A 115,343-nucleotide genomic window follows, 5' to 3' on the forward strand; every position below is an offset into this window, starting at 1 on the left:
GCCTTTGTTGCGCAAATAGATCCATTAATGGCTTTATCTGGAGCATTTATTATAGGATTAATAACTGCTATTTTTGGAGGTAGACCAGGTTTAATTTCTGGTGCCGCAGGAGCTGTTGCTGTAATTTTTGTTACCATGATTGCAGATGGGCATACTAAAGGCATGTTAATGGATATTCCAATTGAGAATATGGGTTTTTTCTACCTTATGGCTTGTGTGGTGCTAATGGGAATCATTCAAATTTTTGCAGGAGTTTTTAAATTAGGTCGTTTTGTTCGTTTAATTCCGCATCCAGTAATGATGGGTTTTGTAAACGGTTTATCTATCGTCATATTTATGGCACAGGTAAAAATGTTTTCGCATAAATCTTTACAAGTGTCAGATGCAGGAGTAAAAGAGTATATAGGTACTTATATGCAAGGTTCAGAATTATATATCATGATTGGTTTAGTTCTATTTACCATGGGAATAATTTGGGGATTGCCAAAAATAACGAAAAAAATACCTGCTGCATTAACTGCTATTTTAATAACGAGCCTTATTGTAATAGGTTTTAATATGGATGTTTCTACCGTTGGATCTTATATTATAGAAGGAGGAGGAACAGGTTTAAAAGGTGAGTTTCCAACGCCAAATATGGAGCTTTGGGAAAAATTACCATTTAATTTAGATACACTTAAATTTATCGCATTACCTGCATTTTTAGCCGCTTCGGTAGGTTTAATAGAATCGTTAATGACTATGAATTTAGTCGATGAGTTAACCGATACAAGAGGAAATGGAAATAGAGAATGTGTTGCACAAGGAGCCGGAAACATTGTTTCTGGTTTATTTGGTGGAACAGGTGGTTGTGGTATGATTGGTCAAACAGTAATTAATGTTAATGCTGGTGGACGTGGACGTTTATCTGGAATAATGATGGCTGTTACTTTGTTATCTTTTATTCTGTTTGCAGATAAGTTAATAGAAATGGTACCAATTGCAGCTTTAGTAGGTGTAATGTTTATGATGGTTATTGAAACTTTCGCATGGTCTAGTTTTAGAATTTTAAAGAAAATACCAATGTCTGATGCTATTGTACTTATTACAGTGTCTTTAGTTACAGTATTTGTAGATTTAGCAGTTGCTGTTTTTGTAGGTGTAATAATTTCGGCTTTAGTATTTGCTTGGGAAAATGCTAAGAAAATTAGAGCTAGAAAACGTGTGAAAGAAGATGGGACTAAGGTTTATGAAATTTGGGGACCATTATTTTTTGGAAGTATTCAAGCCTTTAACGATAAGTTTGATGTTAAAACAGATCCAGAAAATGTAGAGATTGATTTTGTAGAATCTCGTATAAGCGATCATTCTGCAATTGAAGCTATCTTTAATTTAGTAGGAAAATACGAAGCAGAAGGTAAAAACATAAAACTTAAGCACTTAAGCGAAGATTGTAAAATATTACTATACAAGTCTAGTCCTAAGTTTAGAGAGGTGATCGTAGAGGCTATAGACGACCCAAGGTATCATTTAGCTGCTAATCCAGAGCAATTCCCTAAGCCTTTATCTGAGTACAAATTATAGATGAACAGTCTTAAAAGAGTGTTAAAATACGATAAAAAGTGATTTAATACCGATTAAGCGCTTTTTTGTTATGTTGTTTTTTTATCTTGCGCGATATGAAAACTTACCTAAAAAAGTGTTACTATTTTGGTTTGGTTGCTGTCTTTTGTTTAGTATGCCCAGTGTATGCTCAACAAGAGCCTGACCTTACTAAATTTATGTATGCAGAAGTTGATAGAGCTTATGAGCTTAATCAGCGCACTAAATATGGTGAAGCCATTGAGGTTACTACTAAAGTATTAAAATTTGCTAATAAGGTTAATGACGATTATCTTAAAGCTAAAGCTTATAATAACTTAGGGACTTCTCATTATTATGTAAATAATGAGGATTTAAGTTTTGATTATTTGTTTAAGTCCAAGGATATATCTGTAAAGTTAAAAGATACTTCTAGAATAATAATAGCTTATAACAACTTAGGTGTTAACTATAGGGCTTATGGAAAATTAAGTGAGTCTAATATTTTTTTTAAAAAATCTTTAAACCTAGCAGAAGTTAGTAAAGCTCAAAAAGAATTAGTATTTCCTCTATTTAATATAGGTGTTAACTTAATTGAAAAAGAAGAGCCAACGCTTGACGATTACAAGGAAAGCTACAAAACACTTAAAAGAGCAGAGGTACTAGCACATAAGTATTATAATGAAGAAGCCATTGTAGGAGAGGTTTTTGAAGTTTTAAGTTATGTCCACCATAGACTTGGAGATAAGCAAGAATCTTTAGAATATTATAATAAAGTTCTAGAGTATACTCAAAAGCACAATTATTTAGAAGTTAAAGCCGAAGCACATTCAGTTAGAGCTAGCATATACGTTGAAGAGAATGATTTTGAAAAAGCTTATTACGCACTAGAGGATTATGTTACAACCATTGACTCAGTCTATTCACTAAAGGAATTTGAAAAAGCTAAACAAATTGAAGCTAATAATTTCTTAAAAGAGAATGACCTTAAGCTAAAACTTGTAGAAAAAGAAAAGAGACTACAAGCTCTAGATATAGAAAGGACAAGAACTTTTAATGGCGTTTTAATATTTTTTACTGTAATTTTATTACTCTTAGGTTTTTGGATTCATAAAAAAAATACACAATTAAAATTAGCTAAGGATAAAGCCGAAAACCTATCTAAGGTAAAAAGTGATTTTTATTCTGAAATTAGCCACGAACTCCGTACACCACTCTATGCAGTTATTGAGCTGTCTGGCTTATTGTTAAAAGAAAATGTAAGTGTAAAGCATAAAGAATATATAGAATCTCTTCGATTTTCTGGAAACCACTTAATGTCTTTAATAAATAATGTATTAGAGCTTAATAAAGTGGAGTCTGGTAAAATGAAAATACAACAAATAGATTTTGACTTAAAAAATCTAGTATCCAATATTATTGAGAGTTTAGAATATGCATTAAGAGATAGTAATAATACAATAAGCTTTAAGTACGACGATAGTATTCCTAAATCATTAACAGGTGACTCTTTAAAAGTATCTCAAATACTTATAAATTTAATTTCAAATGCTATTAAATTTACTAATAATGGGCATATAGAAATTGAAATAAATAAATTAAAAGATATTGATGAGGACGAAGTTGTATTAGCTTTTAAAATTGTAGATAATGGTTCTGGTATTTCTGAAGAAATGCAAAGTCAAGTATTTGAAGATTTTTATCAAGAACATTCCAAAAATGGAAGGTCGTATAAAGGAACAGGCTTAGGTTTATCTATTGTTAAGCGCCTATTAGTAGTAATGGGAAGCGATATCAATGTTATAAGTAAAGAAAATGAAGGTTCTACTTTCTTTTTTGAGCTTAATTTTAGAGTTACTGAAATTGATAGCTTACCTATTATTATATATAAAAGTCAACTAGAATATATTAAAAACAAGAATTTTTTAATTGTAGACGATAATAAAATCAATCAATTAGTAACACGCAAAGTGCTTGATAATTTAGATATAAAATCTAAAGCAGTAGACTCGGGTGCTAAAGCGATAGCAATTGTTAAAGAAGAAGAGTTTGACTGTATCTTAATGGATATACATATGCCAGAGCTAGATGGTTATGAAACTACAGAGCTTATTAGAGAGTTTAATAGAGATGTGGCAATTGTGGCTTTAACGGCTGCTACAAAAAATGAAGTCGAAGTAAAAGCTAGTATGCATGGTATGGACGACTATATATTGAAGCCTTTTATAACTAAAGATTTTGTAGAAACCATTACAAAAGCAATGCATAGAAGGCAGTAAATTTACTTTTTAACTCTTACACTATTTGGAACTAACTTAGTATAATCTCCATTATTTCTTATTACTTCTCTAACAATAGAAGAGGAGATGTAGCTAGTGCTCGCGGCAGTTAATAGAAATACTGTTTCTATTGGAGCTAAATCTCTATTGGTGTGTGCAATAGCTTTTTCAAACTCGAAATCGGCAGGGTTTCTAAGTCCACGAAGAATAAATTCTATTCCTAATTTTTGACAAAAATGTACAGTTAAGCCTTCGTAGCTTACTACTTTTATTTTTGGTTCGTCTTTAAAGGCTTCTTTTATAAAATTCATACGTTCTTCTAAAGAGAACATATATTTTTTTGCAGAATTTACACCTATAGCAACTATAACTTCATCAAACAAAGTAACGCCTCGTTTAATAATATCATAATGTCCAGAAGTTATAGGATCGAAAGATCCTGGGAATAGTGCTTTTCTCATACTATAAAATTACAATTTTTATTTCAAAGCCTCGTTAATAGCGCTCTCAAATAATTCAGACATTATAATTCCTGCCTTTGCTGCTTGTTGTGGTAAAATGCTTTCGTTAGTTAAACCTGGTATAGTATTTATTTCTAATAAATGCGGTTCTCCGTCTTTAAAAATAAATTCACTTCTCGAGAAACCTTTCATTTTTAAGATGTTATACACTTTTTTAGCAAGGGTGTTTACTTTGTCTTCTTGAGTTTTAGATAATCTTGCAGGTGTGATTTCTTGAGATTTCCCAAGGTATTTGGCTTCATAATCAAAAAAATCGTTCTCACTTACAATTTCTGTTATTGGTAATACTGTAGTTTCACCTTTATAAGTAATTACACCAACAGAAACTTCTATGCCATCAAGAAAAGATTCTATTATAATTTCGTCGTCTTCTTTAAAAGAGTTGTCTATTGCTGCTTGTAGTGCTTCTTTTTTATGAACTTTCGAAATACCAAAACTACTACCAGCCTTATTAGCTTTTACAAAACAAGGCAATCCTACTTTAGCAATAATCTCATCTTCATTTACGGTATCTCCTAAATTAAGATAATAACTTTCGGCAGTTAAAATACCATAAGGTTTTAGCACACTTAAGCAATCACGCTTATTAAATGTTAAAGCGGCTTGATAGGCATTACAACTTGTTTGTGGCATGCCAATAAGCTCGAAGTAAGCCTGCATAAAGCCATCTTCTCCGGGAGAACCGTGAATAGCATTAAAAACACAGTCGAAAGTAATTTTTGTTTCGTTAACTAAAACGGAAAAATCGTTTTTATCAACAGGAAATTCCGTATCAAAAGCGTCTACATATACCCATTTGTTTTCAAATATGTGTATGCGGTATGCGTTATACTTATTTTTGTCTAAATTATTATAAACAACGTTACCGCTTTTTAGAGAAATTTGGTATTCGCTAGAATAACCACCCATTATTATGGCAATATTTTTTTTCATCTTTAATTTCCGCGAAAGCGGTAGTCTTAAAACCGTTAAATTTCGTATAAATTATAAGAAGCAAACCATAAGCTTCAAATTTATTTATAAAGCTAAAATATCATTTATTTTATAGCAAACGAAAACCTTTTTGTTTTTATATATTTGCATACCTTTTTAGTTGTGAAAATAACGATAAGGCTTTTAATCTTTTTTAATTAAAATTAACCAATGAGTATTATTAAATTTCTAACAAGTAAAACGTTTTTTAAGCAGCTTGCCTTAGCTTTAATTGCACTATTAGTTTTATGCTTTATTATTATTAAGTGGTTAAATATTACCACTAATCATGGTAACTTTGAAGTTGTTCCAAATTTAACAGGAAAGTCTATAGATGTTGCTAAAATAGAATTAGACGAAAATAATCTAGTTATGGAAATTCAGGATTCTGCTAATTTTAATCCAGACTATCCTAGATACTCTGTAATAGAGCAAGAGCCTCCAGCAGGAGAAAATGTAAAAGAAAATAGAAAAATATACCTAACACTTAATCCTTCAGGATATAGAAAAATACCTGTACCAAATATTCTTAATCGTACTTTTCGTCAAGCAAGACCTACTTTAGAGGCTTTAAATTTTGAAATAGGTAAGAAAACATATGTAGATAATATAGGTAAAGACGAAGTGTTAAACTTACGTTTTGAAGGCAAGGTTTTAAAACCTGGGACTTTACTACCAAAACACTCTAAAATAGATGTTGTTTTAGGAAATGGTAACCGTCCTAACTAAATTTTAAATGGATAAATATACACCACAATTACCAGAGCAAAACGAAGCTGGAGAAACAGTTTACGAGCACCACGCATTTATTGCAGATAAAGGGCAATCTCCTTTACGTATAGATAAATGGCTTATGAATAAAGTCGAAAATGCAACTAGAAGTAAAATTCAAGCTGCAGCTAAAGACGGTCATATATATGTAAACGACATCGCAGTTAAATCGAACTATAAGGTTAAGCCAGAAGATAAAATAAGAGTACTATTATCGCATCCACCTTTCGAAAATTTATTGGTTGGAGAAGATATGCCTTTAGATATCGTTTACGAAGACGAAACACTTTTGGTAGTTAATAAGCCTGCTGGAATTGTAGTGCACCCAGGACATGGAAACTATTCTGGAACTTTAATTAATGGATTGATTTATCACTTTGAAAACTTACCTAAAAATTCTAGTGATAGACCGGGTTTAGTACATAGAATAGATAAAGATACCAGTGGATTGTTAGTTGTTGCTAAAACAGAAAAAGCAATGGCACATTTATCTAAGCAATTTAAAGACAAAACTAGCGAACGCGAGTATGTTGCTATTGTTTGGGGAAACATGAAAGAAGACGAAGGTACCATAGAAGGTAACATTGGTCGTCATCCTAAAAATAGATTGCAAAACACTGTGTTTTTTGATGATGAAGCAGATAAAGGTAGGCACGCAGTAACACATTATAAAGTGTTAGAGCGTTTAACCTATGTTACTTTAGTGGCATGTAAACTAGAAACTGGTAGAACACACCAAATTCGTGTACACATGAAATACATTGGACATACTTTATTTAACGACGAACGTTATGGTGGTGAGCGTATTTTAAAAGGAACAACATTTACCAAATATAAACAATTTGTAGATAACTGTTTTAAAATATTACCACGTCAAGCACTACATGCTAAAACATTAGGATTTGTACATCCAGTTACAAATGAGTTTATGAGTTTTGAAGCTCCTATACCTCAAGACATGCACGAGTGTATCGAGAAGTGGAGAGGTTATAGCACGCATTTAGAGGCTTAAATTGATGTAGTTAATAGGGGTTTAGTATGAGAAAGATTGTTGTAATACTTTTTATTGCTTTGGGTTTAAATTCTATTTTAGCTCAAGTAGATAAGAATATTCACGCGTTAGATTCCATGCAAAATCTTTTAACCACAGATGTTAAAGATATAATCGATAGTAATTTAATTGATAAAAAAGTTGTGTTTTTAGGAGAAGCGCAACATAATTTTGGATCAGATTTTTTAGCTAAAACAGAATTTGTAAAGTATTTAGTATTAGAAAAAGGATATAAAGACATTGCTTTCGAAAGTGATTTTTTTGCACTTTATTTCAATCATAATAAAAGTGATTTATTCTATTTTTGGTCAGGATCAATACAATGTAAAGCACTTTTTGAATTTCTGAAAGAGCATAATGTTACTATTTGGGGCTTCGATAATCAACTGTATTCTATTTATACACAGAATAATTTCGCGATTAAATTAGAAGAGTTTTTAAAGACAAATGCTATTGATTTTGATGAAAACTTTATCAAAACAACAGAATTCTATATTAAAAACAGAAAAAAAGCTAATAAAGTAGTTGGTAAAGATAATTTAGCCTATTTGCTTCGTGAAGTAGAAAGACTATTAAAAGACAATAAAGTTAATAAAGATAAGCTTTGGTTTCAATTCTTAGAAAGTTACAAAAGTGATATTCTAATAAATTCAAAACACAAAAGTAATAATAAGGGAATACCAATTAGAGATCGTCAAATGGCTAAAAATCTAGATTTCCTTGTTAAAACAAACCCTGATAAAAAGTTTATTGTTTGGTTAGCGAACGCGCATATGGCAAAACATGAATATAAGTTCATGAAAGGTCAAACCATGGGCAGTCAATTTGTAAATTTAAATCCTGATATTTCTTATCATATTGCTGTTTCATCTGTTTTTATGCAATGGAGAAAACCTAAATGGTTAGATAAAATGAGTAAGGACGAGAATAATTTACTTCATTTTTTACCTTCGCTTGATAACAATTATTTTATAGATTCTAAGCAGCTTATTAACGATAATCCTGAATACGAAGACAAAGAGTATGTGGGAATGTTTAATTTAAATAAGCATAAAACCAATTGGTTTAAACACTTTGATGCTTTAGTTTTTATTTCTAAAGGAGAAGCTGTAGCATATCCCGAACGAAAATTAGATTAGCCTATTTTAGAATAGAATAAATCTTTGTTAATGGTATTTTAAAAGCACTCATATTATTGTAAATTCGTAGTAGAAAAAAGAATTTATGAAACTAGTATTGTCACCAGCAAAATCATTAGATTTTGAAAGTAAATTACCAACAGAAAAAACTACCGAAGCTCAGTTTTTAAAACAGTCAGAGCGTATAAGCAAAGTACTTAAAAAGAAGTCGGCTAAGGCAATTTCAGAATTAATGCACGTTAGTGATGCTTTAGGGCAACTTAATTACGAGCGTAATCAAAATTGGCAATTACCATTTACTAAAGATAATGCAAGACAAGCGGTTTATGCTTTTAGTGGCGATGTTTATAGAGGTTTAGATGCTTATACAATACCTACAGATAAAATAGAAGTACTGCAAGATAAAGTAAGAATCCTTTCCGGTTTATATGGTGTTTTAAAACCATTAGATTTAATGCAAGCGTATAGATTGGAGATGGGCACAAAATTACCAATCAGTACAAAAAAGAACCTTTACGAATTCTGGAAAAAAGATGTGGTAACAGCTTTAAATCAAGAATTAGAAGACGATGAGGTTTTTGTAAATTTAGCAAGTAAAGAATACTTTAAAGCTATAGATGTAAAGGCATTAAAAGTGCCAGTTATAACTGTAGATTTTAAAGAATTTAAAGATGGTAAATATAAAATTGTTGCCTTCTATGCTAAACTAGCAAGAGGATTAATGGCTAGATATATTGTAGACACTAATGCGCAAACAATAGAAGATTTAAAAGGGTTTACAACCGAAGGTTACGGTTTAAGCGACGAGCTTTCAACCGAAAACCATTTAATTTTTACAAGATAAATTACTTTGTTTAGCAGCACCTTCCTTAAGTTAAAGGAAGGTGTGTTTTACTTTAGTAAAACTCGGATGGTTTGAAGAAAAAGGCGAAGCACTTTTTAAAACAAAGCGCTATAATTTTTTTCAATTATTAACTAAAAGTAAGAGCACTAATTAAGGTTTGATTTTTTTAGTAATTTCAATTTTGGTTTCTGGTCTTACGCGTTTTTTAATCTTAGGTCTTCTCACACCGTGAGTTCCTCTATTAATTTTTCCGCGTTTTGTCTTTTTATCTCCTCTTCCCATTTAAATTTTGTTATTGGTTTCCTTGAAGATACTAATATTTTGAGGCTTTCTTTACTATATTTAGAACTTTAAACTAATTTTAACTAATGTATTATTATTATCTAATTGTTGCACTACAAGTGTTTTGTATTTATCATGTAATTAAGAATAGAAACCAATATTATTGGATCTTTCTAATCTTATTTGTGCCCGCAATAGGTTCAATTATATACCTAATTACTCAGGTTTATAATAAGCGTGATGCTACAATTATAAAAGAAAACTTAACATCGGTTTTAATACCAACAAAACGCGTTAAGGATTTAGAGAAGAAACTTCAGTTTTCCGAAACCTTTCAAAACAGATTAGACTTAGCAGATGCTTTGTTCGAAATGAAAGATTATAAAAATGCAATCACGCATTACGAAATAACTTTAAAAGACGAAACTCAGAATAATTACTTCATATTAGAAAAACTAATAGCATCTTACTATAGTTTAAAAGATTATAATAAAACTATCGCTTACGCGGAAGCACTAAAGAAGCATCCGGAATTTAGTAAATCGAAATCAGAATTTATCTACGGACTAGCATTAGATAAAACAGGACAGTCTGAAGCTGCCGAAAAATATTTAAAAGCGATAGATCAACGCTATTCTAATTATAGCGAACGTCTAGTATTGGCTAAATTTTATATTGAAAGTAATAAAATTGAAGCAGCAAAAGAGATTCTAAACGAAATAACAATAGAATCTCAACACATGACAAAGCCAAACAAACGCAAATATAGAGCAACAATTAGCGAGGTTGAAAAGCTGTTAAAAACACTATAATATTTCTAACAAGTGTATTAAATGAAGTGTTGTCATTCTTGCGAAGGCAGGAATCCGCTTTAAAAATGAAAATGCTTAGCAATAGAATAATTTAAAAGACCACTGCCTTTTTAGGAATACATGTTTCAACACAAACATCCATACCAACCATTTATTAAAAACGACACTAAAAAACTTATTGTCGGTACGTTGCCACCTCCAAGATTTACTACAGGAAACCTATTAGAAAAAGATGTGAATTTCTGTTACGGCAGTTATTACAATAGTTTATGGTTATTTATAGAGAAGATTCATAACCTTAATTTGCGTTACGATAATTCCATCGAAGCAATTAAACAAAGACAAGACTTTTTAATTAAACACAAAATAGGTGTTTGCGATATTGTAGAAAGTTGCGAACGCGAGAAAATTGATGCATCAGATATTGGAATGCAAAACATTGTACTTCGGGATGTTATTGCTTACATAAAACAATATCCAAGTATAGAAACAATTATATTTATTGGCGGAAAATCTAAAAATGGTCCAGAGTATTTCTTCAGAAAACATATAAAAGACTACAATATAAAGCTCGAATTAGTTTCAAAGGAAACGCCCAGAGTCCATCAATTTGAGCTGGTAGGTCATTCAGAATGCAGTGAAGAATCTCTGCAAAGCAAGAATAGAATTATTAAAACAGTCTCGTTAACCTCGTCTTCTGGAGCGGCAAATATTTCTATAGGTAGTAATCCATTATACAAACAACTTAAAGCTAGTAACCCTAAATTTAATACGTTCGATTTTAGAGTGCTTCAATACAGCGAATACCTTTAGTTAAGATTTTTTCAGTTGCTTATTAATTTTCTTAATAGCAGACTCAATAGATTTTTCGGGTTCTATAATATTGTATTCTCCCCAAAACTCAGGATCGGAAAAACCAGAGGCTTCATCGGCTAAAATAGTATAATGTTTTAACCTGTTTTTTGGCCTGTTAACAAAGGCAGTAGTATTGTTGTTCCAATCGGTAATTGCCATTTCACTATGTAAAGTGTAACGACTATTAAATAGCCTGTTGTCCCATTTTACTTTAAAAGTTAAAAAGATATTACTGTATCCAAAATACCATTTACCATCTTTAACTCTATAGTTTACACGAAAGGAAGCTTCACTAGGATATACTGTTGCTTTATTGGGTTTCTTTTTTACAAATAGTGCGCTTGCTTGTTCTCTGTTGCTTACATTAAGATTATAGACAGCACTTGTTAAAGCATAATTTTCGGCATCAATATAGAGCTTGCCATAATACATTGGTCTAGTAATATTCTCCTTTTGCTCGAAACTCACAACAAAAACCAACTTGTTATTTATTTGCGTAGATTTATTAAAACTGAAATTATAATCTTTAAAATCTTCGTTATTAAAAATGTACTCAGGATATTTAATAATGTCTGTATGTAAAGCGCTAAAAGGGCCGCCTTGTAATTTTAGTGCTAAAGTATCTAGTTTAGTATAATCAGTGTTTTTTCTTGCTTTAATTAACTTAATAGCATCTTTCCTATTTGTGGTATATGGTTGTTTGTGTATTTCTAAAACAGCTTCAGAAAGTGATGCATTCTTATTTCGTTTTTTAATCGTTTCTCTGTAGAAACTTGTCATAACAGTTTCTGTATTTAAATAGTTTTCAGCCTTTAAGCTTAATGCCTTTTTTACTAACGTTTCTGCATCTTTAGGAGCATTAACATCTATTTGTGCTAATACAGTTGCTGCAACAATTAGTTTTATTTTGGAGTTCTTTTTCTTTAATTCAGAAAGTGGTATTTGTAGTTTTTTATATCCTAAATAAGAGACCAAAACAGCTTTGTCTTTATGCTCCATTGGGACTTTAAGTAAAAACTCGCCTTCGCTATTTGTTACCGTACTAATATTGGTGCCAATTACAATTAAATCTGCCAAACCTAAGGCTTTGTTAGAATCTGTATCGATAACTTTACCATTGTATTCTAAGCTGTTTTGTGAGAAGCAAAAACAGGATAGTAGTAAAAAGACAATAGTAATGATTCTTTGGTTTAACGGACTAATATTTAAGTTTTTCATAATTTATAGAGTATAGAAATACCATTTAAAGTTAGTTGTTTTTAACATATTTCCACTCGTTTTTTATGTTAATTTTAAGAGTCTACTTAGTATAAAGAATCTTATATTTACACATACTTATCAATTATATATGCCATCAGATTGTATTTCATTTAAAGACACTGGATATTTTTCTCAACTTATTTGTGATTATTTAGCTGAAGCTGAAACGCTAAAGCCATTCTATAATCGTTTTCCTAAGCTAGAAAATTTTAAAGCTCAAATAGAAGAAAAAAGTGCTTCTTTTAAGCAAGAGACAAGAACTGTTTTAGTTAATGTTTTAAAAAAACAATATCAAAATACTGAAGCTTCTCAAGCCTCTTTAGATAATATTACAGCGCTTCAAGACAGTAAAACATTTACAGTAACAACAGGTCACCAGTTAAATCTATTTACTGGGCCATTATATTTTTTGCATAAAATAGTGTCGACTATAAATTTAGCAAAGCAATTAAAAGCTGAATATCCCGAAAATAATTTTGTGCCAATTTATTGGATGGCTTCCGAAGATCATGATTTCGATGAAATTAACTATTTCAATTTTAAAGGAAAAAAAATACAATGGAATAGAGAAGCATCTGGAGCAGTTGGAGAGCTTAATACCGAAGGATTAGAAGAAGTCTTCAATACTTTTTCTAAAGAATTAGGTGTTGGAAGAAATGCCAATACACTTCGAGAGCTTTTTAAAAAGGCTTATTTAGAACACGATAATCTAGCCAAAGCAACTAAATATATAGCGAACAATTTATTTACAGATTATGGTTTAGTAATTGTTGAAGCTAATAATATAGCATTAAAGCAATTATTTATTCCGCATGTAGAAAAGGAATTAATAGAACAAATTTCAGAAGAAAAAGTTCTGGAAACAAATGCTAAAATTGAAGATTTAAACTTCGGAATACAAGTTAACCCAAGAGCAATAAATCTTTTTTATATAACCAAAGACATAAGAGAACGTATAGTTTTAGAAAACGATATATATAAAGTTTTAAACACAAATATAAGCTGGAGTAAAAGTGAGATACTAAAAGAAGTCAATGACTTTCCTGAACGTTTTAGTCCTAATGTAATTTTAAGACCATTATATCAAGAAGTAATTTTGCCAAACCTGTGCTATATTGGTGGAGGCGGAGAATTAGCATATTGGTTTCAGTTAAAATCTAATTTTAAAGCGCATAATGCGGTGTTTCCTATTTTACTGTTGCGTAATTCGGTGTTAATAAAAACCAAGCAACAAGCCGATAAATTAGTAAAGCTAAATATTTCGAACAAAGACATTTTCTTAAAAAGAGAATCTTTCATAAATAAAAAAGTAAGAACGATTTCTAATATAGATATCGATTTTTCAGAACAAATAAATCATTTAAAAAATCAGTTTAACGGTTTATACGAATTGGCTAAGCAAACCGACAATTCTTTTGTTGGAGCAGTATCTGCCCAAGAGAAAAAACAAGTTAATGGTTTAGTAAATCTTGAAAAAAGATTGTTAACAGCTCAAAAAAGAAAACTAAAAGATCAGGTCGAGCGCATGACAGATCTCCAAAATCAGTTATTCCCAAATAATAGTTTACAAGAGCGAAATACTAATTTTAGTGAGTTATACCTAGAATTTGGTACAGAATTAATTCCAGAATTAATAAAAAACTTAGAACCATTAAAAGGAGAGTTTACAGTGTTAACAATTTAATTCAAAATTCACAATTCTGCATTCGTAATTTAGAAATCTATTACTATTTTTGCGTATGCAACACGACAAAGTACTTATTTTAGATTTCGGATCGCAATACACACAACTTATTGCGCGTAGAGTTAGAGAGCTTAACATCTATTCCGAAATATTTCCATTCAACAAAATTCCAACAAATTTAGACGAGTATAAGGCTGTTATCCTTTCGGGAAGCCCTATGTCTGTAAGGTCTGATGATGCTTTTCATCCAGAACTAAAAGGCATTCGTGGCGTAAAGCCAATGCTTGCTGTATGTTACGGCGCTCAGTATTTAGCACACTTTTCTGGTGGAGAAGTAGCAGAATCTAATACTAGAGAATACGGTCGTGCAAACTTAAGTTTTGTAGAAGAAGATGCGTTTTTAAAAAACATATCTGCAGGAAGTCAAGTATGGATGAGCCATAGTGATACTATTAAAAGCTTACCAACTAACGGTAAGTTATTAGCAAGTACGCACGATGTAAAAAATGCAGCCTACAAAATAGAAGGCGAAACTACATATGCTATCCAGTTTCATCCAGAAGTTTACCACTCAACAGATGGAAAACAATTACTAGAAAACTTTTTAGTAGACATTGCAAATGTAAATCCAGATTGGACACCAAATGCATTTGTAGGTGAAACAGTAGAAGCATTACAAGAAAAAATAGGAAACGATAAAGTAGTACTAGGTTTATCTGGAGGAGTAGATTCTTCGGTAGCAGCCATGTTATTGCACAAAGCCATTGGCGAAAACCTATATTGTATCTTCGTAAATAACGGTTTATTACGTAAAAACGAATTTACAGATGTGTTAGAGCAATACAAAGGTATGGGCTTAAACGTTAAAGGTGTAGATGCTTCGGCACGCTTTTTGGATGCACTAGTAGGACTGAGTGATCCAGAACTTAAACGTAAAGCAATAGGAAATGCTTTTATAGAAGTTTTTGATCAAGAAGCAAATTTAATAGAAGACGTAACATATCTTGCGCAAGGCACAATCTATCCAGATATTATAGAAAGTGTAAGTGCAACAGGAGGACCAAGCGCAACAATAAAAAGTCATCATAATGTAGGTGGATTACCAGACTTTATGAAACTTAAAATTGTAGAGCCACTTAAAGCCTTATTTAAAGATGAGGTGCGTAGAGTAGGAGCTTCAATGGATATGGACCCAACCTTATTAGGGCGCCATCCTTTTCCTGGACCAGGTTTAGCTATTAGAATTCTTGGAGATATTACAGCAGAAAAAGTGCGTATTTTACAAGAAGTCGATGCTGTTTTTATTAACGGATTAAGAGACGCTGGTTTATACGATAAAGTATGGCAAGCAGGTGCAATCTTATTACCGGTAAACAGTGTTGGTGTTATGGGAGATGAGCGTACATACGAAAAATGTGTAGCACTTAGAGCAGTAGAAAGTACCGATGGTATGACGGCAGACTGGGTAAATTTACCATACGAGTTTTTACAAAAAACAAGTAACGATATCATTAACAAAGTAAAAGGTGTTAATAGAGTAGTTTACGATATTAGTAGTAAACCACCAGCAACTATTGAGTGGGAATAAAATTCCTTTAAAAAAAGGAATCTCTTAAATAGTATCGAGAAACGAAGCGACTTAAGAGCAACAAATAATTTATATAAAAATGCTGTAGTTAATAATTGCAGCATTTTTTAAGACATAAAATAAGTATTAAGAAGTTGGGCGTTACCACAAGGGTCGCGTTTTCCATTGTATCTTTTTTTTGTCCTGAACATGTTTCAGTACCTTTTTAAACCAATATTTTTTTCGTTTTAAGAAATGGTATTAATTTAAGAGAAAAAAAGGATGGAATTACAACCGCTAACGCAACTTTGAACGTATAATAAACATATGAAGAAAATAATATACATCCTTAGCCTATTAGTAATATTAAGTTGTGCCACTGCAAATGCACAAAAATATAATACGCATAGAATTAAATCTGGAGAGACTGTAGAGTCTATAGCTAAAGAATATAAGGTGTCTACATCAGATATTTATAAGCTTAATCCAGATTCGAGAGAGAAACTAAGCCCAAATTCAATTTTAATAATTCCTAAAGCTGGCACAGTTTCAACATCGACTACAACAACTACAACAACACCCGAAAAAGAAAAAGTAGTTGAGAAGACTTTCGATAAGTATGTTAAACATAAAACAAGAAGAAAAGAAACCTTATTTAGTATTTCTCAAAACTATGATATAGAAATTGAGGACCTAAAAAAGCATAACAAATTCTTGTATGCTAATAATCTTAAAAAAGGTGATAGATTACAGATTCCAGTATATAAAAAGGTTATTAAGTATGTAGATGTTACTTCAAATTTAAATACAAAATACACAGTACAACCAAAGGATGGTAAATGGAGAATAGCTTACAAATATGGTATAACTGTAGAAGAGTTAGAGGCATTAAATCCTGGTATGTCTGGTATGTTAAAGTCTGGACAAATTATAAATGTACCTAACTTAGAAACTGAAGCGGTTAAGGTTGTAGACGAAAAATATAGCTATTATAAGGTTTTACCAAAAGAAGGATTTTACAGATTAAAAGTAAAATTAGGTCTAGAGCAAGCAGAATTAGAAGGCTTAAATCCAGAATTAGCTACTACAGGTCTAAAAGATGGAATGATATTAAAAGTACCATTCGATAAGTCTGTAGATAAAATAGAAAGTAGTTTTGCAAAAGGCGGTGTTATAGATAATACCGATGAAATAATAAAACTATCTAACAACGTATCAGATTTAAATGTAAAAAACATAGCAGTTATGTTACCATTTACACTTAACAAGATAAATGCAGATTCTATTTACGATACAAAACGTAAAATTAAAAACGATAGAACTTTAGGAATCACTTTAGATTTTTACACAGGTGTTTTAGTAGCATTCGATTCTCTTAAAAAATTAGGTGTTAATCTTAAGGTCGATGTTTACGATACACAAAACAGATTAAGCGAAGTTAATTCTATTATAAGTCGTAATGATTTTTCTGAAACTCATGCAGTTATTGGTCCGTTATTGGCTAATAATTTTAATGCAGCAGCAAGTGGTTTAGAACGCCACAGTGTACCAGTAGTTTCTCCAATTATGAGTAATGTAAATGTTGGGCGTAACGTGTTTCAATCAAGGCCGGATACTAACGATCTAAAAACAAAAATTGTAGATTATTTTAAAAGAGATTCTTTAGCTAAAATTGTAGTGATTTCAGATAGAAAAAGCCAAGCAACAAGCAATATGCTAAAAGGGAAATTTGCTAATGCAAAATTAGTAAATTCTCGTTTAGATAAGAAAACTAAAAAAGATGCTTATTTTATTATAGAGCAAGATTTAATAAATGTTATTAAGCCAGGCCATAATGTTGTGTTTTTAGAAACAAATAATGCCGGTTTTGTATCTAACGTAGCAAGTATTCTTAATGGTTTACAAATTAAAGGGACTACAATTACTTTAACGACTACAAATCAAAATAAAGCTTTCGAAGACGAAGAAGTTTCAAACTACCACTTGTCTAATCTTCATTTTACATATCCTTCAATTTCAAAAATATTAAATTCGGAATCGAGTAATTCGTTTGTAAAACAATACGAGCAGCAATATGGTATTTCTCCAAATAAGTATGCTATTCGTGGTTTCGATTTAACAATGGATGTAGTGTTGCGTTTAGTAACGTCTCCAGATTTATATCAATCTGTAGAAGATACTCCAATGACGTCTTACATCGAAAATAAATTCGCCTATAAAAAGAAGTTGTTTGGTGGGCATTATAACGAAAGTGTTTATATAGTAAATTATAACGATTTGGTTATTGAAGAAGTAAAGCAATAAGCTAAGCTGCTCTTTCGTTTTAGTAGATTATAATTATATTTATGACAAAGCTTTTTATAATCGTTACTTTTTTATTGTGCGTTCAAAGTAATGCTCAAGAATTTACATGGAACGAAAACCGCCAGTTAAAATGGGAAGACTTTAAAGGAGAGCCAGACGAAAACTCTAATGCAGCAGCAGTAACAGCATCTGGGATTACTTTTAGTTATTCTATAGAAAAAAGTAGTGTTCATGGTGTAACAGGTTTTAATACTAAAGCCTTTGCGTATTTTTATCCAGAACAATCTTGGCGTAAAAAGGATGTAGTTAATAGTCATATTTTAAAGCACGAGCAGTTTCATTTTAATATTACGGAGCTAAATGTTAGATATTTTCGAGAGCAAATTTCTAAATTAAAAGCATCTTCTAAAATTGCTAAGCAACTTGATGCTCTATTAAAGCAAGCGAATATAGATTTAGAAAAAATGCAAAGGCTTTACGATGCAGAAAGTAATTACTCCATTAATAAAGCTGAACAGCAAAAATGGGTGGATTTTGTAAATAAAGAATTAAAACGATTAGAAAAATATAAATCTAAATAATGCAACTTCAACCAGATAAAAAGTTTCTAATTAAATTGGCACACACTAAAATGCCTTTTGGAAAATACGAAGGCAGATACTTAATAGATTTACCAGAACACTACGTAGTTTGGTATCACAACAAAGGTTTCCCTAAAGGAAAGTTAGGTGAAATGCTTGAAACCGTTTATATGTTGAAGCTAAACGGTTTGGAAGGACTTATTAAGAATATCCAAAAGAACTTTGATAAGATTTAGTGGGTTTTTAAACGTAAAGATTTTTAATTCCTATTGATAGAGGAATGTTGCAACGTGTTTAGTTTTTTTTATTCTTTAAAAATATCTTCATCTTCATAATGACTTATTTTTTACTGATGATATCAATACTAAACCACTCAAATGTTCTATGCTTGATGTCTAACGAAGTTAAAACATTTCAATAAAAATTCAAGTGTAAAAACACTCATAAAACAAGTTAGTTATACACGAATAAATTCATCTAAAAATAAAACTTTAAAGACTAATAACTTCCCATAAAATATCGTAAATTTGCTCGCGTTTAACAACGCACAATGGCAACTACAACAAAATACATATTTGTAACGGGAGGAGTTACTTCTTCACTTGGAAAAGGTATCATCGCAGCATCTCTAGCGAAGCTTCTTCAAGCACAAGGTTACAGAACTACAATTCAAAAATTAGATCCTTATATAAATGTGGATCCTGGAACTCTAAATCCGTATGAGCATGGTGAATGCTACGTTACAGACGATGGAGCAGAAACAGATTTAGACCTTGGTCACTACGAACGTTTTTTAAACGTACCTACTAGCCAGGCTAATAATGTAACTACAGGTCGTATCTATCAAAGTGTTATTCAAAAAGAACGCCGTGGCGAATTTTTGGGTAAAACGGTACAGGTAATTCCGCATATTACAGACGAGATAAAACGCAGAATCCAAATTCTTGGACGTTCTGGAGATTACGATATTGTAATTACAGAAATAGGAGGAACTGTTGGGGATATCGAATCGTTACCTTATGTAGAAAGCGTAAGACAATTAAAATGGGAATTAGGTGAGAATAATGCATTAGCAATTCACTTAACCTTAATTCCATATTTAGCAGCAGCTGGAGAATTAAAAACTAAGCCAACACAACATAGTGTAAAAACGCTAATGGAAAGTGGTGTGCAAGCAGATATTTTAGTGTGTAGAACAGAGCATGAGCTGTCGCAAGATATTCGTCATAAACTAGCACGTTTCTGTAATGTAACACCAGATTCTGTAATACAATCTATAGATGCATCTACTATTTACGATGTGCCTAATTTAATGTTAGAAGAAGGTTTAAATACTGTTGTTTTAAGAAAATTAGGCTTAGAAAGTAATACACCAGACTTAACAGATTGGAATGCTTTTATAGAGCGTCATAAAAATCCAAAATCTGAAGTTACTATTGGTTTAATAGGGAAATACGTAGAACTTCAAGATTGTTATAAATCTATATTAGAAGCCTTTATTCATGCAGGAGCAGAGAATGAGGTGAAAGTAAATGTAGAATCTATACATTCCGAATATTTAAATGGAGACAATGCTAAAGCAATGTTATCTCATTTAGATGGTGTTTTAGTAGCACCAGGATTTGGAGAGCGTGGTATAGAAGGTAAAATTGATGCTGTAAAGTATGTACGTGAACATAATATTCCATTTTTAGGTATTTGTTTAGGTATGCAAATGGCAGTTATCGAGTTTGCTCGTAATGTACTAGGTTTAAAAGATGCTAACTCTACAGAAATGGACGAGAATACAGCAAATCCTGTTATTAATTTAATGGAAGAGCAAAAGACCATTACAGATAAAGGTGGTACTATGCGTTTAGGTGCTTGGGATTGTAAATTAACCGACGATAGTATTGTTAGAAAAGTTTATAAGGCCGAAACGATAAAAGAACGTCACAGACACCGTTACGAGTTTAATAGCGATTACAAAGCGCAAATTGAAGCAAAAGGTATGATTGCTACAGGTTTAAATCCTGATACAAGTCTTGTCGAAATAGTGGAGATACCTACGCATCCTTGGTTTGTTGGTGTACAATACCACCCAGAATATAAGAGTACAGTGTCTAATCCACATCCACTTTTTGTGGCATTTGTAGCAGCAGCTTTAAAGCATAAGAAAAGTAAATAAGATGTCAGTTTGGCATAAATAAAATAACGGATTACTTTTTGAAGAGTAATTTTATGAAAACATAAAACCTGTTTGTTTTTTAACATTCAGGTTTTTATATGAGAATACTAACTAGATTACCACTCGAAGTTTCGAGATAGCAGAAATAATATGGAAGAAAAAAAATTAGACGTAAAATCGATAATAGGTTTCGTACTTATATTTGGAATTTTATTATTTATGATGTGGCAAAACCAGCCAACACCAGAAGAAATCGCTGCAGATAAAGCTAAACAGGAGCAAATTGATGCAGATAAAAAGGCTAAAGAAGCTGTTATCGCTCAAGACGATACAATAGTAACAACGGCAGACGATTTCACTAATATTAATCCAAACGATTCTTTACAACAAGTAGCGCTTAATAATAAATTAGGAGCATTTGCTTATGCTGCAAGTTTGCCTTCGCAAGACGCCACAGTAGATAACGGTGTACTTGAATTAACATTCTCTAAAAAAGGTGGTCACTTATCAGAAGTAAAGCTTAGTAAATTTGTAGATTTCGATTCTATTCCAATTTATTTAGTAAAAGATAATAACGCAAGTTTCAATATTAATTTAGGAACTTCAGATAGTCGTATTTTTAATACTAAAGATTTACCATTCCAATCTAAAGTAACTAAAAACGGAGAAAATACTTTAGTTTCTATGAAGCTTAAAGTTTCTGAAACTAAGTTTTTAGAATATTTATATGTAATCAAGCCAAACGATTACATGATAGATTTTACTATTAAATCTCAAGGTTTAAGTAATGTAATTAATGGTTCTCAAGAGGTGAAGCTAGATTGGACCCAAACTAGTAAGCGTCACGATCAAAGTGTTAGTTACGAAAACCGCTATACGCGTTTAACATACCAGCATGATGATGGAAATATAGATAAACTATCACAAGCAGGTGAAGACGAAGAAACTGTAGAAGATGTAGAGTGGTTATCTTTTAGACAGCATTTCTTTAGTTCTATTTTAGTAGCTAACGATAAGCCTTTAAAATCTGTAGCATTAACATCTAAAGATTTAGTAGAAGACGAAGATATAGATACATTATTTACTAAAAAATATGGTGCTAAAACTGTTTTAGCTTTAAGCGGAAATGAGCTTAATGAAAACTACGGTTTGTTTTACGGTCCTACAGAAAGTAAAGTTTTAAGTAAATACGATAAAAACTTAGAAGCGAGTATTCCACTTGGTTGGGGACTTTTTGGTTGGATAAACGCCTATTTATTTATTCCCTTATTTAGCTTTTTAAGTTCTTACTTGCCTTACGGTATTGCTATTATTGTAATGACTGTGTTAATTAAATTAGCCATGTCTTTTGTACAATACAAACAGTATTTATCGCAAATGAAAATGAAGATCTTAAAGCCAGAATTAGAGGCTATTAAAGAGAAGCATAAGGATAACAAAATGAAAGCGCAACAAGAGACAATGGCACTGCAAAATAAGGCAGGAGCAAGTCCTTTAGCAGGATGTTTACCAGCATTAATACAAATGCCAGTATTCTACGCTTTATTTATGTTTTTCCCAACAGCATTTGCATTAAGACAGAAAAAGTTTCTTTGGGCGGACGATTTAAGTTCTTTCGATTCAATTTACCAATTCCCTGACGGTTTTAGTATTCCTCTTTATGGAGATCATATTAGTTTATTCCCAATCTTAGCAGGTGTTGCAATTTTCTTCTATATGAAGTTAACAACAGGACAACAACAAATGTCTGCACCACAGCAAGAAGGTATGCCAGATATGGCTAAGATGATGAAGTACATGATTTACTTTGCACCAGTAATGATGATTATATTCTTTAACTCTTATGCTTCTGGTTTAAGTTTATACTACTTTATCTCTAACTTAATTAGTATTGGTATTTTATTAGTAATCAAGAATTACATTTTAGATGAAGATAAAATTCTTGCTAAAATTCAAGTACAAAAAGCGAAGCCAAAGAAGGAAAGTAAATTTCAGAAAAAAATGAAAGATATGATGGAGCAGGCAGAGCAACAAAAGCAAGCACAAAAGCGTAATAAAAAATAAAAAGAATAATTTTTTATAAAGCTGTCATTCATTAATAAAGTTTGGCAGCTTTCTTGTTTAATACAATTCGGTAATAATACATTGATTTTGACATTCGGAGTATCGCGAAGAATCTCAAATATTTAATTTAAAAATATGAACAAACTAATAATTGTAATTCTAATCTTAGTCTCGAGTATCTCTTTTGCTCAAGACATCAATAAAAAGGATCCCGATGGTAACCGTCATGGTAAATGGAGTAAAAACTTTGAAGGCACAAAAGTATTACGCTACGAAGGTGAGTTTAATCACGGACAGGAAGTTGGTACTTTTAAGTTTTATAAAAACATAGATGGACAATCTGTGCTAACAGCAACAAGAACCTTTAATGAAAATAGTGATTTAGCTGATGTAAAGTTTTTCTCTTCAACTAAAAACTTAATTAGCGAAGGTAAAATGCGTGGTAAAACCTATGTTGGTAAATGGCTTTATTACCATAACAAATCTAAAGTTGTAATGACGGAGGAGTTATACGATAATAAAGGTAAGCTTGAAGGTTTAAAGAAAACCTTTTATTTAAGCGGCCAATTAGCACAGCAAGAAAATTTTGTATCGGGAATTGTAGAAGGAGAATCGCGTTGGTTTTCTGAATCTGGAAAAATATTAAAAATCTTTAATTACCAAAATGGTGAATTACACGGTCCTGCTAAGATATATAATGCTAAGGGTCTTATAGAAATGGAAGGTGTTTATCAGAAAGATAGACGACACGGTATTTGGAAGTTTTATAAAGATGGAAAGTTTGTTAAAGAAGAAGATTTTACAAGACGTAGTAAGAACCCTTATAAAAAACAATAAGGAGTTTTTTAAACGAGTTATATAAAAACAAAATCGCTTAGAAAAGGGCTTCTAAGCGATTTAAGTTTTAAACAAATAATATTTAAAATAGCTATCAATCTATTTTTTATACTATAATTACATAGGTAATAATACTTTGTTTATAGCGTGTATAACTCCATTTAAGGCTTGTACATCTACTGCTATAATTCCAATATCGGTATTTCCAGAACCATCTGTCATATCTGCTATATTGCCACCTGTTCCTGGTAATGTAACAGTAATGTTATCACCTTCAAGAGTTTGAGCCGTAGTATCTCCATTAGCATTTAAATCGCTAGATCTCACATTTGCTCCCGATATAACATGGTGTAATAATATATTAGTTAAAACAGCTTCATCACTTGGTACTGTAATAGCAGCAAAGGCATCATTAGTTGGTGCAAATACTGTAAAATTAGGATTAATACCATCTGCATTAATTTCTGTACGGGTAAGAATACTCGCAAAATCTGTAGCTGGTGTCAGGTTTGTTAAAGCTTCTTGTAAAGTATCAAAAGTTGGATCTGCAACGGCAAAAGTGGTTACGGTTGGTAAATCTATTACTTGGTCTACAATATGTACAATGCCATTTGTTGTACTAATATCTGCAGTGGTAACTGTTGCTCCTCCATTAAATTGTACGCCATTGTTTCCGTTCCAGAATAAGCTTAAATTACTATTATTAGGTCCACTTGCAAGAGTAGTAGTGTAACCTGTAGAATTTGCTAAAGCACTAGACTCAATATTAGAACCATCAATAACATGGTTTAATAAAATTTGAGTTAAAACATCATTTGGTACTTCTGCTAAAGAGTTAAAACCTTTTGCTGCTAAAAAATCAGTAAAAGCTTCATTTGTTGGAGCAAGTACTGTTCTTTCTCCAGATGAAGTTAGAGCTCCAACTAAGTCTGTTTGTATTACAGCTTCAACAAGAATACTTAAATTAGATGTTGCTTGAGCTGTTTCTACAATATTCATTGGTGGTGTTGTAGATACCATAACAGCATCATCATCGTCGCTACAAGACCAAAATAACGATACCATTAATAATACTAAGGGAAGTTTTCTTAAAATTTTCATAGTCAATAATTTTTGTTTGTTAATATTTTGTTTGATAAAAATAGAAAAAGATTAAACAAAATAATCTAAATATTTTGTTAAACTTTTCATTTTAAACGTTAAACAATCTATTTCAAGGACTTTCAAACGATGATTGTTAGTCATTAAAAAATTAATTTCTTGTATCTTTGCAGTCTAAAAAAAAGAATGAAATTCTTTAGGAGTTATATATGAAAAAAAGAGTAATTGTAGGGCTTTCAGGAGGTGTAGATTCTAGTGTTGCAGCTTATTTGTTAAAAGAACAAGGCTACGAAGTAATAGGTCTTTTTATGAAAAATTGGCATGACGATTCTGTAACCATTTCAGATGAGTGTCCATGGTTAGACGATAGTAACGATGCTATGTTGGTAGCCGAAAAATTAGGAATCCCTTTTCAAACCGTAGATTTAAGCGAGCAATACAAAGATCGTATTGTCGATTATATGTTTAATGAATATGAAAAAGGACGTACGCCAAATCCAGATGTACTTTGTAACAGAGAAATAAAATTTGATGTCTTCATGAAAATTGCTTTAGATCTTGGAGCAGATTATGTAGCAACAGGTCATTATTGCAGAAAAGGTGTTGTAGAGAAGGATGGAGAAGAAATCTTTCAATTATTAGCAGGACAAGATAATAATAAGGATCAGTCTTATTTCTTATGTCAGTTATCTCAAGAGCAATTAGCAAAAGCATTATTTCCTATTGGAGAGCTTCAAAAACCTGAGGTACGTGAAATTGCAGCAAAAGCAGATTTAATTACTGCAGATAAAAAAGATTCTCAAGGTTTATGTTTTATTGGTAAAGTACGCTTGCCAGATTTCCTTCAGCAGCAGCTAAAACCTAAAGAAGGTGTTATAGTAGAAATTCCTAAGGATAACGAGCATTATAATGAGGCTCGAAAGTCTTTCAGTTCTAAAATAGAAGAATTAGAGTACCTGTCTAGAAAAGCAGAATATGCTGTTACAGATGGAGAAATAGTTGGTAAGCATCAAGGTGCTCATTATTTTACTAAAGGTCAGCGAAAAGGCTTATCTGTTGGTGGTAAAGTGGAACCTTTATTTGTAATTGATACCGATGTAAAAGAAAATGTAATTTACACAGGACAAGGTAAAGGACATCCAGGATTATATAAAAAAGCATTATTTGTTTCTAATGAGGAGTTACATTGGGTAAGACCAGATTTAGCTTTACAAACAGGAGAGACTTTAAGTGTTTTAGCAAGAATTAGATACAGACAACCTTTAGATAATGCAACATTACATAAAGTAGAATCTGGTTTATATGTAGAGTTTGAAAATTTACAATCTGCAATTACCGAAGGTCAATTTGTTGCTTGGTATTTAGAAGACGAATTGGTTGGTTCTGGTGTAATTTCATAACTTTCACTACAAATATAAAGGACGAAGCGATTGATTCTAACAAAATTAAAAACATCTCGCTTATAGCTCCTTCCTCAGTTGAAGGAAGGTGGATTCAACTTTAATTAAAGTCGGATGATTTGAAGAAAAAAAGCAAAGGGATTTTTAATTTCTAATAGATTTTCAGTATTAAAAATCACGTTTAATTAAAAGATTCCTGCTTTCGCAGGAATGAAAAAAATAATACGTATGCAAAACAAAATAACAAAACTCTTTAATATAAAACATCCAATTATTCAAGCAGGAATGATTTGGAATTCGGGTTGGAAATTAGCTTCAGCCGCTAGTAATTCTGGAATTCTTGGTCTTATTGGCGCAGGAAGTATGTATCCAGATGTATTAAGAGAACACATTCAAAAATGTAAAAAAGCAACCGATAAACCTTTTGGTGTTAATGTGCCAATGCTATATCCTAATGTTCCTGAGATAATGGACATTATTGTAGAAGAAGGTGTAAAGGTTGTTTTTACTTCAGCAGGAAATCCTAAAACATGGACCAAGTGGTTACAAGATAAAGGCATTACTGTTGTACATGTTGTAAGTAGTGTAAAGTTTGCATTAAAAGCACAAGACGCAGGAGTAGATGCTATTGTTGCCGAAGGTTTTGAAGCTGGAGGACACAATGGTCGAGACGAAACAACTACGCTTACCTTAATACCAATGGTGAAGGAGCAATTGCAAATTCCGTTAATTGCAGCAGGTGGTATTGCTACAGGAAAAGCAATGTTAGCTTGTATGGTTTTAGGAGCTGATGGCGTACAAGTTGGTAGCCGTTTTGTTGCTAGCGAAGAATCAAGTGCACACCAAGCCTTTAAGCAAGTAGTTGTAGATGCTAAAGAAGGTGATACACAATTAACATTAAAAGAATTAGCGCCTGTACGTTTAGTTAAAAATAAGTTTTTTAACGAGTTACAAGAGCTTTATAAAACAGCTCCAACACCAGAGCAACTTAAAGAGTTGTTAGGTAGAGCGAGAGCAAAGCGTGGTATGTTTGAAGGTGATTTAGAAGATGGCGAATTAGAAATCGGACAAATTGCAGGGTTAATACATACTATTAAACCGGTTGCAGAAATAGTAGAAGAAATTGTTTTAGAGTTTGAAGCAGCAAAGGTTAATGCTGTTAATTTGTAAGCTATTAATTTTGTAGAGACTATTTTACTGAGTAATCACATTACTATAAAACTTCCTAATTAAAGGACGAAAATTATGAAAGAGAATAAAATGCTAAGTTATATTGAAAATGTACTAAGAAATATGCCAACCGATTGGTTGAGCTTAACAACACACAGATTAGATATCTACGATGAGTCTTTGGCAAAAACTGAGTTTTTAGAGCAGTTTGAGGGTTTATTTAACGATAATAATGCTGAAATATCAGCTTTAAGTAATTTACCAACGGCTTACGATTATATTAGATTAGGGCATCCATTATCTTGTGTATTAGAATGGGCCATTGCTAATTTAAACGGCTTAGAAGCTAATAGTGTAATCAGTTTTTCATCTCAAACAGTTCCTGTTTTATCTATTTTAAGAAAAAATCTTTTAGAGCATAAAAACACGCAAATTATTTACACTGGAGATTTGCCAACATATTTTAATGCTGAAATTTTAAAATCTGTTTACGGTTATAAATTCGAACTTAAAAAAGTTGAAAGCATAGATGAGGTTACTAAGTTTAATGGTAGCACAATTTATGTTTCTGAAGAAAACCAAATTGGTACTATTGCTCTTAATCCAAATGTTGATTTTTTCATCAGCCTTTATCCAGAACTTGGAAGTGTTTTAGTAGTCAATGGAATACAGAACGAAAATTATATTTCAGATATTCAACATGTAAGAAGAAGAGAAACTATTGCAATAACGCCTGCTAATGCACTTATAGCTTTAAAAGCATTAGTTACGCAATCTTCTATCGAGAATAAAAATAATGATAGAGCGGCAAACAAAACGTTAGTTTTAGATGCTATAAAAGAAGTTACAGGTACGGTTACAAAACCACTTGTAGCATCTAGCGGATTGTCTATACAGTACGCTATTTTAATGGGTTTAATTGATGACGCATTAGAAAACCATAAAGGAAAAGCTATAAAAATTGTAGTGCCTCCTAACTGTTATGGTGGTACAAATGACCAAGCAAGACGTGTTGCTGCTTGTGTTGATAATGTAGAGATTGTAGATTTATTAGTGGATGGTGATAACGATATGGTACAAAGTATCGATACTGTTTTAGCTAAAATAGCTCAAGAAGATGCGATACCTTATATTATTGCAGAGATACCAACAAACCCAAGAGTTGAAGTTCCAGATCTTATAAAACTAAAAGCGGTTTTAAGTGAAGAACGCAAAACGCCATCTGGAGCGATTGCTATTGATCCTGTGTTTATTTTAGATCAAACATTTTGTCCAAATGTTCACTTTTTAGGTGAAGACGATATCCTTTCTTCAGTAAGAACCATTTCATTTGCTAGTGGCTCTAAGTTTCCAAGTGGTGGAAAATGTACTGCTGGTTACTGTGTTGGTAACAAAAGGACGATTGCATTGATGGAGAAAATAGAATTGCATTTAGAACTTTGCGATAATGAAGCTACAGATTTGCAATATGAAATATTAGCAAAGCAATTGCCTTCAATGAATCAAAGAATTGTAGATGCTTATAAAAACACACGAGAGTTTGTAAACTTTATTCATAATGCTTTACCAGGTGCGAAAATTAATTTTGTATCTGAAGCATTAGCAGAACAAGGCTTTACACCTTCAGTTTTTTCATTAGATCTTCCAACAAAAGGAAATACAGATGAAGAAAGAGAGACTTATAAAAGAGCATTAAACTTAAAGTTAATCAATTTAATGATTACAGAAATCCCTAACGAGAGTAAGTTCTGTGTAAGTTATGGTCAACTAAAAGGATGCTATTGGACTATCCCAGCAACTTCTACTCAAGGTACAACTAAGGAAGGTGATAAGGATTATATTGTTCGTGCATCTTTGTCTTCAAATTTAGATTTAGAGCTTCATAAAAAGGTCTTCTTAAAATTTGTAGAAAGCATTTAATATCATAAATATTTAAATACATTTAATGGTGGTATTTTACTGGAAGGTAAATTTCCACCATTGTTTTTATATAAGCTTTTAGAGTGGTGTGCTTAGGTATAAATTAGCTGTTTCTTTAATTAAGGACGTTCGTTTGTATTGCTATAATTTCTTTGATATAAAATTCAGAAAAAATAAAATATACAAACCAAAACTAAGCATTACTTTTGTCAAATGGTATTGAGTAATTACACTAAAGAGTTTAAATACAACTGGCAACTAGCAGCACCTGTAATGTTAGGTATGCTTGGGCACACTTTTGTTAGTTTTATAGACAACATTATGGTTGGGCAATTGGGTACAGCAGAATTGGCAGCAGTATCATTAGGTAATAGTTTTATGTTTATTGCCATGTCTATAGGTATTGGTTTTAGTACGGCAATTACACCAATAGTTGCAGAATCTGATACCGCTAAAGACTTCGATAGTGGAAAATCGGCATTAAAGCACGGTATTTTTTTATGTTCGGTTTTAGGAGTTTTATTATTCCTGTTAGTACTTCTAGCAAAACCATTAATGTACTTAATGAAACAACCTATTGAGGTTGTAGAATTGGCTATTCCATATTTAAACTTAGTAGCGTTTTCTTTAATTCCGCTTATTATATTTCAAGCATTTAAACAGTTTAGTGATGGTTTGTCTATGACAAAGTATCCAATGTATGCTACCATTATAGGTAACTTAATAAATGTATTATTAAACTATTTATTGATTTTCGGGAAATTTGGTTTTCCAGAAATGGGAATGGTTGGTGCAGCTTACGGAACTTTAGTATCGCGTTTTGTTATGCTATGGTATTTGTGGTATTTATTAAAAAAAAGAGACAAGTCGAAAGCATTTGTTACCAACATAAAACTATTTGTTTTAGATAAGTTAATGCTTCGTAAAATTATAAGTTTAGGGACACCAAGTGCCATGCAAATGTTTTTTGAAGTCGCTATTTTTACAGCCGCTATTTGGCTAAGTGGCTTATTAGGTAAAAATCCTCAAGCAGCAAATCAAATTGCCTTAAACCTAAGCTCTATGACGTTTATGGTAGCTATGGGATTAAGTGTCGCGTCTATGATTAGAGTTGGTAACCAAAAAGGATTAAAACAGTACTTCGAGTTACGTCGTATTGCCTTTTCGTTATTTCTTTTAGGAGCCATTTTCGCGACTGGTTTTGCAATATTATTTGCATTATTTCATGACTACTTACCAAGAATTTATGTCGATTTTGACGATGTTGTAAATTTCGACGATAATATGGAAGTGGTATCAATAGCGTCTCAGTTATTATTGGCAGCAGCAATTTTTCAAATTAGTGATAGTATTCAAGTGGTTGTTTTAGGCGCTTTACGTGGTTTACAAGATGTTAAAATTCCAACGATAATGACATTTGTTGCCTATTGGTTAATAGGTTTTCCTATAAGTTGGTTTTTAGGTAAAGAGGACGCTTATGGTAGTTACGGTATTTGGTTAGGTTTGTTAGCAGGTTTAACTAGTGCATCCATTTTATTATACATTAGGTTTAACTATCTTACAAAAAAGCTAATAGCATCTGAAAACGAAAATAGTTAACTGTTTTAAAGTGTAAATACTGTCTTCTAATTGTTATTCCTGCGTAGGCAGGATTCCACAGTAAAAGAATAGTTATGAAAATAGATTCCAGCCTTCGCAGGAATGACAAAAAAATATAAAATAGATTCTTGTCTACGCAAGAATGACAAAAAAAGTTAATTTTGTCTAACGACGCAACAACAAACAATTAAAGAAATATTACAAATGACACTTCCAAAATTTATACTAGGCGATAATACCGATTTACCAAACGCTATTTTTGTAATCCATACAGAATTCCCAATGTTTATTATAAACCTTGAAGACGATGAGGTGGAATGGTTAGAAGACTTCGATCAGCACGACCAAAAAGAGCTTGAAATGGAAACTGAAAACATGATTGCAGAAGCCACTGCTTTTTACGATAGAGAAGTAGCACGCTACGACGAATAAGTTTACTGTAGTTAAAAGTTACATTTCTAGAGACGCAATAGTCTTTTTACAAAACAAAAATTAAAGTAAATGTTAGAGCAATTAATAGAATTTGATCACGAACTATTTTTATACTTAAACGGATTAGGAACCGAAACTTGGGATGGTTTATGGCTTGTAATTACTAACAAATTTACTTTTGCTCCATTTTATGCGGTCTTGTTATTTTTAATTTTTAAGAAATTCGGCTTAAAAGGCATGTTAGTAATGATCTTAGTTATTGTGTTAATGGTAACTTTTACAGATCAAATTACTAACCAATTTAAGTCTGGATTTAAACGATTTAGACCTTGCGGTCAAGAAGGTGTTATGGAGTACATGCGTTTTATAGCCGTGCGTTGTGGTAAGTACGGTTATTTTTCAGGACATGCTTCTAATACCATGGCAGCAGCAATATTTACAGGCTTATTATTAAGACCATTCTATAAAAACCTAATATTTATTTTAGTTACTTGGAGCCTTATTGTAGCCTACAGTAGAATTTATGTTGGTGTACATTATCCTTTAGATATTGCTTCAGGATTATTATTTGGTACGTTTTCAGGATTTATTTTCTATAAGTTAGCCAAGTATGTTTTAAAGCGAGCTTCTATTTCTTAGTCAGAATATAAAATACACTTTTTAAACGCGGATTGTTTTGGTTAGAGTTGCTGCCAAAACGATTTAAATCGTAAGTAGCCATTTCTTTTACCTCATAATTAGCTCTTATTTGAGCTTCATTTTCGGCACTCATTTCATACACAAGTATTCCAAATTTGTTTTCCTTCGGAAACGTATAACGGTCATTTTTATACTCAATTTCAGGAATACTGTTTCCGTAATCCCAAATGGTTTCTGGAGCGATATAATTAACAGCATATAAGTTAATATTACGCTGTTGGTTTTCTTCATTTAAATCAGAAATACTACTATAATCTTCATTTTCAAAAGCATTAGAAAGTGGTAATGCTAAAACAAAAACGGAAGCAAAAAAGAATACTGTAAGTAGAAATACGTTTTTAATGTTTTTCGCTTTTAGCTGAAGCAAAATAAATACACCAATAGTAAACAAAACTATGGAAGCGATAGTAAATCGTACTAAATGACTCTGTAGTTCAGCACTAAAAAGCATGAACATTACAATAGGAAAAGCAATACCAATAACGCCAATTAACCCAAAATTAAAATAAACAGGAAACGTCTCGCGCTTGTCTTTTAGTACTTTAAATTTTCGGATTAAATACTCTATATAAAAACCAATATTAAAAGCCAACGGAATTAAAACAGGTACTAAATAACGCGATTTTTTCATTGGCACTAAAGACAATAAAACTACTGCAGTAAGTGTCCAAACTAAACTAAATTTATAAGCTTTATAATGGCTCACACGCTTTTTTAAATAAGGATATAATAACGAAATAAAAGCAGGTATAGTCCAAATCCCAGTCTGTACAAAGAAACTCCAATAATAATAAAAAGGTCTAACGTTATAGCTTTTCCAAGTACCAGTTTCTTTGGCAACAGTACTGTTTAAAACGTTTGGATCTTTTAATTTAACATATAAATACCAAGAACCCCCAATAATTAATCCTAATACAATGGCACTTAAAAGCTGTGGTAGTTTTTGTTTAATTGCCTTGTATTTAAAACTAAACCGATAGGCAATTAAAAACGGAAGCAATAAAGCATATATAGAAATAGGTCCTTTTGCTAATATAGAAAGGCCTAAACAAATTCCTGTAAAAAGCGCATGTTTCCAACGGCTAACATCTTGTTTAAAAATGTTATAGAAATAGTAAATAGACACAAGCATAAAAGCGTGTGTAAAAATATCTGAAGGTGCTTCAAAAGTAATCCCAATAACATAAAAAGAAGTGATTAAAACCAAAGCATTAATCATACTATGTGTTCTGCTTTTTAAAATAGTTCTTGAAAAATAATACATAAAACTACCCGCAAGCATTACCATTAAAACGGCTGGTAATCGCATACCAAAAAGACTTTTTGTACCAAATAATATACCACCCAAAGCCGAAAACCAAGCTGGTAAAGGAGGTTTTTGGTAACGTGCAACGTTATTCATTGTGGTAAGTAACCAATGATCGTTGTTAAGCATTTCGCGAGCGGTAATAAAGTTTCTCGCTTCCATAATAGAAATCTGTAAAGTATCTAAATTTGGAAGTAACATAACCGCTACAAACAAACATATAAATAGTATGGGATAGTTTTTAAGCGCTTTAAACATTTTGATTTTTTAGAATAATTAAATTTCTAACGTAAATTACGGTCCCTAAAATATGACCTACAAAAAGCACAGGATCTTTTCTAAAGATAGCATAAGTTAAAATTAAAAGCGAACCTATTAAACTTAAAGCCCAAAAGCCAAAAGGGAGAGATGAACTTTTTTGTTTTTCAGAATACAACCACTGGTAAACAAAACGCAGTGTAAAAATAGTTTGAGAGACAATACCTAAAGTTAGTAGCCAATACGGGATGTCTTCATTTTTAAAGAAAACGTTTACATCTATTCTGTTATTATTAAAATAGAAAACAGTAATAAATAATGGCATAAATAGTAAGACGTAGCGTAAAACTACTGGTATTTTCTCCCACTGTTTTTGCAGTTGTAAATTTCTAATGTATATAAAATAGGTGAGTGCTTGACCAAGCATAATAGCAAAATCGTTGCGTAAATAACCGTAAATAAATAGGAGGAAAGACGCTATTAAACTTAAGGTCCAAAATAAAGTAGGTGTTACAACACGCTTTGTTTTTTCACTTGTAATCCATTGGATAATTAATCGCGACGAAAATAAAATTTGAGCTAAAAACCCAACGCTATATATTATCCAATCGCTCATTAACTCTTTTTAGCTACAGTATAATTAATATACTTTTTCTTCATCCATAAGTAAGCAAAACAATCCATTAAAGGACCAATTAACCTATTCCAAACGCCAAATTTAGCTTCTCCAGCAACGCGTGGAAAATGCTGCACAGGAATTTGTTTAATAGTTCCGTTTTGCAATAATATCATGGCAGGTAAAAAGCGGTGTAAACCTCTAAACATTGGAATACGTTTAGCAAAATCTGTTTTTATAACTTTTAGTGGGCAACCAGTATCGTCCATACCATCGTGTGTAAAACTTCTTCTAATACCGTTTGCAATTGTAGAACTCATGTTTTTTACAAAACTATCTTTTCTGTTTGCGCGAACACCAGTTACTAAATCGTGCGTTCCAATATGTTCTAAAAGTAAATTAAAATCGCTTGGTGCCGTTTGCAAATCGCTATCTATGTAACCCACCAATTCGGTGTCAGTATAATCGAAACCAGCTTTAACAGCAGCACTTAAGCCGCAATTTTCTTTAAAGGCAATAAAAGTAAATTCTGGATTTCTATTACAAATGTCTTCAATTAGTGTTTGGCTTTTGTCTTTAGAGCCATCGTTAACAAACAAAATTTTGGTAGTTTTTGTTGCTATTTTCGTGTAAGCTAAAAGCTCTTTTTCAACACGTAAAAGATTATCCTCTTCGTTATAAACAGGTACAACGATGGTAAATTGGTAAGTCATAAACAATATAATAATGTTACAAATGTATCGTTTTTTTAAGAATAGAAAATGAGTATCAAATAAAATATGTTACTTTGTAATTGTAGAACATAATATATGAAAATATTAGTAACCGGAGCAGCTGGATTTATTGGCTCTCATGCATGCGAAAGTTTAAAAAAGTTAGGGCACGATGTTATTGGCTTAGATAATTTTAATACCTATTACAATGTTGCGTTAAAGCAATTAAATGAGAAAGCACTTAATGGCAAAGGTATTAGTATTATTAATCAGGATTTAAGAGATAACGCTTTCGCGGAAATGCTCCCTAACGATATTCACTACATCTTTCATTTTGCAGCACAACCAGGACTTTCTACTTCATCTACATTTCAAGATTATTTTTCAAACAATATTATAGGTACTAATAATTTAATCGATTATGCCTTAACATTACCCAATTTAAAATTATTGGTTAATATAGGAACCTCTTCAATTTACGGATTAGAAGCTACTTTTCCTGAAACTTCAGTACCTAAACCAGCATCTTATTATGGTGTTACTAAATTAACGGCAGAGCAATTAGTGCTTCAAAAAAGTAGAGAAAATGTATTGCAATCGTGTTCATTACGTTTGTATTCTGTAATTGGCCCAAGAGAGCGTCCAGAAAAAATGTACACTAAATTAATTGCTTGCGCTTTTAATAATACACAGTTTCCTTTGTATAATGGTAGTGCTTCGCATTTAAGAAGTTTTACTTATGTTGGAGATATAGTAGATGGCATTGTAAGTGTTATTGGTAACGAAGCCAAAGTTAATGGAGAGATTATTAATCTTGGTACCGAAGTTGAACATACCACACAAGAAGGTATCGAAGCGGTAGAAACTATTATTGGTAAGTCTATACAAATAAACCATGTCGAAGCTAGAGCAGGAGATCAATTGCGTACTAAAGCGAATATTGATAAGGCTAGAGCGCTTTTAAATTACAACCCTAAAACTACATTGTTGGAAGGTGTGAAAGCGCAAGTGGAATGGTATGAGGCTAATTTTTTGTAGTTGACTTTATTTACAAGAGATTATTAATGTTTTTATAGAGTAGAATGAGTTACCTGCGCTAACCTCTCCTTTTGTAGTTAGTTGTGTAATTATGCAACTAAATTAGTAAAAGATTAAACAATTTTATCAGAAATAGGATTTTGTCAATAGCTTATATTTGTTGTAAAATGTTAAAAAAAAGCATTATATTTAACAAAATAAGTAAAATTTCGAAAAAACTATGATTAAATTCAAAAAGAACATGAGTGATTTTGATAGAGTTGTAAGATTTATAGTCTCTGTATTATTATTGTCATTGTTTTTTATTGGAGAAATTAGAGGTGTTTTTGGTGTTCTATTAATTATTGTTTCTTTTATGTTTTCTTTTGCTAGCATAACTGCTTTCTGCCCTTTTTATAAAAGCGTTAACTTTAAAACAAATAAATCAGACGACTACCTTTAATGCCAATTAAAGATTAAAATGAAGCATATAAAACGATATTGCTTTTTTTGCCGTTAATATGGTTTGGTGTACGCAATAGTTGTTCTTTGCTTTGATTAGAAGGCGTAAGTTCAAGTTTTCTTTCCGCTTTAAGTGTGTTTATTGATAAAGTAAAGGTGTTATTAAATTATAATCCTAAAACTACATTGTTGGAAGGTGTGAAAGCGCAAGTGGAATGGTATGAGGCTAATTTTTTGTAGTTGACTATAGGTATAAGAGGTAACAATAATTTTATTAATACCTCTTTAGAAAAAATAGAAAAGTAAAAAGTACAGTTTTTAGGCTGTGCTTTTTTATGGATTTTGGAAAGGTTCTTTTAATATTTCATCGATAAAAAATCGTTTCAATGTTTTTTATCATATGTTAAACGAAGTTAGTGGTTTTTTCTAACAAAGTCAAGTAGAATGGTAGCATTGCAAAGTGAACCATTTAACCTTAATTAGTTGTTATTTCAATTCTTTTTTTCTCTTAATATTTTGTTCTTAAAGATATTTATTGATAAACTACTGCTGCTTTCGTTATTTAGTGATAAACTTAATCAGATTTCCATTCACAAGCATAGCTCCATTTCTGATTTCATTTATCGTTTGATATTCCTTATAATGCTTTCCTTGATTTTTAAATATTTGCTTAATTACTTTTCCGGTTACAATTGATAAAATCTCCTCAACTAATTCGTTAAATTCTTTTATTGATTTTTCAAGGTCATAATTTTCAAAATCTTTCTGATTTCTTAAGAGGCGAATTTTTCCACATTCTAATTCAGGTCTTGAAATTTCATAAACATCAAATTTGTGTTCAGAGTCGTCTCTAGTAGATAGAAAGTTTGCTGAATGTGCTCCAATTTTATTTCGGATAATTATAAGTTCAGATTCAGATAGCTTTTTTTTAAATTCTTTTTTTTTTCTATTTTATGTATTTCTAATAAGTTTTCTACAGCCAATTTCTGCTGATATGTTGCATTTAAAAGTCCATATAATCTTAAGTACCTTTCTCCAACATCTCTGTGTCTTGACGGTCCTTGTAAATCAAATTCTTTAAAAGAGTTTTTAGCAAATTCGGTATCATCAATAACATAGAATGCATTTAATAAAATATTCCATCCAAACTTTTTTTCAAATCCATAAAAAATTTTAACATCATTTCTGAAAGTTGTTTCGCAATTTGCGCCATCCCATTTTAATGAGAAATTACTCAAAATTTCTTTTTGAAGATTATTATACTTTTCAATGATAGTTTCCATTTTCATTTAATGAAGCACAATATTTCATTTATAAAAAATTGTATCAATGTTTTTTATCATGTGCTAAACGAAGTTAGTGGTTTTTTCTGATAAAGTAAAGCAAAACAAAAGCTTAGTAAAGAGACCAATTTAATAAATCCTATTACATAACAAAAAACCAAAACTACTTATCAATAACCAATTTTGATAACGCTTCAGGATAACCTCTATCTACTGCAAACTTTCCTGCTAAAGTATCAATGTCTGTTTTCGAGATGCTTTTTAATAAAGCAGTAGGTAATTCCTTTAATGGTTTTTCTACAATACCTTCCTCAATAATTTTTTCTAAAATTTGGTTTGCAACCGTTAATGCAGAAGAGGCCTTTATAATTTCGCTACGTGCATAAAACTTACTCGGAAAATGAACTTCTCCAACTCTTAAACTTGGGTCGTCACCAAAAATTTGTTGCGCACCATATAATGGAGGTCCACCAACAGTAGCGCTTGTAAATGAAGGTACAAATTTACCCACAAAAGCAATAGCGTTGTTAGTTCTTGTTTCTATATCATTTTGAGTCCAAGCACGAGACAGTTTTTGTTCAATTTCAGAATTAAACTCAGGTTGGGCATCATCGGTTTTAGATTGTACTATACCATCATTAAATAGTGTAATATCGTTTGTCATACCATGAATTTGGTAATAATCATCGCGGTAAGGAGTAAGTTGTGCCATACCATGTGGTGTACCACGTTCTCCATGAAAAATTAACTCTGGAATTAACCCAGAAATAGGCTGCCATTTTGAAACATAAGCAGCTTTAAACTCAATTAAACGTTCAGATTTTAAATGCAAAGAATTATCTATTTCTCCTGTTTTAAACCCAGAAGAATTTACTAAGTATTTAACCTTGTAAATGTTGTCTTTAGTATGTATTTCCCAATTATAATCTAATTTTTTAGATCTAACATCTTTAATATCTGTAACAAAAGTATTTGTTTTTAAATTAGAATCTTTAGAGCTGTTTAAGGCTAATTGTGCTTGTGCTCCTAATCTAAAAAAATTCCATCCGTATTCTTGAACTAAAATTACAGGCGTTTTTAAAAGGTTATAATCTATTAATTTAATAGCGTTGCACATCCATTCGTCTGCTGTATTTGGGACGGCAGTTGTAGGTTGTTTGGCTAAATTTTGTAAGTCTGCTTTATTATAAAGTTTATAATAGTTTTCTGGAGCACCAAGAATTTCATTTTCGGGATCTTCAGCAATTAATATTTTATAATAATCCACCAACATATCTAGTCGGTTTTCAATTTGAGAAACGGCGTATTTTTCAGTTTTAGGAATACTTATAAATGTAGGTCTTTCGTCAATAGACTGCGGGAATAGTCGCGCCATTTCTATCGATTGTTTTAAGAGGATTCTACATTGCTCATCCGAAATATCTGGATACAAATTTCCTCCAGCATGTAAATGGCAAAATGGCGGACCATTTACCACGCTTTCTTCTTTTTCAAATAAAATATTATCTATTCCATATTCGGATAGCTTCAAGGCGATTACAACTCCTGAAACACCACCTCCTATAATACCTACATCGTGTTTAATAGTCATACTAAAAAAGGGCTTCTAAATCTGTGAAATTATCAACTACCGTAGTAGGATTGTAATCGGCAATATTTTCGTTGTAATTATAACCATAACTTACTCCAATACTTTCCATATTTGCGTTTTGCGCTGCAAGAATATCATTTTTAGAGTCGCCAACCATAATACAGTTTGCAATAGCGACTTCTTGTGTTTTTGCTAAATGTAAAAGCGGCGCTGCATCTGGTTTTTTTGTAGTTAAAGAATCTTCTCCAATCCAAGATTTAAAAAGATGTTTTATCTCTAGTTTTTCTAAAATAGGAGCAATAAAACTGTATGGTTTATTCGTGCAAATTACCATTTTATAACCTTTTTTCTCCAGTTTGGTTAAGGTATCGAAAACACCAGGATACATAAAAGTTTTATCGCAAGTTACTGCTGTATATGCCGAAAAATACACTGTAAATGCTTCTTCTAAAAAAGCATCTGTAAGCTCTTTATTTGGTAGTGCCTTTTTTAAAGCACGTTTTACAAGTGGCATTGCGCCGTTACCAATAAAAGGAGTGACTTCTTCTATTGTTAATGGTGATGCATTATAGTGTAATAGCATTTTATTAACAGCTAAAGTTAAATCGGGAATGCTATTAATTAGCGTGCCGTCAAAATCGAATATAATCAGTTTTTTATTTTTAAAATCCACAGATATTTATTTTCAAACAAAGATGCGGAAGTTTTTATTAAATAGTAAGAAATTACTATGTTTTTAGTGAAGGTTATTGTTATTGTATTCGTGTTTTAAATTGAAAAAAAGATTTTTTTTAATTGCAACCTCTAGGTTTATCACTTTGGTGAAGTGCAACCTCTGAATGTAAAAATTTTGCAGCTTTAGCAGAATCTATTACTTTAGAAGCACTACGTTTTAACATTTCTGTTTCAAAATGAGTTAATACACTTTTTCGTATTCCTGCTGTTTTCCATTGCGATAATGGTCGGCATTCTTTTGTAATAAGTCTAGCAAGCGCTAAAGCATCTAATAAAGCTTGGTTTGCACCTTGACCTTTAAACGGACTCATAGGATGGGCAGCATCTCCAATAAGTGTTACTTGTTCGCCTTGTTCTAATACTTCTTGTTTAAGTAATTGACGGTCGTAAACTGGATAGCCTGAAATTTCAGATTCTAATGTTGCTGCTAAAATTTGAGGAATAGGGCTGTGCCATTGTGTTCTATTACAGGCTTCTTCTTTTAATGCTTTTGGTCCTTGAGCGCTTAATGCTTTAGCTTCCTTTTCTAACATAGGAAAACTAAGTTGCCACATTATTGCGTTAGAGGAGTAAGGCATCATGTAAATACGTTCGTTGCCATTGGCAGTTTGAAAAACGGTTTCGGAATCTAACAACGGACTTTCGATACCTTCTAAGGCTGCTAAAGGACAAATGCCTAATATTACAATGCAGTCTAAGTAACGTAAAGGTGTTTTATCTTCTCCAATAAGTAGGTTTCTTAAAGTACTTCTAATGCCATCTGCACCAACGACAAGGTCTGCTTTTGTGTTTTTTATTTCTCCGTTAACATTAAAACTTAAATTAACGCCTTCATTTTTTGAAGCTTTAAAATCTATTAATTGGTGTTGCCATTGCACAGCGTTATGTTCTCCAAGTTGCTCAAGTAAAGCTAAGCGTAAAGATTGCCTTGCAATGTGAATATTTGAAGGTTTCGAATTTGTTTTGGCTTCTTCGGGCATCCATTTTCGCATTCCCCATTCACCAATTACTTTGCCACTGGTAGTATGTACAATGTGTTTTGTAGAAACGATGCCTTCTTTTAACGATAAAATACCGAATCCTTTAATGGCTTTACTCGCTTGCTGCAAAGTTAAACCGTAGCCTTGAGATCTAGAATCGAAGCTTTTATCTCTCTCGTAAAGTGTAAAAGGAATGCCACGATGTAAACAAGCTACAGCCAAAGCAACTCCGCCAATACCACCACCAATAATAGCAATGTGCGGATAGTTTTCGTTATCCGGATTTGGATGCTTTACAGAAGGAATTAATCCAGAACCAGAACATTTTAAACAAGAATATAACGGACGCTTAGGAGGAACAGGAGTAATGCCTTGTGCATTTGTTTTTTTATAATCTTCAAGTGCAACCTGGTAGCGCAATTTCACTTTCTTGCTTAGCTTTCGGCTTTTTTTGCCATGACCTTTACATTCTTGACAAATGGTCCAGTTAGTCATTTCGTTTTCTGCCTTTTTCACTGTTTTTTACTTTTTATTAATAAGAAAAAAATCAACTGTAATTGATGGTTGCTTTTTTATAATATTTTGTTCTTGAATGCTAATAATAGAGACCAATAAGTGGTTCTAGTTTTTTTGAAAACTGTAATTTATTTTTTAATTTTGTATAACAAAAATATTAAATTTTATAATTATGAAAAAGACTGTGTTATTTACGTTTTTAATGTTCTTATTATCGGTATCTATTTACGCTCAAAGCAATACTTCTAATGTTGCCATTGGCGATGTTTTTGTTATTGGCGAAGCTAACGATAATTACAATCACATAAATTTCCCAAAGGCTAATTTTATTATTAAAAAAGGTGGTATTGTTAGTTATAAGAATATTGTAGGAGAAAAAGTTGAAGTTACTTCTGTTAAAGAGGATAAAGATGGACAGTTGATTGCAACAATTAAATTAGCTTCTAAAAAGAAGTTTTTTAATAGCCATAAATATGTAACTGTAGTTGTTGATAAAGCAATTGAGACTAAGGAGCTGGTGAAAATTTAAATAGCCTTTAAAATCATCAACTAATATTTAAAAGAGAACAGTATTAATATCATTCAAAGCAAAGCGAAGAATCTATTATTTTAAATATTAGTTCAATCTTGATTTATTAGTATTTCTGTCATTCAGAGCAAAGCGAAGAATCTACTGTTTTATATATTAGTTTAATCTTGATTTATTAGTATTTCTGTCATTCAGAGCAAAGCGAAGAATCTACTATTTTAAATATTAGTTTAATCTTGATTTATTAGTATTTCCGTCATTCAGAGCAAAGCGAAGAATCTAAACAATTCTAATTACCGTTACCTAATCCCAACAAATATTCAGCAGCAACAAAAGGTGTAGTTTCATTAGCTTCAATAAGCTCCAATTGTTTTTTAAGCGCAATTTTAATTTCAGTATTATTAAAGAATTCACTTTTAAGCTGATCTTCAATAGTCTGTATTAACCAGAATTTGTTCTGCTCGTTTCGTTTAGAATAGAAGTAATTATTTTCGGTAGTTAGTTTTAAGTATTCCATAATCATGTTATAGACTTCTTCAATACCTTGGCTTTCTATAGCACTGCAGGTTATTACCTTTGGTTGCCATTTAGATGCTTTTATTGGATACAAATGCAAGGCACGATTAAACTCAACTTTAGCTAATTTAGCACGCTTAGCATTGTCGCCATCGGCTTTATTAATAGCAATAGCATCTGCCATTTCTATAATACCGCGTTTTATACCTTGAAGTTCGTCTCCAGCACCAGCGAGTTTTAATAATAAAAAGAAATCTACCATACTATGCACGGCAGTTTCACTTTGGCCAACACCAACGGTTTCAATAATAATTGTATCGAATCCTGCAGCTTCACATAAAATAATAGACTCGCGTGTTTTTCTAGCAACACCACCAAGAGAAGTGCCAGAAGGACTTGGTCTAATAAAAGCATTTTTATCTTTTACTAAATCTTCCATTCTAGTTTTATCGCCTAAAATACTACCTTTAGTAAGCGAGCTACTTGGGTCTACTGCTAATACAGCAACCTTTTTGCCAATACTAGTTAAGTAACTTCCAAAAGCCTCTATAAAAGTACTTTTTCCAACACCGGGAACACCGGTAATTCCAATACGAATAGATTTGTTAGCATGAGGTAAACATGCTTTTATAACAGCATTGGCTTGCTCTAAGTGTTTCGAGTTTTTACTTTCTACTAAAGTAATAGATTGACTTAAGGCCGTAATATTACCTTCTAAAATGGATTTTACTAAAGTATTAGTAGTCTTTTTTTGTTTTCGGCGTTCTTTAATCTTAGCAATAGCATTATCGCTGGTTATTTCTGGATTAGAAATACCATCGTTTTCTTTTAATGCTGATTTATTATGATTTGCCACGACTAAATTATATGAAAAGTAAATGTAATAAAAACGTCTCGACTGCCCTCAATAAGACAAAAGTATTATTTTAAAAGTTCCAGAAATACAATAATTAAATACTCATTTAAAACACAAGAGTAAATAATTGAATACCGAAAACTGAACACTATCTATTTCAACGGTACCACAACTTTTGCAACATCCCAAGCCATAGTTAAAGATAAATTATCTGTAGAATTATCGAAAGCGATAGTAAATTTCTCTACAGGTTTGTCTAGTTTTTGAACAGGAACAGAGAAACTAGCAACATCAAATTCTGGAATACGCATAGGTTTCATAGTCTCGTCAACTCCCCATTTATATTGTTTGGCATTAAACATTATATTCCAAGAGGTGTCGTTAGGGATAGTCCAAAGTGTATATTTTCCTGCAGGAAGCGAGTCGTTTCCAACTTTTAAAGCTTTGTTAGTTTCAAAAGTAGTCGCCTCGTTTGCTCCAGTTCTCCAAACCTCGTTAAAAGGTACTAATGCTCCAAAAACTTCACGATTACGTTTAGACGGTCTGTTGTAGAAAATTCTTAATTTTAAATCGTTTAAGTTAAAAGCGACTGTGTCTTTAGGACTCTTACGTTCTTCAAAAATGCCTGTTTTTGTATAATAGAAATAACCAACAATGGCAAAAATGATAACAAGTAAAAAAACGATAAACCGTTTCATAGGGAAATTTATTAGGATTAATTAAAGTTAGTAAAGATACTTTAAAAGCTAAGGATGGTCAATATCTTAACGCGATTTTAATATTTTTTGTTGCTATCTTTAAAAAAAAATGAAACTTTTTTGCAACATCTTAAGTTTTGACTCGTCTTTAATGTGAGTTCGAAAATAAACTAACCAAAAACCAATAAGTGAAAGTCGTTCAATTAAATATTATTGAATTGTGTAAACAAAACAATCGCAAGGCACAATTGCAATTATACAACCAGTATTGTGATGGTATGTATTGTATTGCAAAACGTTTTGTAAACCACACCGCAGAGGCAGAAGATGTAGTACAAGAATCTTTTATAAAAGCATTTTCGAAACTGCACCAGTTTAAGGGCGATGTTACTTTTGGAGCTTGGTTAAAACGAATTGTTATTAATAAAAGTATCGATTATCTCAAACTAAAAAAGCAGCGTTTGGTTGAGTTAGAAGACGTTCATTTAAAAGTGATCGATACTAATGAGAATAACAGTTGGTTGGTGGACGATACAACAACTCTGGACGAAATTAAAGCAGCAATTAATAATCTGCCAGACAAGTACAAGTATGTGTTAATGTTGTTTTTAATAGAAGGGTATGACCATGAGGAGATTTCCGAAATATTAAACATAACGCAAGTCGCATCACGCACACAATTGTCTAGAGGAAAAGTGAAATTAAAAGAATTACTAAAACATAAGAGTTATGGCGAAAGATATTAGAGACCTTTTTGAAGCAGACAACAAACAGTCTACAGAGCGCATGCCATCTGGTCACGAAGTACGATTTCTAAACAAACTAGAAACGACTTTGCCAGAAAAGAAAAAGCAGAAATTTAATTGGCTGTCTATTGCAGCAAGTGTTGTCGTGTTTTTAGGTTTATGTTTTGGAGGTTTTCAATTTTTTAATGCCGAAAACACCCAAGGTATTACCGTTACAGATGTAGCACCTATTGAAACAAAAACAATTGGAGATATTTCTCCAAACTTAAAAAAGGTTGAAGATTATTATCTCGCTAATATTAATATAGAACTGTCTAAAGTAAAACTAACACCAGAAAACAAAGAACTGTTTGATGGTTATGTAAAACGATTAGACGAGCTTAAAGCAGAATACAAACGTCTAAATATAGAGCTTACAAACGAAGGTCCAGACGAGTTAACTGTAGATGCGCTTATTAGTAATTTAAAATTAAGATTAAACTTAATGTATCGTTTAAAAGAACAATTAAAGGACTTGAATACGGTAAATGCTAATCAATTTTAATGTTGAAAATGAATTCAACAAATCAAAAAAATAAAAACATGAAACATATATATATCAGCATGCTTTGTTTTTTTGTAACCTGTAGTGCCTTAGCGCAAAACAGATTGACAAAAACAAAGGAAACAGTAAAGGCAAGTAAACAGTCTACAATCTATTTAGATGCTAGCCACACTAATGTAGAGGTAGATACTTGGAATAAAGATTACGTAGAGATTGAAGCTTATATTGAAAGTAAAAAATTAAGCAAAGAAGATCTTAAATTGGCTTTGAAATCTTGGGATTTAGATATCGAAACGGAAGGTAATGCAATAACAATTCGCTCTAAAGGCTCGCAAGGACTTTGGACAGAGGATATGAGTGTTAATATTTTAAACGAAGAATCTATTGAAGCTTTATCTAATATGGATTTTAATTTAAACCTAGGTCCTTTGTTAGAAGGCTTAAGCAGCTTAGAATCTTTAAAAGATTTACCCGAAGCTTTAAACGTATTACGCATTCCAAAATCTCCAGATGGCAACTATAATATGGATTTCGATTTTGATAAATATCAAGAAGAAGGTGAGCCATATTTAAACTCTTGGAGTAAAAAGTACAGAAAAGAATATGGTGAAGAGTATGAAAATGAAATGCGCCAATGGGCTAAAAGCATAAAACAATCAGACTTAGATTCGTTTGAGAAAGGCATGGAAAATTGGGGAGAAAACCTTGGTAAAGATATTGAAAAAGCTATCGAAGAAGGTTTTGGTAAAGATTTCGAGAAGAAAATGGAGAAATGGGGAGAAGACTTTGGTAAACAGTTTGAAGAAAAACTAGCACCAGCAATGGAAAAATGGGGAGAAGAGTTTGGTAAGGCTTTCGAAGAAAAGATGGAAGAAGCGTTTGGAGATTCGAAATCTAAAAACCTTTTTGAGAACTCTAATAAAACACATGAGTTAATAAAAACCATAAAGATTAAAATGCCTAAAAAAGCCAAGTTAAAGCTTGATGTTAGACATGGAGAACTTAAAATGGCATCTGTAATTAGTAATCCAGACATTACTATTTCTCACGGTAAATTTTTAGCTAATAGTATTGATGGAAGCAACGCTTCCATCAATATTTCATATTCTAATGCGTCTATTCAATCATGGAATGAAGGTGCTTTAAAGCTAAACTATGCTTCTAAAACTAGTATTAAATCGGCTAAAGATTTAATGCTTAATGCGGTGTCTTCTAATATAGATATAGAGAATTTAAGTGGAAACTCTGTTATAGATGGTAGTTTTGGAGATTTATATGTACAGAATATTACCGAAGATTTTAATAACCTCCATATTGTTTTAGAGAATAGCGATGCGCTTTTAAACCTGCCAAAAGCAATAAACTATAACTTGTATTTTAAAGGCAATCAATCGAAATTTAATAAAGAGAAAACAAACAATAAAACAATAACGCATAACCCAAACAATGGAGGCTCTAATAAAACCATTGTAATTAATGCAAAGTATAGCAACGTTATTGCTGAATAAATTTTATTTTTGAGTTCAATATTAATGATCGTTTTTACGTATTAAATATGAATTCAACAGACTTCAAAACATGCTTGGCAGCTTTAACTGCACAAAATATATGTGTAATAGATGCTTCCATTTCTAAAAGTGACTACACACCAATCGATTTATCTGAAGCTAATACAGACTTACAAAACTTCGATATTTCATCTTCTAAAGATTGGGACACCTATATTACCAATTACCTTAATGAAAGAAACAAAAAAGTAGCCTTTGGTGGTTATCTTGAAAAACGTGGTATTTATAATCGTAGCGATTATTTTAATAACCCTAATCCTGAAACCGAACGGAATATTCATATTGGTTTAGATTTATGGATAGCGGCTGGAACATCTGTTTTAGCAGCTTTTAATGGCGAAGTACATAGTTTTAATGATAATACTAATTATGGCGATTATGGTCCAACTATTATCTTAAAACACGAGCTAGAGGGTTTTGTGTTCTATACACTTTATGGACATTTGTCTCGCGAATCTTTATCTAACTTAAAATTAGGTGAGAAGGTAAGTCAAGGACAAACTATAGCTTATTTAGGTGAAGCTGAGGTAAACGGTGATTATGCTCCGCATTTACATTTTCAAATTATTATAGATATACAAGATAAAGTTGGCGATTATCCGGGAGTAAGCTCTTTAATAGATTTAGATTTTTATAAAGAGAATACTGTTGATCCAGAAGCTGTTTTAGGACTATAATGTGCTTTAATTTATTATGAGAAGATTGCCTTTATTGTACAATTAGTTTCAAGAACAATGTCAAAATTTTTAGTTATTCATCTTTAATGCTTCAATTTTTTTTATTTCAGCTATGTTTAACTTTTCAATTGCTGTAATAAAAGCATCAACATTATTAAATTCAGCTTTGTACCAATCTTGTTCATTAAAATAAATGTGCATTGCTCCTCCTTTTTTAAAGGTGTAACCATAACGCGCAAATATTTCGTTTCTCATTATTTTTAATTCAACTAGAGATAAAGACATTAGATATTCCGGACTACTAACTTCGAACTTGGTTTTAATATGTTTTCCAGTTGTAATTTCTCCAATTGAAAAACGCCTTGCTATTTCGTATTGGTTATCTGTTCCTGTCTGTACTGGCGGAATATTTAATTTTAGACATTTAATCATTTTATTACCTATCTTATAGATTACAAACTCTCCATTGGTTTCATCAGAATAAAACTTATTACCATCTATTTTTATGTTGGTATAGTTAAGATAGCTAGTGCGCCAACCTACTGTTTGTTCGTTTTCGGTTAGCCAATCTCCAGATTTAAGTTGCACACAAATTAGGTTATTGTGTATCGCTACGGTTAATTCCGCCTCAGCCTCAGAGAAGCCTATAGCATAAATACCTTCGTATTCATCTATATTGTTTACATGCCAAGAGGATAAATTATTCTCATTAATTTCTTCACCAGCTAAAATTTGAGAGAAGGCATTTAAAGAAACTAATAGAAGTAAAAAGAGTAGTTTTTTTAGTTTCATAAATTGTAAATAGTATGATATTGATTAATAGTGTTTTAGCTTAGACGAAGATAATTTAAAAATAAAGAAAGTCGAATTTGTTAAAAATAGTTTTTAATTAAGTCTTTTCAAGAAGTAAGTTAACCATTAGATATTTATTGTTTTGCTTTATTACGTAATGAAATTAAAGCAAAAATAGGGCCTATAGCTAATACGGTATAAATGGCATTAGAGTTTGTTAATTCGATTAATTTTGAAATAAATTGAATACTAATTATCGTAATTAAAAAGCCAAGGCAGTTAACAATTGTAAGCGCTGTTCCTTTTATTTCGGCTTCAACATTTGTAACTACTAGTGTAGATAATAGTGGTGAATCTGCAATAACAACCATTCCCCAAAAAATAAGAAAAGCAATAAATAGGCTTTCATATTGTGTTGTAAAAACTATTGGAGAAATTAAGCAACATACACAGGATAAAAGTAAAGCTATAAATGCTGTTCGTTTTACACCTATTCTTATAGATACAAAGCCACTTATTATACAAGCTAATCCACCTATTCCAATTATAATAAACGATAACATGGGAATATTAAATGTAGCCGAAGTATTGAATTCGCTATATCGTTTTAGCATAAAAGGAACAAATGCCCAAAAAGTGTACAGTTCCCACATGTGTCCAAAATAACCAAAGGCTGAAGCTCTAAAGGTTCTGTTTTTAAAAACACTAAAAAATGCTAACAAGTCTGTTTTCTGGCTCACCTTACGGTATGGACCATTAGGTACTAAAATTAGCATTAATAAACCACCAAGTAATGCAAGTGTGGATGTTGTAATCAATACAGATTCCCAAGGATATGTATTTGTGATTTCTTTTAATAAATGCGGTAAAGCGGTACCCAATACCAAAGCGCCAACTAAAAAGCTAAGCGATTTACCAAGTCCTTTTTCGTAATAATCGGCAGCTATTTTCATGCCTACAGGATAAATGCCTGCAAGAAAAAAACCTGTTAGAAAACGTAGTATAAGTAAGCTTGTTAATGTATTACCTTCCCATATAACACCCAGATTAAATAATGAACCCAGTAGTGCGCTTATAAAGAATACTTTGGAAGGCGAAAAGCGATCTGCAATTGTTAGTATAGCAAATAAGAGTGTGCCAATAATAAAACCAAATTGTACAGCAGAAGTTAAATGTCCTAAAGCTGTTGCTTTAAGGTTGAAGTTTATTATAAGATCGTTTATTACTCCGTTTCCAGCAAACCAGAGTGATGTACAACAAAACTGAGAGATTACAATTATAGGAAGTATTAACTTAGAATGTTTCAATTAGTAGTGAGATTCAATTTTATCTGCTTTTATATTAATTAAAAACATAACGATTGGCTAGAGATTTTCCGAAGAAAAAACCAGCAATAACAAATATGCCATCAGCTAGTCTAAACCAAAGCTCTTTTGGAAGCATAAAAATATTAAAGAAGGTTGCTAATAACATTATTACTCCTACAATATACGCAGGAATCATACTAGTTTTAGATATAAATCCAGCCACTAACATACCTGCAATAGGTCCAATAAAATGTGCTATAATAACAAATATTTTAGCTCCTACAGGAATGTTAGCCATATTGTTTATTAACCATTCCATATCCATAGCATTGGCACCTTCTGGTAAAGGGAAAAAGGATTGTCCAAGAACATTTTCAAATAAATGAACAGAAGCACTAGCTACTATTAAGCCTACAATTGTTGCAAGTATATTTCTAAGCATGATTTTACGGTTTTTAAACTCAATTATGAATTGGTTATATAAATAAAATTACAAAATAAATAATGAATGTAATTTTAACCGTTATCTTTTTTTGCTAAAAATAACGATGTCTTGGTATTCAACTTTAGTTGTGTCTCTTAATTTATCTTTCCAAAAGCCATCAATTATGCTATCAATTTTTAAGTTATGCTCATCAAGCATTGTTTCTAGCATTGTTTTGTGAATGGCAATGTTTCCAGAGGTTACAGTTTCGTTCATTAAACGATAACCGTCAAATTTTACAGGAAAATTGAAGAGTTCTCTGTTGGCAATGTAGTCTTCATTTTCATTGTCATATAAAAAGAATGTAGATAAACACTTTCCATTAGGTTTTAGCGTTTTGTGTATTTCTGCAAAATAGTTTGAGATCTCTTTAATCTGCATGTGTGTAAATACAGAAAAAGTAAATATTTTATCAAAACTGTTTACTTGATATGGAAATTGAAATTCTTCGGCTTTCCCTATATTGTTATTGTATAAATCGTTAAATAAAGGAATGTATTTAAAATTGAAGTTTGGAAAATCTTTGTTTATTTTGGAATTACACCAGTTTACGCCTTTTTCTACAACATCAAAACCATCGTAGCTTCCTGTTTTATTTAAATATTTTGATAATGCTATTGCTGTACGACCAATACCACTACCAATGTCTAAAACAGAATCTGTAGGTTTTAAATTGATATAAGTAGTTAAGAGTTGTAGTTGCTGTTCACCTTGTTTTAAAAACTTTTCAGCTCCAGAAGGAGAGCCTGTATATATAGAACCTCTAGAAGGAACGTATTTATTAGTTTTTCCTGTGAGTTTATCCCATAAATCAATTGGGAAATAATAAAGCTTTCTAACTATATACTTTTGCTTAGTAGGTAAATTATACCATAAATTTCTTAAAGTGTTGCTTTTGCGCATATAAGTATTAGTGATTGCTTTTGTAATTTAGGGCCTTGTTTAAGGCTGCCAAAAATAAGATATTATTGTTTAATTGAAAACTTACATCGAACTATAAACCAAAGATGTTCTAACTTAAAATTAACAACGTGGTTTATTATGAAAAATTATATTAAAAATTAACAAATCAAAAAAAAATCCTGAAGCATATGCCTCAGGATTTTTTATATTTTAATGTTCTTTTATTTTACTCAACAATAACCCATTCACCTTTAGCTATTAAAGGTTCGGCTTGCTTGTATTTAACGGTTTTACTTTCACCATTCATTACATTTTTAATAGTCACTTTATCATTACGTCCAATTTTTGGTTGATCGCGAACAATAGTTTCTACTACTTGCCTTTGTGGTTGCGTTTCTCCTGCTTGTCTGTTTTGAGCAGAACGCTCATCTAGATTAGGAATTTCGTCTTTTTGAGCCTGTAAATTATCTTTCTTTTTTACGTCTCTAGCTTCACTAATTGTGCTTGTGTTTTCAGTTGGTAATTCACCTTTAAATAAGAAAGAAATAACATCTTTATTTACTTGGTCAATCATAACTTTAAACAATTCGAAAGCTTCAAACTTATAGATTAATAATGGATCTTTTTGTTCGTGTACCGCTAATTGTACAGACTGCTTTAACTCATCCATTTTACGTAAATGTGTTTTCCAAGCATCGTCAATAATAGCAAGTGTAATGTTTTTCTCGAAATCGGTAACTAATTCTTTACCTTGAGATTCGTATGCTTTTTCAAGATCTGTAACAACTTGTAATGTTTTTACACCATCTGTAAAAGGTACTACAATACGTTTGTACTTATCTCTTTGGTTTTCGTATACATCTTTAATTACTGGGAAAGCAACTTCTGCATTGCGTTCCATTTTAGCTTTATAATGATCGAAAGCAGCAGTATAAATACGTTTTGCTAGTTCTGTAGCAGAAAGCTTATTAAACTCACCTTCTGTAATTGGAGATGCCATTGAGAAGTAACGAATTAATTCGAATTCGAAATTCTTAAAGTCGTTAGCACCTTTGTTAGTTTCAGCAATACCTTCCGAAGTATCGAAAATCATATTTGCTAAATCCACACGTAAACGTTCACCATTTAAGGCATTAAAACGACGTTTGTAAACCACCTCACGTTGAGAGTTCATAACATCATCATACTCTAATAAACGCTTTCTAACACCAAAGTTATTTTCTTCAACTTTTTTCTGAGCACGTTCAATAGACTTAGAAATCATAGAATGCTGAATCACTTCACCTTCTTGTAATCCCATTTTGTCCATCATTTTGGCAATACGTTCACTACCAAATAATCGCATTAAATTATCTTCAAGCGAAACATAGAATTGAGAACTACCTGGATCTCCTTGACGACCAGCACGACCTCTTAACTGTCTATCTACACGACGTGAATCGTGACGCTCTGTACCAATAATGGCTAGTCCGCCAGCAGCTTTTACTTCGTCGCTTAATTTAATATCTGTACCACGGCCTGCCATGTTTGTAGCAATAGTTACTTGTCCTGGGTTACCAGCTTGTGCTACAATATCTGCTTCTTTTTTGTGTTGTTTTGCATTTAAGACGTTGTGGTCTATTTTACGTATGCTTAACATCTTTCCTAAAAGTTCAGAGATTTCAACGTTAGTTGTACCAATTAACACTGGACGACCTTGTTCTGCTAGACTTGTAACTTCGTCTATAACAGCATTATATTTTTCACGTTTTGTTTTAAAAACTAAATCTTCTTTATCTTTTCTTGCAATAGGTCTGTTAGTAGGAATTTCGACAACATCTAATTTGTAGATTTCCCAAAGTTCTCCTGCTTCTGTTACGGCAGTACCTGTCATACCAGAAAGCTTACGGTACATTCTAAAGTAATTTTGAAGTGTTACAGTTGCAAAAGTTTGCGTAGCATCTTCAATTTTTACATTTTCTTTAGCTTCAATCGCTTGGTGTAAACCATCGCTATAACGACGACCATCCATAATACGACCTGTTTGCTCATCTACAATCATTACTTTATTTTCCATAACAACGTATTGGTTGTCTTTTTCGAATAAAGCATAAGCTTTTAATAATTGATTTAAAGTGTGAATACGTTCAGATTTTATACCGAAGTCTCTAAATAATTCTTCTTTTAGGTTTGCTTCTTCTTCTGAAGGTAAGCCTTGAGCTTCAATTTTAGCAATAGCAATTCCAATTTCTGGTAATACAAAGAAATCTGGATTGTCTTTACCAGAAATGTATTCTACACCTTTATCTGTTAATTCAATTTGATTGTTTTTTTCTTCAATAACGTAGTATAAAGCTTCATCAACCTTTGGCATCTCACGATTGTTGTCTGCCATGTATTGGTTTTCAGTTTTCTGAAGAATTTGTTTAACACCTTCTTCACTTAAAAACTTAATTAATGCTTTGTTTTTAGGAATACCTCTATAAACTCTTAGTAATTGGAAACCACCTTCTTTAGTATCTCCATCTGCAATTAGTTTTTTAGCTTCTACTAAAGTTTGTGTTAATTGCTTACGTTGTACAGATACTATGTCTTCAACCTTAGGTTTTAGAGCATCGAATTCGTGCTCATTACCTTTAGGTATTGGTCCAGATATAATTAATGGAGTTCTTGCATCATCTACTAATACAGAATCTACCTCATCGACAATAGCGAAGTGGTGACGACGTTGTACTAAATCGTCAGGCGAATTTGCCATATTATCACGTAGGTAGTCGAAACCAAACTCGTTGTTTGTACCGTAAGTAATATCAGAATTATAAGCTTTTCTACGACCATCACTATTTGGTCTGTGGTAATCGATACAATCAATAGTCATACCGTGGAATTGGAATATTGGTGCCATCCAAGCCATATCACGTTTTGCTAAGTAATCGTTTACGGTTACTAAGTGCACACCTTTTTCGGCTAATGCATTTAAGTACACAGGTAACGTTGCTACTAAGGTTTTACCTTCACCAGTTTGCATTTCTGCAATTTTACCTTGGTGCATGGCAATACCACCTATAAGTTGCACGTCGTAATGGATCATGTCCCAAGTAATTGGTTTTCCAACGGCATCCCAAGAGTTAGCCCAAGTTGCTTTATCACCATCTAAAGTAACATAATCTCCCATTCCAGAAATTTCTCTGTCAAAAGGACTAGCAGTAACTGTAATCTCTGTATTGTTTGTAAAACGTTTTGCTGTTTCTTTTACAACTGCAAAAGCTTCAGGTAATATATCGTTTAAAGTTTGTTCAACTGCTTCGTAAGATTCGTCTTCGATTTTATCAATTTCTTGATAAATATCTTCACGTCTGTCTATATCTTCGGTAGCATCAGCTTCTGTTTTAAGTTTGTCTTTACGCTCATTAAAAGGCTTTCGCGTTTCGGCAATAATAGCTTTGAACTCAAAAGTTTTAGCTCTTAATTCATCGTGAGATAAAGATTCTAGAGCAGCTTCAAAGGTTTTAATTTTATCTACTAAAGGTGATATGGCTTGCACATCTTGTTTGGATTTGTCTCCAACAAATAGTTTTAGTACGGAATCTAAAAAACTCATAGTTTTATATTTTATATTTCGATTGTAATGTTTTAGTGTTATAAAACATCACAGTTATTATTATAGTTAGTTGTAACTAGTTTTTAGGCTTAGTTAAATTGCCTTTGTTTTAGATGCTATTTACATCCAAATTTTAAGGGCTTAAATATACGTTTTTAGCTGTGGTTGGCTAAATTTTAAAGCACAAAAAAAGTCCCAAATTGAGACTTTTTTCCTTTGTTTTTATTGTTTAAACGTAGCATTGCTACATTTTTTACTACTAGTTACGCAGTGTTGCATAATTACTAGTACTCGTCCTCGTTCCAGAGGTAGTCTTCATCTGTTGGGTAATCTGGCCAGATTTCTTCAATTGAATCGTACGAATCTCCTTCGTCTTCAATTGCTTGTAAATTTTCAGTAACTTCTAAAGGTGCTCCTGTTCTAATCGCGTAATCGATAAGTTCGTCTTTAGTAGCAGGCCAAGGTGCATCACTTAAATGAGATGCTAATTCTAATGTCCAATACATTTCTTAATAGATTTATTTTTTGCAAAAATAAATTTTTAGTATTAATAGGCAAGAAAAAAGTGAATTATTTTTCAGTAATAAAAAAGAACGTCATTTTTCACTGAAACTATTTGATACTAAATATCTTGCAGTGTTATTTAATGGCAGATTTTCAATATTGTTTTTCTGTTTCGCTCTGCGTACCATATTTTCCTTAAAATTATTCTAATAAAACGACCTTTTTTACTTTCTACTTCAATATAAAAAGAAACCTTAACAGAGGCTATGCTTTATTTTTCTACTTTGTATAAAATAAAAAATCATCATTTTATTTTATCTTAATTTTAAAGAAGACATGGTATTAGTGCTTTTCAGGAATCCATTTTACTTCGTCTGCTTGTAAGTCATGAGACAACTTTCGTGCCAATACAAAAAGGTAGTCAGAAAGACGGTTTAAGTACATTAAGGCTTCGGGTAAAAATGGTTCTAATTCGTTTAATGCACTTGCTAAACGTTCGGCTCTTCTACATACACAGCGTGCTATGTGACAGAATGACACTGTTTGGTGTCCACCAGGTAGCACAAAATGCGTCATAGGAGGTAAGTCCTCATTCATAGCATCCATTTCGTGTTCTAATAGCTCTATATCTTCGGCAGAAATCTTATTTATATTTAAACGTTCTTTTCCGTTTTTTAATATTAGTTTTTCAGGATCTGTTGCTAAAACAGCACCAACAGTAAAGAGTTTGTTTTGAATAACAGCTAAAACATTTTTGTATTGCTGGTTTATATCTTGATCGCGAATAAGTCCAATATGCGAGTTAAGTTCGTCTACTGTGCCATAACTATCTATGCGGATATGGTGTTTTGGTACACGAGTACCACCAAATAGAGCAGTTGTGCCTTTATCTCCTGTTTTTGTATATACTTTCATGTGTCTTTTTTGTTTTTTAATTGGTCACATGTTGCTTCCATTTAGATATCTTTTTAGTTTAAAGATTCTGTTATGAAAGGTTCATGTTTACGAAGTTAAAAGTTATATGTTAAACGCTAAACCTTTTTGGATAAAATTATTTACTTTAACTCTTCTTCAAAATATTAGAAATGCTTAAAAGCGCGTTTATTTCTTAGAGTTAAACTTTTGTTGTTTAAGAAAACCAGTGTTAATCCAATAATAACAGCAATAAGAAGCCAAGGAATATCCATAGATTTAGTTTAAATAAAAAATAAAACACGACTATTGGCGCTTCATTTTTTGTCTGAATTTAGTTTTATTGTTTCTTAATTTTCGTTTGCGATTAATAACAGAAACAAATGCTTTTGCTAACAGTAATAATCCAAATAATGCGATAATAGGTACTAGCATACTTATATCCTTATTGTAAAATGTTCTTTTTCTTGTTCTCTTCTAAAAAAGACAAAGCCTAAAAAGAAGGTATCTATTGTTACTGTAACTTGAGGATGTTTTTTAATTGTTTCCCAGGCTTCAGTCATTTCTTTAGACCAATAAATGTCATCAAATATAAAAACAGAATCGTTAGTTGTTGTTGGTAATAAAGTTTCAAAATAATCTAAAGTGGCTTGCTTTTGGTGATTGCCATCAAAATAGATTAAATCGTATTTATTTGAAACTAAAGGTTTAATAATATCGTTAAAGTCTCCTGTAAGTATTTCTGTGTTTTTTATGTTGAATTGACCAAGAGTGCTTTTCGTGTATTCCGAAATATTTGGGCAACCTTCTATAGAAGTCATTTTAATTTCTGAATTTGCAACAGCCATAGCATGAGTTGCAATACCTAAAGAAGTACCTAATTCTAGAATAGTATTAATTTGAAGGTAATTTACAAGACGAAATAATAATTTAGATTCTTTTTTCGAAGCACCTACTTTTTCTGCCATTTTAGAAACCGAACGCTGGTTTGTTTTAAAAACACGACTGCCAGAACCTAAATCTATAACATCTATAGTGTCTTTGCTTTTTTTTAAAGCTTTACGATATAGTGTTATTTGTTTGTATAAATTGTGTTTAGATTTATCATAAAAACATTTAGTAATTAAGTTGTACACAAAAGGAGAATGGACTCCATGTTGGTTTGTGGAACGCTTTAAAAATTTTATGTAAGCTATTATTTGATGTAACATTTTGAACTCCTCTTTCTTTAGGTGTCTTTAAGGGACTTTTAAATTCATTTTCCTCTTTGAAAAAAAAGAGGAGAGCGTTTGAGAGATAGTACTAGGCGGTTCTGTATTAATAATCTTATTTATTATTTTTTTATTCTTTAGAAATAACTAGCAATAATGAATGTTATATTAAAAGTAAAAAAAGAGATTGAATATTGAACACTGCCTACTCTATTAACCTTCTAGTTTTTCTGTTAACTCTAACCAGCGCATTTCTTTTTCTTCAATACTATCTATAATGGTTTGAAGCTTATTAGAAAGTTTATTAATTTCATCTGTAGAAAGTTCCGGGTCCAAGAATTTTTTCTCTAATTCTACTTTGTCAAATTCTAAAGTTTTTATTTTACTTTCTAGGTTTTTGTATTCCTTTTGCTCGTTATAAGATAGCTTTACATTGTTGTTCTTTTTCCAGTTCTTCTTTTCTTTTTTCTCAGCTTCAGAAACATCAGAAATAACAGGTTTACTATCTTCATAGGCTCTAAAATCACTATAGTTACCAGGGAAATCTTCAACAACACCTTGGCCTCTAAAAATAAATAAGTGGTCTACTATTTTATCCATAAAATAACGGTCGTGAGAAACGACTAGTAAACAACCAGGGAAATCTAATAAGAAGGCTTCTAGCACGTTTAAGGTTACAATATCCAAATCGTTAGTTGGCTCATCGAGAATTAAAAAGTTAGGATTTTGTATTAAAACAGTACATAAATATAAACGCTTACGTTCACCACCACTTAGTTTTTCGACAAAATCATATTGTTTTTTTCTATCGAAAAGAAAACGTTCTAATAATTGTTGAGCACTAATTTGACGTCCTTTTTTTAATGGAATATAGTCACCAAATTCACGAACAATATCTATAACCTTTTGGTTTGGTTTAGGAGTAATACCACCTTGAGTGTAGTATCCAAATTTTACAGTTTCACCAATAATTATTTTTCCGGAATCTGGTTGAGCGGTTTGCGTTAAAATATTTAAAAACGTAGATTTTCCCGTTCCGTTTTTTCCAATAATCCCGGCGCGTTCACCTTTTTGAAACATGTAGTCTAAACCATCTAAAATAACTTTGTCTTTATAAGATTTAGATACTTTTTTAAGTTCAACAATTTTACTACCCAAACGCTCCATGTTTAATTCTAACTGAATCTCATGGTCGTTTCTACGTTGGCTTGCTTTGTGTTTTATTTCGGTAAAATCGTCTATTCTCGATTTAGATTTGGTTGTACGTGCTTTTGGTTGGCGACGCATCCAGGTTAATTCCTTTTTAAAAAGTTGTTTTGCTTTACCAACTTCTACACTTTGTTGTTCTATTCTCGCTTCCTTTTTTTCTAAGTAATACGAGTAGTTTCCTTTGTAAGAAAACATTTCGCCTTGATCTAATTCTATAATCTCATTACATACACGCTCTAAAAAGTAGCGATCATGCGTCACCATAAATAAGGTCATGTTTTCTTTAGCAAAAAACTCTTCTAACCATTCTATCATTTCTAAATCTAAATGGTTTGTTGGCTCATCTAAAATTAAAAGATCTGGTTTATTAATTAAAGCATTGGCTAAAGAGAGGCGTTTTCTTTGTCCACCAGACATGCTGCTTACTTTTTGTTGTAAATCTTCTAGCTTTAATTTAAAGAGTATTTGCTTGTATTGCGTTTCAAAATCCCAGGCATTTTGGATATCCATTTGTTCGAATGCAATTTGATAAGCCTCCGCATCTTCAGGATTTAAAAGCGCTTTCTCGTAATTTTTAATAACATCAAGAATAGGGTTGTCGCTATTAAAAATAGTGTCTTCAACACTTAAATCGCTATTTAAATACGGTTCTTGAGGTAAAAAAGATACTTTAATATCTTTTCTAAAAATAACATTACCAGAATCTGGCTCATCAGTTTTTTCAAGGATATTTAAAATGGATGTTTTTCCAGTACCATTTTTAGCAACAAATGCTACTTTTTGTCCTTTATGGATACTAAAAGAGAGGTCTTCAAAAAGCGTTAGCTCTCCATAAGATTTCGATATACTTTCAACAGTTAAATAAGTCAATGGCTTTTTTTTTACAAATAACGGTTAAAAAACCAAAAAAGCGGGCACTAGTTTTGTTATTCATGATGAAAGGCTATATTTGTGTTTAATCAAAGCACCCTAAAATGAATAAATTTATAGTAGTTGTTGCTATACTATTCAGTGTACTATGTTCTTCATGTATCACTAACAAAGACGTGGTTTATCTTCAAGACAAAGGTACTGTAGTTAACGATTCTTTATTGTTAAAAGAAATGGGAAAGCCATACCGTGTTCAAATTAATGATATTCTTAGTATTAATATAAAATCGACTAACAGTGAAATAACAGAGTTGTTAGCTATTTTTCAGCCTGTAGCGCAAGAAGGCTCTGGAGTTGAGCAAGAGGCACTTTATTTTAGTGGTTTTACGGTAGATTTACATGGTAATATAGAGTTTCCTATTTTAGGAAAGATAAACGTATTGGGTTATACTACAGACGAGATTAATAATAAAGTTAAACAAGCTTTATTAGATAAGTATCTTAAAGACGTTTCTCAAATATTTATAACAGTTAAAATGGCTGGTTTGCGCTATACTGTTACTGGAGAGACTGGAAGAAGTGGCGTTTATACTTTATTCCAAGATCGTGTAAATATTATTGAAGCGCTAGCTAATGCTGGAGATATTAAAAATACAGGAGACCGAACAGATGTGAAAATTATTAGACAATATCCTGGTGGGCAAAAAATACATAGTATTGATTTAACGGATGTTGTAGCGATGCAATCACCATATTATTATATTCAATCTAACGATATTATTTTAGTAAAACCATTAAAGCGAAAGGCTTTAGGAGGAGGAGAAACTGCAACACAGACCTTAACTACTATTGCTTCTATATTTTCGGTTTTAGTATCAACATATTTCTTGGCTAAAAACCTCTAAAACAATTATAATATGAATGACGAATTTGATGTTTTAGAGTCGCAGCAACCTGCTTTTGATATTAAAGCTTTTTTATTTAGAGCTTTACGTTATTGGTGGTTGTTTATTTTATGTATTTGCATAGGTATATTTATTATTCATCAACAAAATATTAGAAAGCAACATTCTTATACATTAGGCACTCAGATTTCTGTAGAAGATGATACAAATCCCTTATTTACTTCAAACACAAGTTTAACCTTTAATTGGGGAGGTGTTTCTGGGAAAGTAAATACTATTAAAACAGCTTTAAGATCACGCTCTATACACGAAAAAGTTGTAGACAGTTTACAGTTTTATATGAGTTATCTAAAACAATCTCGTTTTAGAAAAGACGATGTCTATAAAGCTGCTCCATTCAGGTTTATACAATCACCAGATAGCTACCAGTTATTAAATGTGCCTATTAAAATTACTTTTATAGATGATGAGAATTTTGATATAAGTTGTGATTTTACATCAAATGTAATTAATGCTCAGAATTTTACAGATAAAAAAATCAAACCTATAGATGTTAATTTAGGTGTGTTTACAAAGCGTTATAAAATTGGAGAACCAATTACTTTACCTTATTTAAATGGTGTTCTTGTTTTAGATGCAGAACGGTCTATAAAAGAGAATAAAGAGTATTTTTTGCAGTTTAATGATTTTAATACCGTTGTAGCAAGTTATAAAGGCCGTATTCTAGTAAACAACCAAAAAGGATCTGCAATACTAAATTTAAGTATGACAGATTATAATAAAGGTAAAATAGTCGATTATTTAAATAAAACGGTAGAAGTAATAAGTGCAGACCAATTGGCTAGAAAGAACCAATTTGTTACCAACACTATTAATTTTATTGATGGCCAACTTAATCGCGTAAAAAAGGATTTGACATTAAATTCAGACTCTATTAATACTTATAGAAGTAAGAATAAAATTTACAATCTAGATGAAGAGAGTACAACAATTAATACTAAACTTTCTACTTTAGAAATAGAAAAAGATGGTATTAATAGAAAGCTAGCCTATTATGCAAGTTTAAAAAGTTATCTAGAAACTAGTAATAGTTTTACAGAACTTCCTGCACCTTCTATAGCAGGAGTAGACGATGGGAATATATTATCTAATATTTCTAAAATTAATGGCTTATCTGTTCAGAAAGCAAATTACGAGAAGTCAGTAAGAAGTGATGCCTCAATATTTTCAGATTTAAATCAAAAAATAGAATCTTTAAAGCGTGTGCTTTTAGAGAATATTAGCTCTGCAACTAATGGATTACGTCGTGAATTAGGAGAGGTTAATAATAGAATAGGAATTGCAACGTCTAAAATAAGAAAGCTTCCTAAAGCACAGCAAAACCTATTAGGTATTCAAAGACAATATGCTTTAAGCGAGCAAACGTATAATGTGTTTTTAGCAAAACGTGGAGAGGCAGATATTATTAAATCGTCAAGTGTAAGCGATATATTAGTAATAGATCCTGCAAAAGATACCGGTAAAGGAGCAAACGATTTAAAATTAAGTTCACGTTACATGCTTGCTATTTTTGGAGGCATTATTCCACCATTATTATTAGCCTTTTTGTTTACTTTTTTCGACAATAAATTACATAGCCCAAAAGATTTAGAAACACAATCTAATATCCCTTTATTAGGTGTTGTTGGCGTTAATACATTAGACAATAATTTAGCTGTACATAGAAAACCAAAATCTACAATTGCCGAAGCTTTTAGAGCTATAAGAACCAGTTTGCAATACATGTATAAAAAGCATGAATTGGAAGGTAGTAAAACAGTAATGGTAACATCGTCTGTAAGTGGAGAAGGTAAAACGTTCTGTTCTATTAATATTGCAACAGTTTTAGCGCTTAGTGGTAAAAGCACAGTGTTAGTAGGATTAGATTTAAGGAAGCCTAAAATTTTTGGAGACTTTAATATTAAAAATGATATTGGTGCTGTTAATTATTTAATTGGACAAAAGGATTTAGATGGAGTTGTTCAAAAAACTGAGGTTGAAAACTTAGATATTATTACCTCTGGGCCCATACCTCCAAATCCATCAGAGTTGTTAATTAGTGACAAAATGGATGCGTTAATCGTAGAGTTAAAAGAAAGATACGATTACATAATTCTTGATACACCTCCAGTAGGTTTAGTAGCAGATGCTTTAGAATTATTAGAATATGCAGATGCTTCATTGTACGTTGTAAGACAAGATTATACTAAAAAAGGGATGCTAAATCTTATTAACGATAAACATAAACGAGGCGAGGTGAAAAATCTAAGTTTTATTTATAATGGCTATAATCAAAAAGGAAGTTATGGCTATGGCTATGGCTATGGCTATGGTTACGGCTATGGTTATGGCGCTTATGGGAATGGTTATCATGAAAACGATAAAGAAAAACGAAGTCTTATTACGCGATTAAAAACGTTTTTTAAGCTTTAATATAATATTAAAATGCATAAATATCACACTACAGATTTTTCAGAGCTTCAATTTTTAGTCACAGGAGGTGCTGGCTTTATTGGTTCTAATATTGTTGCTTATTTATTAAAGCATAATGCTAAAAAGGTTCGTGTTTTAGATAATCTTTCTAATGGTTATATGGCTAATTTAGAGCCGTTTTTACATTTACAAAACTTTGAATTTGTAAAAGGAGATATACGAGACTTAGAAACGTGCAAGCAAGCCGTACTTGGTATGGATTATGTAAGTCATCAAGCTGCTTTAGGTTCAGTACCACGTTCTATAGATAATCCTATCTTAAGTAATGCAGTAAACGTTACAGGTTTTTTAAATATGTTAGTAGCGTTAAAAGAAAGCAAAACTGTTAAGCGTATGGTTTATGCAGCCTCGAGTTCTACTTATGGAGACAGTGCAAACTTGCCTAAGGTCGAAACTATTATTGGAGCGCCATTGTCTCCTTATGCTGTTACAAAATATGTGAATGAATTGTATGCCGATGTGTTTGGGAAAACTTATAATACAGATGTTATTGGTTTACGTTATTTTAATGTGTTTGGACCAAAGCAAAGTGCTAATGGTGCTTATGCTGCAGTAATTCCTTTATTTATGGAAGCTGTGAGTAATAATAAGCCCGCGACTATAAATGGAGATGGCGAGCAAACAAGAGATTTTACATACGTAGATAATGCTGTTCAAGCTAATGTAAAAGCCTTTTTTGCATTGGATAACGCAAAGAATGAAGTGTTTAATATTGCTTGTGGCGAGCGAATAAGTATTAATGAGCTTTGGAGTTCAATTAATGATTCTGCAAATAAAAAGATTAAAGCCATACATGGCCCTAATAGAGCAGGAGATGTAAAAGATTCTTTAGCTGATATTAGTAAAGCAAAAGCGTTATTAGGTTACACACCAGACTATTCTGTAAAAACAGGTTTGGCTGTTACTTGGGACTATTTTTCTAAGCAATAGCAATTGGTGTTTTTAGAATAAAGGATATATAAAAAAAAGAGGACGCTTAGCGTCCTCTTTTTTTTTTGTAACTACTACAGTATGTCTAGTATTTGTAAAACATTGTATGCTCCATTGTTTAAGGCATACTGTACGCTATTTACTTCTTGATAAAAAGCTAGTTTTAAAAAATAATACACTTGACCTGTTCCTGTGGGCATGGTTGTAGGTGTTGCATTTATAGTTGTTGCTGTACCATTTATAGGTATATTGGTTACAGTGCTAATAACTAGTTCTTTTTGTTGAGTTTCGAAGTCTAGGTTTAAAACACCAGCAGTAAAACTAACATGAGTTGCTCCACCTGGTCCATTAATGTCTTGTAATGGGTTGAGGTTTGTAATGGTTACTTCACCAGTGGTTGTGTTTACTTGGTAATCTGTATATAGTACACTGTCTAAAGGTGCGTTGTTATTAAAGTCGAATGCTTTAAGTGCATTTTTACCATCGGTTGTTTGCATGCCGATACCTACTTTTCTTAAACCTCTAGCAGAGGTTAAGTCGGCATTTTTTACAACACTAAGTACTTTGGTTAAGCGGCTTGTTACTCTACCGTCTTTAACATCGGCGAGTAGTGGTGTTAATGCTTGTCTAAGTGTTTTACCACTAGTTGCCACGTGACCAAACTCTGTTCCGTTTTCTCGTGTTCTAATAAATGCAGGATCATTTTGGATTCTGTTTTTAGAGACTCCTCCTTTTGTGCGGACTAAATATCCGTCTTTTCCTTTGTAGAAGGTTAAACCATCTAAGGTTCCTTCAATTTTAATAAGGCTTTTTAATTTTGCCATTTTTTTGTTGTATTTGCCACTTTGGCTTGTTAATAATGATAACAAATTACCTTCACCATGAGCTCCTAGTGCATGCAATATTGTTTTGTTGTTGTAAATTTAAATAAGAGAGGTGGGTGTGTTTTTTAATTTTGCTGTTTAGCGTGTTTTTTGTTATTCTTTGCTGTAATTGTTATTGTTGTTGTGTGGTTTCATTTTTGTAGTTATTGCCTGTTTTGTGTCATTTTTGCTGTTTCTGCTGCTTTGTAATGTTTTTGTTTTTTTAACATGGGCATACCTTTACTATACAGTATTCATACTTTATCTATGCTTAAGCTATAAGGCATTTATAGCTGTCTTTTTGTTGTTTTTTAAAGAAGTTATTTTTTATTTTATTGCTTTTTAGTCTTTTTTACTGTGTTTTTTCTTTTCTAAAACTGTGTTATGTACTGTGTTTGTTGCTTTTGTTTATATGTTGTTAATAATTGTTAATAATCTTGTTTATTAAAAATGATTTATGTAAGTATTTTTAAAAAAAAAGTATTAATTTTGATAGGTATAAATTATAGTGTTATAGATAAGTATTGTTTTTTCTTATAATAATATTGCGTAATTAAAAAGTATATGAGATTAAATAAGTTGTGTATAAACACTAATGAAGCTTCTGCAATATTAGGGAAGAGCCAATCGAGTGCGCGTACTTTAATGCGTACGATTAAAGACGTTAATAATAAACAGAGGCATCATGAAGTGACTATAAAGGAGTTTTGTGATTATACAGATATCCCTTATGATGATGTTTTTAATATGATTAATCCTAGTTCTAAGTCGGCTTAATTGTTTCCGAGCTCTTCTTCTAATGTTTATTTTGGTGCGCTTTTATTTAACTTAAACTACTATAAAGTGTAAGTTTTTAGTGCTAAAACACCAAAAAATGTTTTTATTTGTAATTATAACATTCAAATAAAAACACCACAGCCTTGACTTCTAAAAGTGCTTCAACCGACTGGCTTTATACCATTTCTCCAAAACGAAAAATGATAGACTTAAACTTCAAAGAGATTTGGAGGTATCGTGATTTATTGTTTCTATTTGTAAAGCGAGACGTTATTACGCAATACAAGCAAACTGTTTTAGGTCCACTTTGGTATTTTATACAACCGTTGTTTACTAGTATTATTTTTACTTTAATTTTTAATAATCTAGCAGCAATACCTACAGGAGATGGTATTCCTTCCTTTTTGTTCAACTTAGCAGGTATTACCTCTTGGAATTATTTTAGTTCGTGTTTAACAGGAACAAGTAATACGTTTACAGCAAATAAAGGTATTTTTGGTAAAGTGTATTTCCCTAGAGTTATTACGCCGCTATCTGTTGTGTTTTCAAATCTTATAAAGTTTGGTATTCAGTTGTTGGTGTTTGTTTGTTTCTATGCTTATTTTGTTTTTTTTACAGACAAAGCCTTTAATGCTGTGCCACAAATTGCTATAGTTTTATTACCATTACTTATTATTTTTATGGGCTTGTTTGGTTTAGGATTCGGGATGATTATTTCCTCTCTAACTACTAAATATCGTGATTTAACTTTTCTAGTTGGTTTTGGTGTGCAGCTGTTAATGTATGCTTCGGCAGTAATGTATCCATTATCTTATTTTAAAGAAAAAGTACCAGAATATGTCTGGTTCGTAGAATATAACCCAATGACAACCATAATAGAGCTTTTTAGATACATGACTTTAGGTATAGGCGATTTTTCAATATCAAAATTCATGTATGCAGGACTAGTAAGTATTACGTTCTTTTTAATAGGATTAGTTATTTTTAACAAAACCGAGAAATCTTTTATAGACACTGTATAATTATGAAAGATCAAGATATTATTTTAAAAGCAGAAAACATTTCTAAACAATACCGTTTAGGTGTTGTTGGTACAGGAACTATAAGCCACGATTTAAACCGTTGGTGGAGTAGTATTCGCGGTAAAGAAGATCCCTATTTAAAAGTAGGAGAAAGTAACGATCGTAGTACAAAAGGAGAATCTCAATACGTTTGGGCTTTACAGAATATTAATTTTGAAGTAAAACGCGGAGAAGTATTAGGTATTATAGGTAAAAATGGAGCAGGTAAATCTACTTTGCTTAAAATACTATCTAAAGTAACAGGTCCAACCACTGGAGAAATTAAAACTAGAGGACGTATAGCTTCACTATTAGAAGTCGGTACAGGTTTTCATGGCGAAATGACTGGACGAGAAAATATCTTCTTAAATGGCGCTATTTTAGGAATGACTAAAAAAGAAATTAAATCTAAAATAGATGAAATTATAGATTTTTCTGGCTGCGAGCGTTATATAGATACACCTGTTAAAAGATACAGTTCTGGTATGACTGTGCGTTTGGCCTTTGCGGTAGCAGCATTTTTAGAACCAGAAATTTTAGTGATTGATGAGGTTTTGGCTGTTGGTGATGCCGAGTTTCAAAAGAAGGCTATTGGTAAAATGCAGGATATTTCAAAAGGAGAAGGACGGACTGTTTTGTTTGTTAGTCATAATATGGCTGCAGTAAAAAGTTTGTGTACGCGTGGTATTGTTTTAGAAAATGGCAAAGTTGTTTTTGAAGGTGACCAAAATGAAGCGGTCACAAAATATTTAAATATTCAACAAGAGACCGCTTTAACTTTTGAAAATACTCTTTCTGGTAAAGAAGATGCTTATATCAAAAAAGTTAGAATTTTACCTAATAATAGTGCCGGTTTTCAAGAATTTGGTAAGGATTTAGAAATTGAAATAGAAGTCTTTACATCTATTTTAATCGATTCTCCTGCAGTGTCTTATCAAATTTTGGATAATAATAATCAACCAATAATACATGAGTTAATATTAAACAGTGAGCAATTATTTTGCCAAACTTCTGGTAGTTATTTGTTAAAATCTATCATAAAGAATATTAAATTGTATCAAGGAATTTATAAATTGAATGTTTTTTTTGCAGACAATTTTTCAAAAACTATTTATAATAGTTTAATTGAAATTTGCTCTTTTGAAATAATTAACACAAATAAACGAGACTACTATTGGAAGACAGGGTCTGCGATTTATAAAGAAAACGATACATCGTGGACTGTAAAAAGTGATAAAAATTAAATATACGTTTTGGGAAATTTAGATACTTATAGTAGTTTTTTTTATGAAAAACAATTGTTGGAGTCAAGAGAGTCAGCAAATCAAGTTTTGCCAATTATTAATAATTGGTTTAAACCAAAAACCATTATAGATGTGGGATGTGGTGTTGGTGCTTGGTTAGAAATTTGGAAAAATTTTGAAAACGTGACTGAAATTAAAGGCATTGATGGTAGTTTTATAGACGTTTCGTTATTACGAATAAATAAAGAAAAAGAGTTTATTCAAACAGATTTAAATAAAACATTGCCCAAAATTAAGAGCTATGACTTAGCACTTTGTTTAGAAGTAGCAGAACATCTTGATGAAGAAAGGGCGGAAACATTTGTAGCAGATTTGGTTAGTTTATCTAATGTTATTATTTTTTCAGCAGCAATACCTGGACAAGAAGGAACACATCATATAAATGAACAATACTTAGGCTATTGGATAGATAAATTTGAAGCGAATGATTATAAATGTTACGATATAATTAGACCTTTAATTTGGGGTAAAAAGAATATTTCATGGTGGTTTAGACAGAATATGGTTGTTTTTATTAAAAATGGAGAACTTCTTAAGAATGACTTAAATAAATTGCAGACTTTTAATTGTATGGATCTTGTACAAAAAGAGTTATTAGAACATAAGATTAATAAATACAGAAGCTTAGTAAATAGAAAGTCAAGTTTTAAAAATTTATTAAGAGAAATGCTGAATAAAATTAAGAAAAAAATTTATGAGAAAAGATAACTTAAAAAGGTTTAACGATTTTTCTCAAGTAGATATCTCAAGTGGTTATTATTTAGTCTATAAACCGCTTATTAGAGATATTATTTATGCCATAAATAATTATTCTAAAGGGAAAGTATTAGATGTAGGGTGTGGGAATAAACCTTATTTGAGTCTTTTTGATAATAAGAGTACTCAATACATAGGGTGTGATATTATACAATCAAGTAATAATTCTGTTGACCTTGTATGCCCAGCAACAAATATTCCTTTAAAAGATAATTCATTTGATACAATCTTTTGCACACAAGTTATTGAACATGTAGAAGATCACGATAAAATTTTGAGTGAAATATATCGTTTATTAAAACCTAATGGACATGTAATATTATCAGGCCCGTTATATTGGCATCTACATGAAGAACCTTATGATTTTTTTAGATTTACTAAATATGGGTTTAAGTATATTTTTGAAAAACAAAATTTTGAGATTAAAGAAACTTTAGCTAATGGTGGGAAATGGGCTACTTTCGGACAAATGGTTATCCATACATTTCCTAATTTTTTAGTAAAGAGAAGATTGTTTAGGAAGTTAAATAATAAGCTATTTTCATATTTAGATAAAAAATATTACAACGAATATAATACAATGAATTACGTAATAGTTGCAAAAAAAAATAAAGTTGAAGCCTAAGATATCAATAATTATTCCTTGTTATAATACAGAAGACACTCTGGATGAGACGTTAAATTCTGTTTTAGAACAGGACTTTAAGAGTTGGGAAGCTATAATTATTAATGATGGCTCTCCTGACGACGTCGAGAAAGTGGCATTAAAATGGGAAAAGAAAGATTCTCGTTTCAAATATTTTAAAAAAAGCAATGGAGGATTAGGGACGGCTAGAAATTTTGGAATCCAAAAATCTCAAGGTGAGTTTATTTTACCACTAGATTCTGATAATAAAATTAAATCTAATTTTGCATCCAAAGCTATTTCCATTTTTAATGCTAAAGCAGATATAGGTGTTATTTATGGAGACGCATTATATTTTGGAGACAAGGATGGAAGATGGAGTGTTGGTAATTTTAATCCTATTGCTCTATTAGAAGCTAATTATATTGATGCTTGCGCTTTATATAGAAAAACGCTATATGATGAAACAAAAGGATACGATTCAAACTTACCCTATCAAGGACATGAGGATTGGGATTTTTGGTTGCAGGTTATACACACGAATTATAAGTTTTATTACATGAAAGCTATCACATTTGACTATAGAGTAAAACAGGATTCTATGATTAGGTCTTTTACAGTAGATATGGAGAGAGAAAATATAGCTTATATTATGAATAAACATTATAAACTCTATTTGGAATATTATCCTAAATTATATGCTATGTATAAATCAATACAAATAGAAAGTAATAAATCAATAAAAGAACGTCTTATTAGAAAGTTAAAACGTTTATATTAATATTCATTATGCCTAAACCCTTAGTTTCAATTATAATACCTGTTCATAAAACTACAGTTTATTTAAAACCTTGTATTGAGAGTGCTTTAGATCAAACCTATTCTAAAATTGAAGTAATTATAATTTGTAATGGAGAATTAGAAATTAAAGAGTGTAGAGAATTTTTAAATATTGAGGATTACAGGCTGGTTTATTGTAAATCGGCGAAAGGCAGAGATAATGCAAGAAATTTAGGATTGTCTATTGCAAAAGGAGAATATATACAATTTCTAGACTATGATGATGTTTTGTATTCTACCAAATTAACAGATCAATTAATTGATTTAAAAAAATCAAGAGCAGCTATAAGTATTAGTAAATGGAAAAAGTTTTCTAATTCTTTAGATGAAAAATATTTTTTCCCATTTAATAAGCTTTTTGTATTAAAGTACACAAGTGCATTACAAATAATAAATACTCTTGGAACGCATGGTGGTTTTATAGCAACAGGTTCTTATTTAATTGATAGTAATGTTGCTAAGGCCTCACAATGGATAGATAGTCCCAATGATGATGCTGTGTATTTTTCAGAAATATGCAAATCGAACCCTAAAATTGTTATGACAGATAAAATTCTTACCGGCTATAGGATACATCAGAATAACACAAGTTCAATAGTTTCAAAAAAAGACTTTTTACTTTTATTAAATGGTTGGAGTTTAATTGAAAACAATTTAAAATTTTATAACAATAAAGCGAAGAAAAAATATTTTTTTAAATCTTACTTGTATTTGATTTCCAATTCTAAGAAAATAGGGTATTTTAAAATAATGTATTTAGTTTTTAAATGTATCTATTATTCAGCGTCATTAAAAGAAGTTAAAAGTGTTTTTGGAAGAATAAAGGCTAGTTGAAGATAACATATAAATGATAATGATAAAAAAAAGCATAGCTGTAATAGGACCTTTTAATACAAGAGGTGGTAGGGAAGTTGAAGCTGGTTTTATAGGTAGTGTTTTATCAAATTACTATAATGTTAAAGTTTTTTCTACTCAATTTTTAGAGAATGATAACGATTTACTTCAGGTAGATAAAGAATTGGATATTTATAAAAAACATTCACCATTAAAGTATAAAATATTAGACAAAGTAGGTGTAAGGAAACTAAAAAAGGAACTCTATTTTAAATCCCAAAAAAACAGCAATGTTACTAGCTATGCTCAAGTTTTAAAAAACACAGATTTGATAATTATTGTAGCGCAAGTAATATCTCATGGGTTAAGAATAATTATTAATAATGCTATACAATCGAGAACTAAAATTTTATTTAGAACTACTGGAACAATTCAATATTTAAACTTTAACTCTATTCAAAAATCTGAAGGCTTAATTTTAGAAAAAGTAGATTACTACATTCATCATTCAAAAGATAATGCAAATCGCCTTTTAGCAACCATAAATCATAAATTCAAAATCATAGATCAATGTGTTGTAAATCAAGAGGATTTAGTAAGAGAAAGACAACCGAAATTAGAAATAAAAAAGTTTTTTTGTTGTTCGAGATTAGACAAAAACAAAGATGTTGCTACGGTAATTAAGGCATTCAATAAATTGAGTAAACATGATGTAGAATTACATATTTATGGAGCAGGTTCTGAGGCTATTCATCTAAAGAACTTATCTTTAAATAAAAACATATATTTTCATGGACATGTAGATTACAAAAAGCTTCCAAGTAAAATAGCAGATAAACATTGTTTAATTATTTCCTCAAAAGAAGAAGCTGGACCATATAGTGCTCTTGAAGCAATGTGTTTAGGTATTCCTATTATTTCTACAAAAGTAGGAAGTATGGAAGATAGGTTTAATGGCTTATCTATTAGTTGGTTTAATCATGGAAAAGAAGAGGAGCTTAAAAAAGCAATTTTAAACTACAGAGAGAAAGGTAAAGACGAAATATCTAAAATGTCTAAAGATTTAAGTAATAGATATCATAATAAATACGATAAAACGCTTGTAGCGAAACAATACTTAAATTTGGTAAAAAAAGTTTTAGAATAAATGCGAGAAGGAGAGAATATATCAAAAGAAAAAAAGATAGAAATAAGCACGTGTTCGCATCGTGTAATATTTCCTTTGTATATACCTAGTCAAGAAGGTTATTATAAAGATGCTTTCCGTATTTTCGAAATGAGTATTTTATCAATTATAAAAACATCTATATCGACCTTAAAAATTTCTGTTATTAGTAATGGTAGTTGCGACTCTGTTAATAATAAATTAATGGAGATGTGTAATAATAATGTAATAGATCAACTTATAATAGAGAAAGAAAGTATAGGCAAGTTAAATAGTATATTAAAAGCGCTTCGAACAGTCGAAGAGCGTTTAATTACAATAACAGATGCAGACGTGTTGTTTTTAAATAATTGGGAAAAAGAAGTTATATCCATTTTTGAGGCTTTTCCAAATGCAGGAATGGTAAGTGCAGTTCCAGTATTTAGAACACATTACAGACATACGGCAAACATTTGGCTTAAATTTTTGTTCTCAAAAAAGTTAAAATTCAGAAAAGTATATAATCCAGAAGCGTTAACTAAATTCGCAAAAAGTATTGGTTGGCCTAGATTAGATGCTAAATTTAAAGACGTTATATTAACATTAAAAGCTAAAAATAATACTATAGCAGTTGTTGGTAATTCACATTTTACCGGAACCTATAAAAAGGAAGTTTTTAAGATGTTACCAAATGCTAGCAGTAGTTATAAACTAGGAGGTGATAGCGAAAAATTATATTTAGACATTCCAGTAATAAAAATGGGAGGCTATCGTTTGGCAACTTATAATAATTATGCCTACCATATAGGGAATACAATAGAAAGTTGGATGTTAGACGAATATAACGCATTAAAAGAAGAGATTAAAGTACAAAATTCATTTAATAATCTAAAGACGTTAAAATCTAAAAAAGCAGAATATTTTCTGACTGAAAAAATATTTAAAAAAGCATTAATATTTAAGCCTTTTAAAAAGTGGGTTTTTAAAAGAAAAGGGATAGTAGGAGAGCAAATTAACACCTTTTTAAAATAGTTTGATAACAATAATTCTAACATACCGAAATAGAGATTTAAGCATTGTAAAACATTGTTTAGAGTCTTTGTTAATGCAAAATAATAAAGCCTTTAATGTTGTTTTAGTAGATTATGGAAGTACCTCTAACTATAGAAGAGGTTTAATTAAATTGCTAGAACATTATAATTTTGTAACACTGATACAATGTAAAACAGAACAACAATTATGGTGTAAATCGAGAGCAATAAATATAGCTTTAAGAAGCATAGATACAACGTCTTGTTTTGTTGGAGATATAGATATGTTATACCATCCAGAATTTATTAATGTATTAGAGAAAGAAACTAATAAAACAAAAACCACTTATTTTCAAGTTGGTTTTTTAAGTGAAATAGAATCTAAAAAAGAAAAAGAGTTTAAAAATTACGAAGTTGCGTTTAAATCTAAAACAGAAGCTACAGGTATGACGTTGTATAATACTGCGCTTTTAAAATCTATTAATGGTTATGACGAGTTCTATAATGGTTGGGGAAGTGAAGATACAGATGTGCATATGCGTTTGCAAAATGCAGGACATCAAGTCTGTTTTTACACAAAACAACTTTTAATGTTACACCAATGGCATCCTAAAAATTACAGAACCAAGAACGATGTTACACCATTTCATTCTAGCTTAGAACAAGTTAATGCAGCGTATTTAGATTTAGTTTCTGTAATAAAAACAGTAAAAGCAAATACAGTATATAATTGGGGAGTCTATAATCAAGCCCATTACAATGCCCTGGAAACGGTTATAGAGAGTTATACTATTTCTAATAAAATAGGTGAGTTACCTGCATTTATTAATGGCGTATTATTAGTTAAAAGAGATTTAGTAATACAACTTGAAATAATTGTGCATAAAGATTATAAAACAACCAAACAAAAAGCAAAAGCATTGTTAGGTAAAAAAACAATAGCTTTTAAAAGCATGCAATCACTAAATAATAGTTTATTAGAGTGTATTATTAGAAATTTTAGAAATCAAGCCTATCAATACCAGTATAATAGAATTACAAACAGAATATCTTTAACTATTAAACTTTAGGCTATGCGTATTTTAATGGTTTCTATGAATTCTATTCATTTTCAACGTTGGACCAACCAACTTAGGGATTCTGGACATGAAGTTTTTTGGTTTGATATAAGAGATGGAGCAACTGTACCAAGTTTGTCTTGGGTAAAAACATTTCAAGGTTGGAAACAAAAAGTGCCAAATTTTAAAGGAAGACATTTTATAAAAAACAAGTTTCCCAAAATAAATAAAGTTTTAGAAAACGATACTGCAAAAGCATTTGAAAAAGTACTATTAGAAGTGCAGCCAGATGTGGTGCATAGTTTTGTTTTATATATTTCTTGTGCTCCTATTTTAAGTGTTATGAAAAAATATAATACTTTAAAATGGATTTACTCTTCTTGGGGAAGCGACTTGTATTACTTTAAGGACTTACCAGAGTATAGAAAAGACATTGAAGAAGTATTGCCAAGGTTAAATTACCTGTTTACAGATTGTAAACGGGATGTGCAATTAGCAAAAAACTTAGGATTTAAAGGCGAATGTTTAGGGACTTTTCCAGGAGGAGGAGGTTATAATTTTTTAGTTTCTGATAAATATATACAGAAACCAGTTTCACAACGTAATATTATTTTAATAAAAGGATATCAAGGACGTTCAGGAAAAGCCATACAAGTACTAAAAGCCATAGAGGAATTAGCTTTAGAGTTAAAAAAATATAAAATTGTTGTTTTCGGAGCAGATACAGAAGTCGAAACCATGATTAATAGTAGTGAAAAACTCAAGAAATTAAATATAGAAGTGTATCTTAAATCTAATTTTTTATCACACGAATCTATTTTAGAACTTTTTGGTAAATCGCTTTTATATATAGGGAACAGTAATAGCGATGGTTTGCCAAATACGCTTTTAGAAGCAGTAATTCAAGGTGCTTTTCCTATACAATCTAATCCTGGAGGAGCATCGGAAGATATTATTACAAATAATGAAAATGGAATGTTAATTCAAGATTGTAATAACATTAGTGAAATAAAACAACACATAAAAACGACCTTTAACAATTTAGAATTAATAGAAAACGCTTTTAAGATTAATAAAAACAGCATTAAACCTAATTTAGAAATTTCGAAAATTAATAAACTTGTTTTAAAAGCATATCAATCTATACTGTAAATTTAATTATAATGGACCACGTAGATAATCAAGAAGAAATTAAAAATAGTATTGTTAGTTTAGAACACCAGTTTCCAGTAGATAAATGGGAAATACAAGGTGTTAATATTTGGCCTTATGTTAGGATAATTCTATACATGCATTTATTAACACGTGAAAGAGAAACTAAAATTAAGAATGAGAGTTATAATACTAATTTTAAAACATTTTTATCATTTAGAAAACTAAAACTACCTTATCAACTAATAAAAGCATTAATTAATCAAGCCTTCTTTTTTTCTAAATTAAAAAGTAAGAAGATTTTATTTTTTGGATCTCACATTCATCGTGTACAACAAGATGGTCTTTACTTTAATAGGTTTTATGATGCTATAGTAGAAGAATATAAGCTTAAAGAAGACGTTTACATGTTAGAGTATCAGAAGGTTTATGAGAACTCTTATAATGACAAAGCAATAATTAAGTTAGCCGAAAATTTAAAAGATTATAAGTTATTATTAAAATTAAAAAGGAACTCTAAAATAAACTTGGAGCTTATAAAATTAGAGCAATATGATGCTTTTTTAGAGACCTTAAAGAAAAATAATATAAACACAAACCTATTAAGGATAACAAAGGAAGACCTTATTAAATGGGTTGGAAAAGTAAATGCTTTAAAACCTTTTTTTAAATCTTTTTACAAAAAAGCCCAGCCACAAAAAGTAATATTTTTAGGTTACTATGGCTTGGACGATTTATATGCAGCATTAATTACTGCTAATGAAATGAAAATTACTACGGTAGATTTTCAACATGGTCCACAAACAAATGTTCACATGGCATATGCACATTGGAATAAGGTGCCAGAAAAGGGTTTTAATACAATGCCAAGTGCGTTTTGGAATTGGGATAAACCATCTCAAGATAATATTGAAAGTTGGGCAAAAAATACAAAAACAGTTAAAAGTATACTTTTTGGGCAACCCTATATTAACCATTGGTTAAAACAATCTAGAAATATTATAGAAGATAAAAACCTAATCTTCTATAGCATGCAAACCTCTCCTTTAGATTTGTTTACAAAACCTTTAATTGAAGTCATTAAAAACTCCAACTACAAATGGATTTTGCGCATGCATCCAAGAAACAAAACCACTTTAGAGGAGTTCGAAACTTTTTTAAAGCTTAATGGTATTTGGAATAATATAGAAATTCAAGATGCTTTTTCTACACCTTTACCAGAAACTTTAAGCCGAAGCGCTTTACATGTTACTAATTATTCTGGATGTGTAATAGAAGCTAGAATGATGGGAATACCAACAATTATAGTACATCAAATTGGGTTTGAAATGTTCGAAGGTTATTTAGATGGAGAAACGGTTATTCATCTAGACCAAAATGAATTTAATTTTTCAGTTAAATTTCAAACATTAGTAGAAGAACTTATTCAAAGAAAACTCAAAACTAAAATTATAACTATGGCCAATCCTTTAGATTAATATAGTTAATTTCCGATAGTAACAAATTCAAAAACTCATGTTTTTTTTTACCTTTTACCCTATTTTAAGCTGTTTCATCGCTAAAAAACATATTTTAGCAGATATAAGTTATCAAAAATCAATATTTTCTAACTAATGAAAAAGATAGGATTCATTCCATTGCGTAAAGGTTCTAAAGGCATCCCAAATAAGAATAAACGTAAAATGGTTGGTAGGCCATTGTTTACTTGGGTTTTAGGAGAAGCTATATTCTCAGGATTAGACGAAATTATTGTTTTTACAGACGACCAAGACGTTATAGATTTTATTGCTAAGGAGTACCAGTGGACCAATAAAGTTAAAGCACAATTACGTAGCGATGAAAGCGCAAGCGACATTGCGTCTACAGAACTAGCGATGTTAGAATATTGCGATTCTATAAATTATAACTTCGATGTGTTTTGCTTATTACAAGCAACGTCTCCTTTTACAAAAAGAGAAAACATTAATGCGTGTCTAGAGAAGGTAAATGGTGAATACGACTCAGCTTTAACAGTTGTTAATACACATCGTTTTTTATGGAATAACAATGGAGAAGCTATAAATTATAATCCGCATAAACGTCCTAGACGTCAAGATTTCGATGGTTTACTAATTGAGAATGGCGCAGTTTATAGCACAACAAAAGAAGCACTAAAAAAGCATAAAAATAGAATAGGCGAAAAAACAGCCATTGTAAAAATGCCTGAAGATTCTCTATTAGAAATAGATACAGAAACCGATTGGGTTGCAGTAGAACAGTTACTAATAGAGCGCCAAAAAAGAACAAAACAAGCTGCAGAAATCACACATGTTGTTTTAGACGTAGACGGTGTGTTTACAGATGGAACAATAACCTATACCAAAGATGGAGAGCATACTAAAGGCTTTGATATGCGAGATGGTATGGGATTAGAAATTCTAAGACAGTTTAATGTTAAGGTATTGGTAATGACTTCAGAAAACTCTGAATTAGTTGCCAAACGTATGCAGAAACTTAAAATTGAAAATGTGTATTTAGGTGTAAAAGACAAGTACAGTTTACTTCAAAATATAATAAAACAAGATAATTTATCAATTAATAATTTCGCTTACATTGGAGACGATGTAAACGATTTAACAAATATATGTAGTGTAGGTTGGTCTTTAGCGCCAAACAACGCCACAGATATAGTAAAACAACATGCAGATGTTGTGTTGTCTAAACCATCAGGAGCTGGAGCTATTAGAGAGGCTTGCCAGTTTATAATGAATTACAATAAAAGATTTTAAATATATGAATACCTATAAAAAACCATACGTTATTGCTGAGATTGGTTGTAACCATAAAGGCGAAATGGAATTAGCAAAAGAATTAATTAAAGTTGCTAAAATCTTTTGTAACGTAGATGCTGTAAAGTTTCAAAAGCGAAACAATAGAGAGTTGTTAACCGAAAAACAATACAACGATCCGCATCCGAACCCTATAAATTCTTATGGAGATACTTATGGAGCACATAGAGAGTATTTAGAGTTCGATGTTAAGCAACATCAAGAATTAAAAGACTATTGTGAAGAGATTGGTATTACGTACTCAACATCAGTTTGGGATGTAACGTCTGCTAAAGAAATAGCATCACTTAATCCAGAATTTATTAAAATACCATCGGCTTGTAATAATAACGTGGCCATGTTAGAGTGGTTGTGTGAAAACTACAAAGGTGAGCTTCATATTTCTACAGGAATGACAACCAAAGACGAGATAGAAGATTTGGTCAATCTGTTTAAAAAGCACAATAGAAATAAAGACTTAGTACTTTATAATTGTACTTCTGGCTATCCTGTACCATTTAACGATGTGTGTTTATTAGATATCAATTTGTTAATTGATAAGTATAAAGATGAGGTTAAGCATATTGGTTTTTCTGGTCACCATTTAGGTATTGCAATAGATGTAGCGGCTTATACTTTAGGCGCAAATATTATAGAACGTCATTACACAATAGATAGAACCTGGAAAGGTACAGACCATGCAGCCTCTTTAGAGCCTATGGGATTGCGTAAACTCTCTAGAGATTTAAGAGCAGTACATGATGCTTTAGCTTTTAAAAGTCAAGATATTTTACCTATTGAGCAAGTACAACGTGACAAGTTAAAAAACCAAAAAGGATAGTATGTTTTCAAGCCAATCGTTACGATTGTTCTGGTGGAACGAAAAAAAACTACAAGGTAAAACCAAAGAAAATTATGGTGACCTTTTAGGACAGTATTTAGTTGAAAAAATCTCTGGTAAGAAGGCGATTTGGGCTAATCCTTCAAAATTCGCGATTGCCAATTTTTTAAGTCCAATTTATGTCACGATAGGAAGCATATTAACAAATGTGACAACTAATTGTATTGTTTGGGGATCAGGAATTATTTCTAAAGAATATAACATAAAAGAAGCGACTTTTTTAGCAGTACGTGGACCACAAACAAGGCAACATTTAATTAATCAAGGTTATCATGTGCCAGCAGTTTATGGAGATCCAGCGTTATTATTACCAAAGTTTTATAATCCCGAAATTAAAAAAGAATATACGCTAGGTATTGTACCACATTATAAAGATTTCGATTTTATAACCAAAAAATTCGGGAAGAATGAAAAGGTGCTAATTATCGATTTAATGACCAACGATATTGAAGCAACAACAAATCAGTTTTTAAAATGCGAAGCAATTGTGTCGTCATCATTACACGGTGTAATTGTTGCGCACACTTATGGTATTCCTGCTGTATGGCAAAAATTTTCTAACGATGTGTTTGGTGATGATATAAAATATCAAGATTATTTTGAATCTGTAGCAATAGAGCCTTACAGCTCTTCTGTATTAGCAGAGAATAGTACTATAGAAGATTTAAAAACGCTAATAAGCAAAAAGCCAAGCTTACCAAAACAAGAAACAATACAAGCGTTATGTAATGGCTTAATGCAAGTTTGTCCTTTTAAAAAAGAAGAAAAAAATGTCTAAAAAAGTATTCGTTTTTTTTCCAGATGGCGTAGGTTTAAGAAACTTCGCATTCACCGATTTTAAAAATATTGGAGAACAAATGGGTTTCGATATTACATATTGGAACAATACCGTATTTTCATTAAAAGAGAACCTTGGTTTTAAGGAAGTTAAAATAGAAGATCATACCGCTCATAAATTATTACCTGTTTATACAAGAGCAAGAAAACGTGCAGAATTAAATGTGTCGAGAGATAAATTTAACGATGCTGTTTATGCTACTTATAAGTTTCCATTTAGCTGTAAAGGTTTAAAAAACACTTTTAAAACACTGTATACAAAGTGTCTTATCGGTTTGCATTCTTCAGAAAAAGGAGTCGTTAAACTCATAAATAAAATAAATACTTTAGAGCGCTCTACGTCTAAATATAAGTATTGTAAAGCACAATTAGAAGAACATAAGCCAGATATTATATTTTGTACAACACAGCGTTCTACACAGTCTATTAGCGCATTATTAGCAGCTAAAGATTTAGGAATTCCAACAGTAGCTTTTGTGTATTCTTGGGATAATGTGCCAAAAGCCATGCAAGTAGTCGAAACAGATTATTATTTTGTATGGAGTGATTTAATGAAAACGGAAGTGCTTAAATACTATCCTTTTGTAAAAGAGAATCAAGTTATAGTTACAGGAACACCACAGTTCGAGCCGCATTTTAATAATAGTCTAAAGCAATCTCGAGAAGATTTTTTTAAAGATTATAATCTAGATGAAAATAAAAAATATATCTGTTACTCTGGAGACGATGAAACCACATCACCTTTAGATCAATACTACCTTGAAGATTTAGCACTTGCCGTAAGACGTTTAAATGCTAGAGGTGAAAACTTAGGTATAATTTATCGTAAATGTCCTGTCGATTTTACAGATAGATACAATACGGTAATTGAAAACAATAAAGATGTTATTGAAGTTATAGATCCTATTTGGAAGCCTATGGGTAACCAATGGAATCAAGTATTACCTGCAAAAGAAGATTTTAAACTATTATATAATGTTTGCGAACATAGCGAGTTTGTAACCAATGTATGTTCATCAACAGTTTTCGATTTTGTAGCACATAAAAAACCCTGTATTTATTATAATTACGAGCAGCCACAACTTGAAAAGGGTATTAGAGATATTGGTCAGAATTATAAATATGTTCATTTTAGATCTATGCCAAGCCAAGAATCTGCTGTGTTTTGTACAGATAAAAAAGATTTAGAACAAATAGTTAAAAATATTTTAGATGGTAAAACATCTAACGTAACCCAAGGTTTAAAATGGTTTGAAATTGTAGCAGGAAAAGAGCCTACAAGAGCCTCTGTTAAAATATGGGAATCAATAGACTCTATTTTAAAACATTAAAAAGTAAATAATTTAGATGCTTTTTAACTCCTTAGATTTCGCCATATTTTTACCAATAGTATTTATGCTTTATTGGTTTGTAGCTAACAAAAACTACAAGTATCAAAATATAGTACTATTAATAGCAAGCTATATTTTTTATGGTTTCTGGGATTGGCGTTTTTTACTACTTATAGTTTTTAGTACAGTTTTAGATTATTTTTTAGGGCTAGAACTTTTTAAAGAAATAAATCAAAAAAAAAGAAAAGCACTTCTTTTAACTAGTGTTTTTGTAAATCTAGGCTTTTTAGGTTTTTTTAAATACTATAACTTTTTTATTGATAATTTTATTGCAGCATTTTCATTTTTTGGACAAGACATAAAGCCTAATTCGTTAAATATTATTCTTCCCGTTGGTATAAGTTTTTACACATTTCAAACATTAAGTTATACAATAGATGTGTATAGAAAACAGCTAGAGCCAACTAAAGACTTTATTGCATTCTCAGTTTTTGTAAGTTTCTTTCCGCAATTAGTAGCTGGTCCAATTGAAAGAGCGAAACAGTTACTGCCTCAGTTTTATGTAAAAAAATCATTTAATTATTTAAAAGCTAAAGAAGGATTACATCTTATAATCTGGGGATTATTTAAAAAAATAGTGATTGCAGATTCCTGTGCAATTTATGTCAACGAGATTTTTTCAAAATATGAAACAATGAATTCTTTAAGCTTATTATTGGGAGCTATATATTTTGCGTTTCAAATATATGGTGACTTTAGTGGGTATTCGGATATTGCAATTGGTACCTCAAAATTATTTGGTGTAGATTTAATGAAAAACTTTAAATATCCATATTTTTCAAGAGACATTGCAGAGTTTTGGAGGAGATGGCATATCTCTTTATCTACATGGTTTAGAGATTATGTATATATTCCTTTAGGTGGCAGTAAAGGCTCTAAATGGTTAAAAATTAGAAACGTTTTTATTATTTTTCTAATAAGTGGGTTTTGGCATGGAGCTAACTGGACCTTTTTAGTTTGGGGAGCATTAAACGCCATTTATTTTTTACCATTGTTATTAACCAATAGAAACAGAAAACATTTAGGGGATATAGAAAGCGAAAGGTTATTGCCAAGTTTTAAAGATTTTATGTCAATGTTAATAACCTTTTCTTTAACAACTTTAGGATGGATATTTTTTAGAGCAAATACAATTACTGATGCTTTTGTGTATATTAAAAAATTATTTGCATTCAATTTTAAAGGAGGTTTGCAATATCTATCTATAGAGCGTTATGCTCCAGAATTAATGCTTTTAATAATAGGTTTTGTTATTCTGGAATGGTTTATTAAAAAAGAAGAGCATCCGTTTTTTGGTAAGTTTATAACTACTAAAATAGTTTTAGTGTTTTTAGGTATAATTTTACTTGGAAATTTTTCTAACGTAAGTGACTTTATTTATTTTCAATTTTAATTTAAGTTTTGAAGAGATTTATAAAATACAGTGTATCAATTATTTTTCTGCTTATTACATTATTGTATATAAGTGATTTTGTCTATACATATATTTTTCAAAATACTAATCCTAGAAACAAGTTGCAATACATTCTAAATGTAGAAAATCAAAATTATGATATTGTTTTTTTAGGGTCTTCAAGAGTTGCTAATCATGTCGATACAAAGCTTTTTGATAGCCTTTCCAGTAAAAAAACAATTAATTTAGGTGTTCTAGGAGCAAGTTTAAATGATAATTTTTTGGAACTAAAATTATTAATAACATCTAATAAAATAAAAAACCTAGTATTTCAAGTTGATAGTAATTTTGAAATGACTAACTCAACCACAATGGTCTCAGCACAAGCAGTACCTTTTATTAGGAATAATATTGTGAAAAAACATATAAAAGAGAATCTAAGTAATTTTAATAAAATGTATTATTTGCCATTTTATAGGTATGCAATAAATGGACATAAAATGGGAATAAGAGAAAGTTTTTTCTCTTTAGTAAACAAAAAACCAAGAGTTAATCCTGAAATTGGATACAATCCTAAATATGGAAATTACCCTAAACAAACCGCTAGTTTACCGTCTGAAATATCGAAAAGTAATCCAGTGCTAGATAACATTGTGAATCTATGTAAAAAGCATAATATCAATCTTATTTTATTTGTAGCACCTTACAGTAGTAAAATGAAAAATATAGAATATATTGATAAATTAAACCAAAAACTACCTAATTTGTTAGATATGTCTCGAGGTTATGAGGATAAGCTGTTTTACAATTATGGACATCTAAACCACAATGGAGCTCAAGTTTTTACAAAAGATCTGTATGTAAAAATTAAAGATAAATTAATACAATAAACTGCTATGCATATAGGCTTAATAACATCCGAATATCCTCACTCTAAAGTTTTACATGCTGCTGGAATAGCAACTAGTATTAAAAACTTGGCAGTAGCCTTGGTAGCAAAAGAAGTAGACGTAACTGTATTTGTATATCATCAAAATGAAGATGCTATAATAGAGGATCAAGGTGTTGTTATTCATTTAATAAAAAAGAAAACGTATTCCTTTTTAACTTGGTATAAATACCGAAAACACATTCAGCATTATGTAAACAAAGTGGTGAAAGAAAAACATATAAATTTACTTGAAGCACCAGATTGGACAGGAATTACAGCATTTATGAACTTTAAAGTGCCTTTGGTTATACGTTTTCATGGTAGTGATGCGTATTTCTGTAAATTAGATAATAGAAAACAAAAGTTTAAAAACTTTGTGTTCGAAAAACTGGCATTACAAAAAGCATCGGCATTTATTGCGCCAACAACTTATGCAGGTGTAGAAACCCAAAAGATTTTTGGTTTAGATAAAAAGAAAATAAAAACCATACATTATGGCTTGCAATTAAATCACTTTGTAAATGAAACTCCCAAACAATATAATGCAAATACAATCCTTTATATTGGAACAATTATTAGAAAAAAAGGTGTTTTAGAATTGGCTCAAATTTTTAATACAGTTATAGAAACTAATCCAGAGGCAAAACTAGTGCTTATAGGAGGAGATGCTCCAGATATTAAAACTGGAAGCACGTCCACATATGCGTTAATGGAAAATTTGTTTACTGAAAAAGCAAAACAAAGTGTCAATTATTTGGGTAAAATACCATATGCTGAGGTGAAAACACAAATTGAAAAAGCACAAGTTTGTATTTTTCCATCTTTTGCTGAAACCTTAGGCATGGTTACTATAGAATCTATGGCGCTCCAAAAACCTGTAGTAAATACAAGTATTGGTTGGGCTCAAGAGTTAATAGACGATGGTGTAAATGGTTATTTAGTACATCCAACACATCTAGCTTTATATGCAGAAAAAATATGCTCATTATTAAACAATACAGAATTGTGTAGCACTATTGGTAAAGCGGCAAGACTAAAAGTAGAAAGCACCTTTGATATTGGGAAGCAAGCCAATAAGAATATCGAATATTATTCTCATGTTATTAATAACGCTTAATGATTGTTTTAGTACATAATTTTAAAATAGTAACCTCCATTTTAGATGAAGCGCTTCAGCCTATAGAAGTTACTGTTTTAAATAAAACAATATCAGAAACCTTAAAAAATATAGCATCACAATATCCCGAAATATTAGTAGTTTGGTGTCATGAGACATTAATTAAGGACTTAAATATAGAGGCGTTTTCTAAGGTGTTTCATCATAAGCGCATATTAGCTTTTTATAACCCCAAAGCACAAGACTATTTGCCAAAACAAATTGGTTATGTAGAGCGTTCTTTTTATTTAAAAATAAATAAGAATGTAACATTTCCTACCTGGATGGCTAGCAGTTTAGTAGGTGGAATTAATACCGTTGTGTTAAATACACTAAAACCGCGTTTAAATTATAATGTATCTTTCGATTATTTTTTAATAGCATTAGCTAAACGTGCAATGATAGAAGGCTTGTTTTGTTATTCTGAACCGCGTTTAATTAAAAACAATACGTTTTTACAAATTGAAATGCCTAAAGCGACAAAACAAGAGCTTTTTAAATTTGTAAAACAGCATTATAAATGGGTATGGATTGTTTTCTTAACTTGTAGTTATGCTATTTACGAAAGGAAAACTTCAATTTTTAGTTTGTTTAGAAGTCTTTTTTACAAACAGCTAAATCAAGAATTAGATTTAGAAACTATAGACATAAAATCTTCAAGACAACAAATAGAACACAAGACAATAGATGTTATTATTCCTACCATAGGAAGAAAGCAACACTTATACGATGTTTTAAAAGATTTAGTTAAGCAAACACATTTGCCTAAAAATGTGATTATCGTGGAACAGAATACTCAACAAAATTCAGTTTCAGAATTAGATTATCTAACTACCCAAAATTGGCCATTTAGTATAAAACATGAGTTTACGCACCAACCAGGTGTTTGTAATGCTAGAAATATAGCATTGTCTAAAGTAGAAAGTGAATGGGCATTTTTAGCAGATGATGATATACGATTTGATGCTGATTTTTTTACAACGTCTTTAAGTATTATTAAAAAAAATGGGTTATCTGTTTTAAATTACTTGTGTTTACAACCACATCAAAAACAAAGTTTTTTTAAAATGCACCAAACCACTATTTTTGGTTCTGGTTCTAGCCTAGTAAAATCTAGTGCATTAAAAGAATTGAAATTTAATAAGGCTTACGAGTTTGGTTTTGGCGAAGATTCAGAATTTGGAATGCAATTAAGAAACAAAGGAGAAGATGTTATTTTTATTCCAAATCTTAAAATAACACATTTAAAAGCACCAATTGGTGGGTATAGAACAAAAATAAAACAACTTTGGGAAGCAGAAAATATTCAGCCAAAACCATCACCTACAGTACAGTTGTTATATCAAACGTATTATACAAAACAACAATTACAAGGTTATAAATTATTGTTATTTTTAAAACAGTTTAAAGCGTTAGGGTATAAAAACCCGATAAAATTTAGAAAACAATTTCCAAAACAATGGAACCAAAGTGTTTTATGGAGTAACAAGATAAAGCAGAACAGTAATGCTTAAAATATACACAGATAGACAATTTTTAATAGAAACACACCGTAGAGAAGTGTTTCCGTTATTGTTTGATATCAATTTTTTAACGCCTAATAAATTAAGCGAGTATTTTACAATTGTGGATATTATTACTGCTTCAGATGTTGTTATACTTCCTATTAATTATACCTCTTTTTTAAAATACAAACCAGCTTTTAATAATTTAATAAAGCAAGCAAAGGAACATAATAAACCTTTATGGGTTTATACATCTGGTGATTATGGTTTTACTAATTATATTTCGAATAGCTACACGTTTAGACTAGGTGGTTTTAAAAGTAAATTAAATAAAAACAATTTTATTATGCCATCGTTTATTAACGATCCTTACTTAGTATTAGAGCAAGATTTTTCAGTATTAAAAAAACTACCACAACCAAGTATTGGTTTTGTTGGTCATGCACAATCAGGAATATTGAAGTATTGTAAAGAATGGATTAACCACGTTAAAGGAGCTGTAAAAAGAATTTTTAAAAATCAATTAGTAGACAAGCAGGCCTTTTACCCATCAAGTATAAAACGAGCTAATTATTTGTCTCTATTATCAAAAGATATACGATTAAATTCAAACTTTATTCTTAGAAATAATTATAGAGCAGGAATACAAACAGAAATAGATAAACAAAAAACAACTCAAGAGTTTTATAATAATATTTGTAATAATGCCTATACTTTTTGTAGTCGAGGTGTTGGTAATTTTTCGGTTCGTTTTTATGAAACATTGGCTATGGGACGCATTCCTGTGTTATTAAATACAGATTGTAAGCTACCTTTGGAAGATACTATAGATTGGAAGCAACATTGTGTAATAATTGAAGAGAATGAAGTGTCTAAAATGGTAGAAAAGATATTAGAATTTCATAATTCTAAAAATGAAGATCAGTTTTTAGAGCTTCAACGTAATAATAGATTATTGTGGAAAAGCAAGCTATTACGCGACCAGTATTTTATAGCGATTCATGATATGTTTATCAATAAAAAGAAATCTCATGCCTAAACAATTTACTCTTATTGTTTGTACGTATATGCGTTCGCAACCATTGTTAACGTTGCTGGAATCTGTAAGAAGTCAATCCTTATACCCAACCGAGATTTTAATTATCGATGGTTCTACAGATACTAAAACAGAAACAGTTTTGTCTGAAAATAAATTTGATAACCTAAACTATTTTAAAGTTGATGCTGCTAATCGAGGGTTAACGAAGCAACGTAATTTTGGGTTAGAATTAATTGATGATGCTTCAGATGTAGTTTGTTTTTTAGATGACGATACTAAGCTTACTGATAATTATTTTGAAGAACTTATAAAAACGTATGTAGATTATAGTGATATAACTGGAGTGGGAGGATTAGCTATTAATGAAAATAGATGGGAAACTAAAATTGATGGAAAAAAATACTCTAAATTGAAGTACTACGAGATAGATGGATATATTATTAAAGAAAGTCAACGAAATATTGTTAGAAAATTATTAGGATTACAATCTAACAGACCACCAATGGTAATGCCTGATTTTTCCAATGGATTGTCTTATGGTTATCCTTTTAATTCTAAAGTTTATGATGTTGACTTATTAATAGGTATGAGTTTTTCTTTTCGTAGAATCGTTTTTGAAGCTATTAAGTTTTCTACTTTTTTTGAAGGTTATGGACTATACGAAGATGCCGATTATTGTTTAAGAGCTTTAAAATTTGGTAAAAATGTAATCAATACAAATGTACAGTTATATCATTATCATGATGGCTCTGGACGACCAAATCAATACAGTTATGGTAAAATGGTGGTTAGAAATGGTTGGTATGTTTGGCGTGTTAAGTATGCTAATCCTACATTTAAAGCTAGTTTTAAATGGCATGCCACAGCATTTTTATTAACTTGTATTCGGTTTACAAATGTTATAACTACTAATGAACGAAAAGAAGCGCTAACCGAATCCATTGGGCGTACTATTGGATGGTTTTCTCTTATCTTTAACAAACCTAAAGAAGTATAACTGTTTTGAGTTTAAAATCCGATTTTATAAAATATAAAAAGTATAGTGGTAATAAATCTTCATTGATTTTGCTATGCACTCAGCAAGGCTTATGGGCTTTAATAGTGTATAGAATTTCAAATAAAATATATAAGAGTTCTCTTTTAAAACCTTTTAAAATAATTTTATTAGGGTTTGCAGTAATCAATCAAAAATGGATTGAAATCATTACTGGTATCAGTATTCCATATGCTGTAGATATTGGAGAGCGTTTTTATATCGGACATTTCGGAAACATTATTATTAATTCGAAAGTAAAAATTGGAGATAATTGTAATATTTCTCAAGGCGTGACCATTGGTATAAGCGGAAGAGGAGAAAAACGAGGTGTTCCAACCATTGGAAATAATGTTTATATAGGTGTTAATGCGGTCATTGTTGGACCAATAATAATAGGTGATAATTGTGTTATTGCAGCTAATTCTTTAGTTACTAAATCTATAGAAGATAATGCGGTAATAGTAGGTGTTCCTGGTGAAATTATTAATTACAATAGCTCTAAAGACTATATATAATGAAGTTTTTAGTTGTAACAAATGCTCCAACATTACAAGAAGATAATTGTTATAAGGCTTATGCTCCTTACGTTAGAGAAATGGATATTTGGGGTGATTATGTTGAGGATTTTAAAATAATTTCTCCAACGAAATACAATGAACCATTATTAACAATATCTTTTAAAAAACAACCAATTGTTGATTCTATTCCTAACTTAAATTTTTCGAGTATACTTTCTACGTTCATCAGTTTTATTTTAACACCAGTAATAATATTCAAACTATTTAGAGGAATGTTATGGGCAGACCACATTCATTTAAGATGTCCTGGGAATATAGGGTTATTGGGGTGTTTTGTACAATTATTTTTTCCTAAGAAAACAAAAACAGCAAAATATGCAGGTAATTGGGATCCTAATGCAAAGCAGCCGTTGAGTTATAAACTTCAAAAATGGATATTAAGTGATACAAATTTAACTAAAAATATACAAGTTTTGGTTTATGGTGATTGGGTCAATCAAACCAAAAATATTAAGCCATTTTTTACAGCTACCTATAGAAGTTCAGAAATAGAAACTGTGCCAGATCGTGCTTATAACAAAACTTTAAAATTTGTTTTTATAGGAAGTCTGGTTGTTGGTAAAAGACCATTATTAGCAATTAAAATAATAGAACAGTTAAAAATAAAAGGATATAATATAAGTTTAGAGTTGTTTGGAGATGGTGTTTTAAAGGAGAAACTTATTCAATATGTTCTAGATAAGAATTTAAGTGATACTATTATTATTTATGGTAATCAACCCAAAGAAGCTATTAAAAAGGCTTTAAAAGTGGCGCATTTTTCAATATTACCATCTAAGTCCGAAGGTTGGCCAAAAGCCATTGCAGAAGCTATGTTTTTTGGATGCATACCTGTAGTTACTAAAATTTCTTGTGTGCCCTATATGTTAGATTATGGGAATCGAGGTGTTTTAATACCATCTGAATTAGAAAGTGCTACAAATAAGTTAATAAAAGCGATAGAAAATAAAGCGCAATTAAAGTTACAATCTAAAGCTGCTTTAAAATGGTCTCAGCACTATACTTTAGATTTGTTTGAGAACGAAATATTAAAATTATTAAAGCATTAAAATGAGAGTTTTACAACTAATAGATTCTTTACAAACTGGAGGAGCAGAGCGTGTAGCAGTTAATATAGCTAATGCCTTAACCTCTAATATAGAAACTTCTTATTTATGTGCAACTCGCGAAGAAGGTTTATTAAAAGAAAGTATTGATACTCGCGTTAATTATTTGTTTTTAAATAAAAAGAAGACGATTGAATTTAAGGCAATTAAAAATCTAAACAGTTTTGTTAAACACAATAAAATTAATGTTATCCATGCACATTCTACCTCGTTTTTTTTAGCAACAATTATTAAAATTTTAAATAAGAATGTTAAGATTGTTTGGCATGATCATTATGGAAATAGTACTTTTTTAGAAGCGCGATCTTATAAAATGCTAAAAAAATGTTCTAAGTATTTTTCTGTTATTTACAGCGTAAATAAAGAGTTAGAAGTATGGGCAAGAGAGACATTAAATAGTACAAAGGTGAGTTACCTTCCTAATTTTGCCGTAATAAATATAATTGAAGGTCGAACAACATTAAAAGGGAAAGAAAATAAACGTATTATTCATTTAGCTAATTTACGAGAGCAAAAAGATCATTTTACTTTGCTTAAAGCTTTTAAAGGTATTGTTAGTCAGTTTCCAGAATGGACTTTACATTGTGTAGGTAAAGATTTTGAAGATGATTATTCTAAAGCATTTAAACAAGAAATAAAGACCTTGAGATTAGAAGAAAATGTTTTTGTTTATGGAAGTAAACCAGATATTACTCACATATTAAATCAAGCAGAAATTGCTGTGCTTTCTTCTAAGTCGGAAGGTTTGCCAATTGCTTTATTAGAATATGGTTTAGCAAGTTTGCCAACAATTGCAACTAATGTAGGGAATTGTAATTTGGTGATTGCTAATGAAACTTTAGGGCAATTAGTTCCTTCTATTAATGCTTTAGCGCTTTCTCAAGCTATAATAAATTATATTAGCGATATGGAGAATGCTAGAATAAAAGGAGCGAATTTTAAAACACATGTTCAAGCTAATTTTTCTGCAAATTCAGTTGCTAAAACACTAGTTGAAGATTATAAGCGTATTTTAGAATAAATGACAAAAACTGAGCACATAAATAAGCAATGTAAATTACTGTTTAAACCGTTATACGTAAGGTTAGCAGTTTTAGCAATGATTATCTCTTATTTTTATAATTTACCTGTTGTAAAGTATAGTGTTAAAGGTGATAATGAATTAAGATTGTTTGATTTAGCAGGGTTCGTTATACTCTTTGTCTTGTACAATAATAGTGGGTTTGTATTATATTATATAAGAGCGAAAACTTACCTAAAAACATTCAATACTTTTGTAATGTGGTGTGGTTTTACATTAATATTTACAGCATTGTTTAGTGTGTTTATGGGAAGGCCTTTATGGTTTATTAAATCAGTATTATATTATTATCACATGGTAGTATTCTTTTATACAGGCGTTTTTGTTGCCATGTATTTAAGAGAACGAAGTAATTATAAAGTTGTAGCGAGTATTGTTTTAATATTATCGATTGTAGAGGCCGTTGTAGTCTTTCTTCAGTATTCTGGTTATATTCCTTTTCTATGGAATAGTGTTTATGAGGCAGCTTATGGAGGTTTTTTATCGGGTGCTTTAGGGCCCAATAAAATCTGTTTAGGTATGACTATGTTTATATCATTTGTTTTTTCAGTTGGTCTATTTCTTCAGAAGCAGTTAAAAGTCAATAAAATTTTGATTATAGCTAGTTTATTAACAAGTTTAGCTACAATTGGTATTTCTGGCTCGCGTACTACTTATCTAGCATTGCTAATCTTTGCTTGTTATATTTTTGTTATGAAAACAAGGAAGTTTTTAGCGTTATCTGTAGTGTTATCTTTAGCTATAATAGTAGCTTTCTTTTTTAATTTAGAATTTATTGAAACTATAAGTAATACAATAGAAGGGAGAGTTATTAATAAAGTTTCTAGCCCAGATGCTTTTAAGGCTCAAAATATAGATGTTGGTCAGTTGTATGAAGATTTAGGAGCAGGAAGGGATAAAATTGTAGTTATGTATCTAAAATATATAGCCAATAATCCTTATGTAATACCCATTGGAATAGGTGTTAATAATAGGCTTTTGGTTACTTCATCAGCTCATAATATTTATTTAAGTTTAATAAACGAAGTTGGTTTAGTAGGATTATATTTTTATTTAAAATGGCTTACTTCTTTTTTATATCTTAAATTTGGAAAGGTAAGCTCTCTTAAATTGGCGCTTAGCGGTATGGTGTTCGCTATGTTGGTAACACTTTATTTTGGAGAACATTTATATCTTTATCGCTCTGTATTTACCATTTTAGGGTATTTTATTTTAGTAACCATATTATTAATCGCACCACGATATTATTTTACCAATGCAAAACCTAAATAAAGTAGCCGTTGTAATTCCTTACTATAATGCCTCTAAGCATATAGTGAAGGTGCTGAGTAAGTTGCCAAATATAGTATGCAAAGTATATGTTGTTGATGATTGTAGTTTAGAGGCACTCCCAAAAGAAGCATTGTCTGCATTCTCGAATGTGGAGTATATAAAACATGAAAAAAATCTAGGTGTTGGAGGAGCTACCAAAACAGGTTTTGCAAAAGCCATAGAAGACAATATAGATATTGTTGTTAAAGTTGATGCAGACGACCAAATGGATACTAGTTACATAAAAGATCTTATTGCTCCTTTAGTAAATGGAAAAGCCAGCTATGCAAAAGGTAATCGTTTTAGAGACTTTAAGGCGCTAAAAAAAATGCCTTTTACAAGAAAAATAGGTAATCTAGGCTTGTCTTTCCTTACAAAAGCAGCTACAGGTTATTGGAATAATTTCGATCCAACTAATGGTTTTTTTGCAATTAAAACAGAAACATTAAAGCGTTTAGATTTCGACGAAATTTCTAATAGATATTACTTTGAAACATCATTAATTTCTCAGCTATATTTTCAAGATGCAGTTATTAAAGATGTAGCAATGCCAGCAATTTATGCAGATGAGAAGTCGAGTATGAGTGTTTGGAAAATGCCTTTCGTGTTTTTCCCAAAATTGATAAAAACCTTTATTAATAGACTGTTTAAAGCGTATTTTGTTTACGATTTTAATATTTCGTCTATCTATATTTTGATAGGAACTCCTTTGTTTTTATTCGGGCTTATATACGGTATTTATAATTGGTGGTTTTATTCTAGTCAAGCCGTTTTTGCTCCAACAGGAACCATTATGTTAGTGACTTTAACTATTATTGTTGGCTTTCAATTATTACTACAAGCAGTGCACTACGATATTACTAAAGCACCAAAAGTAAATTAAATGCTGAAATCTAAAAATAATCGTTTTTATTTAATTTTTGTAATACACCTTATTATTGCTCTAGGTTTTTATATTGAGAATTTAAATGCAAATTACAGTAGTTTGTCTTCCGATCTTCAAAATATTATACCTGTTGCGCAGAAGTTTGATAATCCAGAATTGTTTAAAAAGGATCTTTATGTAAATGATATAAATAATGTAAAATATTACACACCATTTTTTGTGCAACCACTTCGATTTATAGCTAAATTCACTAATGGAGACTATGTACAAGTAATAAATATATTAAACACTATTTGTCATTTATTATTTGGTATTCTATGGTTCTATTTAATCTATAGGTTTATTCCAGATTTTTGGATTGCTTTAATAGTATCTTTTGTAATACGAGGTATTGTTTGGTTGCCAGGATTAGAAATTTGGGGCATTGCAGACCTTTGGGCAATGATGCCAAGAACACTATATATTACTTTGTTTCCAATTCCTTTTTTAGTTATAAACCTCCGTTTAAATAGACTTGTAATATCTGGTTTCTTGATTGGATTAATTTTTAATTTTCATCCTATTACAGGATTAGGAGGTATTCTGCTTTATGTGTCATTTATTATTTTAATGCTCTTTTTTTATAAAATAAAGGATCTTTTAAATACAAAAAATATTTTGATAATTGTTATAGCTATAGCTATCGGTATGCTTCCTTTTATCATTACCTATTTCGGAAAAACATCAAGTACTGTTGTCTATAATATGGATGCATTTCTAGAAGCTTTTAATACTAGAATACCAAGGCTCTTTTTTGAACCACTAACTTTTTTGAAACATTGGCTAACTTTTAAAACGTTATTCTATGTTATTCCTATCGTTTTATATTATTTGGTAACGATAAAAAATAAAAGAGAAAACACTCAAGCAAGGTTAATTATTATTTTAACACTAATTTTAATTGTTTTACCCTCTGTGAGTGTTTATGTAGAACAAGCTATTAATAATTTGTTTAATTTAAATTTTAGATTATCATTTCAGCTTATACGTAGTCAAAAAGTAGCAATAATTCCGTCATTTTTTGCGATAGCGTTTTTACTTAATCATTTTAAGAAAAAAATCGAGAACAAATGTTTTTTACCAGTGTTAGCTTCAGTTTACTTTGTGATATTAATAGTGTGTAAACTAGAAGTTTTTAACTCTGTACCTTTTGTTGGTGATGATTTATCAAGGTATGTTTTACCAAATAACTTAAGTTTAGGTAGTAATTATAAAGCGGAAAAAAAAGATTCAGATAAAATGGCTGAGTATATTTCTGTTAATACAGATCAAGAAGCTGTTCTATTTGGAAGTCATGTATATAGAGCTGCTACAAAGCGATCTGTTGTTTTAGACCCAAAAGGCGCTTCTATGTTAATAGAAGGTAATCCTTCAAGATTTATACAGTGGAGAAAAGATCAAAAGCGAGTAGGAGAAGCAAAATCTATAAAAGATATTATTGCTATTTTGAAATCATTAGAGGTGAATTATATTGTTAGTAGAAATGAAAATTATGCTATAGAATTGACAGCTATACACACAGAAGGAAATATTTCACTCTACAAGATCCAATGAAAAACATCCTCTACATAGGAAATAAATTATCTTCTAAAGGTAAAACAGCAACAACTATAGACACACTTAGTAGTGCTTTAGCTACTGAAGGTTATTGTGTAAAATCTGTATCCAGTAAAAAAAATAAGTTTTTACGATTGTTAGATATGCTGTTGTCTATTATTAAAAATAAAACTTGGGCAGACTATATTTTAATAGATACTTACAGTACTCAAAACTTCTATTTTGCTTATTTAAGTAGCCAATTGTGTCGCGTTTTTAGTTTAAAATATATTCCCATTTTACATGGAGGAAACTTACCTAATCGTCTTAAAAGCAGCCCTAAATTAAGTAAAGCAGTTTTTAATAATGCGTATATAAATGTATCTCCCTCAGCGTATTTAAAATCTAATTTTGAAAGTTTAGGATATCAAAATATTACCATAATTCCAAATGCTATAGAACTAGAGCACTATACTTTTAAAAGCAGAACAATAGAAACTATTAGATTACTTTGGGTACGCTCATTTTCTGAAATATACAATCCCAAATTAGCAGTTTCTATCTTAAAAACACTTCAAGATAAAGGTTTCGAGACTAGTTTAACAATGGTTGGTCCAGATAACGATGGTAGTTTAGAGGAGACAAAAATCTTTGCGAAATCTTTAAAAGTAGATGTTAGTTTTACTGGAAAACTCTCTAAAAAAGAATGGATTACGCTTTCTAAAGATTATAACATTTTTATAAATACTACCAATTTCGATAATATGCCAGTAAGTATAATAGAAGCTATGGCTTTGGGTTTACCGGTAATATCTACAAATGTAGGAGGTATGCCTTTTTTAATAGCGCATAATGTAGATGGTGTTTTGGTGCCTCCTAACAATGTAGATGCTTTTACTACAGCAATTTTAAAGTTAAAAAATAATGAGAATTTAAAAAACAACTTAGTTAAGCAAGCAAGGAAAAAAACGGAAGACTATAGTTGGCAAATAGTTAAAGAGAAATGGAAGTCTATTTTACAATAAATATTGTAAACCTCGTATTACTTATTATCTTTACGCAAAACCACGTTAACTAACCAATGAATAAGCAGTCTAATATTCATTTTGAAATATCTGAAAGGAAAGTCTTGCTACGACTTTTTGATGTTCTATTTGTTGGTGTTACTTTATATTTATTTAGCTCTTTTACCGCATTCGATTATTTTACTATTGATGACACACATTGGAGATGGCTACTTGTTTTAGCTCTTTATATTATGGGTTTCGGAACCGTTTTCGAGCTTTACGATTTAAAAAAATCTAGTAAAATAGAAAGTGTTACAAGTGCCATATTACTTACAACTTCTGTAACTGTTCTTGTTTACCTTCTAACGCCTTATTACACGCCGGTATTACCCGAAAATCGTATTCAAATCCTTTATTTTTATTTAGCGATATTGTTACCGTTAATAATCTGGAGATTGGCCTATATTACCTTTATAGCTTCTCCAAGATTTTATAAAAGAGCATTGTTGGTTGGTGAGATTTCTAGTATTCAGGCTATAGTTTTATCTTTAAAATTAGCAGATCCCAATTATCAAATTATAGGATTTATTAATTGTGAAGAGGAAAAAGAAGATCAAATTAAATTTAACGGAATAACAGAATTTAAAGCAAACGACATTCATGAAATTATAGAAGAAGAAAACATCTCGGAAATTGTTGTTGCAAGTTATAATTCTGAAACTATTTCTTCTTCTTTATACGTAGATTTAATAACGTTTTTAGAACGTGGTTATCCTATTAGAGAGTATAGTCAGGTATACGAAGACATGTCTTACCGAGTGCCTGTGCAGTTTATAGGTAAAGATTTTTATAAGTATTTTCCATTCAGTCGTAACAATAAAAATAAACTCTATCTCGCTTACAGACGTACTTTTGACTTAATATTATCTGCCTTCGGGATTTTATGCTCTATTTTAATACTGCCATTTATCTTAATAGGTAATAGTATTGGTAATCGCGGACCTTTACTATATTCTCAAGAGCGAATAGGTAAAAATGGTAAGCCGTTTAAAATTTATAAATTTAGAAGCATGGTAATTAATGCCGAGTCTGGAGGCGCTGTTTGGGCGAAAAAAAATGATTCGCGAGTAACTGCTTTTGGACGTTTTTTAAGAAGCACTCGTTTAGATGAATTGCCTCAGTTAATAAATATAATTAAAGGAGACATGAGTATTATTGGACCAAGACCAGAGCGTCCAATATTTGTAAATGAATTAGCATCGGTAATACCGTTTTATCATACAAGGCATATTGTAAAACCTGGATTAACCGGTTGGGCGCAAGTAAAAGCACGTTATGGTTCTAGTGTTGATGATAGTTTGGTAAAACTAGAATACGATTTATACTATATTAAACATCGTGGATTTTTACTAGATTTTAATATTATAGTCAAGACTCTAAGTACTGTTATCTTTTTAAGAGGACAGTAGTTTTATTCTAATCACTTTCTTAGCAGCCTTCAATAAATCTAAAAACTAAATTAGTAAATAATGTTATTTTTTTCTTCGGGAGTAGCCATTTTTCAAAATCAGATAAACTTAAAAAAGAGTTAGAAAGTATAACTGCTTTTAAACTTTGCGTCCTAAAAAACGTATTAAATAAATATACCTTACAGCCAATGCAATTAGTAAAGGTATAAGCGCGTAAGCATAAACCTGAACGCCAATAAACCAATGCATAGTCATTAAACAAAGCATAATAACAAGAAACTTTAAATAACTAACAAACCAACGCTTAGGAGCACTTTTAGAGACTTGAAATAAAGCTATTAAGCTAATTGGGCATGCCCATAGTAAGTTGTAATTGTAAGCAGTTGCAGTATGGTCTGTAGCAAACCAAAGTAGTAGTAATAGTAAGCCAATAATACCAGTTGTTGTAAAAAGTATTACATCTAACCATTTAGAACGTTTAGCGTTTTTACTATCCTTAAAAGTGATAAATAAAATACCTAAACTTAGAAGTGAAAGAATAACTATAGGACTCGTAAAAAAACTATCTTTTTTAAATTCACCTTCTTGGGCGTAAAGTATTTTAGATGTTTTTACAATGGGTTTATTGGTGTTTTTAAAAGAAGCTTCTTCAAAAAACTGAAAGATGTTTTCTGGTAAAAACATATATTCTCTTGGGCTTGCTGTTCTATCTATAACAGAACCTAAGGCAATATCAATACCAAAGCTTCCCCAAGAATTCCAATATAAATTGTTTTGTATAAGCTCTCTAAAGGTTTCGTTTTTATAAACTTTAGGAGTCTTGTATTCTATGTTTCCATTTAAAACCGTTTCAGAGACATCACGCATTTTAGTAGCACAGTTGTCGTAGAAAAAATCGTAAAGATATGGTCTGTTTTCAGGCTTGTAATTATTACCTAAGTAATTTAAAAGTGTTTCTTTTTGGGCTTCGTTTAAATTAAGAACTTGTTCTTTTATCGTTCTATTTTGTTTTTTGTAATACGCGATAATATCTCGCGTATTAGCAGCTCCCATTAAATATTTTAATTTTCCTTTAGCGAAATTGGTATAGAAATTTGGATCTTCAAAATTATATCTTCCGTAGTCGTAAATAGCATCTAGGTATTCATTTTGTACTCTAAAACCATTGTGTCCAAAGCTATCGTTTAATAAATTTCCTGGCCCAATAGTAATAATGCTTATTTCAGTATTATCTGTAAGTTGTGGGACTTGAGAAAACGAAAAAAAGAAAGAAAGTAGGAGTGAAGTGAGTAAAAAATTCTTCATATTTAATGTTATCTAAAAGCGCTAAAGTCTAATTTTAATGAGAATACGTTAGAATATAATGCAGCACTTTGGTCACCAATATCTGTAAAAGCATAATCTACATAAATACCTTTGTATTTAAAGCCTAGACCAAAACTTGGTTGAAAACTTAAGCTTTCGGAATTATCTATTTGTAATTCATTTTGAAAATTACCAACACCAGTTCTAAGATATATCATATCTATATAACCAAATTCAAATCCTAAAGCAGGATTTACACTTGCAAAAGATGTTGAGAAAATATCGTTGTTTTGTTCGAAACGTACATTTAAATCTAATGCTGCTTTTAAGCTATAGTCGTAATGAAAAAGGTAGCTTTTAGAAATTCCTATTTGTAGCTTAGGTATTGTAATTTCTGAAGATTCTGGTAATTCTTGATTTTGTCCTTCTACAGCACCTTGTACTCTTGCAAAAGCTTCTTCATCGTAGCTCCAAGAATTAAAAGTTGTTGTAATATCTCTAGCCATTAAGCCAAATTTCCAATTGTTATCATTTTCAAATTGAATACCGGCATCGAATCCAAATCCCCAAGAATTAGCAAAATCACCAATAATACGACGGATCACTTTGGCATTAATACCATAGTTTAAACCTTGAATAGGTAATTTTCTAGCGTAAGAAAATGTAAAACCGTAATCTGCGGTCGAGAATAAACTAATTCGGTCGTAGTTAACATTACCTTGATCGTCAATTAATTGTGTAGTGTCTAAAATATCATCCACTGCAAAACGTATTAAAGAGAATCCAATAGAGCTTCTATCGTCTAAAGGCATTGCAAATGCAGCATAATCGTAATTCGCAATGTTTGCAAAATAACTAGAGTGCATTAATGCCAGTTGGTTATCTTCTACATTAACTAATCCTGCAGGATTCCAATATCCAGCATTAACATCGTTAGTGGTAGCGGCTACAGCATTGCTCATTCCAAGAGCAGCGGCATCAACACCAATATTCATGAATTCGTTAGAATATTTGGTTTGACTAAAAAGTGTAATAGACACTAAGGTTAGCGCAAGAGTTAGTGGTAGTTTCAATGGCAATTTTTTTACAAAGATGGTATAAATTTTCTATTTACTCAAAACAAATAGGTTTTAGAGAATTTAGAGCTCATGATTTCAACAAAATAAGGAAGAAAAGAACGTCTATAAAAACCTAAATTCTATTTGTTTTGGGTATCTATTTAAACTTCAAATTAAATACTATATTGTATAGTGTTATATTAAATTGAAATACTTTACTATTTTTACCAAAAAACCAACCCATGCAAATTAAAAAATTTATTCCAAATTTTATAACACTTCTTAATCTGTTATGTGGAAGTATCGCTGTATTATTTGCGGTTAATAACCTTTTTGTTACTTCGGCATTATTTGTTTTTTTAGGTATCTTTTTCGATTTTTTCGATGGGCTTTTAGCACGTAAACTAAATGTGCAAAGCGAACTAGGTTTACAGTTAGATTCTCTAGCCGATATGGTTACTAGTGGTCTAGTGCCTGGTATTGTTCTTTATAAACTTATAGCCATTGCTGTAGATGCGCCACCTATGGCAGCTTCTAATGAATGGTCTTTACATTGGTCTGGATTTTCAATGTCTTTTGTACCAATTATTGGATTGTTTGTAACTTTAGCTTCGGCTTACAGGCTAGCAACATTTAATTTAGACGAAGACCAACAGACGTATTTTAAAGGTCTACCAACTCCTGCGAACACATTACTTATTATGTCGTTGCCATTAATTATGGAGTTTCAACATAACGATGCTATTAATGCTATTATACTAAACAAATGGTTTTTAATTGGGCTTGCTCTTTTAAGTTGCTACTTGCTTAATTCGGGTATTAAGCTATTTGCTTTAAAATTTAAAGACTATAGTTTTAAAAATAATGCAATGCGCTACGTTTTTATTATTCTAAGTCTAGTTTTATTAATTGTACTGCATTTTGCAGCAATACCAGTAATTATATTATTATATATTCTTCTTTCTTTAATTCAAAATAACAAAAACTAATGGGTCAAATTATTTTTACACTTATTATGCTAGTGGCTTTACAAGCTGTTTTAGGTTTCGATAACTTATTATACATTTCTTTAGAATCTAAAAAAGCACCACTCTCCGAACAAAAAAGTGTGCGTAAAAAAGGAATTTTAATCGCTATTGTTTTAAGGATAATATTATTATTTGTGTTAGTAAAAGTTATCGTCTTTTTTCAAGAACCTTTTTCTTGGCTAACAGGAGAAATAGAAGATATTGTAAAGTTTTCGTTTAACGGCCACAGTATTATTGTACTTGTTGGTGGCGCTTTTATTGTTTATACTGCTATAAAAGAAATCTGGCACATGATTTCGCTTCAAGAAAATAGCCATAAAGTAGAAGATGCCGAGCGTGGTACAAAAACCGCAAAAGCAGCAATTACAAGTATTGTGATTATGAATTTGGTGTTTTCTTTCGATTCTATTTTAGCAGCCATTGGTTTAACAAGAGAGATTGAAGATTCTACAGTCGCTTTTATAGTTATGGCCATTGCTATTGTAGCTAGTGGATTATTAATGCTATTTATGGCCGATAAGATTTCTAGCTTTTTATCTAAAAACAGAATGTACGAAGTCTTAGGTTTATTCATTCTATTTATAGTTGGAATTATGTTGATTACCGAAGGTGGCCATTTGGCTCACTTATATTTCTTTGGAAATGAAATTGTACCAATGAGTAAAACAACGTTCTATTTTGTAATTGCCATTCTTGTAATTGTAGATGTTGTACAAGGTCGCTACCAAAAGAAGCTATTAAAGGAGAATAATAAATCAGAAAAGGCTTAAACTAAAAAACTTATTAGATGAAAGATTTAAAATTCCCTTTACAATTCAGTTTCCATATCGGTACACTTGCAAACGATTTTACCGCTAAAGATGCAAATGGTAAGACAGTAGCTTATGTAAAGCAAAAAATGTTTAAGCTTAAAGAAGCGATTACTATATATTCAGATTCTAATAAAACAAACGTTGCTTATACTATTGCAGCAAACCAATGGTTAGATTTTTCTGCAGCTTATGCATTAAAAGATGCAAATGGTTCTATAATTGGTAAAGTGGCTAGAAAAGGTTGGGCTTCGATATGGAAGGCTAATTACGAAATTATAGACCAGCACGATAAAATACAATACCACATTAAAGAACACAATGCTTGGGTAAAGGTTTTAGACTCTATATTGGGAGAAATACCTGTTTTAGGATTCTTTACAGGTTACTTATTTAATCCTACTTATAATGTTACTAATTTAAGAGATGAGATTATTGTAAAGCTGAAAAAAGAGCCTTCTTTCTTCGGAAAAGAGTTTAAAGTAGAACTTCTTAAACCAATAGATAATGACGACGACGATCGTATTATGCTTAGTTTAATGATGATGGTTTTACTAGAGAGACGTAGAGGTTAGCATAAATTATTAAAGCATAAAAAAACACCATTGGTAAATTACTAATGGTGTTTTTTTGTTGTAAAATATTTCTTTATTATTTCTTCTAAAAATCAATTTTAGTTTTACGCAGTTCGAAGTTCTGACCGAGGTACACCTTACGTACCATTTCGTCTGCAGCAAGCTCTTCTGGCTCACCAGCTTTAAGAATGCCACCTTCAAACATAAGATATGTTCTATCTGTAATAGCTAATGTTTCTTGTACGTTGTGATCGGTAATAAGAATACCAATATCCTTTTTTGCTAAACGTGCAATAATACGCTGGATATCTTCTACAGCCACAGGATCTACACCAGCAAAAGGTTCATCTAAAAGAATAAAATTAGGATCGGTTGCCAAGGCACGAGCAATCTCTGTTCTTCTACGTTCTCCACCAGACAATAAATCGCCACGACTTTTTCTAATATGCCCTAAACTAAACTCGTCTATAAGCGATTCCATTTTATGTAATTGCTCTTTCTTGCTTAGTTTAGTTAATTGTAAAACACTTAAAATATTATCCTCGATACTTAACTTTCTAAACACCGAAGCTTCCTGTGCTAAGTAACCAATACCATTTTGTGCACGCTTGTACATTGGGTATTTGGTAATATTAGTACCTTCTAAAAATATGTTTCCACCGTTAGGTTTAATTAAGCCAACAATCATGTAAAAAGAGGTTGTTTTTCCTGCACCATTAGGTCCCAGTAATCCAACAATTTCTCCAGTATTTACTTCTAAAGAAACATCTTTTACAACTTTTCGTCCGTTGTAGGACTTCATTAAATGTTCGGCTTTTAATTTCATGTGTACATATTATATTAGATAAAAATACTAAACTAAGATTAAACTTAATTCGGTTTAGCTAAAGTTTAACTTTGAGACTCTAATTCATCCCAGTATTCATAAGCTTTTCTTAGGTGTGGAATTACAATAGTACCACCAACTAGTGTTGCAATACTTAATGTTTCTACCACTTTTTCTTTGGATAATCCTGCATTATAGCAAGATTCTAAATGGTACTTAATACAATCGTCGCAACGTAAAACTGTAGAGGCAACAAGCCCTAAAAGTTCTTTTGTAGCAACATCTAAAGCACCTTCTGCAAAGGCATTTGTATCTAAATTAAAGATACGTTTTATTACCTTATTATTATCTGCTAATATCTTATCGTTCATTTTTGTACGATAATCATTAAATTCTTTAACTGACTCTGACATCTTTTCTTTGTTTCTTTTTCTGTTTTTTCACTACCATTCTAGAGATAAAAATACTAGCTTGGTATAAAATAAGTATTGGTATTGCTACAATAATTTGACTGGCAATATCCGGTGGTGTTATAATTGCAGAAAGTATAAGTACTATGACAAGTGCAAACTTTCTGTATTTTTTTAGTATTTCTGGTGTTACTAAACCAACTTTAGTTAAGAAGTATATAATAATAGGAAGCTCGAAAACAAAACCTGCCGCTAAAGACGATGAGCGAATAAGTGAAATGTAAGAACTAATATCTATTTCGTTTAAAATTTCTGTACTTACTATGTAGTTAGCAAGAAAGTTAATGGATAATGGTACAATAATAAAGTACCCAAATAGAACACCAATAAAGAAGAGTAAAGAAGAGATAATAATAAAACCTCTAGACGTTTTACGCTCGTTTACTTTCATGCCTGGACTTATAAAATGCCAAAGTTGATAGGTTATATAGGGAAAGGCAACAATAAAACCAGCATAAATAGAGGTCCATATATGTGCCGAAAATTGCCCAGCCATTGTTCTGTTTTGAATAATAAAAGGAAACTCTGCTTGGCAAAAGGTGGTGTCTTCTATACCAAAAAACTGAGACACTCCACATAACCATTGGTATGTAGGGAACGTCATCTTTTTTGGCCACATAATAATATTATCGAAAATAAAAGTTCCGAAAATAAAAGCGACAGTACCACAAACAACTATTGCAATACATATTCTAATTAAATGCCATCTTAAATCTTCTAGATGATCTAAAAACGACATACTGTTTACATCTGTTTTCGCCATTAAATAATACCTTCTTTTATTAAGTTGTGTATGTGAACTACACCTGCATAATCACCATCGTTTTCTACAAGTAATTGAGAAATACCATTATTTTCCATAAGCTCCATAGCATCTACAGCCATAGCATCTTCATTTATGATTTTTGGATTACTACTCATAATATCTTTAGCAGTTAAGCCAATAAAATTATCAGTCTTAGTAAGCATGCGTCTTAAGTCTCCATCTGTAATAATACCAACAATTTTATTGTTTTCTACAACAGCAGTTACACCAAGCATACTTTCAGAGATTTCTATAATCACTTTTTTAACATCTGTATCTATTTGTACTTGTGGTTTATTATTAACCGAAGACAAATCATGCACACGTAAATATAATTTTTTACCTAAAGCACCACCTGGATGGTATTTTGCAAAATCTTTACTCGAAAAACCACGAATTTCTAATAAGCAAACCGCAAGGGCATCTCCAATTACTAATTGAGCAGTTGTACTTGTTGTTGGTGCTAAATTATTTGGGCAAGCTTCCTTAGCAACAAACGCATTTAAAACATAATCTGCATGTGTGCCTAAAAAAGAGTCCTTATTACCGGTTATGGCAATCATTTTGTTTTTCGCATTCTTTATTAAAGGTACAAGTACCTTAATTTCAGGTGTGTTACCGCTTTTAGAAATGCAAATAACGACGTCATCTTCTAAAATTAAACCTAAATCTCCATGAATAGCATCTGCTGCATGCATAAAAACGGCAGGTGTTCCTGTAGAATTCATTGTAGCTACAATTTTTGTTGCAATTATGGCACTTTTTCCAATTCCTGTAATGATTACTCTACCCTTAGATTTGTATATAAGTTGCACAGCATCAGCGAAATCAGAGTCGATTAATGTAGCTAGATTACTTATAGAAGCACTCTCTAAAGCAATGGTTTCTTTGGCGATTTTTATAATAGATTCCTTATTATTCAAAATATATCATTTTAAGATTAGGTAGCAATTAAAAAGATTTTGTTATCTTTAATCGTTGCGTAAAATAACTTCGATTTCGTGATTGTTGATAATCTCGACAAATTTAGCGAAAAATTAAAAGTAAATCTTTAATTCTTTGTACTATTAGTGTCGATATTAGAAGTTGTTTTACCTTTAACTTTTGTGTAAATAATTAATAGCTTAATAAAAAAAGTGAAAAGTCAAATTCGTGCTGCCCTAAAAAAGTATTTCGGTTTTAGTGAATTCAAAGGATTACAAGAAACCGTTATCGAAAGTATTCTATCTCAAAATAACACCTTTGTTATTATGCCAACTGGAGGCGGAAAATCCTTATGCTATCAACTTCCTGCGCTTATGCAAGAAGGTACGGCTATTGTGGTTTCTCCTTTAATTGCATTAATGAAAAATCAAGTAGATGCCATTCGTGGTATTTCAGATGAAAATGGTGTTGCTCATGTTTTAAATTCGTCTTTAAATAAGACGGAAATAAAACAAGTAAAAGAAGATATTACAAACGGAATAACAAAGTTGTTATATGTCGCTCCAGAATCTCTTACAAAAGAAGAGAATGTAGAGTTTTTACGTACTGTAAAAATTTCTTTTATGGCAGTAGACGAGGCGCATTGTATTAGTGAGTGGGGACACGACTTTAGACCGGAGTATAGGAACCTGCGTACCATAATACAGCGTATTGGCGACAATATTCCAATTATAGGTCTTACAGCAACTGCAACTCCAAAAGTTCAAGAAGATATACTTAAGAATTTAGGAATGAGTGATGCCACAACTTTTAAAGCATCATTTAATAGACCTAATTTATATTACGAAATACGTCCGAAGACAAAAACCGTAGATTCAGATATTATTCGTTTTGTAAAACAAAACGAAGGTAAAACTGGAATTGTTTACTGTTTAAGTAGAAAGCGTGTTACCGAGCTAGCACAAGTTTTACAGGTTAATGGCATTAAAGCATTGCCTTATCATGCAGGACTAGATGCTAAAACAAGAGCAAAACATCAAGACATGTTCTTAATGGAAGATGTAGATGTTATTGTCGCTACCATTGCCTTTGGAATGGGAATAGACAAACCAGATGTACGTTTTGTAATTCATCATGACATCCCTAAAAGTATAGAAAGTTACTACCAAGAAACAGGACGTGCAGGACGAGATGGAGGAGAAGGACATTGTTTAGCTTACTATGCATATAAGGACATAGAAAAACTTGAAAAGTTTATGTCTGGAAAACCAGTTGCCGAACAAGAAATTGGTCATGCTTTATTACAAGAAGTTGTAGCCTATTGCGAAACATCTATTTCTAGACGAAAATTTATTCTTCATTATTTTGGTGAAGAATTCGATAACGAAACCGGTGGCGGTGGAGATATGGATGATAATATGCGCCATCCTAAAAAGCAACACGAAGCTAAAGATAATGCAGCTTTACTTTTAGAAATTGTAGAGTCTACAAACGAAAAATATAAGTCTAAAGATTTAGTATGTGTTATTACTGGTGTTTCTAATGCCATGATAAGTTCTCATAAAACAGATAATCAGCCATTTTTTGGTAAAGGAAATCATAAAGACAATAAATATTGGATGGCATTACTGCGTCAAGTATTGGTTGCTGGCTACCTTAAAAAAGATATTGAAACATACGGTGTTGTTAAATTAACCAAGTCTGGAAAAGCTTTTATTAAAAAGCCAACTTCTTTTATGATGACCGAAGACCATACTTTCGACGATTCTCATAACGACCATATTGTTACTGCAGATAAAGGAGCAGGAGCAGTAGTAGATGTTGCATTAATGAAAATGCTAAAAGACCTAAGGAAATCTAACGCTAAGAAATTAGGAGTACCTCCTTTTGTTATTTTTCAAGATCCTTCTTTAGAGGATATGGCTTTAAAATATCCAATTACTGTTGCAGAGTTATCTAATGTGCACGGTGTTGGAGAAGGAAAAGCTAAAAAATATGGAAAAGATTTTGTCGCTTTAATCGATAAGTATGTTACCGAAAATGAAATAGAGAGACCAGACGATTTTATAGTTAAATCTACAGGAACTAATTCTGGCTTAAAATTATATATTATCCAGAATGTGGATAGAAAATTACCATTAACAGATATTTCGTCTGCTAAAGGCATGCAAATGACCGACTTTATTAAAGAAATGGAGGCTATTGTATTTTCTGGGACTAAGCTTAATATTAACTATTGGCTTGACGATTTATTAGATGAAGACCAACAAGAAGAGCTTCATGATTATTTTATGGAATCTGAAACCGATAAAATAGATGTTGCCATAGATGAGTTTGATGGCGATTACGATGACGAAGAACTTCGTTTGTATCGTATTAAATTTATTAGCGAAGTGGCTAATTAATATAGTAAAACAAATAATTGCTAGTTCTTGATTCCTTTTATGGAGAACCAAGAACTAGTAAAATTTATTCCTTTTCTGGCCTAACAGTAAAAACAACTTCTTTTTTCATTACAGAAAGCGTAAGCTGTTTCATTGTAGATCGTTTTAGTTTTTCGACTGCCGATTTTTCAATTTCAAAATCTATTTTAGTAACATAACCTTCTAATGGATGTGCTGGGTCGCATTCAAACTCTTGCATATCAGAATTTAAACTTAAAGTATAGTCATTACCTTCAATAAGTAATTTCGCACCATTTTTTGTTTTCGTTTTTAAACGGCCAATAGTAAAAGTTTGTAAATAGTAGTAACCACCAAGCTCGTTGTAGCCAGCATACATAACATTGCTATTAGAAACAGCAAGTGGTTCTCCATCTCCAGAAGTAATTATAGATTCAACATATTTTTCGTCTGCTTCTTTATTTTCCTTTTGCTTACCACCAAATAACTTTCCAAAAACACCCATACTTAAATTTTAATTTAATTTCAAAGCTAAGAAAATTCATCCTATTAACTTAAAAAGTGAGACTTGAAAAAAAATGTTAACTCATAACTTGATTTTTTTAACTTCTTACTATCTTTGCACCTCATTAAAAAACAAGACAATGCAAGACGGTTTATACGCAAAATTTAACACAAATAAAGGTACTATTTTAGTAAATCTAGAATTTGAAAAAACTCCTGGAACAGTAGGTAATTTTGTTGCTTTAGCAGAAGGAAATATGGAGAACACGGCTAAGCCTCAAGGTACTCCTTATTATGATGGTTTAAAATTTCACAGAGTAATTGCAGATTTCATGATTCAAGGTGGTTGTCCACAAGGTGCTGGAACTGGAAATCCTGGTTATAAATTTGACGATGAGTTTCATCCAGATTTAAAACACAGTGGACCTGGAATATTGTCTATGGCAAATTCTGGACCTGGAACTAACGGAAGTCAGTTTTTTATAACACACATTGCTACAGATTGGTTAGATGGTAATCATACTGTATTTGGTAATGTAATAGAAGGACAAAATATTGTTGATGCTATTGCTCAAGGAGATTCTATTGAGACTATGGAAATAGTAAGAGTTGGTGAAGCAGCAGAACAATTTAATGCTATCGAAGCTTTTAGAACATTTGAAGGTTCTCGCGAAAAAAGAGTAGCGGCAGAAAGAGCAGAAAAAGCAGCAGAATTAGATAAGTACTCAGCAGGTTTCGACCAAACAGAAAGCGGATTACGTTACCAAATTCTTCAAAAAGGAACAGGTGTACAAGCAGAAAAAGGTAAAACAGTTTCTGTACATTATAAAGGAAGTTTAACAGATGGTACTGTTTTCGATTCTTCTTACAAGCGTAACGAACCAATTGACTTTGCTCTAGGAATGGGACAAGTAATTTCTGGTTGGGACGAAGGTATTAGCTTACTTAAAGTAGGAGATAAAGCACGTTTTGTTATACCAAGTGATTTAGGATATGGATCTAGAGGAGCAGGAGGAGCAATACCACCTAACGCAACTTTAATTTTCGACGTAGAATTAATGGCTGTAAAATAAGCAGAAAGCCACTTTTTATAAAAAAGTAGTAAATTTCTTATACTCACAAAAGTGAGTAGCTCATTAAATAAAAGTTATTACTAAAATTTAGTAACAAATATAATTCTAAAACGTCTCATATATATGAGGCGTTTTTTTATGCGCAACATTTAGTATTTTTATTCAATCAATCAAAAAACCATCAAAAATGAAAACCAAAGCCTTTATTTTTACTTTACTATTTGGACTACTTTTATCTTGTGGCAAAGCTGCAGATTATTCTCCAGAATTTATTAAAGATACCACTGGACGCTATTTGTTTAATGCAAATGAAGTAATAGAAGTCTATTTTAATAATAACGAACTCTTTTTAAAGTGGAGAGGCGCAGAAAAAATAGAGCCTATGTATTTAGATGAAAACACCTATTTTATAAAGGAAATGAATAAGAAAATTCAATTCTTGAAGCATCCTGAAACTCAAGTGCTTTATATTTCTGAAGTTCCTGAAGATGAAAATGCAGCGATAACCTACAACTATAAAAAGCTAGAAGATTCTGTACAAGTACCAAGTACTTATCTTAAAAACGAACAGTATACTAAGGCTTTAGAGGGTTATTTGGCAATTCAAAAAGAAGATTCTACAAGTGTATTTATAAAAGAAAACGGATTTAATAGATTAGGTTACAATAAGCTAAGAGAAGAAAAATATAAAGAAGCAATAGAAATATTTAAAATAAACGTGGCTTTGCATCCAGAAAGTGATAATGTTTACGATAGTTTAGCTGATGCTTACGTTAAAAATGGTGATAGTTTAGAAGCTTATAATAATTATAAAAAAGCATTGCAATACAATAATGGTAACAGAACTGCAAAGCGTTTTGTTGCTGCTTATAATAACAAGTAATCTGTTGTCATTCCTGCGAAGGCAGGAATCCATAGAAATAGAAAAGCATAGTTTTTTGCCTTCGCAGTAATGATTAATTTAACACCAAAAAAATGACCAACCAAGAACTAGAAGCTCTAAAATATCCAATTGGAACATTCGATTGTCCTGCTGAAATAACAGAGGAACATATTCAAGAATGGATTTCTGTTTTAGAGCAGTTTCCAAACCGTTTAGAAACCCTAGTTGCCAACTTAAATAATAAACAACTCGATACGCCATACAGACCAGAAGGCTGGACAGTTAGGCAAGTTGTACACCATATTAGCGATAGTCACCATAATAGTTACACGCGTTTTAAGTGGGCAATGACGGAAGATAATCCTGTTATTAAGGCTTACAATGAAAACGCTTGGGCACAACAACACGATTATAAAGCACCTTTAGAAAACACACTATTGCACATTAAAGTAATCCATGCTAAATTGGTACACTTTGTAAAAGGTCTTTCTTTTCAAGATTTAAAACGTACGTTTATTCATCCAGATGGTAACGAGGTTGTTGCTTTAAATGAAAACTTAGGTATTTATGCTTGGCATTCTAATCATCATTATGCGCATATTGAGCGGTTGATGGAAAGAGAGAATTGGTAGTTGTTGAACTATTTTTATTTCAATTTAAATTTTTAAGTTTGAAATTATTGTGACGCTTAAATATAACAAAAGTGGGTAGGCTTTAATTTACGGCATTATTTTTATGTGATGTTTTTTAAGTCACTTTTCAAGCCTAAATTTGCTAATATCAAGCGTAAAGCTATTTTTCTTAAACAGAAAATTTGAGATTTTAATTCTTTTTCTCTTATAGAATTGACACTTCCGTGTGTTAATTTATCTCTTGTTTTTTTTAGCTTATTAAATGAATACCCTAAATCTAACGGGTTTATATTATTCAATTTTAAAGTCTCTTCTAAAGGACTTTTTAAAGGTTTTATCTCAATTTTATTGATTAGACCATTCCATTTATCCTTTAATAAATCTACATCTTCTTTTTGTTCTAAAGACGATGAAATTAAATCAAATGCTTTTCTAAAGTTATCTTCTTTTGATTCTTTAAATATAAATTTTTCAATTTCTTGTTTTATGTTGAAAATCTCAATTATATTAAAAAGCAATAAAAACGAAGCAGTTAAATCTACTTCTCTTGAGTGCAAATAATTATCTATTGCTTTATCGAATTGTTTTTCTTTAGCAAGGTAATTAGAGTGCCAATCTGTTTTTAAAATTTTTTCGATTCTACAGTTTTTTTCCAAATGATAAAAAATTGTAGAAAAGTCAGAAACAAATGTTTTGTTGTTTGGTGAGGTGTCCCTATAAATAAAAATCTGTTCTTCTGTTCTATAGGTTAGCTTTTCGAATATGATTCTAATCCCAAAACAGAAAGATAAAAAACTACATATTATTTCCAGTGACCTTTTGGCTTGTTCAAAATCTAAATCAGCAAATTTATAGTTTATGGTCGGAACTTTTTTTACTGTAAATTGTTCACTTCCTCGTTTTTCATTACTTGTAAACTCTAATTCTGGTCTAAAAGATATTTCTTTTGCATCATAGAAGTCTTTCATTCCATTCATTCGAGAAATTGAAAAATCATTTTTGTCTTCTAAATTAGTGAAATAGGAGTAAAATGAATTAACGGTTTTTAATCCATTTTTATTCAAAAAGGCCTTTCCTTCATTTACAAATTCCTTGTGTCTATTCGGAAATACTAAGGCTATTTTACTTACGTAAATAGTGAAGAAAGTATTTTGGGTATCACTCTGAAACGATTGTGTTTTATAAATTCTACTTTTGCCTAAAAAAAGAGCTATTTCTGTTCCAGTAATTTCAAAATTGTCTTCAAAAAGTCCGTGTGCACCTTTTGATCTCATAAAATTCCTATCGATTTGAGAACCGACTTCATTGTCTATTATTTGAAAATACATTTCTTCATCAGAAACAAATAAATGAGCATGGAATGTCTCTGATGAAATGTTTTTATCCTTAAATTTTAATTCTATGCAGAAATAGTCTTTCACTTACGATGTTTTATTTACTTCGAAGTTAATAGTTTTTTTGATAAAATAAAGGCGTTTTTTCTTAACAATTAATCATTATTTTTTCTACCTATAAACTCTTCCATAGTATCATAAATACCAAGAAAACTACCAGCAAACCAATCGAAAAAATTAAGAGAAAACAAAGCTTGTCCTATTCTTGCTAATCTGTACATATATCCGGGAATAGTTACCATTTTTTTCTTTTTTTCAATGGCCTTTAAAATGGTGAGTGCTGCTGTTTCAGGTTCAAGTATTGGTAATTTGGACTTTACACCATCAAACATTCCTGTATTTATGTAGTATGGCATTATGGTGGTGACGTAAATGTCTTTTTTTAGCTTTTTCATTTCTAACCTTAAACTGTCCGACCAACCAATTAAAGACCATTTACTTGCTGCGTAAACCGACATTTTTGGATTAGAAATTAATCCGCCAGAAGAAGCTATATTACAAATATGACCAGCGTTTTTTGTAATCATACCTTCTAAAAACTCATGAGTAATAAGCATTGGTGCATTAGCATTAATAGCCATTGTTTTAGTAATGTCTAATGTTGTGTGTTCATTAAAATATTTACCTATAATAATGCCTGCATTATTTATTAAAACATCAATACTACCATAGTCTTGTTTTACTTTTTTAGCTGCATTTTGAATTTGCTCAACATTTGAAACATCGACTTTATGGCCTACAATTTTTCCTATTGAAGATAATTTAGAAACGGTTTCGTTTAGATTTATTTCGTTAATATCCCAAATAATAACCGTTGCTTGTTTTTCAAGGAACAATCGTGCTAGAATTTTTCCAATTCCTGAAGCGCCACCTGTAATTAGTACTGTTTTGTTTTGTAGTTGCTTCATGTTAGTATTGGACTTATGCTTATCAATAGAATAACAAATATATGTTTTTACTTTTTGAGTTTGTATGCGCAATTCAACTTCATTATCTTTAACTCATGAGCAAAACTATTCAATTCGACGATTTCACTAAAGTAGATATTCGTGTAGGCACAATAATAGAAGTTAACGATTTTCCAGAAGCTAGAAATCCAGCATATCAATTAAGAGTAGATTTTGGAGATTTGGGAGTAAAGAAAACATCTGCGCAAATAACAACGCTTTATAAAAAAGAAGACTTACTAAACAGGCAAATTCTGGCAGTAGTAAACTTCCCTAAAAAGCAAATTGGTAAATTTATGAGTGAATGTTTGGTGCTTGGAGCAGTAGATGGAAAAGATGTAATCTTGCTAAATCCAGAAGTTTCAGTTAAAAACGGAAGTGTGGTTTCATAACTATGCAAGACTTAGATAATGTAACCATAAACTTTGATGCCAACGGACTCTGGCTATTAAATATAGCATTAGCAGTCGTTATGTTTGGAGTCGCTTTAGGTATTACAACTACAGACTTTAAATTACTTTTAAAAGAACCAAAATTATTAGTTGCAGGAGTCTTATCGCAATTTGTACTCTTACCATTAGTTACTTTCCTTTTTGTTTTGGTAATAGAACCACAACCAAGTATTGCTTTGGGTTTATTTATGGTAGCCGCTTGTCCTGGTGGAAATATTTCTAATTTCATGACGCATTTAGCAAAAGGAAACACAGCGTTATCTATAAGTTTAACCGCTTTTGCTACCGTTTTAGCTGTCTTTTTAACACCACTAAATTTCGAATTGTATGGTAATTTATATCAGCCAACAGCAAGTCTATTGCAAACTGTGAACATTAGCTTTTTAGAGTTATTAAAACTCGTGTCTCTTATATTAGGTGTGCCGTTAATACTTGGTATGTTGGTTAGAAATAGATACGAAGTTTTAGCAATTAAACTTTCAAAACTACTAAAGCCTTTATCTATAATTGTTTTTATCGCTATAGTCTGTATTGCGTTTTATAAAAATCTAAATGTATTTATGGGTTATGTAAAACATGTTATTGGTATTGGGATAACGCATAATATAATAGCAATACTCTTAGGCTTTTTGGTCGCTAAGTTATTCGGTTTATCTCTTAAAAATCAAAAAACGATAATGATAGAAACTGGTATTCAAAATTCTGGTTTAGGATTGTTATTAATCTTTACTTTTTTCGATGGATTAGGAGGTATGGCAATAATTGCAGCTTTTTGGGGAATCTGGCATATTATATCAGGTTTAGTATTATCCTTATATTGGTCCCGAAATTCTAATTAAAACCGAACTAAAAACTACCGCTTGAAATCACTTTTACTTTTTTGTGTTAAAACGTACATAAGTATTGGCTTGTTTTTCTATTTCAAAAAAATTGAAGTTAGAAAACCATTAAATATGCCGAAAAATGAACCTGTTTTATTTTTAGGCAATCATCAGAATGCTTTGCTAGATCCTTTATTGTTGGCCATAACATCTGGAAGATACACGCATTTTTTAACGCGAGCTCAAGTTTTTAAAAAACCATTGGTAAGTAAGATTTTAAAGGCATTGCAATTGATACCAGTTTATAGAGTGCGCGATGGTTGGCAGAGTATAAAACAGAATAACGCGATTTTTAAACAATGTGTATCGTTATTAAATGCTAACGATGCCGTTACTATTTTCCCAGAAGGAAGCCATAATTTAAAGCGTACGGTTAGACCTTTAAGTAAAGGGTTTACAAGAATTGTTTTAGGTGTTTTAAATGAAAACCCAAGCACTAAATTATTATTAGTTCCTGTTGGTTTTAACTACCTCAATGCGACTTCATTTGCAGATGAAGCATTGGTTTGGTTTGGAGAACCTATTGCAGTTTCAAAATATAACTTTACTAATGAAAACGAAGCTGTAAAAAAGCTAAAGGAAGATGTCTATCAAGAATTAACAAGCTTAACAACCCATATTGAAACAGAGCATTACGATAAAGTACTTTTAAATTTAGAGCGTTTAAATGTTGATTTTCTAAATCCAGAAAAGGTTAATAATTGTATTGCATCAAATTTTAAATCTTGCCAACCTAAAAAGAAAAAAGGCTTTGGTTATTTAAAGACCTTTTTTATACTGCTTTTAAAAACGGTTTGCATTGTGCCTTATTTTATTTGGAAAAAATTTGCACAACCTAAGATTAAAGAAATAGAGTTTACTGGTACTTTTAGGTTTGCCATCGCTATTACTCTTGCGCCATTATGGATAGCGTTATTAGCTATTGTGTTGTCCGTTTTCTTCTCTGTAAATATTGCTGTTTATTTTATTATTTCAGTTTTAATAATAGCTTTATTAGCAGTTAAACTTTAAGCAAAAAAAAAACACCGTTTCGTAAGAAACAGTGTTTTAAAATTAATAGCCAAGGCTAATCGTTTGTTTTATATATCGTCAAAATCTACATCTGTAAATCTACTTTCTGCAGATGTTCCTTCGCTTTCAGCTTCTGTAGTAGTGGTTGCTTCAATTGGAGCAGGAGTATCATATTCTTTTTTAAAGTCTTTTTGATGGCGATCACTAATAACTTCGTCACCTTTTTCAGCAATAACATAATCTGTCATCTCCTGTAAAATACTGTTGAACTCTCTAAAGTCCTCTTTGT

The 115,343-nt window shown here is 31.1% G+C and carries 106 protein-coding genes (2 of these 106 cut by a window edge); 72 read left to right on the forward strand and 34 right to left on the reverse strand.

What is annotated here, in order from left to right; all coding sequences use genetic code 11:
* Window positions 1–1,563: the 3' portion of a SulP family inorganic anion transporter gene (locus tag Q0935_RS08835; protein WP_299384853.1), read on the forward strand. It extends 99 nt beyond the left edge of the window; only the last 1,563 of its 1,662 coding nucleotides appear in the window; the start codon falls outside the window, past its left edge; it ends in the stop codon at window positions 1,561–1,563.
* Window positions 1,564–1,658: 95 nt separating this feature from the next.
* Window positions 1,659–3,839: an ATP-binding protein gene (locus Q0935_RS08840; protein ID WP_299251462.1), complete on the forward strand. Its 2,181-nt coding sequence runs from the start codon at window positions 1,659–1,661 to the stop codon at window positions 3,837–3,839.
* A gap of 2 nt (window positions 3,840–3,841) precedes the next feature.
* Here the strand turns inward: Q0935_RS08840 and coaD are convergent, their stop codons facing one another.
* Both coaD and Q0935_RS08850 read right to left on the reverse strand, forming a co-directional pair.
* The gene (coaD, locus tag Q0935_RS08845) at window positions 3,842–4,300 is read right to left on the reverse strand and encodes a pantetheine-phosphate adenylyltransferase (protein ID WP_299384858.1); all 459 of its coding nucleotides are present in this window, start codon (window positions 4,298–4,300) and stop codon (window positions 3,842–3,844) included.
* Window positions 4,301–4,318: 18 nt separating this feature from the next.
* The gene (locus Q0935_RS08850; RefSeq protein ID WP_299251467.1) at window positions 4,319–5,293 is read right to left on the reverse strand and encodes a D-alanine--D-alanine ligase; all 975 of its coding nucleotides are present in this window, start codon (window positions 5,291–5,293) and stop codon (window positions 4,319–4,321) included.
* 210 nt (window positions 5,294–5,503) lie between these two features.
* Here Q0935_RS08850 and Q0935_RS08855 point away from each other — a divergent pair, with 210 nt between their 5' ends.
* The 4 genes from Q0935_RS08855 to yaaA all read left to right on the forward strand — a co-directional run bounded on the left by Q0935_RS08855 (window position 5,504) and on the right by yaaA (window position 9,137).
* A complete protein-coding gene (locus Q0935_RS08855; RefSeq protein WP_299384861.1) occupies window positions 5,504–6,061 on the forward strand; it encodes a PASTA domain-containing protein in 558 nt (185 codons plus the stop codon).
* Window positions 6,062–6,068: 7 nt separating this feature from the next.
* Complete coding sequence (locus Q0935_RS08860) at window positions 6,069–7,115, forward strand: RluA family pseudouridine synthase (protein ID WP_299384865.1); 1,047 nt, start codon at window positions 6,069–6,071, stop codon at window positions 7,113–7,115.
* A gap of 26 nt (window positions 7,116–7,141) precedes the next feature.
* Window positions 7,142–8,293: an erythromycin esterase family protein gene (locus Q0935_RS08865; RefSeq protein ID WP_299384868.1), complete on the forward strand. Its 1,152-nt coding sequence runs from the start codon at window positions 7,142–7,144 to the stop codon at window positions 8,291–8,293.
* An 85-nt stretch (window positions 8,294–8,378) separates the two neighbouring features.
* Entirely contained in the window at window positions 8,379–9,137 is a 759-nt protein-coding gene (gene yaaA, locus Q0935_RS08870; protein WP_299384870.1) for a peroxide stress protein YaaA, read from the forward strand.
* 150 nt (window positions 9,138–9,287) lie between these two features.
* On the opposite strand, the gene Q0935_RS08875 is transcribed toward yaaA, so the two are convergent.
* On the reverse strand, window positions 9,288–9,419 hold the full coding sequence (locus Q0935_RS08875) for a 30S ribosomal protein THX (RefSeq protein WP_083477139.1): 132 nt from the start codon (window positions 9,417–9,419) through the stop codon (window positions 9,288–9,290).
* An 86-nt stretch (window positions 9,420–9,505) separates the two neighbouring features.
* On the opposite strand from Q0935_RS08875, the gene Q0935_RS08880 reads away from it, so the two are divergent.
* Entirely contained in the window at window positions 9,506–10,231 is a 726-nt protein-coding gene (locus tag Q0935_RS08880) for a tetratricopeptide repeat protein (RefSeq protein ID WP_299384873.1), read from the forward strand.
* 120 nt (window positions 10,232–10,351) lie between these two features.
* On the forward strand, window positions 10,352–11,044 hold the full coding sequence (locus Q0935_RS08885) for a uracil-DNA glycosylase family protein (RefSeq protein WP_299384876.1): 693 nt from the start codon (window positions 10,352–10,354) through the stop codon (window positions 11,042–11,044).
* On the opposite strand, the gene Q0935_RS08890 is transcribed toward Q0935_RS08885, so the two are convergent.
* Entirely contained in the window at window positions 11,045–12,304 is a 1,260-nt protein-coding gene (locus tag Q0935_RS08890) for a carboxypeptidase-like regulatory domain-containing protein (RefSeq protein ID WP_299384879.1), read from the reverse strand.
* A 130-nt stretch (window positions 12,305–12,434) separates the two neighbouring features.
* On the opposite strand from Q0935_RS08890, the gene bshC reads away from it, so the two are divergent.
* The 8 genes from bshC to Q0935_RS08930 all read left to right on the forward strand — a co-directional run bounded on the left by bshC (window position 12,435) and on the right by Q0935_RS08930 (window position 23,550).
* Window positions 12,435–14,030, forward strand: a complete 1,596-nt coding sequence (bshC, locus tag Q0935_RS08895) for a bacillithiol biosynthesis cysteine-adding enzyme BshC (RefSeq protein ID WP_299384883.1) — start codon at window positions 12,435–12,437, stop codon at window positions 14,028–14,030.
* A 55-nt stretch (window positions 14,031–14,085) separates the two neighbouring features.
* Window positions 14,086–15,618, forward strand: a complete 1,533-nt coding sequence (gene guaA, locus Q0935_RS08900; RefSeq protein WP_299384886.1) for a glutamine-hydrolyzing GMP synthase — start codon at window positions 14,086–14,088, stop codon at window positions 15,616–15,618.
* A gap of 306 nt (window positions 15,619–15,924) precedes the next feature.
* On the forward strand, window positions 15,925–17,901 hold the full coding sequence (locus Q0935_RS08905) for a LysM peptidoglycan-binding domain-containing protein (RefSeq protein WP_299384888.1): 1,977 nt from the start codon (window positions 15,925–15,927) through the stop codon (window positions 17,899–17,901).
* Window positions 17,902–17,942: 41 nt separating this feature from the next.
* A complete protein-coding gene (locus tag Q0935_RS08910; RefSeq protein ID WP_299384892.1) occupies window positions 17,943–18,482 on the forward strand; it encodes a hypothetical protein in 540 nt (179 codons plus the stop codon).
* Window positions 18,482–18,718: a DUF3820 family protein gene (locus tag Q0935_RS08915; protein ID WP_299251504.1), complete on the forward strand. Its 237-nt coding sequence runs from the start codon at window positions 18,482–18,484 to the stop codon at window positions 18,716–18,718. The genes Q0935_RS08910 and Q0935_RS08915 overlap by 1 nt, the downstream gene beginning before the upstream one ends.
* 314 nt (window positions 18,719–19,032) lie before the next feature.
* On the forward strand, window positions 19,033–20,649 hold the full coding sequence (locus Q0935_RS08920) for a CTP synthase (protein WP_299384895.1): 1,617 nt from the start codon (window positions 19,033–19,035) through the stop codon (window positions 20,647–20,649).
* Window positions 20,650–20,799: 150 nt separating this feature from the next.
* Entirely contained in the window at window positions 20,800–22,713 is a 1,914-nt protein-coding gene (gene yidC / locus Q0935_RS08925; protein ID WP_299384899.1) for a membrane protein insertase YidC, read from the forward strand.
* Between the two features lie 135 nt (window positions 22,714–22,848).
* Entirely contained in the window at window positions 22,849–23,550 is a 702-nt protein-coding gene (locus tag Q0935_RS08930) for a toxin-antitoxin system YwqK family antitoxin (protein ID WP_299384901.1), read from the forward strand.
* Window positions 23,551–23,667: 117 nt separating this feature from the next.
* On the opposite strand, the gene Q0935_RS08935 is transcribed toward Q0935_RS08930, so the two are convergent.
* Entirely contained in the window at window positions 23,668–24,651 is a 984-nt protein-coding gene (locus tag Q0935_RS08935) for a fasciclin domain-containing protein (RefSeq protein WP_299384906.1), read from the reverse strand.
* Window positions 24,652–24,860: 209 nt separating this feature from the next.
* Between Q0935_RS08935 and mnmA the strand changes: the two genes are divergently transcribed.
* The 6 genes from mnmA (at window position 24,861) to Q0935_RS08965 (ending at window position 31,811) form a co-directional block, all read left to right on the forward strand.
* Entirely contained in the window at window positions 24,861–26,051 is a 1,191-nt protein-coding gene (gene mnmA / locus Q0935_RS08940; RefSeq protein WP_299384909.1) for a tRNA 2-thiouridine(34) synthase MnmA, read from the forward strand.
* A gap of 228 nt (window positions 26,052–26,279) precedes the next feature.
* The gene (locus Q0935_RS08945) at window positions 26,280–27,221 is read left to right on the forward strand and encodes a nitronate monooxygenase (RefSeq protein WP_299384913.1); all 942 of its coding nucleotides are present in this window, start codon (window positions 26,280–26,282) and stop codon (window positions 27,219–27,221) included.
* Between the two features lie 75 nt (window positions 27,222–27,296).
* The gene (locus Q0935_RS08950) at window positions 27,297–29,141 is read left to right on the forward strand and encodes a cystathionine beta-synthase (RefSeq protein WP_299384917.1); all 1,845 of its coding nucleotides are present in this window, start codon (window positions 27,297–27,299) and stop codon (window positions 29,139–29,141) included.
* 213 nt (window positions 29,142–29,354) lie between these two features.
* A complete protein-coding gene (locus Q0935_RS08955; protein WP_299384922.1) occupies window positions 29,355–30,740 on the forward strand; it encodes an MATE family efflux transporter in 1,386 nt (461 codons plus the stop codon).
* Between the two features lie 204 nt (window positions 30,741–30,944).
* Window positions 30,945–31,172, forward strand: a complete 228-nt coding sequence (locus tag Q0935_RS08960) for a hypothetical protein (protein WP_055435428.1) — start codon at window positions 30,945–30,947, stop codon at window positions 31,170–31,172.
* A gap of 69 nt (window positions 31,173–31,241) precedes the next feature.
* A complete protein-coding gene (locus Q0935_RS08965; RefSeq protein ID WP_299384926.1) occupies window positions 31,242–31,811 on the forward strand; it encodes a phosphatase PAP2 family protein in 570 nt (189 codons plus the stop codon).
* Here Q0935_RS08965 and Q0935_RS08970 read toward each other — a convergent pair.
* Genes Q0935_RS08970 through Q0935_RS08980 form a run of 3 tightly spaced genes read right to left on the reverse strand, consistent with a single transcriptional unit; the run spans window position 31,801 to window position 34,764 of the window.
* On the reverse strand, window positions 31,801–33,435 hold the full coding sequence (locus Q0935_RS08970) for a phospholipid carrier-dependent glycosyltransferase (RefSeq protein WP_299384930.1): 1,635 nt from the start codon (window positions 33,433–33,435) through the stop codon (window positions 31,801–31,803). The genes Q0935_RS08965 and Q0935_RS08970 overlap by 11 nt on opposite strands.
* Window positions 33,428–34,051 (reverse strand): lipid-A-disaccharide synthase N-terminal domain-containing protein, encoded by a 624-nt coding sequence (locus Q0935_RS08975; protein ID WP_055435425.1) that lies wholly within the window; start codon window positions 34,049–34,051, stop codon window positions 33,428–33,430. Before Q0935_RS08975 ends, Q0935_RS08970 begins: the two co-directional genes overlap by 8 nt.
* Window positions 34,051–34,764, reverse strand: coding sequence for a glycosyltransferase family 2 protein (locus Q0935_RS08980; RefSeq protein WP_299384935.1), 714 nt, complete (start codon window positions 34,762–34,764; stop codon window positions 34,051–34,053). Before Q0935_RS08980 ends, Q0935_RS08975 begins: the two co-directional genes overlap by 1 nt.
* A 96-nt stretch (window positions 34,765–34,860) precedes the next feature.
* On the opposite strand from Q0935_RS08980, the gene Q0935_RS08985 reads away from it, so the two are divergent.
* Together Q0935_RS08985 and Q0935_RS08990 are read left to right on the forward strand one after the other, a co-directional pair.
* On the forward strand, window positions 34,861–35,802 hold the full coding sequence (locus Q0935_RS08985) for an NAD(P)-dependent oxidoreductase (RefSeq protein ID WP_299384938.1): 942 nt from the start codon (window positions 34,861–34,863) through the stop codon (window positions 35,800–35,802).
* A gap of 220 nt (window positions 35,803–36,022) precedes the next feature.
* Window positions 36,023–36,244 (forward strand): DUF2892 domain-containing protein, encoded by a 222-nt coding sequence (locus tag Q0935_RS08990; RefSeq protein ID WP_299384943.1) that lies wholly within the window; start codon window positions 36,023–36,025, stop codon window positions 36,242–36,244.
* An 898-nt stretch (window positions 36,245–37,142) separates the two neighbouring features.
* On the opposite strand, the gene Q0935_RS08995 is transcribed toward Q0935_RS08990, so the two are convergent.
* From Q0935_RS08995 to Q0935_RS09010, 4 genes are all read right to left on the reverse strand, one after another.
* Entirely contained in the window at window positions 37,143–37,532 is a 390-nt protein-coding gene (locus tag Q0935_RS08995; protein ID WP_299384947.1) for a hypothetical protein, read from the reverse strand.
* A 157-nt stretch (window positions 37,533–37,689) separates the two neighbouring features.
* Window positions 37,690–39,117, reverse strand: a complete 1,428-nt coding sequence (locus tag Q0935_RS09000) for an FAD-dependent oxidoreductase (RefSeq protein WP_299384949.1) — start codon at window positions 39,115–39,117, stop codon at window positions 37,690–37,692.
* A 1-nt stretch (window position 39,118) separates the two neighbouring features.
* Window positions 39,119–39,790 (reverse strand): phosphoglycolate phosphatase, encoded by a 672-nt coding sequence (locus Q0935_RS09005; RefSeq protein WP_299384952.1) that lies wholly within the window; start codon window positions 39,788–39,790, stop codon window positions 39,119–39,121.
* Window positions 39,791–39,908: 118 nt separating this feature from the next.
* Window positions 39,909–41,348: an FAD-dependent monooxygenase gene (locus Q0935_RS09010; protein WP_299384954.1), complete on the reverse strand. Its 1,440-nt coding sequence runs from the start codon at window positions 41,346–41,348 to the stop codon at window positions 39,909–39,911.
* A gap of 172 nt (window positions 41,349–41,520) precedes the next feature.
* Here Q0935_RS09010 and Q0935_RS09015 point away from each other — a divergent pair, with 172 nt between their 5' ends.
* Window positions 41,521–41,877, forward strand: a complete 357-nt coding sequence (locus Q0935_RS09015) for a dihydroorotase (protein ID WP_299384958.1) — start codon at window positions 41,521–41,523, stop codon at window positions 41,875–41,877.
* A 289-nt stretch (window positions 41,878–42,166) separates the two neighbouring features.
* Here the strand turns inward: Q0935_RS09015 and meaB are convergent, their stop codons facing one another.
* Both meaB and Q0935_RS09025 read right to left on the reverse strand, forming a co-directional pair.
* Window positions 42,167–43,249, reverse strand: a complete 1,083-nt coding sequence (meaB, locus tag Q0935_RS09020; protein ID WP_299384961.1) for a methylmalonyl Co-A mutase-associated GTPase MeaB — start codon at window positions 43,247–43,249, stop codon at window positions 42,167–42,169.
* Between the two features lie 152 nt (window positions 43,250–43,401).
* Window positions 43,402–43,947: a DUF2911 domain-containing protein gene (locus Q0935_RS09025; RefSeq protein ID WP_299384963.1), complete on the reverse strand. Its 546-nt coding sequence runs from the start codon at window positions 43,945–43,947 to the stop codon at window positions 43,402–43,404.
* A gap of 188 nt (window positions 43,948–44,135) precedes the next feature.
* Here Q0935_RS09025 and Q0935_RS09030 point away from each other — a divergent pair, with 188 nt between their 5' ends.
* The 4 genes from Q0935_RS09030 (at window position 44,136) to Q0935_RS09045 (ending at window position 47,482) form a co-directional block, all read left to right on the forward strand.
* Entirely contained in the window at window positions 44,136–44,693 is a 558-nt protein-coding gene (locus tag Q0935_RS09030) for an RNA polymerase sigma factor (RefSeq protein ID WP_299384967.1), read from the forward strand.
* The gene (locus Q0935_RS09035) at window positions 44,677–45,237 is read left to right on the forward strand and encodes a hypothetical protein (RefSeq protein WP_299384970.1); all 561 of its coding nucleotides are present in this window, start codon (window positions 44,677–44,679) and stop codon (window positions 45,235–45,237) included. Before Q0935_RS09030 ends, Q0935_RS09035 begins: the two co-directional genes overlap by 17 nt.
* 104 nt (window positions 45,238–45,341) lie before the next feature.
* Window positions 45,342–46,745, forward strand: a complete 1,404-nt coding sequence (locus Q0935_RS09040) for a hypothetical protein (RefSeq protein WP_299384974.1) — start codon at window positions 45,342–45,344, stop codon at window positions 46,743–46,745.
* Between the two features lie 47 nt (window positions 46,746–46,792).
* Window positions 46,793–47,482, forward strand: a complete 690-nt coding sequence (locus tag Q0935_RS09045; RefSeq protein ID WP_299384979.1) for a peptidoglycan DD-metalloendopeptidase family protein — start codon at window positions 46,793–46,795, stop codon at window positions 47,480–47,482.
* Between the two features lie 69 nt (window positions 47,483–47,551).
* On the opposite strand, the gene Q0935_RS09050 is transcribed toward Q0935_RS09045, so the two are convergent.
* The 9 genes from Q0935_RS09050 to Q0935_RS09090 form a co-directional block, all read right to left on the reverse strand.
* Window positions 47,552–48,274 (reverse strand): YARHG domain-containing protein, encoded by a 723-nt coding sequence (locus tag Q0935_RS09050; protein ID WP_299384983.1) that lies wholly within the window; start codon window positions 48,272–48,274, stop codon window positions 47,552–47,554.
* Window positions 48,275–48,408: 134 nt separating this feature from the next.
* Window positions 48,409–49,581, reverse strand: a complete 1,173-nt coding sequence (locus Q0935_RS09055; RefSeq protein ID WP_299384985.1) for a nitrate/nitrite transporter — start codon at window positions 49,579–49,581, stop codon at window positions 48,409–48,411.
* 34 nt (window positions 49,582–49,615) lie between these two features.
* Window positions 49,616–50,023, reverse strand: coding sequence for a hypothetical protein (locus Q0935_RS09060; RefSeq protein ID WP_299384989.1), 408 nt, complete (start codon window positions 50,021–50,023; stop codon window positions 49,616–49,618).
* 81 nt (window positions 50,024–50,104) lie between these two features.
* A complete protein-coding gene (locus Q0935_RS09065; RefSeq protein ID WP_299251595.1) occupies window positions 50,105–50,968 on the reverse strand; it encodes a class I SAM-dependent methyltransferase in 864 nt (287 codons plus the stop codon).
* A 226-nt stretch (window positions 50,969–51,194) separates the two neighbouring features.
* On the reverse strand, window positions 51,195–54,548 hold the full coding sequence (gene secA, locus Q0935_RS09070) for a preprotein translocase subunit SecA (RefSeq protein WP_299384992.1): 3,354 nt from the start codon (window positions 54,546–54,548) through the stop codon (window positions 51,195–51,197).
* Window positions 54,549–54,832: 284 nt separating this feature from the next.
* On the reverse strand, window positions 54,833–55,054 hold the full coding sequence (locus tag Q0935_RS09075; RefSeq protein ID WP_034057512.1) for a DUF2795 domain-containing protein: 222 nt from the start codon (window positions 55,052–55,054) through the stop codon (window positions 54,833–54,835).
* A gap of 340 nt (window positions 55,055–55,394) precedes the next feature.
* Window positions 55,395–55,967 carry a cob(I)yrinic acid a,c-diamide adenosyltransferase gene (locus Q0935_RS09080; RefSeq protein ID WP_299251601.1) on the reverse strand — a complete coding sequence of 191 codons (573 nt, stop codon included), beginning with the start codon at window positions 55,965–55,967 and terminating at the stop codon, window positions 55,395–55,397.
* 434 nt (window positions 55,968–56,401) lie between these two features.
* Complete coding sequence (locus tag Q0935_RS09085) at window positions 56,402–57,175, reverse strand: O-methyltransferase (RefSeq protein ID WP_299384995.1); 774 nt, start codon at window positions 57,173–57,175, stop codon at window positions 56,402–56,404.
* A 213-nt stretch (window positions 57,176–57,388) separates the two neighbouring features.
* Window positions 57,389–59,254 (reverse strand): ABC-F family ATP-binding cassette domain-containing protein, encoded by a 1,866-nt coding sequence (locus Q0935_RS09090; RefSeq protein WP_299384998.1) that lies wholly within the window; start codon window positions 59,252–59,254, stop codon window positions 57,389–57,391.
* Window positions 59,255–59,358: 104 nt separating this feature from the next.
* On the opposite strand from Q0935_RS09090, the gene Q0935_RS09095 reads away from it, so the two are divergent.
* From Q0935_RS09095 to Q0935_RS09105, 3 genes are read left to right on the forward strand one after another with little or no spacing between them, the layout of a single operon-like run.
* Window positions 59,359–60,159, forward strand: coding sequence for a polysaccharide biosynthesis/export family protein (locus Q0935_RS09095; protein ID WP_299385002.1), 801 nt, complete (start codon window positions 59,359–59,361; stop codon window positions 60,157–60,159).
* Between the two features lie 12 nt (window positions 60,160–60,171).
* Entirely contained in the window at window positions 60,172–62,631 is a 2,460-nt protein-coding gene (locus tag Q0935_RS09100; protein ID WP_299385005.1) for an exopolysaccharide transport family protein, read from the forward strand.
* A 12-nt stretch (window positions 62,632–62,643) separates the two neighbouring features.
* Complete coding sequence (locus Q0935_RS09105) at window positions 62,644–63,621, forward strand: SDR family oxidoreductase (RefSeq protein WP_299385008.1); 978 nt, start codon at window positions 62,644–62,646, stop codon at window positions 63,619–63,621.
* A gap of 74 nt (window positions 63,622–63,695) precedes the next feature.
* Here Q0935_RS09105 and Q0935_RS09110 read toward each other — a convergent pair whose 3' ends face one another.
* A complete protein-coding gene (locus tag Q0935_RS09110) occupies window positions 63,696–64,445 on the reverse strand; it encodes a hypothetical protein (protein ID WP_299385011.1) in 750 nt (249 codons plus the stop codon).
* A gap of 603 nt (window positions 64,446–65,048) precedes the next feature.
* Here Q0935_RS09110 and Q0935_RS09115 point away from each other — a divergent pair.
* The 30 genes from Q0935_RS09115 (at window position 65,049) to Q0935_RS09260 (ending at window position 97,075) form a co-directional block, all read left to right on the forward strand.
* Window positions 65,049–65,261 carry a hypothetical protein gene (locus Q0935_RS09115; RefSeq protein ID WP_299385014.1) on the forward strand — a complete coding sequence of 71 codons (213 nt, stop codon included), beginning with the start codon at window positions 65,049–65,051 and terminating at the stop codon, window positions 65,259–65,261.
* Between the two features lie 200 nt (window positions 65,262–65,461).
* Window positions 65,462–66,283, forward strand: a complete 822-nt coding sequence (locus tag Q0935_RS09120; protein WP_299385352.1) for an ABC transporter permease — start codon at window positions 65,462–65,464, stop codon at window positions 66,281–66,283.
* Window positions 66,284–66,285: 2 nt separating this feature from the next.
* Entirely contained in the window at window positions 66,286–67,566 is a 1,281-nt protein-coding gene (locus tag Q0935_RS09125; protein WP_299385017.1) for an ABC transporter ATP-binding protein, read from the forward strand.
* Between the two features lie 9 nt (window positions 67,567–67,575).
* A complete protein-coding gene (locus Q0935_RS09130) occupies window positions 67,576–68,334 on the forward strand; it encodes a methyltransferase domain-containing protein (protein WP_299385021.1) in 759 nt (252 codons plus the stop codon).
* Entirely contained in the window at window positions 68,321–69,007 is a 687-nt protein-coding gene (locus tag Q0935_RS09135) for a class I SAM-dependent methyltransferase (RefSeq protein ID WP_299385024.1), read from the forward strand. The genes Q0935_RS09130 and Q0935_RS09135 overlap by 14 nt, the downstream gene beginning before the upstream one ends.
* Complete coding sequence (locus Q0935_RS09140; protein WP_299385027.1) at window positions 68,997–69,788, forward strand: glycosyltransferase family A protein; 792 nt, start codon at window positions 68,997–68,999, stop codon at window positions 69,786–69,788. Before Q0935_RS09135 ends, Q0935_RS09140 begins: the two co-directional genes overlap by 11 nt.
* Window positions 69,789–69,796: 8 nt before the next feature.
* Window positions 69,797–70,681, forward strand: coding sequence for a glycosyltransferase family 2 protein (locus Q0935_RS09145; RefSeq protein ID WP_299385030.1), 885 nt, complete (start codon window positions 69,797–69,799; stop codon window positions 70,679–70,681).
* Between the two features lie 19 nt (window positions 70,682–70,700).
* Entirely contained in the window at window positions 70,701–71,828 is a 1,128-nt protein-coding gene (locus tag Q0935_RS09150) for a glycosyltransferase (protein ID WP_299385034.1), read from the forward strand.
* Window positions 71,829–72,857: a glycosyltransferase family A protein gene (locus Q0935_RS09155; RefSeq protein WP_299385037.1), complete on the forward strand. Its 1,029-nt coding sequence runs from the start codon at window positions 71,829–71,831 to the stop codon at window positions 72,855–72,857.
* A 1-nt stretch (window position 72,858) separates the two neighbouring features.
* A complete protein-coding gene (locus tag Q0935_RS09160) occupies window positions 72,859–73,926 on the forward strand; it encodes a glycosyltransferase family 2 protein (protein ID WP_299385040.1) in 1,068 nt (355 codons plus the stop codon).
* 3 nt (window positions 73,927–73,929) lie between these two features.
* The gene (locus Q0935_RS09165; protein WP_299385043.1) at window positions 73,930–75,066 is read left to right on the forward strand and encodes a glycosyltransferase; all 1,137 of its coding nucleotides are present in this window, start codon (window positions 73,930–73,932) and stop codon (window positions 75,064–75,066) included.
* Between the two features lie 11 nt (window positions 75,067–75,077).
* Window positions 75,078–76,544, forward strand: coding sequence for a hypothetical protein (locus Q0935_RS09170; protein ID WP_299385045.1), 1,467 nt, complete (start codon window positions 75,078–75,080; stop codon window positions 76,542–76,544).
* A gap of 135 nt (window positions 76,545–76,679) precedes the next feature.
* Window positions 76,680–77,834 (forward strand): acylneuraminate cytidylyltransferase, encoded by a 1,155-nt coding sequence (locus Q0935_RS09175; protein WP_299385049.1) that lies wholly within the window; start codon window positions 76,680–76,682, stop codon window positions 77,832–77,834.
* Between the two features lie 4 nt (window positions 77,835–77,838).
* Window positions 77,839–78,714: an N-acetylneuraminate synthase family protein gene (locus Q0935_RS09180; protein WP_299385052.1), complete on the forward strand. Its 876-nt coding sequence runs from the start codon at window positions 77,839–77,841 to the stop codon at window positions 78,712–78,714.
* A 1-nt stretch (window position 78,715) separates the two neighbouring features.
* Window positions 78,716–79,552, forward strand: coding sequence for a polysaccharide pyruvyl transferase family protein (locus Q0935_RS09185; RefSeq protein ID WP_299385055.1), 837 nt, complete (start codon window positions 78,716–78,718; stop codon window positions 79,550–79,552).
* Window positions 79,545–80,942: a CDP-glycerol glycerophosphotransferase family protein gene (locus Q0935_RS09190; protein WP_299385059.1), complete on the forward strand. Its 1,398-nt coding sequence runs from the start codon at window positions 79,545–79,547 to the stop codon at window positions 80,940–80,942. Before Q0935_RS09185 ends, Q0935_RS09190 begins: the two co-directional genes overlap by 8 nt.
* Before the next feature lie 16 nt (window positions 80,943–80,958).
* A complete protein-coding gene (locus Q0935_RS09195) occupies window positions 80,959–82,395 on the forward strand; it encodes an MBOAT family protein (RefSeq protein ID WP_299385062.1) in 1,437 nt (478 codons plus the stop codon).
* 122 nt (window positions 82,396–82,517) lie between these two features.
* Window positions 82,518–83,285, forward strand: coding sequence for a hypothetical protein (locus Q0935_RS09200; protein ID WP_299385067.1), 768 nt, complete (start codon window positions 82,518–82,520; stop codon window positions 83,283–83,285).
* A 6-nt stretch (window positions 83,286–83,291) separates the two neighbouring features.
* Window positions 83,292–84,443 (forward strand): glycosyltransferase family 4 protein, encoded by a 1,152-nt coding sequence (locus Q0935_RS09205; RefSeq protein WP_299385070.1) that lies wholly within the window; start codon window positions 83,292–83,294, stop codon window positions 84,441–84,443.
* Window positions 84,443–85,996, forward strand: coding sequence for a glycosyltransferase family 2 protein (locus tag Q0935_RS09210; protein ID WP_299385074.1), 1,554 nt, complete (start codon window positions 84,443–84,445; stop codon window positions 85,994–85,996). Before Q0935_RS09205 ends, Q0935_RS09210 begins: the two co-directional genes overlap by 1 nt.
* Window positions 85,989–87,026, forward strand: coding sequence for an exostosin family protein (locus Q0935_RS09215; protein WP_299385079.1), 1,038 nt, complete (start codon window positions 85,989–85,991; stop codon window positions 87,024–87,026). The genes Q0935_RS09210 and Q0935_RS09215 overlap by 8 nt, the downstream gene beginning before the upstream one ends.
* The gene (locus tag Q0935_RS09220) at window positions 87,019–88,023 is read left to right on the forward strand and encodes a glycosyltransferase family 2 protein (RefSeq protein WP_299385083.1); all 1,005 of its coding nucleotides are present in this window, start codon (window positions 87,019–87,021) and stop codon (window positions 88,021–88,023) included. The genes Q0935_RS09215 and Q0935_RS09220 overlap by 8 nt, the downstream gene beginning before the upstream one ends.
* 5 nt (window positions 88,024–88,028) lie before the next feature.
* A complete protein-coding gene (locus Q0935_RS09225; protein ID WP_299385088.1) occupies window positions 88,029–88,577 on the forward strand; it encodes a DapH/DapD/GlmU-related protein in 549 nt (182 codons plus the stop codon).
* Window positions 88,577–89,689, forward strand: coding sequence for a glycosyltransferase family 4 protein (locus Q0935_RS09230; RefSeq protein ID WP_299385092.1), 1,113 nt, complete (start codon window positions 88,577–88,579; stop codon window positions 89,687–89,689). The genes Q0935_RS09225 and Q0935_RS09230 overlap by 1 nt, the downstream gene beginning before the upstream one ends.
* A gap of 1 nt (window position 89,690) precedes the next feature.
* The gene (locus Q0935_RS09235; RefSeq protein WP_299385097.1) at window positions 89,691–90,767 is read left to right on the forward strand and encodes a glycosyltransferase; all 1,077 of its coding nucleotides are present in this window, start codon (window positions 89,691–89,693) and stop codon (window positions 90,765–90,767) included.
* Entirely contained in the window at window positions 90,768–92,099 is a 1,332-nt protein-coding gene (locus Q0935_RS09240; RefSeq protein ID WP_299385101.1) for an O-antigen ligase family protein, read from the forward strand. It begins immediately after the preceding gene.
* Complete coding sequence (locus Q0935_RS09245) at window positions 92,083–93,021, forward strand: glycosyltransferase family 2 protein (RefSeq protein WP_299385105.1); 939 nt, start codon at window positions 92,083–92,085, stop codon at window positions 93,019–93,021. The genes Q0935_RS09240 and Q0935_RS09245 overlap by 17 nt, the downstream gene beginning before the upstream one ends.
* Entirely contained in the window at window positions 93,022–94,617 is a 1,596-nt protein-coding gene (locus Q0935_RS09250) for a hypothetical protein (RefSeq protein ID WP_299385109.1), read from the forward strand.
* Window positions 94,614–95,624 (forward strand): glycosyltransferase family 4 protein, encoded by a 1,011-nt coding sequence (locus Q0935_RS09255; protein ID WP_299385113.1) that lies wholly within the window; start codon window positions 94,614–94,616, stop codon window positions 95,622–95,624. Before Q0935_RS09250 ends, Q0935_RS09255 begins: the two co-directional genes overlap by 4 nt.
* A 56-nt stretch (window positions 95,625–95,680) precedes the next feature.
* Window positions 95,681–97,075, forward strand: coding sequence for an exopolysaccharide biosynthesis polyprenyl glycosylphosphotransferase (locus Q0935_RS09260; RefSeq protein ID WP_299385115.1), 1,395 nt, complete (start codon window positions 95,681–95,683; stop codon window positions 97,073–97,075).
* Window positions 97,076–97,213: 138 nt separating this feature from the next.
* On the opposite strand, the gene Q0935_RS09265 is transcribed toward Q0935_RS09260, so the two are convergent.
* Both Q0935_RS09265 and Q0935_RS09270 read right to left on the reverse strand, forming a co-directional pair.
* Window positions 97,214–98,380 carry a DUF4105 domain-containing protein gene (locus Q0935_RS09265; RefSeq protein WP_299385119.1) on the reverse strand — a complete coding sequence of 389 codons (1,167 nt, stop codon included), beginning with the start codon at window positions 98,378–98,380 and terminating at the stop codon, window positions 97,214–97,216.
* Window positions 98,381–98,388: 8 nt separating this feature from the next.
* On the reverse strand, window positions 98,389–99,453 hold the full coding sequence (locus tag Q0935_RS09270) for a PorV/PorQ family protein (RefSeq protein ID WP_299251702.1): 1,065 nt from the start codon (window positions 99,451–99,453) through the stop codon (window positions 98,389–98,391).
* A 227-nt stretch (window positions 99,454–99,680) separates the two neighbouring features.
* Here Q0935_RS09270 and Q0935_RS09275 point away from each other — a divergent pair, with 227 nt between their 5' ends.
* Genes Q0935_RS09275 through Q0935_RS09285 form a run of 3 tightly spaced genes read left to right on the forward strand, consistent with a single transcriptional unit; the run spans window position 99,681 to window position 101,850 of the window.
* The gene (locus tag Q0935_RS09275) at window positions 99,681–100,427 is read left to right on the forward strand and encodes a CDP-alcohol phosphatidyltransferase family protein (RefSeq protein ID WP_299251705.1); all 747 of its coding nucleotides are present in this window, start codon (window positions 99,681–99,683) and stop codon (window positions 100,425–100,427) included.
* On the forward strand, window positions 100,427–101,236 hold the full coding sequence (locus tag Q0935_RS09280) for a tellurium resistance protein TerC (RefSeq protein ID WP_299385122.1): 810 nt from the start codon (window positions 100,427–100,429) through the stop codon (window positions 101,234–101,236). Before Q0935_RS09275 ends, Q0935_RS09280 begins: the two co-directional genes overlap by 1 nt.
* 17 nt (window positions 101,237–101,253) lie before the next feature.
* Window positions 101,254–101,850 (forward strand): hypothetical protein, encoded by a 597-nt coding sequence (locus Q0935_RS09285; RefSeq protein ID WP_299251711.1) that lies wholly within the window; start codon window positions 101,254–101,256, stop codon window positions 101,848–101,850.
* Window positions 101,851–101,935: 85 nt separating this feature from the next.
* Here the strand turns inward: Q0935_RS09285 and lptB are convergent, their stop codons facing one another.
* The 4 genes from lptB to Q0935_RS09305 form a co-directional block, all read right to left on the reverse strand.
* On the reverse strand, window positions 101,936–102,676 hold the full coding sequence (gene lptB / locus Q0935_RS09290) for an LPS export ABC transporter ATP-binding protein (protein ID WP_055435367.1): 741 nt from the start codon (window positions 102,674–102,676) through the stop codon (window positions 101,936–101,938).
* 65 nt (window positions 102,677–102,741) lie between these two features.
* Complete coding sequence (locus tag Q0935_RS09295) at window positions 102,742–103,089, reverse strand: carboxymuconolactone decarboxylase family protein (protein WP_055435366.1); 348 nt, start codon at window positions 103,087–103,089, stop codon at window positions 102,742–102,744.
* Complete coding sequence (tatC, locus tag Q0935_RS09300; RefSeq protein ID WP_299251724.1) at window positions 103,073–103,909, reverse strand: twin-arginine translocase subunit TatC; 837 nt, start codon at window positions 103,907–103,909, stop codon at window positions 103,073–103,075. The genes Q0935_RS09295 and tatC overlap by 17 nt, the downstream gene beginning before the upstream one ends.
* Window positions 103,909–104,874, reverse strand: coding sequence for an SIS domain-containing protein (locus tag Q0935_RS09305; RefSeq protein WP_299385127.1), 966 nt, complete (start codon window positions 104,872–104,874; stop codon window positions 103,909–103,911). The genes tatC and Q0935_RS09305 overlap by 1 nt, the downstream gene beginning before the upstream one ends.
* Before the next feature lie 213 nt (window positions 104,875–105,087).
* On the opposite strand from Q0935_RS09305, the gene Q0935_RS09310 reads away from it, so the two are divergent.
* Entirely contained in the window at window positions 105,088–107,280 is a 2,193-nt protein-coding gene (locus tag Q0935_RS09310) for an ATP-dependent DNA helicase RecQ (protein WP_299385130.1), read from the forward strand.
* 64 nt (window positions 107,281–107,344) lie between these two features.
* Here Q0935_RS09310 and Q0935_RS09315 read toward each other — a convergent pair whose 3' ends face one another.
* Window positions 107,345–107,782 carry a hypothetical protein gene (locus tag Q0935_RS09315; protein ID WP_299385135.1) on the reverse strand — a complete coding sequence of 146 codons (438 nt, stop codon included), beginning with the start codon at window positions 107,780–107,782 and terminating at the stop codon, window positions 107,345–107,347.
* 139 nt (window positions 107,783–107,921) lie between these two features.
* Here Q0935_RS09315 and Q0935_RS09320 point away from each other — a divergent pair, with 139 nt between their 5' ends.
* The 3 genes from Q0935_RS09320 to Q0935_RS09330 all read left to right on the forward strand — a co-directional run bounded on the left by Q0935_RS09320 (window position 107,922) and on the right by Q0935_RS09330 (window position 110,369).
* Window positions 107,922–108,854 (forward strand): peptidylprolyl isomerase, encoded by a 933-nt coding sequence (locus Q0935_RS09320; RefSeq protein WP_299385139.1) that lies wholly within the window; start codon window positions 107,922–107,924, stop codon window positions 108,852–108,854.
* A gap of 187 nt (window positions 108,855–109,041) precedes the next feature.
* Window positions 109,042–109,737, forward strand: a complete 696-nt coding sequence (locus tag Q0935_RS09325) for a tetratricopeptide repeat protein (RefSeq protein WP_299385142.1) — start codon at window positions 109,042–109,044, stop codon at window positions 109,735–109,737.
* A gap of 92 nt (window positions 109,738–109,829) precedes the next feature.
* Window positions 109,830–110,369 (forward strand): YfiT family bacillithiol transferase, encoded by a 540-nt coding sequence (locus Q0935_RS09330; protein WP_299251741.1) that lies wholly within the window; start codon window positions 109,830–109,832, stop codon window positions 110,367–110,369.
* A 101-nt stretch (window positions 110,370–110,470) separates the two neighbouring features.
* Here Q0935_RS09330 and Q0935_RS09335 read toward each other — a convergent pair whose 3' ends face one another.
* Both Q0935_RS09335 and Q0935_RS09340 read right to left on the reverse strand, forming a co-directional pair.
* Complete coding sequence (locus Q0935_RS09335; RefSeq protein ID WP_299251744.1) at window positions 110,471–111,790, reverse strand: hypothetical protein; 1,320 nt, start codon at window positions 111,788–111,790, stop codon at window positions 110,471–110,473.
* Between the two features lie 68 nt (window positions 111,791–111,858).
* Entirely contained in the window at window positions 111,859–112,671 is an 813-nt protein-coding gene (locus Q0935_RS09340) for an SDR family oxidoreductase (RefSeq protein WP_299251747.1), read from the reverse strand.
* 95 nt (window positions 112,672–112,766) lie between these two features.
* Between Q0935_RS09340 and Q0935_RS09345 the strand changes: the two genes are divergently transcribed.
* The 3 genes from Q0935_RS09345 (at window position 112,767) to Q0935_RS09355 (ending at window position 115,054) form a co-directional block, all read left to right on the forward strand.
* Window positions 112,767–113,102, forward strand: a complete 336-nt coding sequence (locus tag Q0935_RS09345; RefSeq protein WP_299251750.1) for a tRNA-binding protein — start codon at window positions 112,767–112,769, stop codon at window positions 113,100–113,102.
* Window positions 113,103–113,104: 2 nt separating this feature from the next.
* Entirely contained in the window at window positions 113,105–114,001 is an 897-nt protein-coding gene (locus tag Q0935_RS09350; protein WP_299385145.1) for a bile acid:sodium symporter family protein, read from the forward strand.
* A gap of 69 nt (window positions 114,002–114,070) precedes the next feature.
* Complete coding sequence (locus Q0935_RS09355) at window positions 114,071–115,054, forward strand: lysophospholipid acyltransferase family protein (protein WP_299385355.1); 984 nt, start codon at window positions 114,071–114,073, stop codon at window positions 115,052–115,054.
* Window positions 115,055–115,122: 68 nt separating this feature from the next.
* On the opposite strand, the gene Q0935_RS09360 is transcribed toward Q0935_RS09355, so the two are convergent.
* Window positions 115,123–115,343, reverse strand: partial view of a PUR family DNA/RNA-binding protein gene (locus Q0935_RS09360; RefSeq protein ID WP_299385148.1) — the 3' portion only. 187 nt of this gene lie beyond the right edge of the window; only the last 221 of its 408 coding nucleotides appear in the window; its start codon lies off the right edge, out of view; its stop codon occupies window positions 115,123–115,125.

It is taken from the genome of uncultured Lacinutrix sp. (assembly GCF_947500605.1).
Lineage (GTDB): Bacteria > Bacteroidota > Bacteroidia > Flavobacteriales > Flavobacteriaceae > Lacinutrix.

What these genes read in the sequence shown, in the direction of transcription:
- Q0935_RS09045 (WP_299384979.1), top strand. Translation starts at nt 46,793, where the DNA reads ATGAATTCAACAGACTTCAAAACATGCTTGGCAGCTTTAACTGCACAA.
- Q0935_RS09260 (WP_299385115.1), top strand. Translation starts at nt 95,681, where the DNA reads ATGAATAAGCAGTCTAATATTCATTTTGAAATATCTGAAAGGAAAGTC.
- Q0935_RS08965 (WP_299384926.1), top strand. Translation starts at nt 31,242, where the DNA reads ATGTTAGAGCAATTAATAGAATTTGATCACGAACTATTTTTATACTTA.
- Q0935_RS08970 (WP_299384930.1), bottom strand. Translation starts at nt 33,435, where the DNA reads ATGTTTAAAGCGCTTAAAAACTATCCCATACTATTTATATGTTTGTTT.
- Q0935_RS09095 (WP_299385002.1), top strand. Translation starts at nt 59,359, where the DNA reads ATGAATAAATTTATAGTAGTTGTTGCTATACTATTCAGTGTACTATGT.
- Q0935_RS09115 (WP_299385014.1), top strand. Translation starts at nt 65,049, where the DNA reads ATGAGATTAAATAAGTTGTGTATAAACACTAATGAAGCTTCTGCAATA.
- yaaA (WP_299384870.1), top strand. Translation starts at nt 8,379, where the DNA reads ATGAAACTAGTATTGTCACCAGCAAAATCATTAGATTTTGAAAGTAAA.
- bshC (WP_299384883.1), top strand. Translation starts at nt 12,435, where the DNA reads ATGCCATCAGATTGTATTTCATTTAAAGACACTGGATATTTTTCTCAA.
- Q0935_RS09035 (WP_299384970.1), top strand. Translation starts at nt 44,677, where the DNA reads ATGGCGAAAGATATTAGAGACCTTTTTGAAGCAGACAACAAACAGTCT.
- Q0935_RS09220 (WP_299385083.1), top strand. Translation starts at nt 87,019, where the DNA reads ATGCCTAAACAATTTACTCTTATTGTTTGTACGTATATGCGTTCGCAA.
- Q0935_RS08920 (WP_299384895.1), top strand. Translation starts at nt 19,033, where the DNA reads ATGGCAACTACAACAAAATACATATTTGTAACGGGAGGAGTTACTTCT.
- Q0935_RS09080 (WP_299251601.1), bottom strand. Translation starts at nt 55,967, where the DNA reads ATGAAAGTATATACAAAAACAGGAGATAAAGGCACAACTGCTCTATTT.
- Q0935_RS09240 (WP_299385101.1), top strand. Translation starts at nt 90,768, where the DNA reads ATGACAAAAACTGAGCACATAAATAAGCAATGTAAATTACTGTTTAAA.
- guaA (WP_299384886.1), top strand. Translation starts at nt 14,086, where the DNA reads ATGCAACACGACAAAGTACTTATTTTAGATTTCGGATCGCAATACACA.
- Q0935_RS08875 (WP_083477139.1), bottom strand. Translation starts at nt 9,419, where the DNA reads ATGGGAAGAGGAGATAAAAAGACAAAACGCGGAAAAATTAATAGAGGA.
- Q0935_RS09065 (WP_299251595.1), bottom strand. Translation starts at nt 50,968, where the DNA reads ATGCGCAAAAGCAACACTTTAAGAAATTTATGGTATAATTTACCTACT.
- Q0935_RS08905 (WP_299384888.1), top strand. Translation starts at nt 15,925, where the DNA reads ATGAAGAAAATAATATACATCCTTAGCCTATTAGTAATATTAAGTTGT.
- Q0935_RS09265 (WP_299385119.1), bottom strand. Translation starts at nt 98,380, where the DNA reads ATGAAGAATTTTTTACTCACTTCACTCCTACTTTCTTTCTTTTTTTCG.
- Q0935_RS08990 (WP_299384943.1), top strand. Translation starts at nt 36,023, where the DNA reads ATGATTAAATTCAAAAAGAACATGAGTGATTTTGATAGAGTTGTAAGA.
- secA (WP_299384992.1), bottom strand. Translation starts at nt 54,548, where the DNA reads ATGAGTTTTTTAGATTCCGTACTAAAACTATTTGTTGGAGACAAATCC.
- Q0935_RS09195 (WP_299385062.1), top strand. Translation starts at nt 80,959, where the DNA reads ATGCTTTTTAACTCCTTAGATTTCGCCATATTTTTACCAATAGTATTT.
- Q0935_RS09060 (WP_299384989.1), bottom strand. Translation starts at nt 50,023, where the DNA reads ATGCTTAGAAATATACTTGCAACAATTGTAGGCTTAATAGTAGCTAGT.
- Q0935_RS09210 (WP_299385074.1), top strand. Translation starts at nt 84,443, where the DNA reads ATGATTGTTTTAGTACATAATTTTAAAATAGTAACCTCCATTTTAGAT.
- Q0935_RS08960 (WP_055435428.1), top strand. Translation starts at nt 30,945, where the DNA reads ATGACACTTCCAAAATTTATACTAGGCGATAATACCGATTTACCAAAC.
- Q0935_RS09255 (WP_299385113.1), top strand. Translation starts at nt 94,614, where the DNA reads ATGAAAAACATCCTCTACATAGGAAATAAATTATCTTCTAAAGGTAAA.
- Q0935_RS09285 (WP_299251711.1), top strand. Translation starts at nt 101,254, where the DNA reads ATGAAAGATTTAAAATTCCCTTTACAATTCAGTTTCCATATCGGTACA.
- Q0935_RS09075 (WP_034057512.1), bottom strand. Translation starts at nt 55,054, where the DNA reads ATGTATTGGACATTAGAATTAGCATCTCATTTAAGTGATGCACCTTGG.
- Q0935_RS08985 (WP_299384938.1), top strand. Translation starts at nt 34,861, where the DNA reads ATGAAAATATTAGTAACCGGAGCAGCTGGATTTATTGGCTCTCATGCA.
- Q0935_RS08980 (WP_299384935.1), bottom strand. Translation starts at nt 34,764, where the DNA reads ATGACTTACCAATTTACCATCGTTGTACCTGTTTATAACGAAGAGGAT.
- Q0935_RS08865 (WP_299384868.1), top strand. Translation starts at nt 7,142, where the DNA reads ATGAGAAAGATTGTTGTAATACTTTTTATTGCTTTGGGTTTAAATTCT.
- Q0935_RS09315 (WP_299385135.1), bottom strand. Translation starts at nt 107,782, where the DNA reads ATGGGTGTTTTTGGAAAGTTATTTGGTGGTAAGCAAAAGGAAAATAAA.
- Q0935_RS09015 (WP_299384958.1), top strand. Translation starts at nt 41,521, where the DNA reads ATGAAAAAGACTGTGTTATTTACGTTTTTAATGTTCTTATTATCGGTA.
- Q0935_RS08930 (WP_299384901.1), top strand. Translation starts at nt 22,849, where the DNA reads ATGAACAAACTAATAATTGTAATTCTAATCTTAGTCTCGAGTATCTCT.
- Q0935_RS08945 (WP_299384913.1), top strand. Translation starts at nt 26,280, where the DNA reads ATGCAAAACAAAATAACAAAACTCTTTAATATAAAACATCCAATTATT.
- Q0935_RS08840 (WP_299251462.1), top strand. Translation starts at nt 1,659, where the DNA reads ATGAAAACTTACCTAAAAAAGTGTTACTATTTTGGTTTGGTTGCTGTC.
- Q0935_RS09230 (WP_299385092.1), top strand. Translation starts at nt 88,577, where the DNA reads ATGAAGTTTTTAGTTGTAACAAATGCTCCAACATTACAAGAAGATAAT.
- Q0935_RS09085 (WP_299384995.1), bottom strand. Translation starts at nt 57,175, where the DNA reads ATGTTACATCAAATAATAGCTTACATAAAATTTTTAAAGCGTTCCACA.
- Q0935_RS09325 (WP_299385142.1), top strand. Translation starts at nt 109,042, where the DNA reads ATGAAAACCAAAGCCTTTATTTTTACTTTACTATTTGGACTACTTTTA.
- Q0935_RS09170 (WP_299385045.1), top strand. Translation starts at nt 75,078, where the DNA reads ATGGACCACGTAGATAATCAAGAAGAAATTAAAAATAGTATTGTTAGT.
- Q0935_RS09135 (WP_299385024.1), top strand. Translation starts at nt 68,321, where the DNA reads ATGAGAAAAGATAACTTAAAAAGGTTTAACGATTTTTCTCAAGTAGAT.
- Q0935_RS09100 (WP_299385005.1), top strand. Translation starts at nt 60,172, where the DNA reads ATGAATGACGAATTTGATGTTTTAGAGTCGCAGCAACCTGCTTTTGAT.
- Q0935_RS09145 (WP_299385030.1), top strand. Translation starts at nt 69,797, where the DNA reads ATGCCTAAACCCTTAGTTTCAATTATAATACCTGTTCATAAAACTACA.
- Q0935_RS09180 (WP_299385052.1), top strand. Translation starts at nt 77,839, where the DNA reads ATGAATACCTATAAAAAACCATACGTTATTGCTGAGATTGGTTGTAAC.
- Q0935_RS08850 (WP_299251467.1), bottom strand. Translation starts at nt 5,293, where the DNA reads ATGAAAAAAAATATTGCCATAATAATGGGTGGTTATTCTAGCGAATAC.
- Q0935_RS09150 (WP_299385034.1), top strand. Translation starts at nt 70,701, where the DNA reads ATGATAAAAAAAAGCATAGCTGTAATAGGACCTTTTAATACAAGAGGT.
- lptB (WP_055435367.1), bottom strand. Translation starts at nt 102,676, where the DNA reads ATGAAATTAAAAGCCGAACATTTAATGAAGTCCTACAACGGACGAAAA.
- Q0935_RS09000 (WP_299384949.1), bottom strand. Translation starts at nt 39,117, where the DNA reads ATGACTATTAAACACGATGTAGGTATTATAGGAGGTGGTGTTTCAGGA.
- Q0935_RS09350 (WP_299385145.1), top strand. Translation starts at nt 113,105, where the DNA reads ATGCAAGACTTAGATAATGTAACCATAAACTTTGATGCCAACGGACTC.
- Q0935_RS09295 (WP_055435366.1), bottom strand. Translation starts at nt 103,089, where the DNA reads ATGTCAGAGTCAGTTAAAGAATTTAATGATTATCGTACAAAAATGAAC.
- Q0935_RS09175 (WP_299385049.1), top strand. Translation starts at nt 76,680, where the DNA reads ATGAAAAAGATAGGATTCATTCCATTGCGTAAAGGTTCTAAAGGCATC.
- Q0935_RS09025 (WP_299384963.1), bottom strand. Translation starts at nt 43,947, where the DNA reads ATGAAACGGTTTATCGTTTTTTTACTTGTTATCATTTTTGCCATTGTT.
- Q0935_RS09345 (WP_299251750.1), top strand. Translation starts at nt 112,767, where the DNA reads ATGAGCAAAACTATTCAATTCGACGATTTCACTAAAGTAGATATTCGT.
- Q0935_RS09105 (WP_299385008.1), top strand. Translation starts at nt 62,644, where the DNA reads ATGCATAAATATCACACTACAGATTTTTCAGAGCTTCAATTTTTAGTC.
- Q0935_RS08890 (WP_299384879.1), bottom strand. Translation starts at nt 12,304, where the DNA reads ATGAAAAACTTAAATATTAGTCCGTTAAACCAAAGAATCATTACTATT.
- Q0935_RS09120 (WP_299385352.1), top strand. Translation starts at nt 65,462, where the DNA reads ATGATAGACTTAAACTTCAAAGAGATTTGGAGGTATCGTGATTTATTG.
- Q0935_RS09110 (WP_299385011.1), bottom strand. Translation starts at nt 64,445, where the DNA reads ATGGCAAAATTAAAAAGCCTTATTAAAATTGAAGGAACCTTAGATGGT.
- Q0935_RS08950 (WP_299384917.1), top strand. Translation starts at nt 27,297, where the DNA reads ATGAAAGAGAATAAAATGCTAAGTTATATTGAAAATGTACTAAGAAAT.
- Q0935_RS09340 (WP_299251747.1), bottom strand. Translation starts at nt 112,671, where the DNA reads ATGAAGCAACTACAAAACAAAACAGTACTAATTACAGGTGGCGCTTCA.
- Q0935_RS08975 (WP_055435425.1), bottom strand. Translation starts at nt 34,051, where the DNA reads ATGAGCGATTGGATAATATATAGCGTTGGGTTTTTAGCTCAAATTTTA.
- Q0935_RS09235 (WP_299385097.1), top strand. Translation starts at nt 89,691, where the DNA reads ATGAGAGTTTTACAACTAATAGATTCTTTACAAACTGGAGGAGCAGAG.
- coaD (WP_299384858.1), bottom strand. Translation starts at nt 4,300, where the DNA reads ATGAGAAAAGCACTATTCCCAGGATCTTTCGATCCTATAACTTCTGGA.
- Q0935_RS09050 (WP_299384983.1), bottom strand. Translation starts at nt 48,274, where the DNA reads ATGAAACTAAAAAAACTACTCTTTTTACTTCTATTAGTTTCTTTAAAT.
- Q0935_RS08860 (WP_299384865.1), top strand. Translation starts at nt 6,069, where the DNA reads ATGGATAAATATACACCACAATTACCAGAGCAAAACGAAGCTGGAGAA.
- Q0935_RS09190 (WP_299385059.1), top strand. Translation starts at nt 79,545, where the DNA reads ATGTCTAAAAAAGTATTCGTTTTTTTTCCAGATGGCGTAGGTTTAAGA.
- Q0935_RS08935 (WP_299384906.1), bottom strand. Translation starts at nt 24,651, where the DNA reads ATGAAAATTTTAAGAAAACTTCCCTTAGTATTATTAATGGTATCGTTA.
- tatC (WP_299251724.1), bottom strand. Translation starts at nt 103,909, where the DNA reads ATGGCGAAAACAGATGTAAACAGTATGTCGTTTTTAGATCATCTAGAA.
- Q0935_RS09280 (WP_299385122.1), top strand. Translation starts at nt 100,427, where the DNA reads ATGGGTCAAATTATTTTTACACTTATTATGCTAGTGGCTTTACAAGCT.
- Q0935_RS08955 (WP_299384922.1), top strand. Translation starts at nt 29,355, where the DNA reads ATGGTATTGAGTAATTACACTAAAGAGTTTAAATACAACTGGCAACTA.
- Q0935_RS09155 (WP_299385037.1), top strand. Translation starts at nt 71,829, where the DNA reads ATGCGAGAAGGAGAGAATATATCAAAAGAAAAAAAGATAGAAATAAGC.
- Q0935_RS09185 (WP_299385055.1), top strand. Translation starts at nt 78,716, where the DNA reads ATGTTTTCAAGCCAATCGTTACGATTGTTCTGGTGGAACGAAAAAAAA.
- Q0935_RS09275 (WP_299251705.1), top strand. Translation starts at nt 99,681, where the DNA reads ATGCAAATTAAAAAATTTATTCCAAATTTTATAACACTTCTTAATCTG.
- mnmA (WP_299384909.1), top strand. Translation starts at nt 24,861, where the DNA reads ATGAAAAAAAGAGTAATTGTAGGGCTTTCAGGAGGTGTAGATTCTAGT.
- Q0935_RS08995 (WP_299384947.1), bottom strand. Translation starts at nt 37,532, where the DNA reads ATGAAAATGGAAACTATCATTGAAAAGTATAATAATCTTCAAAAAGAA.
- Q0935_RS09125 (WP_299385017.1), top strand. Translation starts at nt 66,286, where the DNA reads ATGAAAGATCAAGATATTATTTTAAAAGCAGAAAACATTTCTAAACAA.
- Q0935_RS09320 (WP_299385139.1), top strand. Translation starts at nt 107,922, where the DNA reads ATGCAAGACGGTTTATACGCAAAATTTAACACAAATAAAGGTACTATT.
- Q0935_RS09205 (WP_299385070.1), top strand. Translation starts at nt 83,292, where the DNA reads ATGCATATAGGCTTAATAACATCCGAATATCCTCACTCTAAAGTTTTA.
- Q0935_RS08885 (WP_299384876.1), top strand. Translation starts at nt 10,352, where the DNA reads ATGTTTCAACACAAACATCCATACCAACCATTTATTAAAAACGACACT.
- Q0935_RS09215 (WP_299385079.1), top strand. Translation starts at nt 85,989, where the DNA reads ATGCTTAAAATATACACAGATAGACAATTTTTAATAGAAACACACCGT.
- Q0935_RS09330 (WP_299251741.1), top strand. Translation starts at nt 109,830, where the DNA reads ATGACCAACCAAGAACTAGAAGCTCTAAAATATCCAATTGGAACATTC.
- Q0935_RS08910 (WP_299384892.1), top strand. Translation starts at nt 17,943, where the DNA reads ATGACAAAGCTTTTTATAATCGTTACTTTTTTATTGTGCGTTCAAAGT.
- Q0935_RS09245 (WP_299385105.1), top strand. Translation starts at nt 92,083, where the DNA reads ATGCAAAACCTAAATAAAGTAGCCGTTGTAATTCCTTACTATAATGCC.
- Q0935_RS09165 (WP_299385043.1), top strand. Translation starts at nt 73,930, where the DNA reads ATGCGTATTTTAATGGTTTCTATGAATTCTATTCATTTTCAACGTTGG.
- yidC (WP_299384899.1), top strand. Translation starts at nt 20,800, where the DNA reads ATGGAAGAAAAAAAATTAGACGTAAAATCGATAATAGGTTTCGTACTT.
- Q0935_RS09250 (WP_299385109.1), top strand. Translation starts at nt 93,022, where the DNA reads ATGCTGAAATCTAAAAATAATCGTTTTTATTTAATTTTTGTAATACAC.
- Q0935_RS08915 (WP_299251504.1), top strand. Translation starts at nt 18,482, where the DNA reads ATGCAACTTCAACCAGATAAAAAGTTTCTAATTAAATTGGCACACACT.
- Q0935_RS08855 (WP_299384861.1), top strand. Translation starts at nt 5,504, where the DNA reads ATGAGTATTATTAAATTTCTAACAAGTAAAACGTTTTTTAAGCAGCTT.
- Q0935_RS08880 (WP_299384873.1), top strand. Translation starts at nt 9,506, where the DNA reads ATGTATTATTATTATCTAATTGTTGCACTACAAGTGTTTTGTATTTAT.